This window comes from Bradyrhizobium sp. SZCCHNS30572 (assembly GCF_032484415.1).
GTDB lineage: Bacteria > Pseudomonadota > Alphaproteobacteria > Rhizobiales > Xanthobacteraceae > Bradyrhizobium.
Map to the genome: position 1 here is coordinate 230,686 of NZ_JAUESY010000007.1, position 111,575 is coordinate 342,260.

Here is a 111,575-nt window from a genome sequence, read left to right on the forward strand (position 1 = left end):
CATCGCGGCGTCGGCGCGGACCAGTCGCCGGGACCGCGGGCGATCGTGACGTCCGAGATCGCGCGGGACTGACAGGCCAGGATGCGGTTGCGTCGTGCGTCGCGCGGATTGACCGCCGGCGCGCCGGGAAAGATCAGATCGACCTGCCCATCGATGAGCGTCACCTTGCAGGCACCGCAACTGCCCCAGCCGCATTCGTAAGGCAGCGCGACGCCCCCGCGTCGCGCTGCCTGAAGGATGGTGTCATGGCCGGCCGCGTCGATCGCGACACCGTCGGGCTCGATGCGGAGTTGCCGGGTCATCCACGCCATCCTTTCGGCTTGGGCGGTCGGCGCAGCACGCCGACCGCGTCTGCCAGACTACAAGCCGCAATCCGCGATCAGCCTCGCCTGGGCCGTCATGGTCCGCTCCAGGATCGCCCGTGCATCGTCGGCACCGGGCGCGGCCGAAAGTGCCTCGCTGAGGCCGCGCGCGGCGCGCTCGCCGAGCGGCATCCACTTCGCGACCCACTCCCGCAGCAGAACCGCATGCTCCGGGACCTTGCCGGTGGCGTAGCGCACCAGGGCCTTGGTGGTCTCGACGGCATAGGCTTCGTCGTAGTTGCGGAAGTCGTCGTGCAGCAGCGCCAGCAGGTCATCGTCGTTCGTGCGCGCCAGATCGGCGATCTCGCGGTTGAAGGCGTGATCGAAGATCGGCCGCAGCACCAGATTGCGGGAGACGAACGCTTCGCCCCAATCGTAGGCGATCAGCTGCTTCTCGATCAGCTCGCGCAGGCCCTGCCATTGCGGCGCCTGCGTCCAGACGGTACGGGCAATGTTGCTGTCGGCGAGCTCCGGGCGGCCGGTGTCGAGCGCGAGCGCCTTGGCCAGATAGGCCTGGCGCTGCACCCGCCGCATCTCGTTGCCCATCTGGAAGTAGAAGGTGTTGGTCACGAACGCCGACGGCGCCATCTGCGCGACATAGGCCGCGCTCATCTGCATCGCGTGTCCCGGGAAACGCACCGGCAGATAGGCCTGGCCGAGGAAGTCGAGCCACGGCGCAGACAGCTTGCGATAGCTGTCCTGGCGCTCGAACTCGTCGATCAGGTTGTCGCAATAGACCTCGCGATCCTTCTGGTCAGTGACATAGCGGCGATAGGTGTAGGTGAGGGGATCGCGATAGCCCTCCCAATCGTCCAGCGTGAGCCTCGAGCCTTCGCGATTCCTGAGATAGAACTGGTTGATCGACCAGTTCTCGGACAGCTCGAACGGTGCCGGCGCGCGGCGGAAGTGGCTGTGGAACTTGTAGGTGACGGCCTCGTATTCCGACGGCAGCCGGCGCTCGGTCCACAGGCTCCAAGTCTTCTTCTGCTTGCGCGCAGCCGACTTCGCGGTCATCGCGGTCATGACGTATCCTCCCGGAATTTGTTATGTGTGGATGGTCCAGACCCATTCGTCGTCCATCGACTCGAGCCGTCCGCCGAACGACACCAGGCTCGGCTCGATCTCGGCAAGCCGGAATGGCCGCCCCAGCGCCGCCTGCATGCTCTTCTGCGTCAGGCGGAAATTCCGGTCGGCCTGGACGCGGACATAGCCGCCGCGGTCCTCGATGACGATCTCGACGTCCGGATTGTCCTGCTCGCTCGCCGCGATCACGGCGTCGATGATGTCCTCGTCGACGCCCCTGATGACGGGGCCGACCAGTTTCGGTGCTGCTGTCGTGGTCATGGGCTTGTCCTATGCGTCCTGCTCGGTCTTGTGGCGGAGGCGGCGCAGCCGTCCGTCGTTGGGCACGCCGACCAGAATCGCTTCGCCGTCCTTCTTCACCGCGTAGCGGAAGAGGCGGCAGTCGCGCGGGTTGAGGCCGCGGCCGTCATCCATGCTGAACTCCCACTCATGGGCCGAGCAGGTGATGGTACCGGCTTCGAAATCGACCTTGCCGTCCGCCAGCAGGATCTCCTGGTGCGGGCACATGCCCTGGAAGCAACGCAACTCGCCGCCAGGAAGGTGCATCACGATCACTTCCTCGCCGTCGACCTCGACGCCGATGAAATCACCTTCCCAAAGGTCGTCCAAGGTCGCGACCTGCCTCCACGTCACGTCGGCGTCGTCAGACATAGGCCACCTCGATCCAATCCATCGGCTGGATTCCGGACTGCGCCACCGTCATCGCGGACGGCAGCTCGCGACCGTTGTGGTAGACGCATTTCGACGCGTTCTTCTCGGCGACGCGCAGTCCGACCGCGTGCTGGGCGACCTTGTCGGCCACGATGCTCATGCTATCGCCGTCGTCGACGGGGATCAGCAGGACGACGAAGTCGCCGCGGAAGTTGGCTTGGAGCGGGAACAGGGCCACGCTTACCTCCCAGATTTGTTGTTATATCTGTGGTCGTGTCGGGTGGTGCGTCGCTCGTAAGCGGCGCCTGTCAATTCATGCTGGGCGGATCATTCGGCCGCGAGGCGAGACGCGCCATTCCAGGCGTAGCTCTGCGCGTCATTGCCGGCGACATCGGGCGTGATGCCCATATATTGCAGCGCGCCTTCCAGGGTCGGCGGCTGGATGTGTCCGGCCAGGAAACGGTCCACGATCGAGAGATGGGTGTCGTAGCGCTCGGGCTGGCTCTTCCACACCCATTCGCAGACTTCGCAGCAGAAGTTCAGCTTGCGACCGTTGTGCGTGGTGATCCGCGGCGCCTGGCCGATGCTCGGGCTGCAGATCGGAATGTGGCAGCAGTTGCAGACGACCGGCAGCGTCGCCGGATAGGTCTTTTCGATCTGGCCCGTGCGGACATTGTCGCCGATCACGTCCCACAGCTTGCCGAACCGGTCGTTCCAGCCGGGATATTTCTGCTCGAGCCAGTCGCGCTCGGCCGCGGACACGCCCGCATCGGGATTCCACCACACGGTCGGCCGCCAGAACCAGACGCCCATGTGATAGGCGTGATGGACCCAGTCGAGCTCGGGCAGGAAGTGCTTTTCCCAGTACCATGGCACGTTCATGCCGAGGTCCTTGAACTGGTCCATGAACTGCCGGCAGATCCAGTCCTGCATGAACTCCTTGAACGACATCGTCCGGCTTTCCAGCGGCGTGTAGTAGTCCATGGAGATGCCGGTCAGCAGCGCGAACAGCTTCCACGACCGCCAGAACATCTGGTCGACCATCTTCTGCGCCTCGGCCTTCTTGCCGTTGTTGATCATGATCTTCAAGGTCGGCTCGCCCTGCTGCGAATGCCGCGCCTCGTCGGTCTGGATCGAGGAAATCAGCGCACCGAACTCGATGTCGCCGACATGCAGCGCATCCGAGGCCATGCCGAGGAACTGCAGGTTGGTGAAGCCGGTCTCGAAGGTGAAGGTCAGCTGGATCGCCGTCGACACCGCATCATTGGCGGTGAACATGTCGTCGAACAGGCTGCGCGCCGCGATCACGCCCCACTCGTTGGTGTGCATCGCCTTGTGGGCCCAGTCGAATTGCGGGTCCTTTCCGAGCAGGCAATAGGGGAAGTAGATCTGCGCCTGGCCGTGGCGGCATTCGTCGAGGGTGCCGAAGGTGGCCATGTTGCGCCAGGCAGCAGCGCGGCCGAACCGGGCCATGCGCGCCTCGCCGATCGAGGCGAAATATTCCGGAACCGGAATGGCGCCGTAATGCGCCTTGATCGCCGACTTCCAGCCGGCATCGAGATTGTCATACAAATTGGAGCGCGCAATCGTCGAGCGGATCGAGTAGATGCCGTCGTCCTTGCCGGCCTGGTTATGGACGTACTCGCGATAGGTCAGCTTGTACGGCTCGTCCCAGCCCCACCACTGCTCGCCATGGATGCCGAAGCTCTTGGACAGCTTCTCGGGAAAGACCTCCTCCTCGCTGACATAGGAGAAGGCCCAGTTCATGTCGCGGGCCGTGTCGTAATAGTCCCGCCGCTGCAGCTTCGGCATGCGTTGCTCCTCCCGAGCTCTGTGATCGCGTTCGTTGCTCTTCGTTGCGGTCCGCTGCCGCCCTTGAACGGGCGAACGTTGTGCGGCGCGTGGCGATGGCGTACGAGTCAGGCGGTTAGACCTGATAGATCGTCGCGCGATGTTGTAGGATCCAGTGTAGGCCGCATTCTTTGGTTTTTCTTTAGGCCGCGGGTGCGCATGAACATCGGGCGTATTCGGGCGCGATTGTGAGCGTAGTCGACCGCATTCCTGCTGCTGCGCAAGCGACGAGATGACGCGATGCGAAGGGAAAGCGGCGGCGAGGATCGGCGCGGCCGTATCGACCAAGCGGGTCGATCTGTTCAAGCGAGCAGCTCGATGCCCGTCATCGTCCCACCGCCGATGATGCGTGCGGCGTGATCAAAGACCGGTGCAACCCTCCGGCCGTTCAGCGGCTGAGGCCGACGACCTGCAGCACCAGACCGTCGAGCGCGTCGGTGATCGAGATCTGGCACGCGAGGCGGCTCTCCGGGCGCACGTCGGCGGCCTCGAATTCGAGCAGGTCGACCTCGATGTCGCCGGCGGGGCCGACGCGCTCCAGCCATGCCTTGTCGACGTGGCAATGGCACGTGGCGCAGATGCAGGACCCGCCGCATTCGCCGATGATGCCATCGACACCATTGCGCTTCGCCGCCTGCATGGCGCTCTCGCCGGGCTCGGCCTCGACAAGGCGCACGGTGCCGTCCGTCTCGATGAAGGTGATTCTGGGCATGGGTCGTTGCGTGTCCCTAGATGAACTGCCGGCCGCCGTCGATGATCAGGGTCTGACCGGTGATGAAGGCCGCGGCCGCCGACGCGAAGAACAGCGCGCCGCCGACCATGTCGTCGACGTCGGCCGCGCGCTTCAGGGCTCCGCGGGACACGCCATATTCGGCGGCGTTCTCCATCAGGCCGAGGCTGGCCTCGGTGAGCGTGAAGCCGGGCGCGATGACGTTGACCGTGATCTTGTCGTCGCCGAGCTCGCGCGCCAGCGCACGCGTCATCGCAATGACGGCGCCTTTCGACGAGACGTAGTGCAGCCACATCGGCGAGCCGCTCATGACGGTGGCCGACGAGACGTTGACGATCGCGCCACCGCCAGCGCGTCGCAGCAGTGGCGCGGCCGCCTTGCTCATCATCCACACGCCCTTGATGTTGACGCGCATCACCCGGTCCCACTCGGCCTCCGGGATTGCCTCGAAGCCGCGGCGTTCGAGCCCGGCATAGATCGCGGCATTGTTGACCAGCACGTCGAGGCCGCTCATGCGCGCCAGCGCGAATTGCGCCAGCGCCGCGGTGGACGTCTCGTTCGCGACGTCGACCTCCGCCGCGTGCGCCTTGCCGCCGCGGTCGCGGATCAGCCGCGCGGTGTCGTCGGCGCCGCCGAGACGGATGTCGGCGGCGACGACCTCGGCACCGGCCGCAGCAAAGGCGAGCGCGAATCCGCGGCCCAGCCCGCCGGCCGCGCCGGTGACGATGACGCGCTTGCCTTGCAGTTGGATCGGACTCATGTGGCAACCTCGATGTGCAGCAGATCCGCCATGAACGCAGACGCCGTGCCCTCGGCGATCAGCGCCCGGGCCATGGTGGTGCCGGCCTCGGTCAGCATCGACGGCAGCACGAAGCTTTCCAGCATCGCGAGCGTCTCCTTCGGCGGCGTATCGAACCAGCCGCCGATCGTCGCGACCCCATGGCCGGTGAAGCGCCATAGCTTGTCGGCGTCCTTCATCAGCGCATCCTCATGCGAGATCGCCGTCTTTCGGGTGTCGTGGCCGTCGATGATCGCCAGGATGGTCTCGACTCTTAGCCCGGGGATCGCCAGCCGTGCGAACGCCTCGGCTGCGATCTTCACGCCTTCGATCTCGTGGGCACGTTGCAGCTCGGGATATCTGGGATTGGGGCCGACGGCGGCGGCGAGCTGCTCGGGCGGGAACTTCTTCCAGCCGACGTCGTGCATGAGGATCGCCGGCAGCACCACGGCGGCGTCCGCGTCGGGATGGATCCGCAGCAGCGCCTGGCCGAGACGATAGGAGATCAGCGTATGCTCGTCGTTGGAGCGGACGTCCAGCCACGGCCGCGCCGCGAGCCAGATCGGCAGATCCTGTTCGCGCAGAAAATGCATCAGCGCAGCTCCGCGTCGTAGGTGAGATAGATGGTCTTGTATTCGAGATAGTCCTCGATGCCGTAGCGGCCCTTCTCGCGGCCGATTCCGCTCTGCTTCATGCCGCCGAACGGCGCGCGCTGGTTCGAGCGCTGGATGTCGTTGACCCACACGGAGCCCGCTTCGAGGCGCTCGGCCAGGGTCAGTCCTGTCGCCAGGTTGCGCGAGAACACGAAGGCGGCCAGTCCATAGACCGTCGCATTCGCGAGCCGCAGCGCCTCGGTGCGATCGTCGAACGGGGCGACACCAAGCACGGGGCCGAACGTTTCCTCGGTCATGACGAGCGCGGAGGGGGGCGCATCGGCGATCACGGTCGGCGGCAGGAACCAGCCCTTGTCGTAGAGTCCGCCCGTCAACCGAACGCCGCCGGTCAGCACGGTTGCGCCATTGGCACGGGCATCGGCGATCTGACGCTCGCTGTTGCGGTATATCTTCTCGTTGATGAGCGGTCCCAGCGCGCAATTCGAGGTCAGGCCGTTGCCGACGTCGAGCTGCGCGACCTTGTCGGCGAGCGCAGCGAGAAAGGCCGCGTAGATGGGGCGCTCGACATAGACGCGATTGACGCGGTAGCAGAACTGGCCGGAATTGGCGAAGGCGTGACGGGCGATCGCAGCCGCGGCGGCGCCGATATCGGCGTCGGCGCAGACGATGGCCGGGCACTGGCCGCCGAGCTCGAGGGTGACGCGCTTCATCGTTCCGGCTGCAGCAGCAGCGATCGCCTTGCCGGCCCTGGTGCCGCCGGTGAACGCAATCTTGCGCGGCGTCGGATGCGCGATCATCTGCATGCCGAGGTCAGGGCCGCGACCGGTCACGGCATTGAAGCAGCCGTCCGGAAACCCAGCGGCCCGAAAGAGTTCAGCGAGCCGCAAGGTCGACAGCGGCGTGTCCTCGGCGGGCTTGGCGACGACGGTGCAACCGGCCATCAGCGCGGCGCCGAGCTTGAAGCAGAGCAGCGTCACCGGATAGTTGAAAGGCGTGATCGCGACCACGACGCCGACCGGCTCGCGTGTGATGACGATCTTTTCGCCGGCCACACCCGTCAGCGGCATCTCGGCGTGCAGGCGCAGGCCTTCCTCGGCATAGACGTCGAGCAGTTCTGCCGAGCGCTGAATTTCGCTGACGGCTCCCGCCAGCGGACGGCCAAGCTCCCTGGTCAGCAGGCGACCAAGCTCACCGGCACTCTCGCGCATCAGCCGCGCCGCGTTCCTCTGCAGGCGGGCGCGCTCTGCCACGGGCGTCGTTTTCCACGATTGGAATGCGATGTCGGCTGCGTTGATGGCGGCATCGACATCCGCGCGCCCAGCCTCCGGGACGCTGTCGACCGTCTCGCCCGTTGCCGGATCGACAACGTCGAAGGTCGCTCCGCTTTGGGCTGCAACCCAGCGGCCATCGATGAACATGTCCATGTCCGCGACCTCTCGTTCAGATCAGGTCGAGCATCAGCGCGGCTCGGGTCTCGCCCAGCGCCTCCTCAGCCATGAGTCGTCCGGCTTCAGTCTCGAGCACGGCGAGCTGCGCCGTCAGGCGCGACGCATATTGGCGCGGCGTCATCTTGAACCAGTCGCAGGCCACCGCAACGCCGGTGGTCGTGTAGCGCCACAGCTTGTCGGCGTCGCGCACGATCCGGTCGTTCAGCGAGCGCGGGTAGGGGCGAGTGTCGTGGCCGTCGATGATCTCGCCGACCGCGACGATGATGTCCTCCGGCCAATCGGCCTGTTCGAGGACTTCGCGTGACATGCGGACGCCTTCGCTTTCGTGGAGAAAGCGCACATCGGACTGCATCATGTTGGGACCGAATCCCTTCTCGATGATGTCCTTCATGTCGATCGTGTACCAGCCGATGTCGTGCAGGATGATTGCGAGCGAAACGATGTCCTCGTCTGCGTCCGGATATTGAGCGAGCAGCTTGCGCGCATAGGCATAGGACAGGGGAATGTGGACGTCGTTCTTGCGCGCGCGCATGTACGGCTCGCTGATGCGCCAGACTTCGTCATAGCGGTTGCCGACATCGGACCTATCGAGCATTGCAATGTTCCATATGCGGAGAGAGGCCGGCGCCGCCGGCCTCTCTCGATTGGGTCAGGACAGGATGGTCACTTCGCCGGTCGAGCCGTTGACGCGCAGCATCTGTCCGTTCTTGATCGAGGAGCTGGCGCGTCCCGTGCCGGTGACGGCGGGCAGCCCGTATTCGCGGCACACGATCGCGGCGTGGGACATCATGCCGCCGATGTCCGTGACGATCGCGTTGATCTTGCCGAAGATCGGTGCCCAGCTCGGCGCTGTGACCGGCGCAACCAGAATCTCGCCCTGCTGGATCTGGCCGAGCTCATCGGCGGAGCGCACCACGCGAGCGCGGCCCTCGACGATGCCGGGGGAAGCGGCCATGCCGGACAGCTTGGTGGTGTTGGCGGCGCCATCGAGCCAGCGGCCGATGCTCTCCGTGGTGATGCCCCACAGCATGATCGTGAACGGCTCGGTGATGACATCGGGCGGATTGTTGAGCGCGGGCTGCGGCGGCGTCGTCGCGAGCGCAGCCAGGATCTTTTTCCGCCGCTCGATCTCGGGCGGCCAATAGGTCGGACCGATCGCCGGTGCGCCAACGGCCCAGCCGTTGCCGTAGTCGAACAGCGCGTCGCGGACTTCCTGACGGTTCAGATAGAACAGGTCGTCGGCGTCCTTCCAGAAGCCGGCATCGCGGAAGATGGCGCCGAGCTCACGCATCTTGCGCCAGAATACGCTCATCGACCAATGCTCGATGTAGAAATTGTGGTTCTCGACATAGGGGAACACGGTCCGGGCGAGCCCGAGCTTGCCCTCGAAGGCTGCGCGGGCGTCGGCATCGAGCATCTCGGCATATTCGGACGTGATGCGGTCGCGCTCTTTGGCAATGGCCTCCGTCGGCCGGTCGATCTCCTCTCCCCGCTGCACGCGGACGACGTAGTCCCTGACATAGCCGAGCGGGATGTCGAGATGCTCGATCCAGTACTTGTCGGTCGAGTAGAAGCCGTTGCCGGAGGTGAAGTTGAACCAGGGATCCTGCGCCTCGTTCCAGGCCGTCAGCCATTCGGCGCCGTTCGGCGCACGGCCGACCGCAGCCAGCGCCTCGTCGACCGATCCGCTCTTCAGGGCATCGGCGACACCGAGCTTCACGGCGAGCTTGGCGAGCTTCTTCAACTCGTCGTCCGGACGGAACAGGTCGACTTCCACGCCCTGCACCATCTTGGCGATCGCCTGATCGGGAATGGTGGGGAATTGCCCCTTCATGAAGCTGAAGAAGTCGAGATAGGCCGCGTAGCCGAGATTCAGGAACTCGAAATGGTACTGCCAGGTCTTGTAGAGCAGCTGGATCGCCCGGTCGTAGGTCTCCATCAGCGCGTAGGTGTTGTCGAGGCCGACACCGGCCGTGATCCACTCCAGCGGCACGGCTTCGGGCAGCGGCTCGAAATTGAGCGCCTCGAGATCGGCGATGTTGGCGCGGACCTTCTTGTCCCAGTTCGCCAGCAGGCGGTCCCAGTTCTGGAAGTAGTAGCCGGCGCGCTCCATGAAATGCGGTACGCGACCAGCGATCAGCTCGGGCGCCACCGCCACCGGGCTCATGTAGCAATAGCCATTGTGGATGCGGTACTCGACGCCGTTCGCCGGCGGGATCAGATAGTGCCGCGTGTTGTACTGGCCGAGACACTTGACCGCGAACTCCACGGTGACGGCGTCGAACGGCTTGAACGGGCTCGGCCAGTGCTGCGAGTCGCAGAACCAGAACTTGCCGTCCTCCTTGTCGCGCAGGCTGTTCTGGAACTGGAGATAATAGGGATAGAGCTTCTCCCAGCCCTCGGCGCCGACCGGCGTCTTCAGGTCATAGGGACTTGGGAATTTCGCATGCGCCGTCATTGTCGTTTCCCCTCGGTTTCTCTGTTGCTTGTTGTCGTGATGCTCACCGCTTGGCCTGGACCGGGGCCAGCAGCGTTCCAAGTACACCCGCAATCCCGGTCTCGTAGATCGCGGTCGACTGCTTCTTCTTCTGGCTCCAGACGGTCTCCGGCCGGCTCTGCAGCGCCACGAGGTTCTCGTCTTCAGGGAGATCGGCGTCGATCGCCCATTCGACGTCCTGCGGACAGCCCATGCTGCGCTCGAGCGACTTGGCGAGCCTGGCGACGGCGAGCACCTGGGCATTGGTCAGGGAGGGCAGGGTGCGGCGCTCCGGCGCGATTACGCGCTCGACGGTCCGGCGCTCGGCGCGATCGGCGACGAGTTCGAAATCCTTCTCGGCGATGCGGTGCTTGATGACCTGCAGAAGCACCTTCTCGACGACGAAATTGTCGGGCGTGATTTCGCCGGAGACCACCGGCTCACCGAGCCCGAAGGCGGAATCGATCACGATCTTGGTGCGGTCGCCGTTGATCGGATCCAGCGTCATCGCCACGCCCGCGGCGGCGGCGTTGACCATCTTCTGGACGCCGACCGACATCAGCACGTCGATCTGGCCGAGCCCGTTCTCGGCACGGTAGGAGATCGCGCGCGCGTTGAAGAGGCTGGCCCAGCACGCCTTGACCTTCTCGACCACGGCGTCCTCGCCGACCACCCAGAGATAGGTATCCTGCTGGCCGGCGAAGCTGGCGTCAGGCAGATCCTCGGCGGTTGCCGACGAGCGCACCGCCACCGGCAACTGACCGTCGGGCGACATCCGGCGATACGCCTCGCGGATCGCCTGCTCGACCGCGCCCGGCATCGGCTGCGCCATGATTGCGTCGCGGATCTCGTGCGACAACTTCTCTTCGTCATCGACATCGTCGAGCACGATCCGCGACAGGCGCTCGCTGATCGTCGCCTCGAGTCCGTTGCTTCGAAGATGAAGGGCGTAGGCGTCGGTCGCGACCGCAAATCCCGCAGGAACGCGCACGCCCTGTGCGATCATGCGCGCCAGGCTCGCGCATTTGCCGCCGATGCGCGGGAAGTCGTCCTCGCGTGCGTCTTCGAACGGCACGATGAAGGATGCGGCTGCGTTGGCGCCCATGCGTCTGTTCCCCACCTTATGGCCCGGATCGGCTCCGGACTTGTTGTTGCTTGTGAAACGCGGTCCAATGACGATCGTCGTGTCAGGCCACGTCCCATTCGATCCGAAGCGCTGTCGGCACGCGGAACGAGATGTTGTGAACGAAGTCGATGGTCTGGTCGGCAGCGAGCCGGAGACCAGGAAGCCTGCGGGTCAGCTCGCCGAGCGCGATCGCGAACTCGATTCGGGCCAGCTGCTGGCCGACGCAGGTGTGAATGCCGTAGCCGAAGGCCAGATGGCTTCTCGCGTCGGTGCGCCGGACGTCGAAACGGGTCGGCGCGGAGAACACCGCCTCGTCGCGATTGGCGGAGCCGATGAGCAGGAGGATATTGGAATCCTTCGGTACCGTCACGCCGCCGATCTGGGTATCCTTCAGGGCGCGCCGGCGCCAAGCCACGATCGACGGGCTGAAGCGCAAGCACTCCTCGACCGCATTCGGAATGAGCTGCGGCTCGGCGATGATGGCTTCCCAGTTGTCGCGCCGCTGCAGCAACTCGCGCATGCCGTTGGCCATCAAGGTCGTCGTGGTCTCGTGGCCGGCGAACAGTGCGCTGTAGAGAACGCCGGCGATCTCCTCGTCGCTGATCTCGGCGCCGTCCTTCTGGAGTCGGACCAGATCGCCCGGCAGATCGTCGGTCGGATCGTCGTGGCGCTGACGCACCAGCGCGCGGCAGTAGGTCCAGTATTCGACCATGTTGCGCGCATGCACGATCTGCTCGTCGTCGCTGAGGTCGCCCCAGGTCAGCAGCGCGCGGCTCACCGCCCACGACTTCACGCGCGGCACGTCCATATTGGGAATGCCGACCAGCTTGAACAGCACCAGCGCCGGCACATCATAGGCGAACTCGCGGAAGAAGTCGGCATGTCCGCGATCGGCGAAGGCATCGATCGCCTGGTTGACGATCGCCTTGATCTCCGGCTCGATCGCCCTGAACCGACGCGGCCCGAAGCAGCCCTGGACCAGCTTGCGGATGCGGGTGTGATCGGGCGGTACCCGCGCCGACAGGCCGGAATAGGCGGTGAAGCCGCCCTCGCGCATGATGCGCTTGCCTTCCTCGCACATCGGGCGAAGCGGGGCCTGGGCGTTCTCCGAGGAGAATGTGCGCCAGTCGTCGAACACGGCCTTGATGTCGGCGTGGCGCGCGACGACGTAGTATTTCAGCTCGTCGGAGAAGAAGACCGGCGCCTCGGCGCGGGCCCATTCATAGAACGGGAACGGATCGCGCATCTCGAAGGGATCGAAGTCTTTGGCGGCGTCGCTATAGGGGCACCGCGCCAGCTGAGCTGCCGAACCTGGCATGTCGTCCTCCCATTCGCCGCCTTTGCCGGCGACGTTGTCATGGGCTCACTCTAAGCGGCGGCCTTTGGGTTTTCTTTAGCCCCTAACTCTATGGCAAATTGAGATAAATCGTCAATTCTGCTGGCGGCGGCACCCCCATGGCGCATGGCTTGGCCGGCAAAGGTCGCGTGACCGAGCCGGTCGCGAACGAGCGGCCTCACGCCGTGAGCTTGCGGTGCAGCTCCTGAAGCGAGGCGCTCTTCGGCCGGTTGTCGAAATGCTTGAGCGAGTCGAGGTACAGCTTGAACTGGCGGTCGATCGCCTCGCGTCGGCCTTGCGCCTTGAACACCTGCATTGCCTCGGCATGCGCCATCTCGCACAAGGGGTCGATCGCCAGCGCCTTCTGGCAATGCGCGAGCGCGGCCGAGTGGTCGTTGCGTTCGAGATAGATCCGTGCCGCGTCGCGTTGCACCTTGAAGAACATGTCGCGCAGCCAATAGCGCTTGCTCCAGCACCAGTCGCGCTCGCCATCGTCGGCGTACTCGACCGGAATGTCCTCGAACAGGTCTCCGGTGTACAGACGGTCCGCCGCCTGCAGACAGATCAGCGCCTCGTCGCTCGCGCCGGCCTTGATGTGACCCTGGGACTGACGGCAGAGCTGTTCGAAGGTCGAGATGTCGAGCCAGCTGCGCTCCGGGGGAACCAGCACGTAGCGCGATCCCTCGCGCCGGACATAGTTGCGCGTCTCGTCGCGTCCGTTGGGCTGGCCGAGCGCCAGCCGCAGATAGCGCACGGTGTGATAGAGGCGGTTACGCGCAGCCTCAATGTCCTCGGCGTTGGGCCAGAGCAGATCCGCAAGCTCGTCGGTGGCTGCGCCATGGCCGCCCTTCTGCAGCAGATAGGCGAACAGGGTCTTAGTCTTGCGGGTCGCTCCGCCGGGCGGGTCCCAGTTCACCTGGCTGCCGTCGTTGCGATAGATCCGCAAGCGTCCGAAGCAGCGGATCTTCCAGCGGTCGCGGCTGTCGAGATGAACTGTACTGGGCTCTTCCGCCGATCGTCGCAACAGCCACATGGGGTCGGCGCCTTCGGCTGCGTGCAGCGCGGCCACCGATGTCCCGATCCGCAACTCCGGCGCGATCGCGCCGAGCCAGAAATCGACCTGCTCGCGCAATGCGCCGCGCGTCTGCAGCCGCGACGGCAGCCAATGCGGATTGTCCACGAGTCCGGCGCTGGTGAGGATCTGCGGATGGCCGCGCAGCGCGACGAGCAACTGCTCGTCGATCAGCACCCGGCGGTTATAGAGAGAGGCGATCGAGACCTCGGACTGCTGGGTGAGCGTTTCCGCAAGTGCGGGCCAACCCTCGAAATTGGCCGTCGCCGAGTTGGTCTCGAGGCCCCAGCTCATGTCGACGACGAGCAGGGCAGGACCTTGTTTGCGGGTTGGTGCCACCCACCTCTCGATTCGGCCTGCGACATCTCGAAACGAGATCGGCACCCGCAGCAGCGCCATCTCGACAAAGCTCTTGCCCTCGACGAATCCGGTCTTGTTGATGCGCTTTGCGAGCTTCTCGACCCGCGCGACCGCGTTGACGTCCGCCGCGATCACGAAGATCCGGCAGGGCTGTGCGACAGTCTGGTAAAGCTTGAAGAAGTCCGCAAAAAGAAGCTTTTGCTGCGTCGCGAATAGCGCGAGGTTGACACAACTATTCTTGGTCATGGGTACTCACCCGCGGCAACCCCATTGCAGTCAGCAGACTGGAGGTAGTCTAAGAGCGGCCGCCGGAAGGTTTCAAGGCCCTGTTTCGCGAGCATTCCTGCAAGCTGGCGAGATCCAGAAGCCGTGAAATGCGGCAGCGAAATGAATCGCTTTCAGCGACGATGCATGTTCGGGTTTGCGGGAACGAGATGCGGATTGAGCACGCCAGCGGAGCTGATTGCCTCAACGCGAGGCTCCTCTAGACCGTCAGGCGCTCGTGGATTGCCGCTCCATGGTCTCTCGGATGAAGTGTGACGCCGCTAGAACTGTCGGGCTGGCAGCGAGTTGATGATTGATGTTCGATGGAGGCCAGCCGCGGGGTAGGCTTTATCCCTCAGCTTGTCATATGAGAAGTCCGGCTCCGTTGTCTGCAGCTTGCGAACCATCTCGAAAGAAAGCTCACGGTGCCCATTATGGGCATAGAGAGCTGACAAATATCGCAAGGGTGGAGCAAAGGTCGGAGCAAGAGCATGGCTGGCTTCTGCAAGATGGACGGCCTTGTCGAGTTCTCCCGCCATGGTCCCCGCAATGCAGCTCAGGGCATCGAGCTGAAAACGGAAAGGCGCCGCACCAGCGATCGTACGGGCAAGCAATGTGTGCTGGAAGCCGTCCTCTGGTTTGCCGAGATAGCTCTTTGCGATTCCCAGGCAGGCCCAGGCGATCGGGTTGGCGTGGTTCAGTTGAATGGCTCGCTCGGCCAGCTCATAGGCGGCAACGTACGAGCGTCGCATCATGGAATGGACATGCGCGCTCAGGCCAGCAACATAGGAGTTGTAGGGTTCGAGCTCCAGCGCCCGGTACATCAGATCGAAAGCCTCCGCCTCAAGCGTCTGGCGGCAGTTGAATTGGCGCTCGGCGAGCATGAAGGTGCGCAAATAGGCGCGCCACGCGAGATAGATGCCGCGTGGCTCGGCCGCGAAAGCAGCCGCGAACAGCTTGTCGGCGGACTCGAAGTTGGCTCTGCCAAGTCGAAACAGGCGCAGGATACCAGCATAGCATAGATGGGAGGCAGACCTCGGAGCGCCATCCTTGATATGAGCGAGTTGATCGACGGCGAAGTTGACCACCAGATTGATGGTTCTCATCACATTGGTGTCGTTCAGGTCGAGCGTACCCTCGCCGTTGATCTGCAATGTCGACGACCATGCCAGCGTGTTGGCAGGGCGCTGCAACAGCGCGAGCCGAACGATCTTGCTCGTGTCAGATCCGAACACATCAGAACGCAGGGAGAGCGTGCCGGCCGAGGAGCCATCGTCACCAATCGAGCCATCGCCAGGCAAAGTGTCCGCCGGCCAGGTCGCCGACGCGCTCATGTCGCGCCGGTCTTGGATCGTGGCTACGCCCAGTTCCTTGATCGTCTTGGCGATGGAATCGACGAGGCTGTCCGTCACGACCGCAGTATCCGACGGGCCTGTCCGGCAGCCGGGGATCAGGACGATTCGGTTTCGCGAGGGCCGCTCATCGGCGGGCTGCAGGTGCGCTGCAAGGTCGGTCGCGAGATTGGCGGCGTGGCGGAGGTCAGGCGACGGCGCGACGTGCATCTGGAATCGCGCACGCTCCTCGCGCAGCCAATCCTCGAACTCCTCCTCTGCAATGTCAAAGCCTTCAAGAAGCTCACCTTGGGGAGGCGCCATCTCCTGCTGCGGTGACGCGGTAGCGTAACGGGCGATGTCGGTCTCAAATAGCTTTGGATCGAGCGAAATGACGAAGCTGTCGGCGCACAGCAGGGAGCGGCAGTCGGCCAGCGCCTTGCGGATTTCGGTCAGGCTTTGGCGAAGGCTGGCCGCGCCCTGCTCCTTGCCGCGGCTCCCCCAGAGCCTGTCCTGGATCCAGACCCGCGACCGCTTGTGCTCACGCGCCAGCGCCAACATCGCAATGAGGGCGCAAGCCTTGCGTCCTCTAGGCGTGCAATCCTCGCCAGAAGCCTTGACCACGCGGAACGGACCAAGAAGCTTGATCAGCAATTTTGGATCGGAGCTCACATTCGTCGCCCACAACCATGATGTAATCAGTCGTGAAAATACGGAAACCAATGATTGAGTAGTGAAGTCTCCAACACCCTTGCTGTCAACGTGAAAAATCCGTGAAACGCCGTCATTTCGAAGGCCGGCGGCTTGACCGCGCGTGCCGTCAAAACGACCATTCAGTGGTAACGGGCGGAGCAGTCCGCCGGGCCAGGCAGGGAGGCGGCAGATGGCATGGCTAAGCGGTGAGAGCGGAGAAAGCGGCGAAAGTGGTGAGAGCGGCGAAAGCGGTGAGAGCGGCGAGGGCCGCCGTGTCCGCGCCTCATCGCGTGCACGCGCGCTGATTACCAGCCGGGAGGGCGTCGTCGGCTACTGGAACCAGCCGTCACACACGCCTGATCACTATACTGCCGGGCCAGAGGCGCTCGATCGCTGGTCGCGCGACGTGCGACTGCGCATCTTCGCTGGCGAGCTGTTGTCGGGCCTTGTCTATGACGAAGGCGAGACCTCGATCTCGCTTCAGTACCGTGGCCGCAGCGATGAGACGTTCACGCCGATCGTGCACATGATCCGTCCCAATGCCTCGGACTTCGCCGAACAAGCGGCTTGGGTGTTCAACTATGCCGCGCTGCGGATGGAACGCAGCAGCGAGATCCTGGCCGAGCTGCACGATTTCACCAGCTTCTTGGGCCTGGTCGGATACTGGAATCCGAGCCGCAGCCCGCACACTGCCGAGCTGCTGGCGCTGATCCTGCAGGTGACGACCACGATCGAAATGCGGGTCAAGCATGCGCTCACCTGCCGGCGCCCAATCGAATACTCACCGCAGATACAGCCGATGATCCAGACGCCGGGGCATGGGTCGCTGCCGAGCGGCCATGCCACGGAATCCTTTGCTGCGGCCTTCGTGATCAATGCCCTCATGCGCAAGGCGAGGACGGGGCGGGACGATGTCGATGCGACCGATCCAGTGTTCGTGCAGCTGATGCGCCACGCCGAGCGCATTGCCATCAACCGGACGGTCGCCGGCGTGCATTTTCCGGTCGACAGCGTGGCCGGTATGGTGCTGGGCTGGACCTTGGCGGAGCTGTTCATTGCGCGCTGCTCTGGCTGCGGCCAGGTCACGATGCGCAAGTTCGACGGGCGGGGGTTCAACGACGATTTCCGCTACGACGATGTGCTGGCGATGTCCTACAGGCGATCGGCTGCTGCGAACGTCGCCAGCGAGCAGGGTGGCGGCGGCGCGATCATCGAGGCCGGCACGCCATCGACCGTTCCAGCCTCGCCGATCTTGCAGCATCTCTGGACGCAGGCGCTCGCCGAGTGCCGCCTGATCGTCGGCTGACACGAAAGGACAGGCGCATGAGAGACTGGCGAGGAGATCGGGCCGAACGAGCCAATCCCTATCTGGACTGGGAGTTGCGCAACAGGCCACTCGGCAAGAGGCTGGACTGGTGCAGCGTGCAGATCCAACTGCTGCCGGAGGCCAATGGCAGCTATGTGGCCCATCTCGGCCAGTTGGCCGCCATCGTGGCCGCCGGCCACGAGCCGGACGAGCCTGCTGACGCGCTGACCATCCGCATGTCGGCCGACGAATTCGATCTGCTGACGAAGCTGATCGACGACATCCGCATCGGTCGCGTCCCGCCGCCGGACGATCCGCGCGATGTGCAGTTCTTCATCTACCGGCCCGAAGACATCGCCAATCGCACTGCCGCCAACGGTCTCTTCACCGCGATCCATGTTGGCCCGCCGATTCCAGGCCTGCGCTTCGACTCTGTCATCGCCGCGCCGACCGATCTCGGCAAGCCGTTGACGGATTTGACGCGGCAGGTCGCTATCGGCGTCATCGATGACGGCATCGCCTTTGCCAACCGCCGTTTTCGCAGCAGGAGCGGCAGATCGCGCATCCGAGCGATCTGGCTGCAGGATGTCGAGCGCCGGACCACGGATTTCGGCGTCGCCGCCGGGCAGCGGCTCACCGGCGAGGAGCTCGACGTGCTGTTTGCGGCGAATGCGAGCGAGGCCGACATCTATCGCGCGTTCGGCATGACCGATTTCGGCAATGAGCAACGCAAGCCGCTGGCGCAACGCGTCTCGCACGGCACACACATCCTCGATCTCTCCGGCGGCTACGATCCGACCGCGGAGGATATCGGCAGCAAGCGGCCTCTCTTGGCGGTGCAGCTGCCGTCGCCGGTGTCCAGCGATACGACCGGCGTTACCATGGCGAGCTACGTGCTGCAGGGGGCGCGCCAGATCATGCTATGGGCCGACCGGATCAACCCGAAGCTGCCGCTCGTCATCAATTTCAGCTATGGCATCGCGGCCGGCCCCAAGAACGGCAGCCACGAGATCGAGCAGGCTCTGTCGCGGATGATCGAGCGTCGCAACCAACGCGGCGGCCCGACCTATCTGGTGCTGCCGGCCGGCAACAGCTATCGCGAGCGGACGACGGGCCGGATGGTTGTGCAGCCCGGCGCCTCCGATCAGATCGATTGGATCATGCTGCCGGATGACGGTACGTCCAATCATCTCGAGATCTGGCTCGACGGCGAAGCGATCGCGCAGCAATGGCCGCGCGTCGGCGTCAGCCTGACGCCGCCCGGCGATGTGCCGCGCATGATCGATGGATTCGGTGATGGCGATGTGCAGGTGCTGGAGGATGACGGCAAGCCGATCGCCGCCATCAATGGCCACCTGGCCAAGGTGGCCGGCCAGCCCGATCGCGTCCGCTTTCATCTGTCGGTCAATCCGACCACCGCGCGCTGGAGCGTGAGGCATCCAGCGCCGGCCGGACGCTGGCGGCTTTCCGTCACCAACGGATCGGAGGCGCCGCTGACCGCACATCTCTACATCCAGCGCGACGATACCCCGCTGGGCTACGTGCAGCATGGACGTCAGTCCTATTTCGATCATGCTGGGGGCTATCAGCGTGCGGCGCTGGATGGCAGCTACAGCGATCCGGACAGCAGCGGCTGCCCCATGACTCGCGAGGACACACTGTCGGCGCTCGCGACCGGTGCGGGCGCGCTCGTGGTCGGCGCCGTCGATGCCGCGGGCCAGCCGACGGATTATACGGCGAGCGGTCCGACGCCGGGGCGCGCCGAGCCCGATTGTGCTGCCATCGCCGACCAGGGGCCCGCGCATTGGGGCGTGCTCGCGGCCGGTACCCGGAGCGGTTCGGTGGTGGCGATGCGCGGCACCAGCGTGGCAGCGCCGCAACTCGTGCGTCGGCTCGCAGATTATCTCGCATCGCTGCAACCGGGCCCGGTGCTTGCGTCGCTTGCGGTGACCGACGGTCCCGTGGCCAGCCCCGACGTCCCGCCGCCGGGCGCCGCCGTGCTCGAGCCGATCAAGCAGGACGCGGTCGCCGCTTCGCCGTGTGACAAAGCCCGTATCGGCGGTTTCATCCTGCGTGCGAGCGGCCACCCCGGCGTGCCGCCGCGGACCTATCCGCGCAGCCCAAACTTGCGCTGAGCCCGACTCCCTGGTTCGCCGCCGCGCAATTGCGGCATGCTGGCAGACAGTGAGCCAGCACAGGCGCGCGCCTCGACTCCCAGCCCGGATCCGATGCCTCTTGCGCTGCGCCCTTGCCGACGCGCGTCGTAAGCGCAAGTGCGTGAGTGCAGATGGCGTCGTTCCGATGCATTTTTGACGATGCTCTTGCGATGTCCTGACGATCGTCTCACACCACCTCGGCATAGTTCCTCCCGTGCAAACGAGACACAGGAGGATTCAATGCGCAGATCCAATATCCGTATCGTGATGGGCTTGATCATCTCGCCCTTGCTGATGTCCCAGGCCTCCGGTCAGAACCTCAAGGACCTGGTGCCGACCTATCAGCCGCATCAACAGACCGACAGCGAGCGGTTGCAGAACTTCCACGCTCCAGCCCCGCCTCCGACCAACTATCCGAACATCAGCCGTGATCCTTCCACCAACGAGCCGCGGCTCAACGTCAACCGCGATGTCTCGCTCGGCGGCAACGTGACCCGGAACAGCGCCGAGGGAAACGTCCGCTTCCCGATTCCGGGATCTCGCTAGGCGCTGTTCGGCGACCTGGATGGCAGCTCGCCGTCCAGGCGCGGCGTCTCGAAAGCGGGCCGCTGGTTCAAACAATCCATGATGACGTGAGGAGATTGCAGATGAAGAGTCTTCGACTGATGGCCTGCTCCGCCATGCTGTTGCCCAGCGTCGCTCTGGCGCAACAGCAGATTCCGACAGGCTCACTGCCGCCCGACATCGCGGCCGCGATCAAGGCGGCTCCGCTGACGCAGACGCTGATTCCGATCAGCGGCGAGGAGAAATTCGCGCAGCAGATCATCAAGGCAGACGAGATTTCCTTCGCGGCGGGGGCAAAGCTGACGCTGACCGGATTGAACTATCCCTACATCGTGGTGGCCGCGCAACGCATCAAGTTCGCCAACCCGGACACCTACAGCATCATCCAGCGCGATCCGCAGGCCGTGGCCGCCGTCGGCAGTGACGGCCCCGCAGGTCCCAATGGCGCCGACAATCCCGGCGAGACCAACCGGACTGGCAATCCCGGTTACCCCGGCGGCCCTGGCGGGCCTGCCGTGGCCGGACAGACCCGGCAACTGCCCGACGTCTATCTGGTCGCCGGAGAACTCTCCGATCCGAAAGGGCCGATCCCGGCTGGTCTTCTCAACCTCGTCCTTCTCTTCCGCGGCATTGACGGCGGCGATGGTGGGACCGGGGGGAAAGGCGGCAACGGCGGCCGGGCCGGAAACGGCAAGGAAGGGGCCACGAGCCTGTTCGACTGCAAGGAGGGTGGCGGCCCCGGCGGGACGGGAGGCGCCGCCGGTCCCGGCGGACGCGGCGGTGACGCCGGCGCTGGGGGACAAGGCGCCGATCTCATCTTCGTCACGACCAGACCTGCCTACGAAGTCCTGAGCTATTCGCGGATCAACAATGTCGGCGGGAGGGCCGGACTCCCAGGTCGGGGCGGCAGCCCGGGCAATCCGGGCCCCGGAGGCCAGGGCGCGCCGGCCAATGGCTGGTGCAAGGGCACAGGCGGAGGGTCGCCAGGCAATTTCCCGTCGCCTGCAAACCTCGGCTTCGGCAATCCGTCTGCGGACGGTGCGAAGGGAACGGTCACGGCGGTCATTCTTCCGTCCGTCGGTCCTCTGTTTGGCAAGTGATGCGGCGAGCGGCGGATGAAACCTGCAGGCCGCGTCCTGCAGGTTTCGTCCGCCAGCGCGCGGGCCCAATTCCTCAATCCCGGAGCAATCCATGACGACGACGCGCGACAGAGTGGAGCAATACGTCCTCGACTATTTCCATCGCCAGTGGCCCTCGGCGACCGAGGCGACCTCGCTCGCCGGCGATCTCGGCCTGGATGCCTATGACATCTACGACATCGGCCGGCATCTGCGGGGGTGGCGCCGCGCCAGCTACACGCCGAGTGAGTTCGCCGGCTGCGAACTGGTGAAGGATATCGTGACGCTGATCTACCAGAAGGTCCGCACCGCCGGAAACTGAGGCGGGCACCGGCGGGATCCAGCCCACCACATGAAGGAAGGTACCGATGAAGCGCATGAGCCTCGCCAGTCTCACCGTCGTCGTCGCGGGCGGCATCCTTGCGGCGCAGGCCGCAGCCGAGGCGGCAGCTGCTGACGACATCTTCGCGTGCTACAAGACCGCCCCCGCGGCCGAGCCGGACTGGACGGCGATCGCGCGCGACTATGCGCACAAGCGCCTGAAACAAGCCTGCGGGCAGCAGTGGCCCGTCGCCGCCACGCCGCGCCCGCAGCGGGCGTCGGCCGCAGCCGCAGCGCTGGCGGTGAAGACGGCGCCCGGGCCCGCGCCGGTCAGCGACTTCATCTGGTTCGTGCGCAAGGACTTCGCCGATGTCGACATGTTCGGCAAGCCGCAGTCCAATGAGAAGGCGACGGGTGCGGAATTGTCCTGGGCGCGCAACAACACGGCCGCCGACACGATCTGGCAGGTCAATGGACTGGTCGGTCTCGCCTACAGCTATCTCAACGAAGACTACTCGCGCTTCATCGGTGCCAGCCTGGCGTCCTATGTGAAGGTCGACAAGGAAGCGCATTCCGCCGCGGCAAGCGACGACAGCCGGGATGCGATCACCGTCGGCGGCAGCGCCGAGGTCGGATTCATCAACCCGATCGGTGGCGCCGACTATGTCCGCAGCAGCTGGCTCGAAACCCGCGATGGTATCCTGAACCGAACCACTGGGCAGGCCAAGCTCGAATGGATGCCGATGTATCTGCGCGTGAACCGGCAGATTCCGGGCACCTTCGTGACCACCAATTTCCGTCCCGACCTCAAGGTGCAATATGACGAGCGCCAGGGCGGTGTCGTACCGATCGGCTTCTCCGGTCTCGGCCGCTCGCTGCGCATCGGCCCCGAAGCGACGTTTCTGTTCCGCGTTGCGGACTTCGGCACCGCGCTGCCGGCCTGGGCCGAGCCGCTCGCCGGCCTGAGCGGCGCCGTCACCTATCACTGGTGGCGCGAGGTCTATTCCGGGCAGAGCGGCAGCTGGCTCGACAGCACGATCAAATACGACATCAACCCGAACGTCGCGCTCGCCTTCTCCTATCAGAAGGGGCGCAACGAGGAGACGGCCAAGCGAACGGACCTGTACAAGCTCTCGCTCAATTTCAAGACCTGTGCCGCCTTCGCTGGCTTCCCGGGCGGACGCTGCACCGCCGACAAGGACTGAGCTGGTAGTCATGACCGGCTTCTGGAAGCTCTACGGTTTCACGACGGAGGGAGATGATATGGACAAGGCCATCGATGGTTTCGTTCAGGTGCTGAGCTTCGTGCTCGCCTCATCCTCGACTGCAGCGCTGCTGGCGGTCGGACTGATCCTGCTGCTCATCACCACGGTGTTCGCCTGCATCGCGCTCAGGTCAAAACCGGAAGAGGTCACCCCGTTCTTCAAGGCGGCGTTCTTCCTTTGCCTGGTTGGTGGCATCCTGTTCTCCGCGGCCGGTCCGTCGCTGGCGCTGTTCTACGTGTCGCAGGATCCGATTCGCAGGAAGTCGGTCAATGAAGCGATCGACGATCTCGCCAGCAACAGACGTGTGCGCTATGTCATCCGCATGATCTCGCGCAGCCCCTCCGATGCCGCCCTCGGCATCGACGCGCTGACCCAGCTCGGTCCGCCCCGGCAGAAGTATTCCTTCGTCGCCGACTACGAGGAGTTGAAGGGTCATACGGTCAAGGAAGCGCTCGACCTGTTCGGCATCGGCTACGTCGCCGGATACCGTGTATCAGTCGTGATCTTTCCCCTGCAGATCGATCTCTATCCGGCCAATGCGCGGGGTCTGTTGCAGGTCGTCAGCAATGTCGAGGCTGGCGTTGCGCCGGAGGATCGCTTTCTCAAGCCCGGCAAGCTTCACGACGCGGAGCTCAAGGAGTTCGGCGACACCGGCATTCAGACCTACCGTATCGACAACTTCAAGCCGTTCTACCCGCATTATTGCGAGCTGGCGCAGACCTTCTTCTGCGGGCACTACGCCGCCAAGGAGCTCGTCGGCGGCCTCTACCGCGATTGGCATCCCCTCGGCTTCTCGCAGAAGAATCCACCGATCCAACCCTGCACGATTCCCAAGGAGAAGTTCTGCGCCTTCTCGGACTGGGACAAGGTGCGGCAGGACTTCAAAGGCCACTTCGGTGTTCGCGCGTTCCTCATCGAAAATCTCGAGATTGGCAAGATCCCTGGCCGCATGCTGTTCGACTTCCAGGATCCGCAGCGCGACAGGATCCCCGAGTTGGGGCTTCCACCAGCGTCTGACTGACCCACGCTTGTCAGCGAAGGAAGCCTATGGAGGTTAGTTTCCGAGCGGTTTCTGCATGCCGTCGTAGCAATAGGCGAAGCGCCAAAGTTACGATCCGGTCGCGGTGACGAGCATGAAGAGCCCGCCTTCATTTGAGCGCTTGTAGTCTTTCGTTGCCGGCTTCAGGTGCCGGAAATAGGGGGCGGATTTGGCCGGCATAGGTTCGATTCCACCCAAAGCTCGCGATATCATGATCCCCGCGAACTCCCATCAAGGTACCAGCAAGACGGGGCGAACGCCGGCCAAGGGCAAACGGCGGCTTGTCTTTGGATTATGAGGGGAAAACGAACGTCGGCGGATGCGGGCAAACGTCCAAATGGTGCCCCTGGCCGGAATCGAACCAGCACTCCTTGCGGAACTCGATTTTGAGTCGAGCGCGTCTACCAGTTCCGCCACAGGGGCATTCGCCGGGCCTGTGCAGGAACCATAGCGAAGCGGGCGGACTATAGCGGGCGGCCGGGCCGGGTCAACCCGCACGGACGTGATGGGCGCGCATCTCGACAGCTTTCGCGGGCCGGAGTAGGAGCCGGAACGGCCCGGCATGGGACCGGATGCAGCCCCGTTCGGGAGGACCGATGACCAATACTTCTGTGATGGCGCGCCCCGCGGCGGGAGCCATGAGCCCGGCGGTGGCGGCGGCGCTGCTCGCGGCCGGCATCGCGGCGGCGGCCTTGGCCGGCGCCTGGTACATGCAGCTGGTCTGGGGCCTGCAGCCCTGCGAGCTCTGCCTGAAGCAGCGCTGGGCCTATTATGCGATCGTGCCGCTCGGGCTGCTCATCGCGCTCGCCGCCAAAGGCGGCGCGCCGCGCGCGCTGGTGCTCGCGGGGCTCGGCGTGGTCGCGCTGGCCGCGCTCGGCAATGCCGGGCTCGGCGTCTATCACTCCGGCGTCGAATGGGGCTTCTGGCCGGGGCCGACCGAATGCACCGGGCCGATCGGCAATCTCGGCAGCGCCGGCAGCCTCTTGGAGCGGCTCGACAGCGTCAAGGTCGTACGCTGCGACGAGGTGCAATTCCGCTTCCTCGGCCTGTCGCTCGCCGGCTACAGCGTGCTGATCTCGCTTCTGATCGCCGCCATCGCGGGCTGGGGCATCGCCCGGAAGCGCGCCTAGTCGTCGACGTCCTCCTGCGGCCGTCCGAACAAATGGACGATGCCGGGGGTGGCGATGGTGACGAACACGAAGCGCGACAGGTGATGCGCGCCGACGAAGATCGGGTCGATGTGCAGCGTCAACGCCAGCGCCATCATCGCGTCCATCGCGCCGGGCGCGAACGCGACAATGGTGTCGGAAAAGCGCACATGCGTCACCAGCACGATCACGGTGACGAACAGCGCCGAGATCGCCACCGCGATCGCGAACGAGCCGAGCGCGGCCCTGATATGGCCGACCAGGGTCTTCACCCGCATCCGCGCGAAGCGGCTGCCGATCAGGGCGCCGATGCCGACCAGCGCCACGCCACGCATCCATTCCGGCAGGCCGCCCTCGACGAGGCCGGTGCCGTGCAGGACACCGCTGGCGACCATCGCGCCGAACAGCCAGCTCGCCGGAAACCTGATCAGCTGCATCAGCATCGCCGCGACCAGCGAGGCCACCAGCAGTGCGAGCAGGCCGAGCGGCGAGGCGACGCTCTGGCCGAGCGAGATCGGCGCGGCCGGTGCGACGCCGGCCACTGCCAGCACCAGCGGCAGCGCCGCCGTCAGGATGATCACCCGCAGCGTCTGCACCACGGCGATCGCCGGCAGGTCCGCACCGCGCTCCACCGCGAGCATCGTGATCTGCGACAGCGCACCGGGACTGCCGGCGAGCAGCGCCGAGGTGCGGTCCCAGCCATGGACGCGCTGCAGATAGAGGCTGGAGCCGAAGGTCGAGCAGAACGTCGCGAGCGCCAGGAGGCCGATGGTCACCGGATAGGCGCTGACATGGTTGATCAGCTCGCGCGAGACGACGGCGCCGATCGAGATGCCGAGCAGCAGCAGCACGGTCTGGGTCAGGATCGGCGGCATCGCCAGCGGGCGGCCGGCGATCGCGGCGATCGCGGTCGCGATCATCGCGCCGGAGATCAGCCCGCCCGGCAGATGGGCGACGAGGAAGATCAGGCCGCCGGCGGTGCCGAGCACGAGGGTCTCGATCGCGCTCAGGGTCTTGGCGCGGCTCGGCAGGTCAAAGGGGAGGGAGGAGATGATCTGGCGCACGGCGCCTTATGCCAAAACCTGCCTGCGCGAACAATTCCCGCCGCTGCGCAGGCGCCATGCGCGCATGCGCCCGCAGGGGCCGGTCATTTCGGCTTGTCGGGCGTCGGCAAGGGAGCGGGCACGGGTGTGGTCGCTGCGGCGGCCGCCGCCTTGTCGCGCTTGCAGGCCGAGCGGAATTTGCCGCGTGCCTTGCCCTTCAGCCCCTGCTCATCGGCCTCCTTGGAGCAGGCGATGGAAATCGTCCGCCGCGCCGCCTTGTCGAGGGTGGTGAACTTGTCGGTGGCGGCATCGGGCCGCGACGGCAGCGTCAATCCGGGTTGCGAGCGGGCGGGGCCGGCGGCCGACAGGGTGGCCATTGCGATCGCCGCAATCGCCGCCCGGGCAGTGAATCTCATGCTGGAGTCCTCGAACGAAAGGCACGCTGCGATGTCCGGCGATGCTGAACCCGCAGTGAATGGAATGAGCCGGATCGCCGCGCGACGCAAATTATATTTTCGCGCGGCCATGCTCCCGCCTGCTTTGTCGGTCGCGGGGGTCTCGCTAGAATTACCGTCCCATTCCACCATGCTCCACAGGGAGATCGAGGATGAGTTTTCACGCAAAATCATTGGTTGCTTCGTCACTCGCTACGCTGGCCGTGATCGGGCTCGCGACGTTCGCCGCCGCGCCGGCGAAGGCGCTGACCGCGCAGGAATGCAGCGCCAAGTACAAGCAGGCGAAGGAGGCCGGCACGCTGGGCGGCCAGAAGTGGAACGACTTCCGCAAGGCCCAGTGCGGCAGCGATGCCACCGCTGCCGCGGCACCGGCGGCTCCGGCCGCGCCTGCGGCCGAGGCCAAGCCGGCCAAGGCGGCGAAATCCGACGCCAAGGAGGCCGCTCCCGCGCCGACCGGTCCCGCCGTGTTCCCCAACGCGGTGGACCCGAAATACGCCAAGGAGAAGCCCGGCAAGGCGCGGCTGCAGACCTGCGTCGATCAGTACAATGCCAACAAGGCGACCAACGCCAATGGCGGCCTGAAGTGGATCCAGAAGGGCGGCGGCTACTACAGCGAATGCACCAAGAAGCTGAAGGGCGCTGCCTGATCCGGGTTGACGAGACGTTGCCGGCGGCCGGAGGCATCATGCGTTCGGCCGCCGCTCTCGACGCCGCGCATCGCCGCGAGACCGCCGGCCCGACTCGGCTCGGCGCCGGTCGCGCGGCGGTTCGCGCCGGTGGCGGCGGAATTGCTGCTCCGGTGATTTTGGGGCTTGCCTTCCCGTGCGGGAAATGACCCTGCTCTCGCCATGATCTCTGCTGTCCAAGGTGTGCTCAGCCTGTTTTGCGGCGCGATGGTCGGGTTCTCGCTCGGCCTCGTCGGCGGCGGTGGCTCGGTGCTGGCGGTGCCGCTGATGGTCTATGTCGTCGGCGTGCCCGAGCCGCACATCGCGATCGGCTCGAGCGCCATCGCGGTCGCCACCAACGCGGCCATCAATCTCGCCAATCATGCGCGCGGCGGCACCGTGATCTGGCCGATCGCGGCGCTGTTCGCAACGGCGGGCATCGTCGGCGCCTTCACCGGCTCGCTGCTCGGCAAGATGGTCGACGGCCAGAAGCTGCTGGCGCTGTTCGCGCTGGTGATGATGGTCATCGCCATGCTGATGCTGAAGACGCGCGCCCGCATCGGCACCCCCGATGTGAAGATGAGCATGGCCAACGTCCCGGCGATCGTCGGCTTCGGCCTCGCCACCGGCACGCTGTCCGGTTTCTTCGGCATCGGCGGCGGCTTCCTGATCGTGCCGGCGCTGATGGCTGCGACGGGCATGCCGATCATGAATGCGGTCAGCTCGTCGCTGGTCGCGGTGACGACCTTCGGGCTCACCACCGCGGCGAGCTATGCCTGGTCCGGGCTCGTCGCCTGGGATCTCGCCGGACTGTTCATCGCCGGCGGGATCGCGGGTGGCCTTGCCGGCACGCGCCTGGCGCGCCATCTCTCCGGACGGCGCGGCGCATTGAACGTGGTATTTTCCGTCGTGATCGCGGTGGTGGCGCTGTATATGCTGACGCGCAGCCTGCTGCATATCTGGAGCTGACCTCAATGAAGCGCGTCCCCTCGACTGCGATCACCTTCGCCAGCAGCCGGCGTGACGTGTTGACGCTTTTTGGCGCAGGCGCGGCGCTTTCCTTGTGGCCCCGCGACAGTCGCGCCGAGGACGCCGACGAGCCCGACGAGGGCGCGGTGCTGCGCGACCCCGATGCGCCGGTGCTCGGCAATCCTTCGGGCGACATCGCGATCGTCGAATGGTTCGACTACAATTGTCCGTATTGCCGCAAGCTCGATCCCGAGCTGCAGCAGGTCATCCATGATGATGGCAAGGTGCGCTGGGTTCTCAAGGAGTGGCCGATTCTCGGGCCGACTTCGGTGGTTGCCGCGCGGATGGCGCTGGCCTGCAAATATCAGGACAAATATGCGAAGGCGCATGAGGCGCTGATCGGCGTCAGCTCGAAGCTCACCGAACCGCGCATCGACGAGCTGCTCGCGGGGGCAGGCGTCGACGTCGACCGCGCCAAGCGCGACCTCGCCGCCAACGCCAAGGCCATCGATGACATGCTGGCGCGCAACGACAAGCAGGCGCGGGGATTGCGTTTCCGCGGTACGCCGTCCTTCATCGTCGGCAAGTTCAGGGTACCCGGCGTGCTGACCATGGCGCAGTTCGAGCAGGTCATCGCCGACGCGCGCAAGGCCAGGGCGGCCAACTGATTGGCAAAGCAAAGGCGCCTCGACCAACGGCCGAGGCGCCCTGAAAACAGCAGCGTCGTGCGCGTCACTTCGACGAGATGCGAACCCAGTCGTCATGCGCGCGGGTCTTGAGTGAATTCCAGCTGTCCGCCGCGACGTCCCAGTTCACGATCGTCCGGCGCGTCTGCGCGGTCGGCCCGTTGGCGACCTCGGAGGTCTGCATCGAATCATGGATGTAGACGCCGAACCCCAGAATGAGAGCCCCCAGGATCATTCCCACGAATGTCCGCATGTCATGTTCTCCAGTGTGACGGCCAATAACGCCGCGGTCGAAACTTGGTTCCGCGCCCGCCGCGGTCCCGGTCCATCGCGATCAGGACATCCTAACTGCGCGATTTTTCAGGCCGCGATTCCGGCAGCGAGGTGACGAGATTGAGTGTTTTCATCTCGTCGGGCTTGAACGTGAACAGCTGGTCATGCGGCGTCTCCATCGCATGCACCCAGACCTTCAGATCGATGCCCATGTCGGCGAGGTGGCGCTGGCATCGCGCCGAGATGTTCTGCGCAAGGCTCATGTCGTCGCCGGACCTCACGGCGGTCCCGGACGTGGGGACTGCGGCGATCTGATGCACGCCGATGATCGCCCGCTCGCCGGCCCGGCGCTCGAGACCGCCGGCGAACACCAGCGGGCACGACGACGCGCAATATTTTCCCGCCTCCACTTCGGTTGCGAATTTCCGCGCGCGGATCAGTCGCCCCATCGCCAACGCGTCGGCGACGGAGCCGCCGGGCGAGTTCAGCACGATCGTCCTGATATATTCGCCATGACGTTCGACTGCGTCCGCAAAGCTGCGCGCGCTGCCGGGCGTGATCGTGCCGGTCGCGAGCAGCCGGCCGCCGCCGCGCAGCTCGAACTGAATCGACTGCTGCAGGGCACGATCGCCCTGCGGCAGCGGCATCAGCCGCTTCATCAGGGGCGCCAGCACGGATGGCGATTGATCTGGCAGGTCCGACACGTCGCGCCGAATGTCGAGCTGAGGCGGGGCCGCATCCGATGGCATCTGCGGAGCATTCAACTCGAGCAGGTCCGCCGCGAGAACTGCGACGGTGACGACGAGGATGCTGCGGAAGACCCAACGCAGAATGCTCTCATCGGGATTGTCCGCGAGCCAGGCATGGACGCGTCGGTTCAGCGCCGAAGCCACGGGACTACTTTCCGATTCGAGCCGATGACAGCGACGTCACGTTCTCATCCACCGCGGCCGGCGCCGGCTCAATGGCCGGTGCGGAAGGCTCCTCCGTGGGCGTTTCGGCTGGCCGTCGCTCGGCTGCCCGCCTGACGTCCTCGACCTCGCGCGCAATCTGCAATGCGGTGACGAGATCGGCGGCGGTCAGGCTGGAGGCGTTCACGGCGGGCAGCCCCTCGCGGCGGATGGCGGCATGGACGACGCAGAGGATCAGCACCAGCACCGCCGGCATCAGGTCGATCGAGATTGCGCCGGCCCAGCTCGGGATGAAGTCGCCAGCGTAGCGCAGCACCGCTTCAGCGGGCGACAGTGTCTGGAACCGGGTCGGCTCGATGCGCGGCAGCGCCAGGATCTTGTCGGCGGCGTCGGCGAGCGAGGCGGCCTGCGTGGCGATCGCGCTCTCCACCTTGCCGACGACGGCGGTCTGGCGCTCGGCCAGGTCGCCGCTGCGCCCGCCTGCGGCAGGCGCGATGAATCCGGCCGAAAGCGACGTCGCGGCGCGCCTCACCGCAGGTGCCACCGAGGTCTGCTGCAGATTGGCGATCACGCCCATCAGGTTCAACGACTCGGTGGCGAAGGCGTCGCTACGCGTTGCGATCGGCCCGCGGTCGGAGATCAGCTCGCGCATCTTGGCGAGGCTCTTGCCGCCCTGCTCGTAGAGAGCAGAGACGCGCTTGCCGGACTCCTGGACCTGTTGTCCCAGTCCGTCGAGCTGCGTCGACATCTGCGCGAGGAGCTGGACCACGGTGCCCGATCCGGAGGTGCCGGTGAGCGAGCCCGCGCGTTCGGCGTCCGCCAGCTTGGCGAAGCGGGAGGAGGCGAGCTGGATGTCCGGCAGCAGGCTTTGCGCAGCGATGGCCTGGCTGTTGGCCCTGTCGAGGTCGCGCGTGTAGTTCTGCACGGTGATGGCGAGATGCTGCTGGATCGCTGCGGCGCCGGCCAGGGCCGACGCATTCAGCCAGGACGACATCGCGACGATCATCAGCGAGCCCAGCAGCATGCAGCCGGCCATCATCAAGCGCCCGATCGCGCTGGTGACGTGCGGCATGAACTGCATCATGAACACCCAGAAGGCGTAGATGCCGACCGAGACCGCGACCGAGTAGATGACCGCCGCAAAGAACACCGTGGTCGGACTGCCGTTGAGCAGCTCGCGGACGCCAAGATAGGTGTAGACGCCGGCGGCCAGCGCCAGGATCGCGGTCGTGAGCTTCAGCGTGACCTCGAGACGGTTGACGCCATTGGCGAGCACGACGGAGGTGGAGGAGCGGGCGGACGAGACTTGCGCGACGGACGCGGCAGGCGAGGGCATCAGCGGCGAGGGCATGAGCAGACCTTCGGCGGCGTCATGGCCGCCCGTGTGCAGCGCCCCCGCTGTATGACCGAGCAGAACCAATGCGGACAAAATCCGCCGACATTGTGTCGGCGGCATTGCCGATCAGCCATCTCTTAGCAAGGGAATCAAGCTCAGCGCATCAGCCAGCGCAGCAGCTCGACATTCGCCTCGCGCGGATAGCAGTGGCTGAGATCGTCGATCTCGCGATAGGCGACGTTGGCGCCGGCCTTGGCCAGGGCGTCCGCCGTATGCCGCGCGATCTCGACCGGAAACATCCAGTCGAGCCGGCCGTGCACGATCTGGATCGGCAGGCCGCGCAGACGGTCCCGGTCGGCGATCTCGGCCATCAGCGGATGGAACGTCGCGGCCACCGGCGCAAGATGCGTGAACGGCGAGCCTGCGGCCAGTCCGCTGACGTAGCAGAACGTGCCGCCGTCGCTCATCCCGGTCAGGAGCATGCGGGCGGGATCGATCGCGACGCGACTGCGGACGAGGTCGAGAATGCGCAGGAGGTTCGGCGTATCGGCGTCGTCGCCCATCAGCGCCCAGGTCGGTCCTGCCGCGGTGGGGGCAACCAGGATCGCGCCGAGGCTGCGCGCGGCGCGCAGCCAGCTCCAGAGAAAGTCGCGGCCGTTGCCGCTGCCGCCATGCAGCGCCATGACCAGCGGCCAGTCTCGGTCCGCCGTGTAGTATTCCGGCACATACAGCGAAAAGCCGCCGCGATTGCCGATCTCGTTATGGTCGTGAAACACGGTGTCCTTGCCTGCAGAGGACGCGGCCAGCAGCTGGCGCAGCCCGTCGTCACCGTCGACGGCGGGATCGAGGAAGAATTCGCTCAGCGGCGGCAGCGTCGCGGCCAATGGAAACAGCGCCTCGAGTGCGCGGGGCAATTGACGGAGGGCCCTGAACACGTCGACCAGGTCGCCCTCGCCGCGCTGAACGGCGCGCAGGCCGGCAAACGACATCAGCGCTGCGTCCGCTGCGGTGTCGAAGGCGATACGGATATGGGCGAAGTCCGCCGGCCACGACGTGAGATGAATCCGCGCCGTGTGCAGCACCTGCTCGGGATCGCCGACGTCAGCCATCACGCGATCGAAATCCGGCGGGTTCAGGTAGCGTGCAACGTGGGACAGGGCTTCGAGCGTCTGCAGCAGTGGCGGCAACACGATGAGAATGTCATCCACCACGGCATCCGTCATGCAGGTCTCCTTGATACGCGATACGCGGGGCTGGCCGTCTCGTCTGCTTGCCGGTCATGCAACGCAAAATCGGGCGTCCGGGCAATGACCATTTTCCGAACGCGTGTTCGCTCCGCGAAGCCGCAATCTCGCGATGCGGCTCCTGCAAGTCAACACGGTCCGGACGCTGCCGTCGCGCGCGGCAGGTGAGTCGCGCGCGAATACACGCGCAGACGATAGTTGATTGACAAAATTCGGGCGCGATGTCGCACTTGGTGAGAGCCGGCGGCGCGGCGGAGGGTTCCTCGTGGATCACCGCCCTGGGTCAAAACTGCCGATCGGTTGCCGAGGGGGGATTCGCATCATGACCAAATCGCCGTCGGCCGCGTTGATCAACGCGGTGCTCGCCATGGACGTCTACAACAGGGGCGTCAACCCGACGCTCGTGGTCAATTTCAACCGTATCGGGAGCTATGAGCTGGTGGCGGCGAGCGTGACCTCGACCGCCGACAATTTCGAGGCCGCGACCTACCAGCTCGCGGGCGATCCATCGACACGGATCATTTCGTTTCGCGGCACCGACAGTCTCGCCGACGTGCCATCGTGGCTTGGCGGTGCCGGTCTGGCCGGCTGGCCGACGCAGTTCCCGGATGCGGAGTCCTACTACAAGACATGGGCGACATCGAACGTCTCGCTGACCGGACATTCGCTCGGCGGCGGACTTGCCGGCTACATCGCGGCGCTCAACGACAAGGTGGCCTATGCGTATGACGCGATGCCGTTCGAATTCGCGGCTGAGGTCCGCTACGACCAGTTGCACGGCTTCTGGGGCGCGCTGATGTCGCACCCGGTCGACCGCTATTCCGACATTCACATGGTCTCCCTGTCCGGCGAGATCCTGCAATATGTGCGGGCTGCGGCGCCGGTGCTGGAAGCGCCGCTGGCGCTGCTGCAGCTCGGACCGGTCGCCGGCGCGCTCGCCATCGCCCATGCTGCGATCGGCATCTCGTCCGAGCAGAAGACCGTGCTCGGCGCGGGCACGGATCTCGGTCTGGATCCGGTCAGCCTGCACTCGATCGCGCTGCTGACGATGATGCAGTGGGCGAGCGACAACGGTGCCCAGGATTGGAAGAAGGCGGCGGCTGTGCTGCTGGCGCCGCTGGAGGATGACGCGATTGCTTCGGCCGTCGGCATTCCCGCGGCCGGTGTGAGCGGCGAAGGCGCGCCGTCCGACAAGATGAAGGACATGATCGCCTATTCGACGGTGACCGACGCCAGCGGCTACGGCAACAGCGCCGTGCAGGCCCTGTTCAACGGCGGTGGCGTGCTCGGCAACAGCGTCAGCGCCGACACTGCGGCGACCTACCTGAAGAACGGCGGGGTCGAGAAGGCGCTGGCCGAGATCGTGGTGGAATATTCGGCACTGCTGGCGCAGAACCACGACGAGGTCGCGGCGACGCCGGGCGTGATCGGCCATGAGCACGGCATCCTTTATCAGGACACGGCCAACAACCTGCTGGTCGCGGATCTGTCGTCCGACCTGTGGTCGCGCGCCGACACCGGATCGGCTGTCGACGTCCTGGGCAAGCTCGCGCTGATCGATGCTGTCGCGAGTTTCGACAGTGAGGACGCTGGCCTGGTCGACCTGGCGATCGGCGTGCTCTGGGGCGGCAAGACCGACAATCTCGACTGGCTCAGCGCAGCCTTGAGCGACGCGGCGACCACGGTCGCGGTCGATCCGGTGCCGGGCGCGATCATTGCTGCGTCCGACGGTGCGCTGCTGATCGCGGGCGGCGGCAACGACACGCTGTTCGGCACCGCCAATGACGACCTGCTGATCGGCGGCGGCGGCAGCGACGTGCTCAAGGGCGGGGCCGGCGACAACATCCTGGTCGGCGGCGTCGGCGCCACCTACGTCTATGCGCAAGGCGACGGCAACGACGTCATCATCAACGGCGTAGCGTCGCTGTCGAAGCCGACCGGCACGCTCGATTTCGGAACGACCTACACGGCCGACAATTTCTGGTTCGTCAAATCGGGCAACGATCTGGAGATCGACATTCTCGGCACCCATCAGCAGGTCACCGTCGCCGACTGGTTCCTTGGCGGCTCCTATCAGCTGCAGGAGATCAAGGCCGGCGGTCTCGAGATCGATACCCAGGTTTCGCAACTCGTGCAGGCCATGGCGACCTACGCCCAGGCGCATCCGGGTTTCGATCCCACGGTGGCATCACAGTTGCCGACGGATGCGCAACTGCACGACCAGATCGCTGCGGCCTGGCACGTCAACGCGTGAACGCAGGCCCGCGGCCGCCTCAGTGCAGCCGCGGCGCCTTGAGCAGCTTGGCGCGGTCGGTCGAGGCGATGGTGACGTCGAAGGTGACGCCCTCATGGTGCACCGTCAGCGGCACGTCGACGCCGGCTGCGCCGAGCGCCCAGAGCTTGCGATAGAACTCGCTCTGGCTCGTCACCTTGTCGCCGTTGATGCCGAGGATCACGTCGCCCGCCTTGAGCTCGGCGCGGGCCGCCGGGCCGTTGTCGGAGACGCCGATCACGACGACGCGATCGTCGACCTCCGTCGCGTACATGCCGAGCCAGGGGCGTGCCGGCTTGTTGACACGGCCGAAGCGCCTGAGATCATCGATGATCGGCTTCAACAGGTCGATCGGCACGATCATGTTGACGTGCTCGTCCTTGCTGTCGCGCTCGCGCTCCAACTGCAGCGACCCGATGCCGATCAGTTCGCCCTTGGCCGAGAGCAGGCCGGTGCCGCCCCAATTCGGATGGGCGGGGTGGGTGAAGATCGCCTCGTCCAGCAGATATTCCCAATAGCCGGCGAATTCCTGCTTGGCGATGATCTGGCTCGCGACCGATCGCGTGCGTCCGCCGGCGCCGCCGAGCACGACATGATCGCCGACCTTGGTTGCCGCCGACGAGCCGAGCGGCAGCGCCGGCAGGTCGAGCGATCCGAGCGCCTGCACCAGGCCGAAGCCGGTCGTGAAGTCGAACCCGAGCACATGGCCCTCGACCACGCGTCCGTCATTGGGGTGCAGCCAGACGGATTCGGCCTCGGTGATCAGGTAGCCGATGGTCAGCACCAGCCCGTCGTCGATGACGACGGCATTGCCGGCACGTTCGGTCCCCAGCGTTTCCGCGCTGAAGGCGTCGGACGGAATGATGGCATGCAGGCCCACGATCGAGGACAGGGCTTGATCGAGATCATATTGATAGTCTTCGGCGCGAGGCTGGAAGGCGGACGGCACTTTCCATTCGGTCAAAGAAGGCATTTCGTTCTCCTGCTCTGTCGATACCCCCGGGTGCATCGACCAAGCTTCTGCTTCGTGTCGCGTGACGGCCACAGCGTGAACGCGAGCTTAACATCTTTGGCCGGCTGCGCCAGTTCCGCCGGCTCCGCATCGGCGTCGGGAGGAACTGGCTTCCCAACTACCCGCGGCCGCAGCCCCTGCCGATCACGGGCCAGACCAGCCACGCTCCGGCAGCATACAGGCTGCCGACAGTCGTGGCTCCGGTTTTGGCCGCGATGTGGAAACGTCCGGCATCGAGCAAGGCTCCATCGGAGGCGACGATCGCCGAGATCATACGGTCGGACGGGCCGAACACGACCACCGCATCCGGCTTGATCACCAGGGCCATGGCAGCCATGCCCGCAAACCAGACGAGGGCAACGGCCAGCACGCCCTTCAAGGGAAGGGCGCGGGACGGGGGATGCCGGTCAATAGTCGTAGGCATGCTCGAACGTATATCCCGCGGCTTCGAAACGGCCGATGTCCTGAACCAAAGACCGGACCGGTACGTCGACGCCGATGCGACGGGCACCGGGGCGCGACTGGATCGGGACACTGAATATAGGCAGCCCATCGAAAGCTGCCAGCCGTCCGTCGCCCGGAGGGACCACGATCGTGACCAGGATACGATGATTGCCTGCGATTTCGCCGAACGCGGCGCCGTCATGACGGCCGAGCTCCTTGGCGAAGGAATCGAACTTGGCGTAGCGCTCGGTCTCCACCAGCACGCCCTTCATGCCTTTGGAGTCCGTGACCTCGCGGATCACCTTCACGCCCGGAATGGCTGCAAGCTCGGCGGCAGGCAGGCCGGTGACGACGCTCTGGATGGTCAGCACGGCCGGATCGTAGCCCGCCACATAGCCGATGACGGCCGCATAGGCGGCGCGCCCGGCATATTGCAGGCTGAGCGAGACGCGCCGCTCCACGGCGCGGAACGATGGCACGAAGGGCGTCTCGCGCCAGAACTGATCGAGCTTGGCGACGAAGGGATACCGATACCAGGGTGTCTGATACAGGAACGCAGCGTAGTCCTTCAGCAGGGCAAGGTTGAAGGCGTCCTCCGCGGTCTTGACGCCGTCCGTGGTCTCCCAGCTGATCGCCCCGATGCTCTTCTCGTAAGCGCCCTGGAGCGCCATCTCGGCGGTGAAGCTGAAGCCGATGATGTAGTTCGTCAGCTTCTGCTCCGAGGTAGCGGGACCGGAGCCTGCGGCCTGGCGCGTGGCCCGGCACAGGCTGCGCCAGAAGCCGGAGACGCTCGATAGATAGTGGAAGTCGGACTCCGAGGCCTGCCCGGTCACCGCAGCGAGGTCGGCATAGGCGTGGACGATGTACCATTCAGGAAAGGTCAGGAAGCTGTCACCCTGTGATCGCGCATATGCGGGATCGGTGATGCCGAAGTAGGAGGTCACCATCGGGGTCGGGACGTCGGCCACGCAGACCGTCTCGACGCTGATCACGGTGGCGGCAACGCCGATCGCCGCGGCTGCCAAAACGACGCCGAGAAGATACAGCGCTTTACGACGCAGGCTCATGCGAGGGCAGCCTGTCTACGCCACGGCGACCAGCCGACCGCGATGCCGATCGCGCCGAGTGCGAGATGCGGCAGGCTGGAGAGGACCTTCACCAGCCACGAGGTGTCGCGGATGCCGTCGATGACGATCGAGAGGTCGAGATAGCCCGAGCCGGTGAACACGCCCATCACGCCGTCGAGGAAATACAGCGAGCCGAACACGCGCAGGAAGAACACCGCGCTGCGGCGGGTCAGCATCGCCGCCAGCGCCCACAGGCCGGAGGCGACATGCAGCGCATCCTTGTAGATGTCGAGCTGGAACAGGCCGAACACGCGGCCCTGCGCATCGATAAAGGTCGGGATGTAGTCGGTCGCGGCGGCGAACAGGAGCGCCATGGCGAGCGCCAGCGCGGCGATGCGATAGCGGTCCAATGCGAAGCCATCTGCTGCTGATGTATTCATGCGAAATAGGCGTCCCACATCGCGTTGCGGAACAGGAGGTTCGGATCATACTGCCGCTTGGCGGCGACGAAACGCGCGGCCGCCGGATAGGCCTTCTCGACCTGGTCGCGGCGCGCGTGCAGACGATAGGGCAGATAGAACGCGCCGCCAATCGCCGTGATGCGGTCGATCAGCGCTTCCGTCGTCCGCAGCATGTCGATCTCGCCTTCGGGCGAGGTCGCCTGCGAGAACGACATGACGGCCGCGATCCGGCGCACCGGTGCGATCGTGAGCGCGGGTGTCTTGTCCTCGGCGACGTAGCGCAGGGTGACGTTGAGGAATTCGGCGCGCGCCTTGGGAATGATGTCGCGGCAGGCGCTGAGGAACTCGCCGAACCGCTCCGGCGCGACGAAATATTCGTGCAGGATGTCGGTGCGGTGCATGTCCTTCTGCGCCAGATTGGCGACCGGCTCGGCCATCAGCGAGTTGCGGGTGTAGCGACTGTCGGAGATGGCGGGGCCGAGCCGGGTCTCCATGAACCACCGCAGGCCCTTGGCGACCTCCCATCCGGTCTGGGCGCGATAGATCGTGTTGGCGACGCCGGTGAGCTTGCCGGAGCTGACTGCCGCGGGCAGGGTCGCCGGAGCATCGGGGGCGGGGCGGAAGGTGACGAGCAGGGCGTCGTCGAAGAACGCCTTGCGGGACACCGACATCCGGCCATAGGCCATCTTCACATTGGCGTCGCCGTCGATGTTGCGTGTGAACTGCTCGGCGAATTTCTCCGGCGCCATGCGCTCGAAGCGCGGCTCGAGCAGCAGGTTCGGCACCATCTCGACCTCGAGATCGACGACGATGCCGAACAGGCCGTAGCCACCCATCGCGAGCCCGAACAGCTCGGCATTCTCGTTGCGCGAGCACTGCACCAAGGTGCCGTCGGCGAGCAGCATGCGGATCGATTTCACCGTGGAGCCGAACGGGCCATACGGCACCGGCCAGCCATGGGCATTGACGCAGAACGTGCTGCCGACGCCGAAATCGCTGTTGGACTGCATCACGGCCGGCGAGAAGCCTTTGGGATCGAGCGCGGCGATCACGTCCCACCAGCGGTTGCCGGCCGCGGTGCGATAGGTCTTCGCCGCCGTGTCGAGCTCGATCGCGCCGCCGTCGAGCGTGATCGCCGTGCCGTCGCGCGGCAGGCTCTGGCCGCCCATCGAATGCCGGGCCACGGCCGCGGTCACCGGGCGTTTCGCCGCGGCCGCCTCCTTGAGCTCGGCGCGCAGCCGCGCGATCAGGTCGTCGGTCGTGGGCTTGCTGATCACCACATGCCTGGCGACCGGCGTCGGGTTGAGCCGGCTGGCGTCGTTGAGGATGGTGCGCAGCTCGGCCCGCGCCCGCGGCATCCGCGCCAAGGGCAGCGCCGCGGCCGTACCCGCGGCGCGCAGAAACCGTCGTCTCGACATCATGGCGCGGACTCTCCTTCCCTTCACGGAGTCTACGCCAGCATCGTAAACGTTCGAAAAATTTCCGTGCCGTCAGTCTGCCGCCGGGCGCGCCCGCGTGGGCACGAGACGGAAGTCGCGGCCATCCTTCACCCACTCCGCGCGCTCGTCGCGCAGCAAGGTGCGGCGCACCTTGCCGGAATCGTCGCGCAGCATGACGTCGACCAGCTCGTAGCTTTCGGGGTGCTTGTAGCGGCTGAGCCGGTCGGCAAGGAACGCGCTCATGCCGTCGACGATTCCCTGCGCATTCCTGGAGCGGTCGATCTCCACGATCGCATGCACGCGCTGGCCAAGCTCTGGATCGGGCAGGCCGACCACGACGCAGGAGCGGATGTCGGGATGCGCCATCAGCGCCGCCTCGACCTCGGCCGGATAGATGTTGGCGCCGCCGCGCAGGATCATGTCGGCGAGGCGATCGCCGAGATAGAGATAGCCGTCGGCATCGAGCCGGCCGATGTCACCGAGCGACTCCCAGCCGTCGGCGCGGCGCTTCGGCTCGGCGCCGAGATAGTGATAGGTGCTGCCGGGACCATCCGCAGGCAGGAAGTAGATCTCGCCACTTTCGCCCGGCGCGACGTCATTGCCTTGGGGATCGAGGATGCGCAGTTTGCAGGACTCGTCGATCTTGCCGACCGAGCCCTTGTGCTGCAGCCATTCGGTGCCGGAGATGATGGTGCGGCCCTGGCGCTCGGTGCCGCCATAGAGCTCGTAGACGCGCTCGGGCCCGAGCCACTCGATCCATCTTTCCTTGAGCCATGGCGGCATCGGCGCGGCCATGTGGAACACCATCTTCAGGCTCGACAGATCGTAGCTGTTGCGGACCGCCTCCGGCAGCGCCCAGATCCGGTGCATCATCGTCGGCACGAAGTTGACCCACTGAATGTGCTGCGTCTGGATCAGCCGCAGCGTCTCTTCGGCGTCGAACTTCACCATCCCGGTCAGGCTGCCGCCGGCGAACAGCGCGTAATGCGACACGATGAAGGGCGCGTTGTGATAGAGTGGGCCGGGATTGAGCAGCGATGCGCCCTTCGGAATGCCGAGCGGCGGCTCGGCGGCGGTGTCGGTTACCGCAGGCTGGTGATCGAGGATCACCTTCGGCCGTCCGGTCGAGCCGCCCGAGGTCATTGCTTTCCAATAGCGCGACACCGGCGCGGCGAGCGGCGCGTCGGAAAAGCCCTCGGGCGTGAAATCGGCCGGCAGCGCGTTCGGCGCATTCCAGTCGGCCTCGCCGCCGACCACCAGTGACGGCTTGAGGATCTCGAGCACCGCGGCGGCCTCGCCGCGCGGCAGCCGCCACGACAGCGACGTCGGCGTCGCGCCGCATTTCCACACCGCGAAGCTGGTCTCGAACAGCGCATTGCCGTTGGGCAGGCCGATCGCGACGAAGTCGCCGGGCTTGACGCCCTTGGCCGCGAAGGCGCGCGCACGCGCATTGGCGCGGCGCTCGAGCTGCTCCCAGGTCAGGACATCGGTGCCGTGCCGGAGCGCGACGCTGTCCCCGGGTTTGCGCTCCGCATACCAGCGCGGCACGTCGGCCATCGGAATCAGCATCCATTCCTCCGTATCGTCGGCTGCCTCGCACGGGCGCCCATTCTTGGTCCGCGGCTTTGGCCGCCGACGTCAGTGATGAGAGGTGTTGTGCCTCAACCGAACCGGGTCGTCCATACGCGCGCGCCGCCAGGTTTCGGATGGCAGTTCTGCGAAATGGCGCTGATGAGCCTGAGGCAGGACTGAAAGGCTGGAAGCCGTGACGCCAGGCGGACTGATAATTCCGTCACGCGGATCGTAAGACGATCGGGGTCGCGCCACGGGAACAGGTCAGGCACCGAACGGCGCGGCGATAAGAACCTTTGCAGCCGATCTTCATTGTCGCTCGCGGGGGCCAACGGACAGGAGCTCCCATGCACGCTCAACAGATGATCGAAACCCACCCGCACGTCCGCGGTCGAGTTGACGACGCACTCGTCCGCTGCATCGAGGAGTGCTACTCCTGCGCTCAGATCTGCACCTCCTGCGTCGATGCGTGTCTCGGAGAGAATAGCGTCGCCAGGCTGACGCAGTGCATCCGGCTCAATCTCGATTGCGCCGACGTCTGCAACGTCACCGGCCGTCTTGCCACGCGGCGCACGGGCTCCGACCAGGAGATGATCAGCCGCATGCTCGAGGCCTGCGCGGCGGCGTGCCGGCTATGTGCCGAGGAGTGCGATAAGCACGCCAAGATGCATGCCCATTGCCGGATCTGCGCCGAGTCCTGCCGGCGCTGCATGAACGCGTGCGAGGAGGCTGGACGCAGCACGACCCATTGATAGGTCGGTTGCGGCGCCGCTCCATCGAAGAATGGAGCTCATCAAGAGACAAAGGCCGGGCGCGAGGCCCGGCCAGTCCGACCATGGCGACCGGATTGCTCCGGTCCTGAGAACGCCATCGCAGACAATCGATCGATCAGCCGCCGTTCAGCTTCGTGGTCAGGGTCGTGAAGATGCCTTCCAGGGTGAGTCCGAGCTTGTTGAGTATGGTGATGATCGCAAGCGCGATGCCGGCCGCAATCAGGCCGTACTCGATCGCGGTTGCGCCCGATTCATCCTCGTAAAATTTGAGAAGCAATTTCTTCATCAATTCCCTCCGCCGCCCGGCGATATGACCGCCGAACGATGCCCGCGAAACTACGGAATGGAACCTAAGGTAGTATGAACGAGGTCTAGCCAAGTTTCGCAACTTTGCCGTTTATGTCGAAAATCTCAGTTGCAACACGGTCTACTGCACGCGAACGGGATCATGGCGGCACACCGGCTGCGCGCAGTGCCTCCGCGTAGGTTGTGGCGAGCGTCCCGGCCGGAAACGGGATCCGTTCGAGGAACTCGGACACGGTGAGATGCGGTTCGAGGCTCAGAAGCTGACGCGCGACCTCGCCGGCGCGCGACATCTCTCCGGTCCTGACCAGGGCCACGATCAGGACGCGGAGCGCGACGGCGAAACGCCGGTTCTGCGCCAGCGCGATCTCCGCCCATTGAACGGCGCCAGCGAGATCGTCCTCGGCCACCGCACAGATCGCCAGCGCTCCGGCTGCGAACCAGCCCCGCGGATCGCGCGGGTTCAGCCGCCGCGCCCGTTCGATCATCGCGCGTCCCGCAGCCGTGTGTCCGGCCATGATCTCGATCCAGCCGCTCAAGGTCAGCGCCATCGCCGAGTTCGGGTTGATGGCAAGCGAGCGGCGGAATAGCTCCCGTGCTGGGGCGATGTCCTCGGCCATGTTCCAGATCGCGAAGGCCGCCATCCACAGCACCTGCGCGTCACCGGGCGCATGCTCGCACGCCTGCCACGCCCGCGCCACGGCGGCCGTGCGATAGGTCTCGTCCGGCGCGCTCCAGCCCTGGAAGTGGCGCAGCGCCTGGCAATAGGCCCAAGCCGCCATCGCGGGCGCGCAGGCGGGATCGATCGCCAGCGCCTGGTCCAGACACGCGGTCGCCGCCGCGAGGCTGTCGGACGTGAAGGCGTCGCGCAGGCTGGCGGCGCGCAGCAGCAGATCGTAGGCGTCCGGAAGCGGCGGCGTGGCGCGGCGGCGCTCGCCTTCCGCCAGCTCGAGCGTCGGCTCGATCGCCGCCACGATGCTCTCGGTGATGCGGTCCTGCAGCGCGAACACATCGTCCAGCTGGCCGTCGAAGCGCTCCGCCCACAGATGCGCGCCGGACGCCGCATCGATCAGCTGCCCGTTGATGCGCAGGCGGGACCCAGCGCGGCGCACGCTGCCTTCGAGAACGTAGCCGACGCCGAGCTCGCGTCCGACCGTGCGGATATCGACGGCCTTGCCCTTGTAGATGAAGGAGGAGTTGCGGGCGATCACAGCGAGGCCGCTGCAACGGGATAGCGCGGTGATGATGTCCTCGGCCATCCCGTCGGCGAAATAGTCCTGCTCGGGATCGCCGCTCATGTTGGTGAAGGGCAGCACGGCGATGGCGGGGCCGTCGAAGGCGGGTGCGGCTGATACGGCCGGCGTCTGCACCGCGTCGGCCTGCTCACGGACCGCCCCGACGAAGCGGACGCCCTTGCGCGGAATGGTGCGGATCAGCCGCTGCGCCTCGCCGCTGTCGCCGATCGCGCTCCGCGCCGCGCTGATGCGGCTCGCCAGCGTCGCCTCGGAGACGATGCGGCCGCCCCACACCTCGGCGAGGATGTCGTCGCGGCTGACGACGCGGTCGCGCGTCCTGATCAGGAACGCGAGCAGGTCGAACACCTGCGGCTCCATCGCGACCAGGTCGTCGCCGCGGCGCAGCTCGCGGCGGCCGGGATCGAGCACGAAATCGTCGAAGCAATATACCACAGGCACCGTCCTGGCCGCCGGTTTCACCTTCGCGTCACGCGATCCGCAAAATCAAGCCGGCCTCAAGGAAAAATCAATGCCTCCTCCAAGCGCCGCGCGGGCGCAAGGCGCACAACGACCGCACCTCGGAACCAGGAGCCTCCGCCATGCCGACCATCCTTCACGCCAGCCGCCGCCGTTTCCTCACCCTTGCCGGAACCGCCGTTGCGGCCTTTCAACTCGGCTCCAGCGCCGGGCAGGCGCAGAGCTTCAAGTCGGCGTCGAAGCTGCCGGCGATCCGGCCGGGGGCTGGGACGTCGCTCGGACCGATCAAGCAGGTCGAGGCCGGCGAGATCAGCATCGGCTATGCCGAGACAGGTCCGGCCGACGGCCCCGTCGTCATCCTGCTGCACGGCTGGCCGTACGACATCCACAGCTTCGCCGACGTCGCGCCGGCGCTGGCCGCGTCCGGCCATCGCGTCATCATTCCGCATCTGCGCGGCTACGGCACGACGCGGCTGCTGTCGCCGACCGTGTTGCGCAGCGGTCAGCCGGTTGCCGTCGCCGCCGACATCGTCGCGCTGATGGACGCGCTTTCGATCAGGACCGCGACCCTCGCCGGCTATGACTGGGGCGCGCGCACCGCCAACATCATCGCGGCGCTGTGGCCGGAGCGGTGCAAGGCGATGGTCTCGGTCAGCGGCTATCTGATCGGCAGCCAGCAGGCCGGCCGCATGCCGCTGCCGCCGGCCGCCGAGCTGCAATGGTGGTACCAGTTCTACTTCGCGACCGAGCGCGGCCGCGAGGGCTACGACAAGAACCGGCGCGACTTCGCCAGGCTGATCTGGCAGACGGCCTCGCCGAAATGGGCGTTCGACGACGCCACGTTCGCGCGCAGCGCCGCCGCCTTCGACAATCCCGATCACGTCGACATCGTCGTGCACAACTATCGCTGGCGGCTCGGCCTCGCGCAGGGTGAGGCGAAATACGATGCGCTGGAGGCGAGGCTCGCGACCTTTCCCGACATCACCGTGCCCACCATCACGATGGAGGGCGATGCCAACGGCGCGCCGCATCCAGCGCCCGAGGCCTACGCCAGGAAGTTCACCGGCCGCTACGAGCACCGGCTGATCACTGGCGGCATCGGCCACAACCTGCCGCAGGAAGCGCCGCAGGCGTTTGCGCAGGCGGTGCTCGACGTGACGACGAGCGCGTAGCGCCGACGATCTCAGGCGGGAGCGCGTTGCTTTTCTCGGCGTTGCAGCCACGTCTCCCGCCGCACGATCCATTGCTCGGAGCGGGTCTCGCCATTGTGGTGCGCGACCTCGATGAAGCCGACGAACTCGGCGCCCGTCTTCTGCTTGACCCGCCGTGATGCGATGTTGCTCGCGACGTTGCAGACGGTGAACTGATCGAGCCCGAGCGGACCGAAGGCGAAGTCGTTCACGGCGGCGATCGCCTCGCTCATCAGCCCTCGATTCCAATAGGGCTCAGCGAGCCAGAAGCCGCGATGGCCCTTCATCGACTCCATGCGCGGCCGGAAGTGAATATTGCCGATGGCCTCGCCGTCACCGTCGCGCAGCGCCAGCACCCATTGATACAGCTCCTCGCCGGCCGCGATCCTGTCGAGCTGCAGCCTGACGAAGGTCTCGGCGCCGTCGGGAGGATAGGGCCACGGCACGACGGCCGCGAGGTTGCGGATGACGTTCCAGTTGTCGAACTGACGCTGGATCGCCGGCGCATCGGCGAGGGCCAGCGGCCGCAGGATCAGACGGGCGGTATGCAACGTGGGCGTGAGCATGACGCCATGCTGTCGTTTACCAAGCTCGTTTGCAAGCCGGGGTTGCTACGCCGTCTAACTCGCATGTCATTGATACTTCGCATCGCGCTCCGCCATTAAGGTTGCCAGGAACTTTCACGCCCGGACTGGAGCCCGATACTTCCACAACGTTGCATTGCAGTGCATGAATCGAGCACACGCGGCCTGCACGAATGCAGCGCGCGTACAACCGTCGCAGGAAACTGCGCCGGCTCGGGCTCAGGGTTGCGCCCGAACGTCAACCATTCGCTTGCCGCGAGATCATCACGCAGATCTTGGGCTGGCGCGATTCGGGGTGTCGTGGATATGAACCGCAAAGCGGCGGATCGTCAGTTACGTCGTCTGCAGGCAGAGCAGAGCTTCGATCCGCGCACATGGCGCGATCGGCAGCTCGGCCGGGCCGCGCCGTTCTACGGCTCGGAGCTGTTCCAGCTCGGCTGCCCGCCGCTGGCGTCGTTCATCGCCGCGTTCCTCGGCTGTCTGATGACCCTGCATCTGAGTGCAACCGGGCTGTCGCCGCTGATTGCCTCGGCCGCGGCGGCTTTGCTGCTGTGCGCCTCGCTGATCCTGACACGGACCGCGGATCTGGTGCCGAGCACGTTCTTCTCATCGGCCTATGGCGGCAGCTTCGTCGGCATGACTCCCGTGGCGCTGTTGAACGCAAGCGTCATTCGCGCCGGTCTGCCGCTCGACGCCGCCTTCGTTCTGCTCTCGCTGTTCTGTGGACTGGTGTTCTGTCTGGGCTGTGCGCTCGACATGTGGCTGCGCGGGGGGCTCGCGCGCGGCTATGGCGGACGACTGGGCGCGCTGGCGGCGGTCGCTTCGTTCCTGTTCGTCGGTCTCGCGCCGCTGCTCGGCGCCGAGGGCGAGCTGTTTCCGATCGCGCGCCGCGGCGCGCTGGAGCAGGGGCTCGGCGGCACCGCGCTCACCTTCGCGTTGTGCACGGTCGGCATGCTGGCGACGATGGCCGCCTTGCGCTGGGCGCCCGTGGCTGGGTCGCGCCGCGCGGTACGCATCTTCGTTGCGGCGACGGTGGCCTTTGCCGGCCTCGTGGTGCTGCAGCTTCTGCCCAGCAAGGCCCCTGATCTCGACGCCTATTCCGCCGGTTGCTTCGTCGGCATGTCGTCGTTGCGGCGGCTCCGCAGCCTGCCGCAGGCGATGGCCGCGGTGGTGCTGCTGACGTGCCTGCTGATCCTCACCGGTCCCATCCTGCCGAGCGTCGGCGGCAGCCTCGGATACATCGCCTTCGTCTCGGTCATTTTCGTGGATGCTGCGGTTCGTCTGTTCGTCGAGGCAGGCGAATCGCCGTGGCAGACCGTCCTCGCCTGGACGCGGGGATTCGTCGCCACACTCGCTATCTTCGCGGTGCTGCTCACCAGCGAGCTGATGTTTCAGCCGCCGGCGGCGGAGCCCAACGGTCCGTTGGTGAACGCGGACAAAGCCGCTGCGCCGGCGCGGACCACGATGACCTCACACGACGAGGATCGGCGCGACGGCACGGCGCCCGGCGAGCCGGCCTCGGCCGCTGACACAGCGCCGGATCTGCCGCTTCAGATCCTTGATCCGGGGGGCGCCAATCCGCTCGCCCCGCGGCCCTCGAGTGAGCCGGTCCAGGAGTCCGCGTCGCCCGCGTCCGCGGAGCCGTCCCGGCGGATCGGTCGCGATGGTCGGCCAGCGGGCGTGCTGGCTGCGCGGCTGAAGCGCCAACAGGCACGGGTGGTGCCGCACGCGACGGCGCGACCGCGCATCGTGGCCCGCCATGAGGTGCAGCCCGCGCCGGAGTGGCGGCCGGACCCATCGACGTTGGCGGGGCCGTGACAGCGGACCGCGATGGCGCGCTCGACCGGCCGTCCGAGCCCGGCTCTCGCCGCTGGCCGCGCCGGTCGCTGAATGTCGTGCCGCTGGCCTCGTTCGCCGGCGCTTTTCTCGGTTGTCTGGCGACGCTGCACCTGTGCACGTCGGGCCTGTCCCCGGCGCTCGCGTCGGTCACCGCCACCCTGCTGCTCTGCGCTGGCCTGATCACGGCAAGAACCAGAGATCTGCTGCCGACGACCTTCTCCTCCTCGGTCTATGGCGGCAGCTTCAGCGGGATGACGCCGATCGTTGCGTTGAGCGAGAGCGTGGCGCGGTCGGGGCTTCCGGTCGATAGGTCCTTCCTGCTGCTGTCGCTGTTTTGCGGCCTCGTGTTCTGCAGCGTCTGCGCGATCGAAATGCGGCTGCGCGTCGTGCTGTTGCGCGGCTATGGCGGCCGCTTCGGCGCGCTCGCGGCGATCGGCTCGTTTCTGTTCCTCAGCCTCGCGCCGCTGCTCGGCGCCGACGGCGCACCGGTGCGCGTCGCCAGCCTTCAGGGCTTCGACAGGGGTCTCAATCATTCGGTGCTCATGTTGGCGCTGTGCGGCGTCGGAATGGTCGCAACGATGGTGGCGCTGAGGCTGCCGCGGGTTGCGGCCGCAGGGCGGCCGGCGCGCATCTTCGTCTCGGCAGCACTGGCCTGTGCCGGTCTCGTCATCCTGCAGCAGCTCGCGCCGGACGATGCCCGCCTGTCCGACGCGTATTTTGCCGGTTGTTTCGTCGGCATGTCGTCGCCGCAGCGTTTGCGGGGTGTCGTCCAGACGCTGGTCGCCGCGGTAGCGCTGACCGCGTTGCTGGTCCAGGCGGCGGCGGTTCTGCCAAGCGTCGGCGGCAGCCTCGGCTTCGCAGCCTTCGTCGCGGTGGTCGGCGTCGATGCCGGCCGCCGGATGATCAGCCGCGCGGCGCTGCCGCCCGAGCGTCCTGCGCGGATCTCGCTCGGCAGAAGCCTCGCCGCCGCACTCGCGATTGCGGGCGTGCTGCTGCCGAATGACATGTTCCGGTCGGGGCCGGTCGAGGAGACCACGGGATCGATCGTGCAGGCGGAGAGGCCGCCTCAACCTGAGCCCGCCGTTCCAGCCGAGCCTGTTGCGGCCGAGCCGGCCGTGGCGGCAGTCCCGATCGAAATGCCCGCCGATGCGTCGCCGGCCGCCGAGACGACATCCGACGTAGTCCGTCCGGTCGCGCGGCCGGTGCCAAGCGAGCCGCCGCGGCGGCGCCGCGCCAGCCGGCCCGCGGTCGTTGCTCCGCAATCGCGTCCGATCGATCCCGAACCCTGGCGCATCATCCGCGACGGACAGCAGGTGGGTGCAGGAACGGCGGCGACCGGCTCGCCGCCGGCTCGGGCCAAGCGCAGCCAAGCCCGCGTTCCCGGATCAGCACCGGCCGCGCCGCGCGCCGCGCCACGGCCCCGGACGCCCCGGGTGCAGGATCCGCAGCCTTCGGCGTCGGAACCGCGCTGAGCAGGCTCAGCCGAACTTGCGCCGCGCGTCGAGCGCGAGCCCGATGCCGACGCTGCCGAGCAGGTCGGTCTCGGCGATGCGCGCCGCCGGAAACAGCGCTAGGATTGCCTGACGCAGCGCCGGCACCATGCTCGAGCCGCCGGTGAGGAAGATGGTGTTGATGGCAGCGGCCCCGACGCCGGCATCGTCGAGCAGCTTCGTCACCGTGCCGACGACGCGCTCGACGGAATCGGCGATGGCGCGGTCGAAGTCCTTGCGCGTGAAGCGGATGCGCGCCCAGTCGTCCTTCTCCGACAGCACCGAGGTCAGCGACTTGGCCGCGGTCAGCGCGATCTTCGCCTGCTCGACGCCGATCGCGAGCGTATGGCCGCGATGCTCCTCCACCACCTTGATGAAGCGGTCGACCAGATCGCGCCGCTCGGCCTCGTAGCGGATCTGCCGCAGCTCGCCGATCACGCCCCTCTTGTAGAGCTGGTTGATGCGGTGCCAGGTGGCGAGCTCGTGATAGTACAGCGTCGGCAGGTTGCGCTTGCCGTCGGCGGTCAGGCTGCCGTAGCCGAGATGCGGCATCACGCTTTTCAGGCTGAGCAGCCGGTCGAAATCGGTGCCGCCGATGTGGATGCCGCCATTGGCGAGAATGTCGTCATCGCGCTGCGTCTTGCTGCGCCGCTCGGGCGAGACGCGCACGATCGAGAAGTCCGAGGTGCCGCCGCCGATGTCGACGATCAGCACCAGCTCCTCGCGGGCGACCTGCTGCTCGTAGTCGAGCGCGGCGGCGATCGGCTCGTATTGGAACGCGATGTGCTTGAAACCCTGGTCCCGCGCGATGCCCTCCAGCGCGCTCTGCGCCTCCGCGTCGGCCGCATCATCCTTGTCGACGAAGCGGACGGGACGGCCGAGCACGACCTGATTGATCTCCCTGCCGAGCCGCGTCTCGATCCGCGTCTTCAGATGCGCGAAGAAGAAGCCGAGGATACCGGCAAACGGCACCGCCTTCTGCCGGATATAGGTCTTCTCGTGAATCAGCGCGGTGCCGAGGATGCTCTTCAGCGCGCGCATGAAGCGGCCGTCGTGGCCGGTCAGATAGCGCTCGATCGCGCTGCGCCCGAACTGGGTGCCGTGATCCTCGAAATCGAAGAACATCGCACTCGGCAAGGTCCGCTGCTCGCCCTCCAGGGGGATGAGCTCTGCGGAGGCGGAATTGCTGAGGCCGACCGTGGTGTTCGAAGTGCCGAAGTCGATGCCACAATGGGCCGCTGCCGCCATGCTCGTCTCGTTTCCGTCCGGGGGGGCGGTCCGCTTAGCCGTTCGGCGGTGCGATGTCATCCGCCAATGTGCGGAGCGGCGCGCATGGCAGTCGTCTGGCGGAGAGATGACTGTGCATCCTGCCTGTCGAAGGTGCAGCCGGGGGCGCTGACGCCCCCGCTGTCCGGTGATCATCCCGCCGGCCTGAATGCCGGTCCCTCGAAGCGCAGCCCGGCTGCGCCACGTTCGACGCGGTCATGCGCCGCGTGGATGAGGCGCGCCTCGCCGGCGTCCGCTAGGCGCCCGCGGCCGTCCAGCAATGCGGCGAGACGCGCGAGCGCCAGCGCCTTGTTGCGATGCTGGGAGCGGCCGTCGCGCGCGATCGCGACCAGTCCCGTCGGCACGTGAACCGCGCGCACCGCGCTCTCGGTCTTGTTCTGGTGCTGGCCGCCGGGCCCGCCGGCACGGAAGCTCTCGAACCGGACGTCGGTGGCCGCCAACGCCGCCATCCGCTCCGACAGGGGCAGATCGACGATGCCGACGAACCAGTTCTTGCGGCCGTGATGCGGCCGCAGCGGACTGCGGCACACCCAGAGCAGCGAGCCCTGCGTCCAGCGCCGCGCGAGGTCGGCCGCCGTCGGCCCGTCCAGCACGACGATCGCGCTGGCCGGCCCATGCCCGTCGATCTGCTCTCGCGCGATCGCGCATTCGCAGTCCGCCGCCTCGGCCTCGTCGGCGAGCCGCTGCAGCGCATGCGCGACCGCGATCCGGCATTCGGCCGGACCGCGGCCCGCCGTGAGGAGCAGCCGTCTCATCGCCGGTCCTCCCTGCGCGGCCGCTGGACGGCGATCTTCTTCACCGTCACCAGCGGGCGGAAGCTGGCGACGACGCGCGCCAGCCCGAATGCTTCGAGATCGGCGATCACGCCGGCGATCGGCTTGTAGGCCTCCGGCGCCTCCTCGGCGAGCAGCGCGCGGTCCTCGCAGATCACGCGGCCGCCGAACGGATTGCGCGCGAGACGCTCGCGATCCGATCGCGTGGCGCCGACACGGCCGATCATCGAGCTCCGGTCGAACTTGCGACCGGCGCCATGCGCGATCGACCACAACGCCTCCTTTGGCGCCGACGCGAGCGGCGCGACCAGATAGGACAGCGCGCCGCGCGAGCCCGGCACGACGACGAGACCCTGGTCGGACGGCGCCGCCCCCTTTCGGTGCAACACGCCGTCTGCACGATGCTCGATGCAATTGTGCGAGCACGCGCAGACCGGATCGGCCTCGCAGCGCAGGGCCGTCGCGGCCCGCTGCGCGATGACCTGCCGGTTCAGCGACGCCCAGCGCAGCGCGTGATCATGTGCTGCGAGATAGGCGTGGCCAGCCTCGCTGTCCGGCGCGAGCGGCTTGAGGCCGTCGGCGATCTGCCGTTCGAGCAGCGCATGGCCGAGGCCGCGCGAGCCCGAATGCACCAGCAGATGAGCGCGGTCGCGATCGATGCCGCAGGACGGATCGAACACCTCCTCGACCGCCTGCAGCTCACAGAAGTGATTGCCTCCGCCGATCGTGCCGAGCGACGCATCGAAGTCGGACGGCGCAAGCTGATGAGCTGCGAGCTCGCTCACGATGTCGCCGTCATAGGGTGTGGCGACGTCGCGCAGCCGGTCGGCCGCCTTGTCGACGCGAATCCGGCGCGAAGCGAGGTCGAGCTGATACAGCGCCATGCCGCAGCCCGCATCGGAGCCGACGAAGGCCGGGTGGATATGGTCGGCGAGGATGGCGCAGCCGACGGGACCGAACTTGCCGGGATGCAGATCCGGCATGCCGGCGACAGCACGCACGCCACAGATGTCAGCCACGGTTTCGAGCTGGCGCGCAGCGGCGCCCTCGATCCAGGAGCTGGACGAGTAGAAGCCGTGGACCGGCGCACGGCCGTCCACGCGATGGGAATTGCCCATGTAAATACCTTGGAGAAAGATAGGGAGAACTGGTCAGGGACGATCAGCGCGCGCGGACGCACGCATGCCAGACCAAACCTCGCCTCACGCGAGGATCAGTCCCGGCGGCTCCTGGCGGAGCAACGGATGATCGCAGTCATCGTCTCTCTCCTGTGCGGCGGAGCCGAATGCTCGACGCCGGAGCGCGTAGTAATCACATCCCGATCATATTGGCAATGTGCGTCATTCAACCGATGTCCCGCTGTGACGTACAGGCCACGGATGCCCCGTCGTTTTCGAGCAGCTCGCTTTCTCTCCGTCATTGCGAGGAGCGCAGCGACGAAGCAATCCAGGGCCCCGCGCACCACACTGGATTCTTCGCCGCGCTCGCACAGAATGGGTGGCATCGAAGATGGACGACGGCGCATCTGCCCGCAGCCGGCAGATCCAGGCACGTGCATCCTCGCGATCAGAACAGCGCGAGGAAATCGCCGAGGAAATAGATGATGGCCACCACGATCAGCGCGCCCATCAGCAAGAAGGAAAGCTGCACGGCGATCGCGCAGCCGCCCAGGGTCGTCGCCATCGCCGCGACGTGCCGCTCCTCGCGACGCAACTGACCCACGACGCCGAGAATGATCGCAAGCAAACCGAGCGAGACCGCGGCCACCGGCAATTGCTGGTGCAGGCGGTCGGTCCAGGACGTCTCGCGCGCCGGCGCCTGGTCGTCGACGCCCTTGATGCGCGCCATCAGGCGCTCCTTCACGCGATGTCCGACATCGACGATGACCTGGTCGATCGGCGGCGGCGGATCGATCACCGGCAGCACCCAATGCGGCAGAACCGCCGCGACCAGAGCAACAAGCCCGATCACGCAACCGATGATGCCCAGCCGACGTGACTGAACGATCGTGTCTGTCATGGCTCAAAATCTCCGATGCGGGCGTGCTGCGTCTGCTTCGGTCGCGGCGGAAGGATTGCGAAACGTTAATCTCGTCATCGTCACCGCGGAAAGGACCCAACCCCCGCAAGCCTGAACGCCTGGATCATGCGTCGGCCGCCGGAGCTCTCCGGTTCAATCCCTCCGATCCGCCCAAGCTCATAGCAAGCGCGTCGCAAGCTGCTGCGCCTCCCAGCCTTCGAGAAATTCCCGCTGCTGCGTGACCCAGCGGACATTCTCGCTACCCCATTCGCGCGAACGGCTGGCCTGCTCGCCCATCAGCCAGAAGTGCCTGACGATCACGAAGGCATGCGCGGCCTCGAAATCAGCGGCCGAGATCGGGCGGACCGAGCGGTAGCCGTCGACGAAGGCGTGCCACGCCGCATGGAAGCGCCGGCCGAACGACAGCTTGGTCCACAGGAACACGGCCAGGTCATAGGCCAGATAGCCGGGACCGCCGTCGTCGAAGTCGAAGAACACGGCCTCGCCGCCGGCGCCGATGCGCGCATTGAAGCCGTGGCAGTCGCCGTGACAATGCGTCCATGTCAGGCCCTCCATCGCCTTGATCCGTGCGGCGGTTCGCTCCGCGATGTCCTGGAGAAAGCGGCCATCATCGGCATCGATCAGACTGCAGAGCTGTTGAACGCGCGCGAGCGGCCGGTGCAGCAGATGGTCGAGGTCCAGAAGATAGAGCGGCGCTTCGGGCCGATAGGACATCGCCGCCGCGTGCACTCGGGCAAGCGTCACGCCATTGGCGCGCGCGTCGCTCTGCGATGCGACCTCCGGGGTCCGTCCCTCGATGGCGTGAAACAGCACGCCTTCGCGGCCGCCTTCCGCCGCCTCGCCGCGTACGAACAGCGCGCCGTCGCGCGCCGGAACCGCCGCGGCCACCGGCACGCCGCAGCGCGCGAGATGTGCGAGGAAGTCGGTCTCGGTGCGGACATCGGCCGGGCCGCGGGCGCGGTGATGCGACAGACGGAAGACGTAGCGTGCGCCCGTTGCGGATGTAATCAGATAGACGTCGTTGAAGCCGCGGTTCATCAGGCGGCACGCGAGCGGCTCTGATAGCGCGTAGTGTGTTGCCACGAAGCGGCCCACGCTCTCGGCGCCGGTCGTGGTGTAGATCGGCTCGAAGTCGGGCACGTCGCGTGTTCCGGATTGTGGAGACGATGGCATCCTAAGCTGCTGCCGTCCGCGGTGAAAGGCGGGACGGGCACGAGCAATCCATCGCATTGGCGTAGGCAGGTTGTACCGGGCTGCCCGTCGGGCAAATCGATCGAGGTGGCGAGCGCAATCTGCCGCTCGTGTCCAGCCCGCCTGCGAAAAATATTCTTGTTTCGCTTTTCCGGAAATCATGCTTATCTCCCGCGCATCCCGCCTCATGCAGAGAGGGGCGTACGCGTCGTCACGATACGCGGGGGCGGGGAGTGGTGGCCGTCGCGAGGTCGGGCGCGTTCGCGCGCAAGACGGCTGATGTCGTGGCGGACGGTCAAGCCGTGTGGTCCTGGCGCCCCGAAGCTGGCGCCAAGCTCGCGATCACGTTCGTGCGTGGTTGCGAGCGACGGGGGCAAACAAGCCGGTCCCCGGGGAGAGCGCGGAGCAGCCGTGAAAACCATCGCGCAGGGAAGGCCGGGTCGCTCCGGCTGAACCTGTGGTTCCTGCCCCGTGCATTTTCTCCGCACGGGGGCCACGGGCCTCGGCCGAGGCTCGGTCTTCCCTGCGCCCTCTCGTTTCGAGAGGAGATCGATCAGCACAGCTCGGGCCCATCGCGCCGCGAGAGCGCGAAGTCATGTCTCGACGCGGCGCATCTCAAGTTGGCCGATGGCCGTGAAGGCGAACGCGCCTCGCGAAGAAGGCCCGGCGGCCGAATGCCGCAGCAGCCGGCCGCGGGCGCGCGCTCCGGATTGACCGGGATCAAGAGCGCTCGCGCTTGCTCCCTTAAGCCCCTACAACTCTGTTGTTCGTTGTGATCAAGAATGGACGTCGTGGTGCCGCAAGATCCAATCGTGCCTCCATCTGGCTTGCGGCGGCGGCTCGGACTGCCGCTGCTGGTCCTCTACGGCACGGGTGTGACCGTCGGGGCCGGCATCTATGTCCTGATCGGCGCGGTCGCCGGTCATGCAGGAGTCCATTCCTCCTGGGCCTTTGCGCTGGCGGCCTTCGTGATGGCGTTCACCGCCGCCTCCTATGCCGAGCTTGCGACCCGCTATCCCGTGAGCGCCGGCGAGGCCGCCTATGTCCGCGCGGCCTTCAAGTCGCGGCTGCTCTCGACGGCGGTCGGCTCGCTGCGGCTCGCCACCGGCATCATCGCGGCGGCCGCGGTGACGCTCGGCGGCGCCGGCTACATCCGGCAACTGATCGATCTGCCGACGCCGCTGATCGCGACGGCCATCGTGGTCGCGCTCGGCATTGTGGCGTCCTGGGGCATTCTCGAATCGGTGATGCTCGCCGGACTGCTGACCTTGATCGAGACCGGCGGACTGGTGTGGATCGTCGTCTCGGCCGTTCACTCCGGCGTCGCGTTCGGCCCTGCCTTGCTGACGCCGCCGCCGCTCGATCTCGGCGTTCTCTCCGGCATCACCTTCGCCGGCCTGCTTGCGTTCTTCGCCTTCGTCGGCTTTGAGGACCTCGCCAACGTCGTGGAGGAGGCCAAGAGCCCGCAGCGAAGCATTCCGTGGGCGATGGCGCTCACGCTGCTGATCACCTCCGTGCTGTATGTGCTGATTGCTGCGATCGCGGTGACCGCTGTGGCGCCGGGCGTGCTGTCGGCCTCTCCGGCGCCGCTCAGCCTGGTGTTCAATGCCGTCGCAGGCATCAGCCCCGCCGCCTTCACCGCGATTGCGATCGTGTCCACGCTCAACACCGTTCTCGCCCAGATGACGATGACGGCGCGCGTCGTCTATGGCATGGCGGGGCAGGGCGACCTGCCGCGCATCGCCGGCCGCGTCGATCCGCGCACCGGAACGCCGCTGATCGCAACCGGCCTCGTCATGCTGGCGGTCGCGATCCTCGCGCTGGCCTTCCCGCTGGAGCGGCTGGCGGAAGGCACCTCGCTCGCGACGCTGACGATCTTCGCCATCGTCAATCTGTGCCTGCTCCGTATCCGCATCCGGCGCATCGGATCGGATGCCGCCCATGTGCGGGTGCCGCTATGGGTCCCCGCACTTGGTCTCATCACGTGTATGCTGATGATCGTCAGCGCGTTCGTCGCGGCCTGAGCGGACCGATGGGAAACCTTGCGGCGATGTACCGGGTTGCCCGATGTCCCCCGGCGCAGACCTGGCGGTTTGACGTAGGACCATGTCGATGCCGGATCTCATGAGCCTCAGTCCCGCGATCATCGCGATCGTCGTCGCGCTCGGCATCGGGTTGCTGATCGGCTTGGAGCGCGAGCGCCGCAAGGGCGAGGGGCCCGGGCGCTCGCCCGCGGGCTTGCGGACCTTTGCGGTCGCGTCGCTGGCCGGCGCGGTGAGCATGCTGATCGGCGGCAAGCTGCTGCTGGCCGTCGTCACCGCTGGAATCATGGTCCTCACGGCGATCGCCTATTGGCGTTCGCGCAGCGACGATCCGGGACTGACCTCGGAGGCGGCGCTGATCCTGACCGTCCTGCTCGGCGGCCTCGCCACCGAGCAACCTGCTCTGGCGGCGGGCGTCGCCGTCGTGCTGGCGGTGCTGTTGGCGGCCCGGCCGGTGCTGCACGACTTCGTCCGTTCGGTGCTCAGCGAGAGCGAGCTCAAGGACGGCCTGATCTTTGCCGCGGCCACGCTGGTCGTGCTGCCTCTGCTCCCGGATCAGCCGATCGGTCCGTACGGCGCGCTCAATCTGCGCGGCATCTGGACGCTCGTCGTCCTGATGATGGCGATCGGTGCCGCCGGACATGTCTCGATGCGGCTGCTCGGCGCACGCGGCGGGCTCGCCGTGTCCGGCTTCGCCTCGGGCTTCGTCTCCAGCACGGCCACGATCGGCGCGATGGGCGCACGGGCGCGCAAGGCGCCGGAGCTTGGCGGCGCCGCAGCCGCCGGCGCGGCATTGTCGACGGTCGCGACCATCGCCCAGCTCGCCGCGGTGCTGGCCGTCACCAGCCTCCCCGCGCTGCAGGCGCTGCTGGTCCCGCTGCTCTGCGCCGGCGCGGCGGCGACGATCTACGGCGCGATCTTCACGATCGTCGGGTTGCGGCAGAGCGGTTCCGCCGACCTGCCGCCCGGACACGCCTTCAGCCTGCCGGGCGCGCTGTTGCTGGCGCTGACGATCTCTGCGGTGCTGGTGCTCTCGGCCGCGTTGCGCGAGGCGTTCGGCGAAGCCGGCCTGGTGGCGAGCGCTGCCGTCGCCGGTCTCGTCGATACCCATGCGCCGGCGGTGGCCGCGGCTGCGCTCGCCGCGTCGGGCAAGATCGGCGCCGCCGATGCCGTGGCTCCGGTGCTCGCGGCGCTGTCGGCGAACACGATCAGCAAGATCGTGGTGGCGTGGACCAGCGGCGGGTCGTCCTTCGCCCTGCGCCTCGTCCCCGGCCTCGTCCTCGTCATCGCCGCCGCCTGGGCCGGCGCCTTCGGACCGAGCCTTGCCCATGGTCTTGCCGATGTGCTGGTCCATCCGTGAGCGCGACGTCCGCGCAGCACCTACGCGCTGCGCGGCAAGCGCTCGACCGCGGCAGCAGCACCGCTGCGATGCTGGACGAGCCACGCGATGGCGTCGTCCTCCTTCATCGGCTTGCCATACAGCCAGCCCTGTCCGTAGGAGCAGCCGAGCATGCGAAGGCACTCGGCGTCCGCCTCGCTCTCGACGCCCTCGGCGATCATGCGGTGGCCGAGCGGCAGCGCCACCGCGGTGATGGCGGCGACGAGCTGCTGATCCCGTCGGTTGCCGGCGATGCCGTGGATGAAGGAGCGGTCGATCTTGATGGTGTCGATCTCGACCGCCATCAGGTTCGCGATCGAGGAATGGCCGACGCCGAAATCGTCGATCGCAAGACCAAAGCCGTATTGGTCGATCAGCTTCAATTCGTCGGCGCAGCGCTTGGGATCGAACATCGCCTCTTCGGTCACCTCGATCTCGATCCGGTGGGGATCGACGCCGTAGCGCTCGGAGACGGTCTTGAGGGTCTGCGCCGGCGAGTGAAGCGGGAATTCCCGCGGCGAGACGTTGATCGATACCCGGATGCCGTGCGCCTTCTTGCGGTCGAGCGCGCGCAGGAACGCGCAGACGCGCTCGCCCACGAACTCCGTGAGCTGGCCGGACAGGCGCAACCGGATCGCCGCGGACACGATGTCCGGCGGCGGGATCAGTCCGGCGCTCGGGTGCTTCCAGCGCAGCAGCGCCTCGAAGCCGATGACCTCCTGCGTGGCCATCGCGACCTGGGGCTGGAATTCGACGTGGAGCTCGCGGCGGGCCAGCGCGGCGGGGAGCTCGGCATCGAGCCGGCGCTGCTGCGTCAGCTCGGACTGCATCTTGGCGTCGAACACGCGCATGCAGGCGCGGCCGTCGTCCTTGGCGCGATAGAGCGCGACGTCGGCGCGGGCGGAGAGCTCTTCCAGATCGATCGGGCCTTCCGCATGCGCCGCGATGCCGATCGAGCAGCTCACGGGCAGCACCTGGCCCGCGATCGCGAGCGGCTGCGCGAGGGCGGCCATCAGCCATTCGGCGAGTGCGACGGACCGGCTCGCCACGTCGTCGCCCTGCATGACGACGACGAACTCGTCGCCGCCCAGGCGGACCGGCAGATCGTCGCCGCGGCAGGCGGATTGCAGCAGCGCGGCGATGGCCTGAATGACCCGGTCGCCGGCATCGTGGCCGCGCGCGTCGTTGATGGTCTTGAAGTTGTCGACGTCGATCAGGAGGAATGCGACCCCGCGTCCGGAACGGCACGCCGCGGCGGCCACGGTGCGGAAATGGCTGCGATTGGCGAGCCCGGTGAGCGAGTCCGTGCGAACCAGACGCTCCAAAGCGTGGTTGGCCTCGGCGACGGATTCCGCCAGCACGGTCGCCTCGATGGCGGTCTTCTGGCTCGCGATGAAGTTGCGCTCGCCGAGCCGCGCTGCGCGGAACAGCATGAAGGTCAGGAAGGCGACGTCGACCGCGACGATGTAGTCGACGTCGCTGCCCGAGATCAGCATCCGCAGCACGGTCGCGCCCATCAGCGGCGCGCCGAACGCGATCGCCATCCTCGAATAGGCGAGACTCTGGATGATGGCTCCGGTGGTGGTGCCGGCCATGATGAAGACGACGTCGTTGACGTTGTGCGCGTGGGAGAAGGCCGGCAGCGCGATCGGGACGATCGCCCACAGCACGCCGCTGGCGAAAGCCATGATGGTGAGATTGCGCAGCACGCGCTGTGGATCGCGCTCGATCCGTCCGGACGATTTCAGGTACGACACCCATCCGGCGCGGAACGCGGCGAAGACGATGGCTGCGCCCAGCCACCAGAAGATGAGGGTGCCGCCCTCCCTGAGATACAGCAGCAGCGCCAGCGACGTTGCGATCGCCACATTGGCGAACATCGTGAGGGAAATGTTCTGCAGCGAGCTGGCTGCCTGGGCTTTCGCGAGCGCCGCCGCTTTGCACTCGGTGGTTGCGGTCTGCATGCGCGGAACGGACGGCCCTGCTGGATCGGTGACGGAAGCGGGCAGCCATGGCGGCGGCCCATGCGGCAACGCGCGAGCATGCTGAACAGGGACCTAAAGTGGAGTTAATCCAGTCCGATATATGGCCGGACGGCCGGGCCGTTCGGGCCTGCGGATCTGGCGGCCGGGCGTTCACAGACTCCAGCGAGAGCAGCATGTCGCCGCCGCCGGGGCGATGTCCAGCATCAACACCGACAACGGGCCGATCCGCTACGGATCGAGCTCGGTGTCCCAATAGAGATAGTCGAGCCAGCTGTCGTGCAGGTAGTTCGGCGGGAACAGCCGGCCGTTGCGATGGAGCTGGTGGACGGTTGGCGCATAGGGCGCCTGCTTGGGGAACATCTTGGCCTGCTGTGGCGTCAGATTGCCCTTCTTCAGATTGCAGGGCGAGCAGGCGGCGACGACGTTCTCCCAGGTGGTCTGGCCACCCTTGCTGCGGGGGATGACGTGATCGAAGGTCAGGTCGTCGCCGGAGTGGCAGTACTGGCAGGCGAAACGGTCGCGGAGGAAGACGTTGAAGCGGGTGAAGGCCGGATGCGTCGACGGCTTTACGAAGGATTTCAGCGAAACCACGCTGGGCAGCTGGATTTCGAAGGACGGACTTCGGATCGCGCGGTCGTAGTATTCGACAATGTTGACGCGATCGAGAAACACTGCCTTGATCGCGTCTTGCCACGACCAGAGAGACAGCGGGTAGTAACTCAGCGGCCGGAAGTCCGCGTTCAGCACCAACACCGGCCAACCGCCTTGCGAGACATGTGCGTTCAAGTAACGCTCCTGGCCTCCATAACGGCTGCGAAGCAGCATGCCCTGACATACTACATGCAGCGTGACGGGATTGTGAAGCCCCAAGAATGGCTTGACATGGCTTCTCCCGCCTTTGGAGCTGCCGTCCAAAGCGCGTCAGAACCGTGGCAGAGCGCCCGATCGCCGCACTGCAAATCAGTTGCATGTCTTCCGGCACGACGACGACCAGCAGGACGACCAAGGTCAGCCCGGGACCCGCTCCAGCTTCTGCAGGCAGCGGTGGATCCTGACCTCGTCCGGCATCGGCCGGTCCGGGAAGCTCGTGCTCCAGTTGGTGACGCCGACCTCGCCGACATAGATGTCGCCGCGGCTGTCGATGGCGAGGCCGTGCGGGGCCAGGAAGCGGCCGGTTTCCAGGCCCGGACCGTGCTCGCCGCCGAGCCGGGCGATGCGCCGGCCGGTGGCGTCGGTGATGGTCAGCCGCGGTCCGAGATTGGGAACGTTGAGGTTGACCGGCATGCCGGGGCCGAGCTCGCCGATGATGAAGGTCTTGCGCCCCGCGCCGCAGGCGCACAGCGCGCAGGGCCGATGCAGATTGTTCCACTGCGTCTCGTAGCGGCCGTCGCCGTCGAAGATCTGGATGCGGTGGTTCTCGCGATCGGCGACATAGACAAAACCGTCGGCATCGGTCGCGATGTTGTGAACGATGTTGAACTGGCCGGGATCGGAGCCGGGCTCGCCCCAGCTGCGGATCAGCCGGCCGTCGGGTGTGTATTTGTGGACCCGCGCATTGCCGTAGCCGTCGGAAACGTAGATCTCGCCCGAGGGCGACAGCGCGGTGTGGGTGCAGCGGTTGAACGGCTCGCCGCTCATGAATGGCGCCGGACGCTCCGGCAGGCCGATGGTCAGCAGCACCTTGCCGTCATCCGTGCATTTGCGCACGGTGTGGTCGCCATCGTCGGTGCAGTAGAGATTGTCCTCGCTGTCGATCGACAAGCCGTGGGCGCGACTGAACAGGCCCTCGCCCCAGCTCTTGATGAAATTGCCGTCGCGGTCGAACACGATCATCGGATGGGCGCCGCGATTGAAGGCGTAGACGCGATCCTTGCTGTCAACGGCAACCGAGGCGACGTCGGTGAGCGCCCAGCCCTCGGGCAGCTTGGCCCAGTCCTTGACGACGCGATAGCTGTAACTGCCCGTTCCGAGAATGGACATCGCCTCGCCTCCCTGCCTCTGCGCAACCTCGGTCCGGACAACGCTACACGGGTTTGGTCGCGGGTGAAAACCTGCTTACGTCGCCATCGTCAGCATGTGGCCCTCATGCGGCGGAATATGACCTTGCAAGGTGTCGAGATAGACGCGCTGTACGGCCTCCGGTCCGCGTCCTTCCGTGATCGTGAGCCAGCCGTCGAGCCGCGGGGCGAAGTCCCGCCACGCCGCGCCGAGCCGGCTTTCGATGCCGCCGGGTCCCCATTCCCTGGCACGCTTCCTGATCTGGTCGGGCGCGAAGAACCAGGTGGGCGGGGCACCGGGAAGCATCTCTGCGTTATCGCTGCCGTCCTGATGCGTCAGACCGACGCGGCCGGAATAGACGAGGTTGTCGCCGTAGTGCCGATGCAGCGCGGCGCGGAGGCTGGCGTTGCCGGCCATGTCGACGAACGCAGCGCGCGACCTCGCGTCGAGCATGTCGACCGCGTCGTAGGTCACGACCTCGTCGTAGCAGCCGAGCGAGCGGACGAAGGCGGCATTCGATGGCGAGGTCAGCCCGATCACGCGGATGCCCTTGCGCCGCGTATGCAGGAGGTGGGCGAGTCCGAACGCGGTCTTGCTCGAGGCCGAGGACAGGATGACGGTTGTGGCGCCGAAATGGGCCTGTTCGGCGAGAAAGTCGTCGACCAGGAACGACAGCATGAACAGCGGGCGCAGTAGCGCCTGATCATCGCCTTGCCGTCCGGCAAAGGCGGGATCGTCGCCCACCCGCGCATAGGCGTTGTAGACCGGCGCGACGCCCTGGCGGTGCGCGGCCGCGTCGCGCAGGCCGCGCTTGCCGACGTCGGCGGCCTCGATGACGAGATGCGTCGCCATCGGGAAGTAGCCGAACAGGCGCTCGCCTTCGGCGACGGCAGGATGGCGGGACGCGATCACGTTGCCGAAGCCCCATACGGGAATGATGCCGAAGCTGTCGGGCGCGGGAAACAGTTGCCAATATTTCAACTGCTCGCCGAGCAGCGCGTAGGTGATGTTGTTGGCGGTGAAGGCGAAGCGGTCGACCTTCACCAGCAGCGCCTCGGCAGGAAGCGCGTCGCCATCGGGAAGCTCGGTGGCGATCGTCTTGCACTGCTGCAGATCGCCGCGCGCGACGATGAAATCGGACGATTGCATGATGAAGACCTCGGCCGTTCGTTTGCTGTGCGTCGTGGCGCGATCCTGGCCGACATCGATGACCGTTTTGCAACCCCAACTTTGTTTGAAACGGCGTTCGCCGGAGTTGTTAGTTCGCCGGCGTGATCACGCCCTCGCGCTTCTTGACGACGCGGTAATAGCTCCACCACAGGTGCGCCGCCGCGCCGCGCAGCGGGCGCCACGCTTCGGCCAGCGGCATCATCTGCTTGGCCGTAGGCCGCGTCGCAAGCCCGAGCCCGACCTTGACCGCCTCCTGCACGGCGAGGTCGCCGGCCGGCCAGGCATCGCCATGGCCGAGGCAGAACAGCAGGTAGACGTCGGCGGTCCACGGCCCGATGCCGGGCAGAGCGGTCAGGGTGGCGTGCGCGGCGTCGGCGTCCTCATCGGCGAGCACGTCGAGGTTCAGCCGCCCGGCGCCGAGCTCGCGCGCGATGTGCTTCAGCGTCTTGATCTTGGCGGCAGAGAGGCCGAGCCGTCCCAGCCGGTCGGCGCGGGCGCGGCGGACGGCGTCGGCATCGAACGGATCGAATGCCGCCTGCAGCCGGCCCCAGATCGCGGCCGCGCTCGCGGTCGAGAGCTGCTGGCCGCAGACGATGTGGGCGATCCCGGCGAAGCCCGGCTCACGCCTCCGGAGCGCCGGCATGCCGGTCGCTTCGAGGACGGGCGCCAGCCGCGCGTCCTGCTTCACCAGGTCGCGGATCGCGTCCTCGAGAACGGCTTGGCTGCCGAGGTGAAGGGTCATGGCGTCGCCGAACGGGCTGGGCCATGTCGCGCCGGGTGGACGGCAGGAAGGCCCAGGGCTAAGGCAGCATCAGTCACGGCTGGAACTCTCATGAGCTTGCGTAGCATCCCCTCCGACATGGCCCGCCACAAGGTCGCCGGGATGGACTCCCTGCTGGATCGCGTCGTTGCCGAGCACGGCGTGTTTCTGCCGCTCGCCATCGAGAGCGGCAGCCGCGCCTGGGGCTTTGCCTCGCCCGACAGCGACTATGATTGCCGGTTCGTCTATGTGCGGCGCGCCGCCGATCATATCAAGCCATGGCCGGTGCGCGACGTCATCGAGTTTCCGCTCGAAGATGATTACGACGCCAACGGCTGGGATCTGGCCAAGGCGGTACAGCTGCTGCTGAAGGGCAATGCGGTCATCATCGAATGGCTGCGGTCGCCGGTGGTGTATCGTGGCTCCGCTTGGTTTCGTGATGACTTTCTCGCCTTCGCCAGGAGCGTGGCGAGCCGCGATGCCGTGGCGCGGCACTATCTGCATCTCGGTGAACGGCAGCGCCGCGCGTATTTCGGCGACGGCACGGAGGTTGCGCAGAAGAAGATCTTCTACGCGCTGCGGCCAGCCGCGACGCTGCGCTGGCTGCGCCTGCACCCAAGGGAAGCGGTGGCGCCGATGCATTTTCCGACCTTGATGGCGGAGTGCGATCCACCCGCGGTCTTGCAGGCGGAGGTGGCCGAGCTGATGCAGCGGAAAGCCTCGACCCGCGAGCTCGGCATCGCACCGCTGCCGCCCGTGGTGGCCGCGTTCGTCGATGCCGAGTTCGAGCTGGCCCGGTCGGCCTTCAGCGAATGCCGCAGCAGTACGGCCGAAATGATGCAGCAGGCAGAGCACTTCTATCGGACCGTGGTCGAGCGTCTGGAACGCGAAACGCAGGCAGGAGAGGCGCAGGGCTCTGTGGCGTCGAACTCATCATGATGCCACCCGTTTTCCGATTTGCCCCCAGCCCCAACGGCTATCTGCATCTCGGCCACGCTTTTTCGGCGCTGTTGAACTTCCAATGCGCGCAGCGGAGCGGCGGCCGCCTGTTGCTGCGCATCGAGGACATCGATCCGACCCGCTGCCGCCCCGAGTTCGAGCAGGCGATCTATGAGGACCTCGCCTGGCTCGGCATCGCCTGGGAGCAGCCGGTGCGGCGGCAATCGGAGCACCTTGCCGAGTACCGCGCTGCGCTGGACCGGCTGCGGGGCATGGGGCTGGTCTATCCGAGCTTCGAGAGCCGGGCCGAGGCCGCGCGGATGGTCGCGCAACGGGATGCAGAGGGGGCTTGGCCGCGCGATCCGGATGGCGCGCCGCTCTATCCGGGGACGGCGACCTCGCTCTCCGAGGCGCGCCGTGCGGCACTGATGGCCAGCGGCGCGCCCTATGCCTTGCGGCTCGACATGGCCGCCGCGGTCGCGCGCGCCGGCCGGCCGGCCTGGGACGAGCATGGCGCCGGGCCTTCGGGCGAGAGTGGCAGGGTCGAAGCAAGGCCGGAGGCCTGGGGGGATGTGGTTCTGGCGCGCAAGGAGACGCCGACCAGTTATCACCTCTCCGTCGTGCTCGACGATGCCCTGCAGGGGGTGACCGAGGTGGTGCGTGGGCAGGACCTGTTTCATGCCACGAGCGTGCACCGGCTGCTGCAGGTCCTGCTCGGCCTGCCGGCTCCGGCCTATCGGCATCACCAACTGATTCGCGACGCGCAGGGCCACAAGCTGTCCAAGTCCTCCCGGGCAACGGGATTGCGCGCCTTGCGTGCGGAAGGCGTCTCGCCGGCGGAAATCCGACACAGGATCGGCATGGTCTAGCCGCGTCCTGCCGCAAGCCCCGATGTCTCCCAACGTTTCCGGCGGGGACAACCTCCGGGGCATCGTGACACCCGGAAACGACCGTGCCATGCTGCTCAATGGCGCGGGTTATCGGGAGCTTCAATCGAAAGCGGCACGACGAGACATGACAGTACAAGTGCCCCTTCGTTTTTCGGAGTTCATGTCACAGGGGCCATGATGAAGCGCGTTCGGAAGATGAGTACGGGGCGTCGGGCCCGACCGGCCAAGCCGGCTGCGCCCAGGTCCGCCGGCGCGTCCAGAGCGCCCGCGGAAAAGGCGCCCTCCAGGACGACATCCCCGAGGATGCCGTCGTCCGCAGCACAAGCGCCGAAGACACAAACGCAGAAGACCAGGGCCGCGAAGGCGGCGCCGGCCAAGGAGCGCACCAAGGCGCGACCGCTCAAGAAGCACGTTCCTCAGGTCACGGCGATGGCGGGGAGCCGGCGAAGCGCGGCCAAGTCCGGAGTGAGGAAGCCCGAGACCGCGAAGTCCGTGCCCAAGGCTGCCGCTGGATCACCAGGAGTCGTCGAAGCCGCGCTGGCGGTGTTCGCCCATGAAGTGCGCACGCCCCTGACTGGCATTCTCGCCATCAGCGACCTGCTCGCCACCTCCGAGCTTGGCGAGCGCGAGCGGCGCTGGGTCGATACGATCAAGGCCGGCGCGGAGCATCTGTCGAGCCTCGCCACCCTGTTCGTCGATGCCGCCAAGGACGAGACCACCGGCGCGCTGCCGCGTGAGGATCTGTTCGATCTGCGCGTGCTGGCGCGGGCCGCCGGAGACTCGCTGTCGGGCCGCGCCGCCGCCAAGGGGCTGGATGTCAAGGTCCACGTTTCCGACGACTTGCCGGGACTCGTGATCGGCGACCCCGTGCGGCTGCGCGCTGCGCTCGAGAACCTGATCGACAATGCGGTGAAGTTCACCGAGCAGGGGGGCGTGGCGCTGGAGGTCGTTCCGGCACGCCGCGGCGGTCGCGGCAAGCCGAGCAGGGGCGCAGGCCGAGGCGCGGGCAGGGGCAGGGGCAGCGCCGCGATCGCCTTCCACGTCTCGGATTCGGGCATCGGCCTGACCCTGAAGGAGATCAAGCGGCTGTTCCGGCCGTTCAGCCAAGCCAATGTTTCGATTGCCTCGCGCTTCGGCGGGGCCGGCCTCGGACTGTCCTCGGTCCGGCAACTGGCGCGCGCCATGGGCGGCGATGTCGCAGTGGCGCCGCATGAAGGCGGCGGCACGACCTTCACCCTGACGGTGACGCTGACCGTTGCGGCTACACCGCACGCCACCGCCGGCGGATCGGAAGATGGTGTCGCCCTCGCGCCGACGCGGCCCCTGCGGATCCTCGGGGTGGAGGACAATCCGTTCGGCCGCGTGGTGCTCAACACCATCCTCAATGAACTCGGCCACCAGGCCGAGTTCATTGGCCGCGGCGAGGCGGCGCCGGAGCGGATCGCGGCCGGCAATTACGATGCGGTGCTGATGGACATGGTGCTGCCCGGCATCAACGGCGTCGAGGCGATTGCTCGCATTCGCAAGCTGGACGCGCCCCACGGGACTATCCCGATCATCGGCGTGTCCGGACGCGGCGAGGACGAGGCGGCCTCGCGGGCTGCCGGCGCGGATGCGTTCCTGCTCAAGCCCGTTTCGCCGCGGGCTCTAGCGACTGCGCTTCTTGGAGCGACACGCCGCGCGGCAGCCGCGACTTGATGATCGAAGCGTTCAATTCGCCGCCATACACGAAGATCGCGGCGATGAAATACAGGAACACCAGTGCGATGATCACCGATGCGAGCCCCGCATACATCGTGACGTAGTTGTTGGCGAAGCGCGCCAGGTACTGGCCGAACACGATCCCTGACACCAGCGAGGCGATGAAGGTGAAGACGATGCCGGGCAGGATCTGCATGAAGCTGCGCCGCCCCGCCGGCAGCCAGGCGTGCAGGATGAACAGCGCGACGACCAGCGCGCTGATGGTGATGCCGTAGCGCGTCAGGTTGACGAAGCGCTCGTTGGCTTCGACCGCCAGCGGCAGGTAGCGCCGGGCGGTGGCGAGCATCAGCGGGCCGAGCACGATCAGGAACGACATCGCCAGCGCCGTGAACGCGGCGACCAGGGTATAGCCGATCGATTCCAGCCGCAGCCAGTACCAGCGGCGCTGTTCGATCACGCCGTAGGCGCGGTTGAGCGCGACCCGCAGCGCCTCGACGCCGTTCGAGGCGAAGTAGACCGCGAGCACGGCGCCGATGGTCAGCGCATCGGTCCGGGTCGTGGTCAGCACGTCGTGGATCTCGCCGGTCAGCGCATCCGCCACCTGCGCCGGCCAAGTCTCGAGCATCAAGGTGGCGGCCTGGTCGGCCAGGTCCTTGGAGCCGAGAAAGCCGGCGAGCGAGGTCAGGACGATCAGGAACGGAAACAGCGCCATCAGGGTCGACAGCGCGATATGGCTGGCGATCGCCCAGCCGTCGTCGGCGAGGAAGGTGTAGAACGCGTCCATGACGACGTGGAAGATGTAGCGAAGCGCCTTCACCTGTCCCTGCACTCCGCGAAAGAACGTGATTTGTACAATCCGATATTACGGGTCCAAAAGCCAGAAGTTGCAGCGCCGGCTGCGCGGATCCGCCATGGCGCTCTTGCGTTTGCGGTGTTATCTAGCACCGATGGCTTCACTTCTTGGTAAATTCATCCTTCCCATCGCCGTTGGCGCGGTCGCCCTGGTGCTGTTTCTCGGCCTCGTCAACATGACGCGCGGCGGCTCGCCGAACCTGTCGCAGAAGCTGATGCGCTGGCGGGTGATCCTGCAGTTCGTCGCGATCGTCGTTGCCATGGCGGCGATCTGGGCAATGGGGCGCTGAGACCGAGACGCCGAGGCGTCGAGAAACGGACGTTGAGAACGCAGCATGGTGGTCCTGAATCGCATCTACACACGGACAGGTGACGACGGTACGACCGCGCTCGGCAATGGCGAGCGGCGTCCCAAGTACGATCTGCGCGTCTCCGCCTATGGAACCGTTGACGAGACCAACGCTGCGATCGGCGTGGTCCGGCTGCATCTGGCCGATGCGCCCGAGATCGATGCGATGCTCGGCCTGATCCAGAACGATCTGTTCGACCTCGGCGCCGATCTCGCCGTGCCGCAGCGCGAGGGCAAGGCGGAGCGGCTGCGCGTCGTCGCGAGCCAGGTCGACCGCCTGGAGCGCGACATCGATACGCTGAACGAGCGGCTCTCGCCGCTGACGTCGTTCGTGCTGCCCGGAGGGACTGCGGCGGCGGCGCATCTGCATGTGGCGCGTACCATTTGCCGCAGGGCGGAACGGATCATGACGGAACTCGCCGGCAAGCCTGACGAGCCGGTCAGCGAGGCCGCCATTCGTTATATGAACCGGTTGTCGGATTTCCTGTTCGTGGCCAGCCGGGCGGCAAACCGGAACGGCGCCGGCGACGTGTTGTGGGTGCCGGGCCAAAACCGTTAACCCGCAAAACCGTTAACGCGGGGGCGTGCGGGCCTGCGTTTTTTCGCCCCTCGCGCGTTGACCGGGGGGTACGGGGGCTTTAGGTTCCGCGCCCGAAAGGTCAACCCCGGACAATTTAGAGCGAAAGAGGATCGATGAAGGTTCTGGTGCCGGTCAAGCGGGTGGTCGATTACAACGTCAAGGTCCGCGTCAAGAGCGACGGATCGGGCGTTGAGCTCGCCAACGTCAAGATGTCGATGAATCCGTTCGACGAGATCGCCGTCGAGGAAGCGCTGCGGCTGAGGGAAGCCGGCAAGGCGACCGAGGTGGTGGTGGTCTCGATCGGGCCCGCGCAGGCGTCCGAGACGATCCGCACCGCGCTCGCGATGGGCGCCGACCGCGGCATCCTGGTCAAGGCCGAGGGCAACGTGGAACCGCTGGCGGTCGCGAAGATCCTCAAAGCCGTGGCGCAGGACGAGCAACCGGGTCTGATCATCCTCGGCAAGCAGGCGATCGACGACGATTCCAACCAGACCGGCCAGATGCTGGCCGCGCTGCTGGGCTGGGCGCAGGCGACCTTCGCCTCCAAGCTCGAGGTCGAGGGCTCCGATTTCAAGGTCACCCGCGAGGTCGACGGCGGCCTGCAGACCGTGAAGCTCAAGGGGCCGGCGATCGTCACCACCGACCTTCGCCTCAACGAGCCGCGCTACGCGTCGCTGCCGAACATCATGAAGGCGAAGAAGAAGCCGATCGCCGAGAAGACGGCGGCCGACACCGGTGTCGATCTCACGCCGCGGCTCGAAGTGCTCAAGACCACCGAGCCGGCGGGCCGCAAGGCCGGCGTCAAGGTCAAGGACGTCGCCGAGCTCGTCAACAAACTCAAGACCGAGGCGGGGGTGCTCTGATGGCCACGCTGCTGATTGCCGAACACGACAATGCATCCATCAAGGACGCCACCAACAAGGCGCTGACGGCGGCGACAGCCCTCGGCGCCGATGTCGACGTGCTGGTCGCGGGCCAGGGCGCCAAGGCTGCGGCCGAAGCCGCCGCCAAGCTCGCCGGTGTCAAGAAGGTGCTGCTCGCCGATGATGCGGCCTACGCGCATGATCTCGCCGAGCCGCTCGCCGACCTCGTCGTCAAGCTCGCCGCGAACTACGACGCGATCGTCGCGCCCGCGACCTCGCGCTTCAAGAACGTGATGCCGCGCATCGCCGCTTTGCTCGACGTGATGCAGGTGTCGGAAATCATCAAGGTCGTGGCGCCCGACACGTTCGAGCGTCCGATCTATGCCGGCAACGCGATCCAGACCGTGAAGTCGAAGGACGCCAAGAAGGTCATCACAGTGCGCACCTCGACCTTCGCCGCCGCAGGCGAGGGCGGCAGCGCGTCGGTCGAGACCGTGGCGGCCGCCGGCGATCCGGCGCTGTCGACCTTCGTCGGCGAGGAGGTCGCCAAGAGCGACCGTCCCGAGCTGACCTCGGCCAAGATCATCGTCTCCGGCGGCCGCGCGATGCAGAGCCGCGAGAACTTCGCCAAGTACATCGAGCCGCTCGCCGACAAGCTCGGCGCCGGCGTCGGCGCCTCGCGCGCCGCGGTCGATGCCGGCTATGCGCCGAACGACTGGCAGGTCGGCCAGACCGGCAAGGTGGTCGCGCCGGAACTGTATGTCGCGGTCGGCATTTCAGGCGCCATTCAGCATCTGGCCGGCATGAAGGACTCCAAGGTGATCGTCGCGATCAACAAGGACGAGGACGCGCCGATCTTCCAGGTGGCCGATTACGGTTTGGTGGCCGATCTCTACCAGGCGGTTCCGGAGCTGACCGAGGCGCTCGGCAAGCTCGGCAAATAACGCTGCTGGCACCGGCCGCGTGGGACCGCGGCGGCCGGTGTTCTCACTTCCAAGGGCATGGGCGGGCGCAGCAGGCGTGCCGTTCGGGTGGATGACAACATGGCTCAGATCAACAGGCTCGGAGTGATCGGCGCAGGACAGATGGGCAACGGCATCGCGCACGTTGCCGCGCTGGCCGGCCTCGACGTGGTGCTCAACGACGTCACTGCCGACCGGTTGAAATCGGGCATGGCGACCATCAACGGCAATCTGACCCGCCAGGTCGCGAAGAAGGTGATCTCCGAGGACGCCCGCAACCAGGCGCTCGGCCATATCTCGATCAGCGAAACCCTCGATGGCCTCGCCGATTGCGATCTCGTCATCGAGACCGCGATCGAGAAGGAGGACGTCAAGCGCAAGATCTTCCACGATCTCTGCGCGGTGCTGAAGCCGGAGGCGATCATCGCCTCCAACACCTCGTCGATCTCGATCACCCGGCTCGCCGCCTGCACCGATCGCCCCGAGCGCTTCATCGGCATTCATTTCATGAACCCGGTTCCGCTGATGGAGCTGGTCGAGCTGATCCGCGGCATCGCCACCGACGACGCCACCTTCGAGGCGGCCAAGGAGTTCGTCGGCCGGCTCGGCAAGCAGGTCGCCGTTTCCGAGGACTTCCCGGCCTTCATCGTCAACCGCGTGCTGCTGCCGATGATCAACGAGGCGATCTACACGCTCTACGAGGGCGTGGGTAATGTCGAGGCGATCGATGCGGCGATGAAGCTCGGCGCGCATCACCCGATGGGGCCGCTCGAGCTGGCCGATTTCATCGGTCTGGATACCTGTCTGTCCATCATGCAGGTGCTGCACGAGGGGCTGGCGGATTCCAAATACCGGCCGTGCCCGCTGCTGGTGAAATATGTCGAGGCCGGCTGGCTCGGTCGCAAGACGCAGCGCGGCTTCTACGACTATCGTGGCCCCAAGCCGGTGCCGACCCGCTGATTTTACCGCCGCCGGGCTCGACCGATACGCTTCGTTAAGGCTCCTCGGTTAGCGTGCCGCTAGCGAGGTAAGCGCGTATGGACATGAGCTTGGTGGCTGCGGTCATGGCGCAGCAGGCGAGTGCGACACAGCAGCAGGTCGCCACGTCGGTGCTGAAGCAGAACCTGAACGCCCAGAAGGATGCGGTGCTGACGCTGCTCGGCGGCGCGCAGCAGACATTGTCGCTCGCCAATGCCGGCCCCGGCGTCGGCGGCAACCTCAACATCGCCGCCTGAGTTCTCCCGATTAGAGTCCCGCGGCGGCCTTCGATGTCGCCGCCTGGATCAGCTTGACCGCGTCGGCGCTGTCCCACTCGGCGGGACCCGCGATGGTCGCGATCTCGCAGCCATTGCCGTCGACCAGCACCGAGGTCGGCATCCCCAGCGCGCGGCCGACCGCCTTCAGATCCTGGAACACCTTGGCCTTCGGATCGGCGAAATAGGCGAGCTGCGTCAGCTTGGCGTCGGCGAGGAACGTCTTCGGCTTCTCCGGGTCGCGGGTGTCGATGTTGACCGCGACCACCTGGAAGGCGTCGCTGCCGAGCTTGGCCTGCAGCCCGTCCAGCGCCGGCATCTCCTTGCGGCAGGGCACGCACCAGGTCGCCCACAGGTTCAATAGCACCGTCTTGCCGCGGAAATCCGACAGCTTCTTCGCTGCCCCCGTGCCGTCCTCGAAGGCGAGATCCGGCAGCCGCAGCGGCACTGTTGCCGCCGTCAGCGCCGCCACCTCGCCCTTGATCAGCGGTGCGATCCGCTTGGCGGCGTCGACCGCCGCCTGACAGGCCTGGTCGCCCGCCGGCCGTCCCTTCAGCAATCCGCCAAAGGTCACCGCCGCGATGCCGGCCACGGCGACCACCGCCACGGCACCGGCCGCGAGCAGCGTCCGCCGCGAGGATGCGGGGCGGGCAGGGGAGGGATCAGGCTTATCGTTTGTCATCTCGGGTCGGTTGCGGCTATCAGAGGCGCGAATTTCGGGATACCGGACGGTGTGTCCCATCCAGCGGCGGTCAGCAAGGTCTTGGAAGCGGTTCAGGCATGAGCAACACGATGTGGGGCGGACGGTTCTCGGAGCGTCCCGACGAGATCATGGAGGACATCAACGTCTCGATCGACGTCGATCGCCACCTTTACGCGCAGGATATCGCCGCTTCCAAGGCGCACGCCGCCATGCTCGCCGCCCAGGGCATCATCACCGCGGGTGATGCGAAAAATATGGCCAAGGGTCTAGACACGATTTTGTCAGAGATCACCAAGGGTTCGTTCGAGTTCAAGCGGGCCCTGGAAGACATCCATATGAATGTCGAGAGCCGGCTCTCCGAGCTGATCGGCCCCGCCGCCGGCCGCCTGCACACCGCGCGCTCGCGCAACGACCAGGTCGCGACCGACTTCCGCCTGTTCGTCCGCGACACCATCGACGACATCGACGCGGCGCTCGCCGCCTACCAGCACGCGCTCGCCACCCGCGCGCTCGAATACGCCGGCACGGTCATGCCCGGCTTCACCCATCTGCAGACCGCCCAGCCGGTCACCTTCGGCCACCATCTGCTCGCCTATGTCGAGATGGCCGGGCGCGACCGCGGCCGCTTCATCGATGCCCGCAAGCGCCTCAATGAATCGCCGCTGGGCGCCGCCGCGCTCGCCGGCACCTCGTTCCCGATCGACCGCCACGCCACCGCGGAAGCGCTCGGCTTCGACCGCCCGATGGCCAATTCGCTCGACGCCGTGTCGGACCGCGACTTCGTGCTGGAGACCTTGTCGGCCGCCTCGATCTGCGCCGTGCATCTGTCGCGCTTCGCCGAGGAGATCGTGATCTGGACCTCGCCTTTGGTCGGCCTGATCAAGCTGTCGGACAAGTTCACCACCGGCTCCTCGATCATGCCGCAGAAGCGCAATCCGGACGCCGCCGAGCTGGTGCGCGCCAAGACCGGCCGCGTCATCGGCGCGCTGAACGGGCTGCTGATCGTGATGAAGGGCCTGCCGCTCGCCTACCAGAAGGACATGCAGGAGGATAAGCAGGGCGCGATGGAGGCGTTCGCGGCGCTGTCGCTCGCCATCCGCGCCATGACCGGCATGGCGCTCGACCTCGTGCCGGACGAGGCCCGCATGAAGGCCGCAGCCGGCGAGGGCTACGCCACCGCCACCGACCTCGCCGACTGGCTGGTGCGCACCCTCAAGATGCCGTTCCGCGAGGCCCACCACGTCACGGGCCGGATCGTGGCCTTGGCCGCCAAGCAAGGCGTCGCCCTGCACGAGCTGCCGCTGAAGGCGATGCAGGAGGTCGAGCCGAAGATATCAGCCGAGGTGCTCGGCGTGCTCTCGGTCGAGTCCTCGGTGAAGAGCCGCACCAGCTACGGCGGCACCGCGCCGAAGAACGTGGCCGCGCAGGCCAAAGCCTGGCTGAAGCGGCTGGAAAAACAGCGAAAGTAGGGCTCCCGTTCGAAATTTGATCGGCCCGGCGTGGCACTCCCGCACTCGTCAGGCCGGTGCATTCTCTGTATGGTGCCGCCCGCATGGGGATTTCACACGTGAATCGCGCTCGCCGTCCAACCTCCGCCGCCCGGGTCCTGCTCGTCCTGGGCGCTTCAGCCCTTCTGCTGGCCGCCTGCGGCCGCAAGGGTCCGTTGGACCTGCCGGCCAACTCCCCGCCGGCGCCGCAGATGTCGGCCGCTCCCGCCGACACCGCGACGGATGCCGCCAACAAGCCCGGCCTGTTCAACTCCGGCTACGGCGCCGACGCCGCCCCGGCCGCCACCCGCGGCCAGAAGAAACCCTTCATCCTCGACCCGCTGCTCGACAGCAAATAGAGCTCGAACTCCCTCTCGATCAGCGCTCGATGCCACCCTCCCCTGGAGGGGGAGGGTCGCCTCACGGTGAGCGCAGCGAAGCGTGAGGCGGGGTGGGGCGATCTCTCCACGCGCACCGTCCTCGCGGCTTCACCCCACCCCGCTCGCCCGCTTCGCGTGCGATCGACCCTCCCCCTCCAGGGGAGGGTGGCAGCGCGGGTTTGACAATCCGCCCCATTTCCCGGCAATTCGCCGCCACAATCATTCATCTCGCAGCCCGCGCGCGGACCTGACCCATGAACCACTTCGACTACCGCGACGGCGTGCTGCACGCCGAGGCCGTCAATCTCGCCGAGCTCGCCGCCACCGTCGGCACCCCGTTCTACTGCTACTCCACCGCCACGCTGGAGCGGCACTACCGCGTGTTCGCGGACGCCTTCGCCGGCCAGGACGTGCTGATCTGCTACGCGATGAAGGCCAACTCCAACCAGTCGGTGCTGCGGACGCTCGCCAAGCTCGGCGCCGGCGCCGACGTCGTCTCCGGCGGCGAATTGAAGCGCGCGCTGGCGGCTGGCATCCCCTCGCGCAAGATCGTGTTCTCCGGCGTCGGCAAGACCGAGGCCGAGCTGCGCGCCGCGCTCGCAGCCGACATCCACTGCCTCAACATCGAATCCGAGCCCGAGCTCGATCTGCTGGCGCGGCTCGCGGTCGAGACCGGCCACACCGCCCGCATCTCCGTGCGCGTCAACCCCGATGTCGACGCCGGCACGCACGCCAAGATCTCGACCGGCAAGTCGGAGAACAAGTTCGGCATTCCGCTGGAGCACGCCCGCCGCGTCTACGCCCGCGCGGCGAAGATGCCGGGCATCAAGGTCACCGGCGTCGACGTCCATATCGGCAGCCAGATCACCGATCTCGGTCCGATGGAGACCGCCTTCCGCATCCTCACCGAGTTCGTGCAGACCCTGCGCGCCGACGGCCACGACATCTCCCATGTCGATTTCGGCGGCGGCCTCGGCATCCCCTATCACATGGACCGCGCGGTGCCGCCGGAGCCCGCCGCCTACGCCGCGATGGTCAAGCGCGTCTCGCACAATCTCGGCTGCACCCTGATGTTCGAGCCGGGCCGCATGATCGTCGGCAATGCCGGCATCCTCGTCGCCCGGGTGATCTATGTGAAGCATGGCGAGGCCAAGAACTTCGTCATCATCGACGCCGCGATGAACGACCTGATCCGCCCGACCTTGTACGAGGCGCATCACGACATCCTGCCGGTGATCCAGCCCGCGCCCGGTGCGCTGTCGTTCACAGCCGACGTCGTCGGCCCGGTCTGCGAAAGCGGCGACTACCTCGCGCTCGACCGCACGCTGCCCGAGCCCAAGCCGGGCGATCTCCTCGCCATCATGACATCAGGCGCCTACGGCGCCGTCCAGGCCTGCACCTACAACACCCGCGCGCTGGTGCCCGAGGTGCTGGTCAAGGGCGACCAGTCCGCCGTGATCAGGCCGCGGATCGAGGTGGAGCAGCTGATCGCGATGGACACGCCGGCGCCGTGGCTGTGAGGGGCTGCCGCGCATTGAGCTGACAGCGTTGTGCCCGTCTGCTTCCACATCGTCATGGCCGGGCTTGTCCCGGCCATCCACGTCGTCCGGCATCCTGGGAACGACGTGGATGCCCGGGACAAGCCCGGGCATGACGGAGTAACTCATCGGCAGGCGTTCCTGCCGCGATTGCTCGGTTCAGGCTTGCACATCGTGCTCTTGTGCGTCTGTAATCCATAGATTACATTCCCCAGATGGTCGACGTTCGCGAAACGCCCGGCTTCTCGCGTTGGCTGGCCGCGTTGAGCGATCAGCGCGCTCGTTTGTACATCGTCCGGCGGATCAGCCGGGTGGCCGCCGGAAACTTCGGCGATGCCAAGTCCGTTGGCGGTGCGGTCAGCGAGCTTCGCGTCGACTACGGCCCGGGCTACCGCATCTACTTCACGAGGCGCGGCAAGACCGTCGTCATCCTGCTCTGCGGTGGCGACAAGCGGACCCAGGCGAGGGACATCGAGAAGGCCCAGGACCTCGCGGCGACATTGGAGGATTGAGGATGAAGGTCAGCAAGCTGAAGAAGTTCGACGCCGCCGAGCACCTCCGCACACCGGCCGCCCGCGCGGAGTATCTCAACATCGTGCTTGCCGACGGCGATCCCGCCGAGGTCCGCGACGCGCTCAATCTGGTCGCCCGCGCGCAGGGTATGAGCCAGGTCGCAAAGGCCGCCGGCGTGACCAGGGAAGGGCTCTACAAGACGCTCGGCGAAAACGGCAACCCCGAATTCGCAACCGTCCTGCGCATCATCGCCGCGATGGGAATCCGGCTGACCGCCGAGCCGGCCCAAGCCAAGCCGAATACGAAAGCCGCGGCGTTGCGGTGACGATGAGAGACTGCGGAGAGGGCGGTCTTCTGGTCGGGGATCGAGATCGAGACCTCATTTTCAATTGATGCGCGGGAGTCCGGGCTGTCAGGCAAGCTATCGCCATTGGACTACGGCTATGGTGCCCTTCGGTACGGCCCACGCGGTGAGATGGATTGGTGAGGCCACGGCCGCTCGAAGACCGGGCCCTCGAACCTCGTCCGGCCGTCACATGACTTCACCACGAAGCGGAAGCGGCCGTACATCGGAAAGTTCCTGTCGCAGCCCCGGGCGCATTGGGCCGAACAGGACATGCCGGTCCACGGCTTCGGTCGCAGACCGCGTTCGTCGATCCTCACGCATGTACCGGGCGGTTGGTCGCACGACGCCACGAGCTTGAGCGAGTCGCGATCGAGATCACCAGCGCGCTCGAAGGTGCCGTCGGCGCGCTGCTCCTCGACGATCAGTTCGGAAGCGAGCTCGACCGTTCCATGAGCGCGAAGTTCGAGTTCGCCGAACGTCGGTCCGTTGCGAATTTCGACGGCGGCGTCACCTCCGGCGTCTGCCGCGGGCGCGCGCGCCGGCCAGGCGAGCAGCATGGCACAGCTCAGCAGGCCGATCAGAGCACGCATCGGCGCCGCGATCGTCCTCCGCCTAAGCGCCAACTGCGCGATCGACATGGGCATGGCCATGATGCTCCTGGCTCGCCTGATCATGCGCATGGCCTACGGTGACAGTGCGCCCGATCAAAGGCCAACGCAGCGGGACCCAGGACTTGAGGGCACTGTTGCGCACTCCTCGACTCAGCGCTCGCGGCGCAGGGCCCGCACAGCCTGCTGCGTTGCCAGCGTGAGTGGATTCGGAAGCTCGTGCAAGGCGAACCAGCCGAACGCGGCGTGCTTGTCGGGCTCGGCCAGCCTCGGCTCACCCTTGAAGCCCGAGGCGAGATAGACCGGCGCAACCCAATGTTCGCCCCTCAGCCGGTCGATCTGGTCGACAACGCAGATCAGCCTGAGATCGCCAAGCGTGATGTTGAGCTCCTCTGTCGTCTCGCGCCTGACGGCGTCCTCCACCGGCTCCAGCCAGTCGACCTTGCCGCCCGGCAGGCCCCAGCAGCCGGCCTCCGGGTCGCGAAGGCGCTGGACGAGCAGGATCGCCCCGCCATCAACGATCACAACACCGCAGCCCAACCGAGGCTCGTTCATCGCCATGTGTCGGCCGCTGAATCCATTTCGTCGTTGAGGCGGATCGTAGCAGAATTGATGTGGGAGGCCTTGGCAGTTTCGGATGTCTGGGCGCACTCACTGTCCGGTCTCGTCATTCTGGTGTGGTGCAGTCAACTGCCCGTCCGCCTCACATCCATCCGAAACGGGTCGAGAAAACTGCAGCGTCACCGTAATTCGTCCATGAAGTCGGTCCGGAAGAAGCCCGGCTCGATCGCCGTGTGAGGCTCGCGGGTCGCGCCGGCTCATGCCGCCGCGATGTCGATGGCGATCTTGCCGGTGCCGCCCGTCTTGAGCGCGTCATAGGCCGCACCGACGTCCTCGAGGGCGAACCGGCGTGGGTCGAGCAGCGGCGTGAGCTTGCCGGATTCCACCAGCTGTGCGGCCTGGGCGAGGATCTCGCCGTGATGCCGCCGTCCCTTGCCGTCGAGCAGCGGCAGCAGCGTGAAGACGCCGGAATAGGTGCCGCCCTTGAACGACAGCGGCGCCAGCGGATGGGTGCCCCAGCCCAGCGACGAGGTGACATGGCCGAACCGCGCGACCGCGGCGAAGGCTGTGTCGAGCGCGCCGACCGTGTCGTAGACGATGTCGAAGCCGCGGCCCGCCGTGATGCGCTCGACGGCGTCGGCGATCGGTTCGTTGCGGTCGATGAAGACAGCGCCCAGGCGCTCGATCACCGGCCGGCTCTCTGGACGTCCCGTTGCGAAAACCGTTGCGCCGAAGGCGAGGCCGAGCTGGACGACGATGTGACCGACACCGCCGGCGCCGCCCAGGACGAGCAGCGTCTGTCCCGGCCGGATGCCGACGCGATCGACCAGACCTTCCCAGGCCGTGATCGTCACCAGCGGCAGGACGGCCGCCTCGCGCATGCTGAGGTTCGCCGGCTTGGCCGCGAGCAGATCCGCGTCGGCGCTGACATATTCGGCCAGCGTTCCCGGGTGGCCGCCGACTCCGCCGACCATGCCGTAGACCTCGTCGCCCGGACGAAACCGGGTGACGCCTTCGCCTGTGGCCTCGACCGTGCCGGCCATGTCCAGGCCGAGGATGGCCGGAGCCGGTTGCCTGGCATGCGCGGCCTGGCCGGCATGGATCTTGGTATCGAGCGGGTTGGTGCCGGCCGCGGCGATGCGGACGAGGACCTCGCCGCGTCCCGGCGCGGGGCGGCTGATCGCGGTGACGCGGAGCGGCGCGCCGGTTTCGTGGAGAATGGCAGCCTTCATCGAGATGGTCATGGCGACCTCCTGCTGTGATGGAGGCATCATCGGCGATCGCATCCTGAATGGACATCATCCAGTTCGCATGCAATTCATTCAGTTCTGAATGGATGCCTCGTGTCCGTCGCCCCCGTCGTCGAAAGGCCTCGCATGGAATGGAGCGACCTGCGGATCTTCCTCGCCATCGCGCGCGAGGGCACGCTCGGCGCGGCCGCGCGCCGGCTCGGCCTGTCGCAGCCGACCATGGGACGCCGCCTGGCAGCGCTCGAAGCGGCCGTGAGCCAGACGCTGTTTCAGCGCACGGCCGAAGGCTTCGTGCTGACCCACGAGGGCACGGCGGTGTTGGCCCACGCCGAGCGGATGGAGGAGGAGGCGCTCGCGTTCGAGCGGCGCCTGGCGGGCGCGCAGGCGCAGCTCGACGGTTTTCTCAGGATCTCGTCGTCGGATTGGTTCGGCCGCCTGATGCTGACGCCGGTTCTGGCCGAATTCGGCCGGCTGCACCCGCGCGTCTGTGTCGAGCTCTTGACCGACGCGCGGCTCTACAGTCTTCCCCGCCGCGAGGCCGATCTCGTGTTTCGCATCCGCGCGTTCGACGAGCCGGAGGTGATCTCGCGGCGGCTCCTGCACATCCCCTATGCCGTGTACGGCCCGCTCGACGGCCCGCAGGCCGTCGAGGGCGATGGCCGGGGGATCAGGGTCGTCACCATGGACACGGCCTTCGCCGACATGCCCGATGCGCGCTGGCTGGCGAAGCGACTGCCGAAGGCCGAGGTCGCGATGCGCAGCAACAACCGCGACGTTCAGGCCATGCTATCAGCGCAAGGCGCGGGGCTCGCCGTGCTGCCCCGGCCGCTCGGCGACGCGACGCCGGGCCTGCGGCCCGTCGACATCGGCGAGCAGCCGCCGGGGCGGGACACCTATGTCGGCTATCACCGCGATCTGCGCCGGCTCGCCCGGCTGCGGGCGCTGCTCGACCTCGTCATCTCGCAACTGGCGTCCGCGTGAGATGCGTTTGATACTGCGTCGCTCTCGATCTCCTCGGCCCTCCGGATCTCGTCCCTCGCGTGCCTCGAGTTTTGTGCAGTGTCACTGTAATCCAGCGCAGTGCCTCGATGCCGCCCGCCGCTTCTACGCCGACAGCGCCTTCGTCCGCGTCACCGACACGCCGCCGCAGACCAAATGGGCCACCGGCTCCAACCTCGCCTTCGTCAGCTACGCCGCCGACCCCGACCGCAACCTCGTGATCGCGCTCGGCGTCGTCGACAATCTCGGCAAGGGCGCCGCCGGGCAGGCGGTGCAGAACGCGAATCTGATGTGCGGGCTGGAGGAGACGGCGGGGCTGGAGGGGGACGCCGGTTTGGCCGTGAGAGTCTTTTGGGAGATGGTGACCGCAGCTGATCGGGCAAGCTAGGTATGCAACGGCTCGTCGGGAGAAGCGCCACCCGCAATTTCGTTGCACCGTCACTGTAGTCCTTAAGTGTTTTGCAGCGCAACCGTATTCTGGACGGCTGGTATAGGAGTCGCTTAGACAATTAGTTAGTTACTTGTCGTAGTCGTTAGATTGTCTACAGTCTGCTCTATTTCTCGAATCGTGATGGGCAGCCATGGCACGAAATCCAAAGAACGTTCAGCCAGCCGCGACGCCGCACCTTAATTATATGTCGGCACTTCAGGTTATAGCGGACCAATCGCAGCTAGCTATGGCGCGATTGATGCCGCACCTCGGCGAACGCGGGCGCATCGCCGAAGAAATTATCAAGAACATCCTCGAACGCACTCTTCCCAAGCGGTTCTCCATAGGTACGGGCGTCGTTATTTCCGCACATGGTGAAGTGAGTCGGCAAACTGACATCGTTATCTACGACAATTTCTACAATTCCCCGTTGCTATCCGAGTTTGGCTCTGGACTATTTCCGGCAGAGATTGTTTTTGCCACTATCGAAGTTAAGTCAGTTCTGACAAAAGATGAGCTGAAAAGTTCGATGGACGCCATTACACAAATGCGCGAGGTTGCCTCTCAGAAGAAATACATTGTGCCTGTAACCGTTTTTGAGGCCGGTAAGCCTGCGCGAACCGTGATGACGAAACAGACAGAGACGACACCGCCACGCAATTACATCGTCGCGTTCTCACAGAAGGGCCTTGGCCCGACCTACCAACATTTCTGTGACAAGCTGCGGAAATGTTTGGACGATGGTAACTCCCATGTGCACGGTGTCTGCCTTCTTAAGGAGAACTGGTTTGCAGGGCGGCGCGCCTTCAAGGTGCCCGCCGAACTCTTCGGGCGAGAGGGAGACGGATTGCTGAACCTATACAGCCACATACTCAAAGCCCAACAGAACTTCGCGGTGCACGCGATGGATTTGGATGCGTACATGCCAAAGGAATGGAATTCCGATTAATATTGTAAGTGGGCTATGCCCACGCGGTCGTCACCCCGCGCTGGAAGACTTCACTGTGACAGAGGGTAATTGGTCTCGAACTCAAAGGGAGATCGATACCTGAGCGCCGAATGCAGGCAGTGGTCAGCTTCCAGGATCGGCCGCAACTTGACTATCCCCAACCCGATGAAGTCGGGCTGATGACACGACTCGGGGTGACGAGTATCGAAGCAGTTGAAGCCATGTCGCGTATTCGCCGGAATGGAGGGGGGAGTGCCAGAGGCAAGCGACGCCATTGAAGCCCTGTCCGACACGCTTGAGCATCTTGGTGCTCCGCTTTCTCTGCCGGAAGATTGGATCATCTTAAGCGATACTGATGATTTGCGTGATCTGCCTCGGGCGACGGCGAAGAAGTTGCTCGGAAAAGCCAAGAAGGAAACGGCGCGTCGGTGGCTTTGGAACCGGTTCGACCCGACAGAGATGGAACTAGAGCTATCGGAGGGCGATGCGATCGATGATGCCGAAGTCGAAGACAAGCAGCTTAAGCAGCACGCCATCGGCTCCATCGATGACGTCGTGTCGATGGTCCAGTCTCTACGGGAACGTCACGCCGGAATTCCGGTGGCGCGTTCCCAGTCGCGCGCGCACGCGAAAACCGTCGCAGCACGTTTATCCTTCGGTTACCCAGAGCAACGGCCGGCTCGCAGCGACTGCTTCGATGAGGATGTGCGGCGGCAGTGCCGGCGCGTCATCAACGATATCTACCGCACCGAAAAGACACTGTCTGCGCCATTGGTCTATCTGATCAGCACGGACAATCCAGAATTCGTAAAGATTGGATTCACGACATGCCTTGAGCGCAGACTGAGCTCACTGCGGACGGCATCACATGTCGAGCCCACCGTCCATCTGACGATCCAGGGGCCGCCGTCCCTTGAGCGCGAACTTCACACACGCTTCGCTGCCTCTCGCCACCACCGCGAGTGGTTTCGGCTGACGGACGACATCAGGTCCTTTATTGCACTACAGGGGAAACGTCTGGCCTCGCAGGGTTGATGCCAAGCTAAGAACGCTCCTAACCACCCGAGCGGGCCGGGGCAACTTCCCACATACGGCCATAACTGTTCGATGATAACGCTATGCGGACAGAATAGCTATTTCTGCGCACGGAATTACGGTGACCAGAGCGCTAAACATAGTCGATGCGGTGCACGGCTATCTACGGCAGTTCCGGCAGCTCGAAGACCGGGCCCTCGAACCTCGTCGCGCCGTCGCACGACATCACCACGAAGCGGAAGCGGCCGTGCATCGGGAAATTCCTGTCACACCTGCGGTTGCATTGGGACGAACAGGACATGCCGCTCCACGGCGCCGGCCGCAGGCCTCGTTCGTCGATCGTCACGCAGGTGCCGGGCCGCTGGTCGCACGACGCCACGAGCCTGATCGTGTCTCGGTCGAGATAAGTAACGCGCTTGAAGCTGCCGTCGTCGCGCTGCTGCTCGACGATCAGTTCGGGGGAGAGTTCGACCGTCCCATGGACGCGAAGTTCGAGTGCGCCGGGCGTCGGTCCGTTGCGGATCTCGACGGCAGCGGAAGCCGGAGCGTCTGCCGCGGGAGCGCGCGCGGGCCATGCGAGCACCATGGCGCAGGTCAGCAGGCATGTCAGAGCGTAGGGGCGCTGCAATCGACTCTCTCCGAAGCTCGGCTGGATTGAAGTGCACTTAAGGACGGCGAAAGCGAGATCCATGTGTTGGCCGGGGCAGCTCGAAGACCTGGCCTTCGAACCTCGTCCGGCCGTCGCAAGACACCACCACGAAGCGGAATCTACCGAACAGCGGGTAATTCCGGTCGCAGCCTCCGTTGCATTGGGACGTGCAGGTCATGCCGCTCCACGGCTCTGGCCGCAGGCCACGTTCGTCGATCGTCACGCAGGTGCCGGGCCGCTGGTCGCATGACGCCACGAGCCTCATCGTGCCGCCATCGAGATCCGGAACGCGCTCGAAGCTGCCGTCGTCGCGCTGCTGCTCGACGATCAGCTCCGGAGAGAGTTCGACCGTTCCATGGGCGCGAAGCTCGAGTGCGCCAGGCGTCGGTCCGTTGAGAATTTCAACAGTGGCGGAAGCCGAAGCATCTGTTGCGGGAGCGTGCGCCGGCCATGCGAGTGCCAAGGCACAGGTGAGCAGGCATGTCAGGGCGCGCAGCGGCGCGACGACGAGGCGGGTCATCGGCATGGCGATGGGCCCGAATGCATTTCGGCGTCGAGATGCGCGTCGAGTTCACTCAGCGGCGCGCCCTCGCCGCGTTCGATTTCGGCGATGGCTTCGGCCAACACCGGTTTGGTCCATTCCAATGCATCATGCGCGTAACCGGGCGCGGCGGCCCGCTGCGCAAGCTCGGCTTTTTGCGCTGGGGTCAGCATCACGCCTTCGGCGGCCAGACTGTCCCAGAGGTCGGTCAGGAGGTCGAACCGTTCCTGAGGCGTGAGGGCGGCAATGTCTTGGGGCGTCATGCGTGCAGAGCTGTTTTGTCGTGGTGCAGGACTATACCGCCGTCGGCGCGGACAGGCGAGCGGCCCGCCGCAAACGAGAGTAATCTGCACTTCACCCCGATATTTCGATTGCGCATTATCCGAAATCATGCTCTACTCTCCGCATCCTGTCCCGCTGAGGGGACGCTTCGCGATCGTCACGGACGTCGGGTGCGGGATGCGGTGGGCGCATTGGGACGCAGCGTGGGCTTGCTCGCGCGGACGAACGATCCCGGTGCGACGATGAAGTCGCGTGGTTCTGGCATCCCGGTGCTGATGCCAAGTGGGCGATGACGTGTCGTCCGCGACGGGGCCAACAAGCCGGTCCCCGGGAAGAGCGCGTATAAGTCGTAACACCATCGCGCAGGGAAGGCCGGGTGATCTCGGCTGAGCCTGTGGTTCTGCCGCGTGCTTTTTGTTGCACGCGGACCATGGGCGCCGGCCGGCGCCCGGTCTTCCCTGCGCCCTCGCTTCTCGAGAGGGTGAGATGTCGGGTATCACTCGGGCGCCGAATGCGTCGCGAGAACGATGGTGCTCGTTTTGCTAATGATTTCCTCCGCGGAGTGTTTGATCATGTGCATCGTGACGTTCGCCACGACGTCATTGCGAGGAGCGCAGCGACGAAGCAATCCAGAGTCCCACCCGGCGCCCTGGATTGCTTCCGCCTTCGCCCGAAGGGCTTTGGCGGACACGTCGCTGCGCTCGCAATGACGGAGTTTGGGGTCTGCGGCGTGGATCTCTCCGTTGTCGCCGGGCGGTCTGCTGTCATCAGGGTGCCCCCGTAGCTTTCCGGGAACCCGGCCGGTCACACTCCCGTGTGAACCGCGGCCGGCGGCGGGAAAGCCCGCGCAGAGCGGGTGCCTCACGGCTGCCTTTGTGCTAGGGTGAACATCCGGGCAACTTGGAGAGATTGTTGAGCGGCATCACCCCCGAGCCGGCCGGGCCGGCAAGCAGCACGCCCGAGGGCCTTGCGCATGATGGCCTGGCGCGGCTCAAGCTGGCGCAGGCGCTGAAGCGGGCGCGTCTCGCCATCGCCTGGGAGCGCGGCTGGCCGCATCTCGCCCGGCTGCTCACGGTGGTCGGTCTGTTCCTGATCGTCTCGTGGGCCGGCCTCTGGCTCGGCCTGCCGTTCGCGGTCCGCATGATCGGCGTCGGACTGTTTCTGCTGCTGCTGCTCGGCGCCGCCGTGCCGATGCTGAGATATCGCTGGCCGACCCGCGACGAGGGCCTGGCGCGGCTCGATCGCGGCTCGGGCATCGCCCATCGCCCCGCCACCGCTCTCACCGACACGCTCTCCACCAAGGATCCGATCGCGCACGCGCTGTGGCAGGCGCAGCGCGAGCGCACTTTGGCCTCGATCAAGCGCATCCGCGCCGGCACGCCGCGGCCGCGGCTGTCGCTGCACGACCCCTGGGCGGTGCGCGCGCTGGTGATCGTGCTGCTGGTCGCGACCTATGTCGCGGCCGGCGACGAGCGGCCGATGCGACTCGCCTCGGCGTTCGACTGGAACGGCGTGCTGACGCCGGTCACGGTCCGGGTCGATGCCTGGGTCAAGCCGCCGCTCTACACCGCGAAGCCGCCGATCATCCTATCCGCCGCCAACAAGGAAGGCGCGGTGCCGGCGAGCGGCCCGATCGTGGTGCCCCAGGGCTCGACGCTGATCGTGCGTTCCAGCGGCGGCAATCTCGATGTCATCACGTCAGGCGGCGTCAGCGAGGCGGCGCCCGGCGAGGTCGCGACCGGCGAGGCCGCGCCGAAGGGCACCACCGAGAAGCACTACGTCATCAAGTCCGACAGTACCGTTCACGTGCGCGCGCCCGCAGGGCAGCCGCAATGGGTGTTCGCCGCGACGCCGGACAAGCCGCCGCTCATCAGCATGGCCAAGGACCCCGAGCGCCAGGCGCGCGGCTCGCTGAAGCTGTCCTACAAGCTCGAGGATGATTACGGCGTCACCGAAGCCCGCGCCAAGGTCGTTGCGCGGCCTGTCGAAAACAAGGCTGCCGAGAGCAAGACGGCCGACGCGCCTGCCGCACGGCCGCTGTTCCAGCCGCCGGAGTTTCCGCTGGTGCTGCCGAACGCGCGCACCCGCAACGGCGTCGGCCAGACCGTCAAGGATCTCAGCGAGGACCCCTACGCCGGCGCCGACGTCACGCTCACGCTGACGGCCAAGGACGAGGCCGGCAACGAGGGCACCAGCGAGCCGTTCGAGACCAGGCTGCCGGAGCGGCTGTTCACAAAACCGCTGGCGCGGGCGCTGATCGAGCAGCGGCGCCTGCTGGCGCTCGACGGCAACCGCAACGGCGACGTGTTCACCGCGCTCGACGCGCTGGCGATCGCGCCGGAGCTGTTCACGCCCGAACTCGGCCAGTATCTCGGCCTGCGCTCGGTGACGCGCCAGCTCGAGGCCGCGCGCACCGACGATGCGTTGCGCGAGGTCGTGGCGAGCCTGTGGGCGCTCGCGGTCACCATCGAGGACGGCAACATCTCCGACGTCGACAAGGCGCTGCGCGCGGCCCAGGACGCGCTGAAGCAGGCGCTGGAGCGCGGCGCCAGCGACGAGGAGATCAAGAAGCTCGCCGAGGATCTGCGCAAGGCGATGGACAACTACATGCGCCAGCTCGCCGAGCAATTGCGCAACAACCCGCAGATGGCGCAGCGGCCGCTCGATCAGAACACCAAGATCCTGCGCCAGCAGGACCTGCAGAACATGATCGACCGCATGGAGCGGCTGTCGCGGCAGGGCGACAAGGAGGGCGCGCGCGAGCTGCTCGAGCAGTTGCAGCAGATGCTGGAGAATTTGCAGATGGCGCAGCCCAACCAGGGCGGCGACAACGACATGGAGCAGGCGCTCAACGAGCTCGGCGACATGATCCGCAAGCAGCAGCAGCTCCGCGACAAGACCTTCAAGCAGGGCCAGGATTCGCGCCGCAACCGCAACAGGCAGCAGGGCGACCAGGACCAGGGCATGGGCGACCTGCAGCAGGACCAGCAGGCGCTGCGCGACCGCCTGAAGCAGTTGCAGGACCAGCTCGCCAAGCGCGGCATGGGCCAGCAGGGCGAAAAGGGACAGAAGGGTCAGAAAGGCCAGAAGGGGCAGCCCGGCCAGCAAGGCGAGCAGGGGGATCAAGGCGACCAGGGCGATTCTGGCGACGGGCTCGACGATGCCGACAGCGCGATGGGCGATGCCGGCAGCCAGCTCGGCGACAACAATGCCGACGGCGCCGTGGAATCGCAGGGCAAGGCGCTGGATGCGTTGCGCAAGGGCGCGCAGAGCCTCGCCGAGGCGATGCAGCAGGGCGACGGCGACCAGCCGGGCGACGGCCCCGGCCAGCGCGCCGGCCGCCAGCAGGGCGCGCAGCAGACCGACCCGCTCGGACGTCCGATGCATCCCGGCCGCGACATCGACGATTTCTCGCAGAAGATTCCCGGCGAGATCGACGTGCAGCGCGTCCGCCGCATCCTCGAGGAGCTGCGCCGCCGGCTCGGCGATCAGTCGCGGCCGCAGCTCGAGCTCGACTACATCGAGCGGCTGCTGAAGGACTATTGAGGATGGATCGGCCACGGGAGATCATCCCCGTGGCTCATCGTTTTGACCTGAGGCCACGCAGTTCAGTAGCGCTTCTCGGACAGGATGCGCGCCGCGTGCTGCAGCCGGTCGACGGAGCGCTCGGTGTCGGTCAGCGCGCAGCAGCTGACCAGCGTGTCGATGATCGCGAGCTGTGCGACGCGGCTGCTCATCGCCTCCGGGCGATAGCGCGTCTCGTTGGCGACGGTGTAGAGCAGCACCTCGCAATGCGCCGCCAGCGGCGACTTGCCGAGCCGGGTGATGCCGATGGTCCGCGCACCCGCGGCCTGCGCCAGCCGCGTCGCCAGCACCGTTTCGACCGTGCTGCCCGAATGCGACACCGTGACGGTCGCGACGTCGGGGCCGGCCATCCCGGCGCTGACCGCCTGGACATGCGAATCAACGATGGCGTTCGCCGCGAGCCCGAGCTGCAGCAGCCGGTACGACAGGTCCTGCGCGATCGGCGCCGAACTCCCGATGCCGTAGATCTCGACCCGCCGCGCCTCGCGCAGCAGCTTCGCCGCCTGCGCCAGCGCGTCCATCGACAGCAGCCGCCGCGTCTCCTGCAGCGAGGCGGCATGCGCCGCGAAGATATGGTCCGTCACCGTCGCCGGATCATCGCCGCGATGCAGGTCCTCCTGGATCAGCCGGACCGGCTCGATCAGGTCCCGCGCCAGCATGATCTTGAGCTCCTGGAACCCGCGCACCCCGACCCGCCGGCAGAACGACACGATCGTCCCCTCGCTCACGCCGCAGGCTTCCGCGACCTCGGTGATCGACATGTGGATGAACGGCTCCGGCCGGGCGATGACCAGCTCCGCGATCTGCCGCGCTTTCGGCGGCAGCTCGTTCTGCAACTCCCGAATACGAAACAAGATGCCGTTCACGCCCGGCCCAGAACGAAAGGTCGATCCCGTCACGCTGTGCCCCGATACGCTGTGCCCGATGCTGAGAAAATCTCATTCAGGTTCATTTCGAAAATAAAAATTTCACAGCGCTGTCAAGTCGCGCTGATACGCCAGGGACGTTCGCAGGAGCAGGTCGGGCTCGCCCCGCCAACCCTGAATACGTTCTTCAAGATTTCAAAAGGTCGTATCAGCATGACAACACGTCGCGATTTCTTGGCAGGCGCCACGGCGGCGGCTGCCTTCGCCAGCATCCGCCAGGCGCTGGCCATTCCGGCACGGCGCCGGACCGGCACCATTCAGGACGTCAAGCACATCGTCATCCTGATGCAGGAGAACCGCTCCTTCGATCACTACTTCGGCACGCTGCGCGGCGTCCGCGGCTTCGGCGATCGCTTCCCGATCCCGCTGGAGAGCGGCAAGCCGGTCTGGTTCCAGTCCGACGGCAGCCGCGAGATTCCGCCCTATCACCGCGACTCCACGACCTCCAACGCGCTGGTCGGCTACGGCACGCCGCACTCCTTCGGCGACAGCCAGGCGGCGTGGAATCAGGGCAAGATGGGCTATTGGGCGAAGTACAAGACGCCCTATGCGATGGGCTATTTCGGCCGCGACGACATTCCGTTCCAGTTCGCGCTCGCCGAGGCGTTCACGATCTGCGACGCCTACCACGCCTCGATCACCACCGGCACCGATCCCAACCGCATCGTGTTCTGGTCGGGCTCCAACTTCAATCCGGCGCTGCGCGCGCAGGGCATCAACTCCACCACCAACGATTCCGAGCCCAACAATCTGCGCTGCTGGCCGAACCCGCACAATTGGGTGGCCGGCCAGCCGCAGCCGCAGGCGACCTACAAATATGTTGGCAGCGACTTCGCCTGGGACACGCTGCCCGATCTGCTGAACAAGGCCGGCGTCAGCTGGCACATCTATCAGGACATGAACGACAACTGGACCGGCGCGATGCACGGCTGCCTGGCGTTCTCCAGCTTCCGTCATGCGCAGCCGAACGATCCGAACTACGTGCACGGCCTGACCGGCGGTCCGGATTATCTCGACCGGCTGAAGGCCGACGTGATGGCCGGCACCTTGCCGCAGGTGTCGTGGATCCTGCCGACGCAGGCCAACTCCGAGCATCCCGGCGGCGGCAGCCCGACCCGCGCCGGCAATTTCACCGACCAGGTGCTGGAAGCCCTGACCGCCAATCCCGAGGTCTGGAGCCAGACCGTCTTCTTCCTGACCTTCGACGAGAACGACGGCTTCTTCGATCATCTGCCGGCGCCCGCAGTGCCGTCCTACGACATCAACGGCAAGCTGATGGGCAAGGCGACCTTGCCGCTCGACGGCGAGTATTTCTCCAACACCGTCGGCAACGTGCTGACTGCGACCGACACCATCAGCGGCAACATCCGTCCCTGGGGCCTCTCCGCGCGGGTGCCGATGTACGTCGTTTCACCTTGGAGCAAGGGCGGCTGGGTCAACTCGCAGGTGTTCGACCACACCTCGATCGGTCGTTTCCTCGAGAAGCGCTTTGCGATCAAGGTCGACGCCATCAGCCCCTGGCACCGCGCCGTCTCCGGCGATCTCACCTCGGCGTTCGATTTCGCCAGCCCGAACGATCCGCGCTTCCCGGAATTGCCCGATCAGAGCAACTGGCAGGCGTCGGACGCGCACCAGAAGACGTTGCCGGCGCCGGTTGCGCCCGCGACGCCGCAGCCGCTTTTTCAGGAGAGCGGCGCGCGCTATTCGCGTCCGCTGCCCTATATCCTGCACGCCACCGCAAAGGTCGACGCCGCCGCGGGCAAGGTGAAACTGCTGTTCGCCAACACCGGCTTTGCCGGCGCGGTGTTCCACGTCTACGACAAGCAGCATCTCGATCTCATTCCGCGCCGATACACCGTCGAGGCCGGCAAGATGATCGACGATGAATGGAGCGTCGGCAGCGATGGCCTGTATGATCTCTGGGTGCTCGGCCCGAACGGCTTCCATCGTCATTTCAAGGGCGACCTCGACAAGGTCAGGTTGTCGAATGCCGCCAACCCGGAGATCTTCGTCGGCTACAACGTCTTCGAGGGCGGCCTCCACATGCAGCTGCGCAACGACGGCCATGCCCGCGTGAGCTTCACGGTGAAGTCCAACGAGATCTATGGCCCGTTGCAGGCCGTCACCGCCTCGGTCTCGGCCGCGCTGGAGCCGCAATGTCCCGGCTTCGGTCCGCGCCCGGGCTTCCATCCGGTGGGTTTTGGCGTGGTGCCGGGCTTCCGGTCCGCGCCCGACTTCGATGCTCCCGGCTTCGGCTTTGGCGCACCGACCTTCTTCCCCGGACCGAGCCATGGCGGCCCATCGACGTCGTGGACCGTCAAGGTGTCTGCGCCCGGCCGCCACGGCGAGCTCTACTGGCATCTGCGCAAATCCGGCCTGTGGTACGACTTCGTCGTCACCAGCGACACCGACGACAGCTTCTATCGCCGCGTCGCCGGCCACGTCGAGACCGGCCGCCCCTCGTTCAGCGACCCCGGGATGGCGCTGGCCGATCGCTTCTGATCGATGCATCTCATACGAGGTTCGGGGAGGGCGCCCATGGGCGCCCTTTCGCTTTGCTTCAGGCGCTGCCGAGATCGTGGATCGCGGGTGACAGTTGGCCTGCCGAGATGTTCAGCGTCGCCAGGGTGATCGGCAGCTTGAAGCGGCGCGGCCCTGCGCTGCCCGGATTCAGGTAGAGCACGCCGTCGCGTGTCTCGACGCCTGCGCGATGCGAATGACCGGACACGACGATGTCGATACCCGCCGTTGCAGGGTCGATCGCGAGGTCGTGGACGTCGTGCACGACATGGACGGCACGCGTGCCAAGCCTGACGGTCTCGGTCGCAGGATATGCATTCGCCCAGTCTGCCGTGTCGATGTTGCCGCGGATCGCAGTCACCGGCGCGATCAGGCGAAGCCGCTCAACGATCTCGTGCCGGCCGATATCGCCGGCGTGGATGATGTGTTGGACGCCCGACAGACATCGCACTGCCTCCGGCCGCAGCAGCCCATGAGTGTCGGAGATGATTCCAACTTTGAGCATCGTTTCCTGCCGGCGTGATGGGCATCGCCTCAGGCGATCGTGAGAATCTCCAGCTCTTGTCCGGTGACCTCGACCATGTCGCCGGCCGATTTGCCCATCAGCAGGCGAGCCACAGGGGAGACATAGGAGATCATGCCGCGCTTCGGATCGGCCTCGTCCTCGCCGACGATGGTGTAGGTCTGGACGCGGCCGTCGCCGCGCTTGAACGTCACCGTGCTGCCGAACGCGATCTGCTCCGTCGATGTCGGCGCCGGCATCACCTGCGCGGTCCGCACCCGCGCTGCAAAGTAGCGCGCGTCGCGCAGCGGCAGCGCCGACTCCCGTCGCCGCTCGTTGACGTCCTCGATTCCCTGGGCCGCTTCAAACGCCGCCTGCGCTTCGCGCAACTGCTCCTCGAGCGCCTTGAGTCCGGCCGCGGTCACGAGGTTCGGATGCGGCGAGACCGGCCGGTCGGGCAGTTGCGTTTCGGCCGCCGTCTCGGCGCTCTCTTCCTTGGTGAATGCGACGCTCACGCCGGACTCCTGAAAAGGGCCGCGAGATGTCGCGGCCCTCAGGGAGAGATCATGCCGGCTGTGCGGATTTCAAGCCGTGCCGCATGCCGCGCGTGAGCGTGCTTGACAGCAGCGGCGACGCGCATTCTAATATACGAACTATAGTTCGCAATCCGAACCTTAGTCAATCCAAATGCCGGTCGTCAAGGCCGGCGTCAAGCAGGAAACGTCGGAGCCTCCACGTGGACGAGGACAGCAAGGCTGGCAAAAGCGTCGTGCTGTCGCTGGCCAAGGGCTTTCAGGTGCTGAATGCCTTCACCAGCGAGGAGCCGGAGCTGGTGCTCGCCGACGTTGCGCGCCGCGCCGCGCTCGACAAGGGCACCACGTTCCGCCTGCTCAACACGCTCGTGATGCTCGGCTATGTCGAGAAGGTCGGCGACTCCAGGCGCTTCCGCCTGACGCTGAAATGCCTCGATCTGGGCTTCAACGCGATCGCGCGCTCGGAGCTACGCACACAGGCGCGCCCGATCCTGCGCAGCCTGGTCGGCGAGATGAACGAGGCTGCCTCGCTCGCGGTGCTCGACGGCAGCGACATCGTCTATGTCGAGCGCATCCAGGCGGGCCTCGTCCGGCTCGGCGTCGACGTCCGCATCGGCAGCCGCGCGCCGGTCTATTCGACCGCCGTCGGCCAGGCGATCCTGTCATTGCTGCCGGTCGAGACGCAGATCGAGGTGCTCGAGGCGCAGCCGCGCATCAAGCGCACCGAAACCACGATCACCGATCTCGACGCGCTGCTGCAGCGCCTGTGCGAAGTGAAGGCTGCCGGCTACGCGCTGTCAAATCAGGAAAATGCGCCGGGGCTGTGCGTGCTCGCCGCGCCCGTCATCGACCGCGACGGCATTCCGCTCGCGGCGATCAGTATCGCTGCGCCCACCATGCGCATCACCGCGGACGACTTCGAGCGGCTTGGCGTGGCGCCGCTGCTCAGAGCGGCAGCCCAGCTGTCCCGGGCTCTGGAGGCCATGGGCGGGGCGACTGCGACGGTCGCGAAACGATGAACGTCGATGTGACGAAACAGGAGCAAGCATGAGCGTCATGACCAATTTCAAGGGGATCATCCCGGCGATCGCCGTCCCCTTCAACGCCGACCATTCGATCGACGAGGCCGAGCTGACGCGCTATGCGGCGTGGCTCAGCAAACGACGCGGCATCGTCGGCATCATGACCAATGGCCACACCGGCGAGGTGTTCAGCCTCACGGCGAAGGAGCGCGCGGAGGTGACGCGCATCGTCGCCAAGGCGCTCACCGGCATCTGCCCGACCATCTCCTCCGTCGTGTGCGAAGGCATCAAGGACGGCATCGAGCATGCGCTGATGGCGAAGGAAGCGGGCGCGACTGCTCTCGACATCATGCCGCCCCATCACTGGCTGCGCTTCGGCTTCAAGCGCGAGCACTGCCTGGATTATTTCAGCGCCATCGGCGAAGCCACCAGGCTGCCGCTGATCGTGCATGTCTATCCCGCCTGGACCCGCGCCTCGTTCTCCTCGGAGCTGCTCGCCGAGCTCGCCCGCCTCGACCACGTCCAGGCATTCAAGATCGGCACCCGCGAGATGAACAAATATGCGCGCGACCTCAAGGCGATCCGCGCCGCGGCGCCGCACAAGGCGCTGCTGACCTGTCATGACGAATATCTGCTGGCCTCGATGGTGCAGGGCGTCGATGGTGCGCTGGTCGGCTTCGCCTCGCTGATTCCGGATCTGATCTACGATCTGTTCGCTGCCGTCACTGCCGGTGACCTCAAGCTTGCGATGAAGCTGCAGGCCATGATCGATCCGCTCAAGGACGCGGTGTATGGCGGCGGCGAGCCGACCGGGGAGGCGCATGGCCGCATGAAGGCGGCGATGCAGGTCGCCGGCGTGATCCGCGATGCCACCGTGCGGCCGCCGACGCATGCGCCGAGCGCCGAGGAGATGGCCGCGATCCGCGCCGCGGTGGCCGCGGCCGGGCTGACGGCGAAGGCTGCGGCCTGAGCTTGCGAGAGGCGACGGCCGGTGCCGGCCGTTGCCCCGTGATCACAACAAAAAGACACCGGGTGGACGCTGATGCTGACGATGGATGTCGACGATGCAACCCGGCGCGCTGCGGCTGCGCCCGAGGCTGTGCTCATCGCGATCGATCAACTGTCGAAGACCTATGTCTCGGCCTCCGGCGCGACGGTCCATGCGTTGAGCCGGATCTCGCTCCACATCAAGCCGGGCGAGTTCGTCTGCGTCGTCGGTCCCTCCGGCTGCGGCAAGAGCACCTTGCTGCGTTTGCTCGCGGGGCTTGATAGTTACAGCGACGGCCGGCTGCTGCTCGATGGCGAGCCCGTCGCCGGTCCCTCGCGCAAGGTCGGCGTCGTGTTCCAGGCGGCCAACCTGCTGCCGTGGATGACGGTGCGCGACAATGTCGGGCTGCCCTTGCGCGTCGGTGGCAAACATGCCCCGGCCGGCGATCGCATCGAGCGCCTGCTCGCCGTTACCGGTCTCGGCGATTTCGGCGACAAATATCCCTATGAGCTGTCCGGCGGCATGCAGCAGCGCGCCGGGATCTGCCGCGCGCTGGCGCGCGATCCCGAGATCCTGCTGATGGACGAGCCGTTCGGCGCGCTCGACGCACTGACGCGCGAGCGGCTGAACCTCGAGCTGCAGCGAATCTGGCAGGAGAACCGCAAGACCGTCCTGCTGATTACGCACTCGATCTCGGAAGCCATCTTCCTGGCCGACCGCGTCATCGTGATGTCGGCGCGTCCCGGCCGCATCCTTGCCGATCTCCACGTGCCGATCCCGCGGCAGCGCAGCTTCGACGACATCGTGCTGCATCCGGACTATGCGCGGCTTGCCAGGGAAGTTCGCGGGCTGCTCAATGCACAGGAGCACGGCCATGACTGATCTCGCCAACGTCGCCGTTTCAGCCCTGTCGCAGAAGCCCGCAAGCCCCCGGCGCCGCGTCAGCCTGGGCTCGCCGATCGCCTGGATCGGCCTCGCGGTGCTGATCCTGAGCTGGATCGCCGCGGTCAACCTGCTGAACATCCCGTCCTACATTCTGCCGAAGCCCGAAGCGGTCGTTCGTGCGTTGTGGTCCGGGCTCGCGGTCAGCCCGGCCAGCCCGCTCGGCTATTACCTGCCGCTGTGGAGCACGCTGAGCAACGCCGCCGCCGGCTGCGCCATCGGCGTCGGGCTCGGCCTCGTCATCGGCTCCTTGATGGCCGAGGTCGAAGCCATCGAGCGCCTGGTGATGCCCTATGCGTTCGCGCTGCAGAGCCTGCCCAAGGTGGCGATCGCGCCGCTGATCGTGATCTGGTTCGGCTTCGGTGACGGCTCGAAGGTCGCGATCTCGGCGCTGCTGTCGTTCTTCCCGGTGCTGATCAACAGCTTCACGGGGCTGCGCGCCGTCGAGCCCGAGCGTATCGACCTGATGCGCTCGCTGTCGGCCTCGCGCTTCGAGACCTACCGCATCGTCAAGCTGCCCAACGCCGCGCCCTTCATTTTCGCGGGCCTCGACATGGCGGTGGTCTATGCACTGCTCGGCGCGATCGTGGCCGAATTCCTCGGCGCCCAGCGTGGCATGGGGGTCGTCATCACGCAGGCGCAGGCGGTGTCGGACGTCGCCGGCGTGTTCGCCGCGCTGATCATTCTCGGCGTGCTCGGCATCGTGCTGCATGGGATCGTGCGCTGGTGCGAGGCCAAGGTCGTGCACTGGGGCGCCAACCGGAAAAAATAGGACCACAGGGAGGAACGAAGGATGGTTTCGCGCAGGTCATTCCTGAAGAGCAGTGCCGGCGCGGCGCTGCTGATGAGCGGCGCGCCGGCCGGCCTGATGGCGGCGGACGCGAAGAAGCTTCGCTTCGGCGTCGGGCTCAAGGCGCTCAACGCCACTATCATCAATTGCGTGATCGGCGAGGCGCTCGGCTACAACGCGCAGGAAGGGTTCTCGCTCGACGTCCAGGCGCTCGGCACCAATGCCAACGTCCAGGTCGCGACTGACCGGGGCTCCGTCTTCGTCGGCGTCGGCGTGCCGTCGACAGCGCTGCCGCTGCTCGCCAAGGGCGAATGGAGTGGCGCCAAACTGTTCTATCAATATACCTATCCGTACAAATGGGACATCGCCGTCCCGCCCGGCTCGGGGCTCAAGAGCTACACGGACCTCAAAGGCAAGAAGATCGGCGTGTCCGACTTCGGTGCCACCGAATATCCCGTCACCAAGAACGTGCTGAAGGCGCTGGGCCTGGATCCCGAGAAGGATGTGAGCTGGGTCGCGGTCGGCAACGGCACGCCGGCGGGCGTCGCCCTGCAGCGCGGCGTGATCGATGCGCTCGCTTATTTCGATACTGGCTTCGGCCAGATCGAGGCGGCCGGCATCGAGCTGGCCTATCTGCCGCGTCCGACCACGATCCCGATGGTCGGCGGCCAGTTCCTGATGGCGATGCCGCAGACGTTCGAGAAGGACAGGGATCTCCTGGTCGGCTTTGGCCGCTCGGTGTGCAAGGCGTCGCAATTCCTGCTCGCCAATCCGACCGCCGGCGCCAGGGCCTTTCTCAAGATGTACCCGGAGACGGCGCCGCGCGGTGCCAGCGAGGACGCGGCGGTCAAGGCCGTGCTGCAGTCGATCAGCCGCCGCATCAAGCTCTACGCGCCGCCTTATGCCGATACGAAGATGGGCGGGATCAACGAGCAAGAGTTCCGCACCGAGGCCGCGATGAACGGGCTGGACATCAAGGACTATGCTGCGCTCTACACCAATGAGCTGATCGACAAGATCAACAATTTCGATGCGGTGAAGGTCAAGGCCGAGGCGGCTGCGTACAAGGGATGACGGCACAGGACCACGACAGCAGCTCGGGCCTTCGCCATGCGGTGGTGACCGGAACCAGCTCGGGCATCGGCCGCGCCATCGCCGAGCGTCTGCTGGCGGACGGCTGGCGCGTGACCGGCATCGACCGCGCGGCCTCGGTGCTGTCGCACGAACACTTCGGTGGCTTCGAGGCCGATCTCGCCGAACCGCAGACGCTGATCGCGCGCCTTGCTGACGTCGGCGCCGTGACCGCGCTGGTCCACGCCGCCGGCTACATGCGTGTCGGCCGTCTCGGCGAGTTGCAGGCCGAGAGCAGCGAAGGGATGTGGCGCGTCCATGTCGGCGCCGCGGAGGCGCTGGCCAATGCGCTGGCGCCGCGCCTGCGCGAAGGCGGGCGCATCGTGCTGATCGGCAGCCGCACCGCCAATGGCGCGGCCGGCCGCAGCCAATACGCCGCGACCAAGGCGGCACTCACCGGCCTCGCGCGCTCCTGGGCGATCGAGCTGGCGCCGCGCCTGATCACCGTCAACGTCGTCGCACCGGCTGCGACCGACACGCCGTTTCTGCGCGATCCCAGCCGCGCCGGCATCGCCCCGGTGCTGCCGCCGATGGGGCGCTACGTCGATCCGGTCGAGGTGGCTGCGCTCACCGCCTTCCTGCTGTTGCCGGAAGCGGGCGCCATCACCGGCCAGACCATCACCATCTGCGCAGGCGCCTCGCTCTGAAACGGCGCGTGCGACCCCGACCAGGAGAATGACCATGACCGTTCGTATCGTCGACGTCCGCGAGGTGACGAAGCCGATCTCGTCGCCGATCCGCAATGCCTATATCGACTTCACCAAGATGACGTCGAGCCTGGTCGCGGTCATCACCAATGTCGAGCGCAATGGCCGGCCCGTGGTCGGCTACGGCTTCAACTCCAACGGCCGCTACGGCCAGGGCGGCTTGATCCGCGAGCGCTTTCGCGCGCGCCTCGTGGAAGCTGACCCGACATCGTTGCTCGATGCCAGCAAGGACAACATCGACCCGGACAAGGCCTGGGCGGCGATGATGATCAACGAGAAGCCCGGCGGCCACGGCGAGCGCTCGGTCGCGGTCGGCACGTTGGACATGGCGATCTGGGATGCGGTCGCCAAGATCGCCGACAAGCCGCTGTTCCGTCTGCTCGCGGAGCGGCACGGCCGCAAGGCCGAACCGCGCGTCTTCGTCTACGCTGCCGGCGGCTACTACTATCCCGGCAAGGATCTCTCGGCGCTGCGCCGCGAGATGCGCGGCTATCTCGAGCGTGGCTACACTGTCGTGAAGATGAAGATCGGCGGCGCGCCGATCGACGAGGACCGCCAGCGCATCGAGGCCGTGCTCGCGGAGATCGGCCCCAACAATCAGCTCGCGGTCGACGCCAATGGCCGCTTCGACCTGGAGACTGCGATCGCCTACGCCAAGATGCTGCGCGACTATCCGCTGTTCTGGTACGAGGAGGCGGGCGATCCGCTCGACTATCACCTGCAGGCGACGCTGGCCGATTTCTATCCCGGCCCGATGGCGACCGGCGAGAACCTGTTCAGCCACCAGGACGCGCGCAACCTCATCCGCTACGGCGGCATGCGCCCCGATCGCGACTGGTTGCAGTTCGACTGCGCGCTGTCCTACGGCCTGTGCGAGTATCTGCGCACGCTCGACGTGCTCAGGATCTATGGCTGGTCGCCGTCGCGCTGCATCCCGCATGGCGGTCACCAGATGTCCCTCAACATTGCCGCCGGCCTCGGCCTCGGCGGCAATGAGAGCTATCCCGACCTGTTCCAGCCCTATGGTGGCTTCCCCGACGGCGTGAAGGTGACCGACGGCCACATCACGATGCCCGACCTCCCCGGCATCGGTTTCGAGGGCAAATCCGATCTCTATGCCGAGATGCGCGCGCTCAGCGCGTGAAGCTGAGCGGGGCGTCCGACGGCCGCCCCAGCGTCATTGCGAGCGCAGCGAAGCAATCCAGATGGTCTCCGCAGAGGGATTCTGGATTGCTTCGCTGCGCTCGCAATGACGGAGGAGAGAGGATCAGTTCCTTCAGCGACCTTTACGCAGGCGCGAGCCCATCAGGCACGTCCGCGCTCCATCGCACCCATCGCTGTCGTCCCGGGCAAGCCGCGATGGCGCGAAGCGACGGCGTGGCGCCGACCCGGGACCCATACCCCCAGGGAGATGTGATGGCGCGAGATGTGGGACCAGTGTCCCTCAACGGCGGCGGTGGCTATGGATCCCTGCGTTTGCAGGGATGACAGCGCGGACTGCAGCAACGTCGAGGATCATCGTTGGCGCCCTACGCCTTCGCAGCCTTTGACGCCAGCGCGTCGGCGACCGCGGTGCGGATGTCGGCGATCGAGAACGGCTTGGTGATGACGTCGTGAGCGATCGCGCTGAGATTCGACGCCCGCTCGCGCTGATGGGCAAAGCCGGTCATCAGCAGGATGGTCAGGTCGGGAAAATCGCGTGCTGCCGACAGCGCCAGCGCGATGCCGTCCATGATGGGCATTTGGATGTCGGTCAGCAGCAGGTCGAAGGCGCCGGCCTCGCGCGTCAGGATGTCGAGCGCCTCGGCACCGTCCTGCGCCGTCACGATCTCATGTCCATCCATGGCAATGGCGCGCGCGACCAAGGTCCGCATCGAATCTTCGTCGTCGGCGATCAGCACGCGCGACATGTCGTTTCGTCTCCGTCTCGTGGGCCCCGCGGGCGACCCACGAGACCGGAACCATCATGCACTGCCGGCGGCGAGATCGCGCCGGTTGAAGAACCGTATATCGATATTGCGGCCTTCGGGAGGGGGCGAGGCGAGCCGCGACTTGAACGTCGTGCGCTCGCCGGGCTTGAGCGCGGTCTGCTCGAGCAGCGTGTTCCAGGCGTAGATCTCGGTGCCCTGCGCGTCACGGACGCTGAAGCGCAGCCGCGGCAGGTCGACCGATTTCTTCGTCAGGCTGACGATCGTCCCCTCGATCACCAGCACCGGCTTGCCGTCGACGGTTTCGGTCGCCACCTTCAGGTCCTTGAAGGTCAGGCCGCGCAGGTTCACCTCGAGCCCGACCAGCTTGTAGAACGAGGCCGTCTGCGGCAGCAGCCTGACGACGTCGGCGCGCCACACCACCAGCGCAATTGTGAGCGCCGCCATGGCGGCCGTCAGCACCGGCAGGTTCAACACCTTGTTGCCTGGGAAATCCGGCAACGTCGGGCGCCTGATGAGCTTGCGGAGACCGGCGAGGCGCGAAGCCCCGCTCTGCAACGGCTGCTCGGCATCGGCCGTGTCGTCGTCGGGCTCGGCGAGGGCATCCTCGGGCCAGCCGGCAGCCAGCGGCGGACTTTCCACGTCGGGCGTCCGTTCGTCGTCGTCTTCCTGGCGCGCGAGGGCTTCCCACTCGTCGGCCGCGTCGCGGGGCGCGGCCGCCGCGCCGGCCTCCGCCATGGCAGGCATGGGGGCGGGCGCCTCGACCGCATCCTCCGGTCGCGCCAGCCAGACCTCCTTGCAACGGGAACAGCGTACATTGCGGCCAGCCATACCCAGGGTTGCCACGTCGATGGCATAAGATGTCGTACAATGAGGGCAAACGATGAACATCGCGCCTGTTCTCCAACGGCCATTGCCGCTTTGTTTCCGACAGTTCGTGCTACAAGGACCGCCATGTCGACGAACTTCGGAACTCAATCGCGCGAATGGTACACGGCGACCGTTAACGAACCGGAAACCATAACGGGCGCTCAATCGGGCCATCGTACCGCTGAGCTTGGAGCGTGCGGGTCTGCCGCGCACGCGGTCGAACGGAGCTGACGCTTTGGTTCGGTTCGAAAATGTTGGGCTGCGCTATGGATTGGGGCCGGAGATCCTCCGCGACCTCAGTTTCCAGATTCCGGCCCATTCCTTCCAGTTCCTCACCGGCCCGTCGGGCGCGGGCAAGACCTCGCTGCTCAAGCTGTTGTTTCTGTCGCTGCGGCCGACCCGCGGCCTGGTCAATCTGTTCGGCTACGATATCTCGCTGCTCAGCAAGGAGGAGATCGCCGATCTGCGCAAGCGCATCGGCATCGTGCTGCAGGACTTCCGGCTGCTCGATCACATGACGACCTATGAGAACGTGGCGCTGCCGTTTCGCGTCATGGGGCGGGATGAATCGAGCTACCGCAAGGAGGTCATCGACCTCCTGAAATGGGTCGGCCTTGGCGAGCGCATGGACGCGCTGCCGCCGATCCTGTCGGGTGGTGAGAAGCAGCGCGCGGCGATCGCGCGCGCCGTGATCTCGCGGCCGCAACTGCTGCTCGCGGACGAGCCGACCGGCAACGTCGATCCGACGCTCGGGCGCCGCCTGCTGCGGCTGTTCATCGAATTGAACCGCTCGGGGACGGCGGTCATCATCGCAACCCATGACATCACGCTGATGGACCAATACGAGGCCCGCCGGCTGGTGCTGCATCAGGGACGATTGCACATCTATGAGTAGCGTAGACGATCGCGGCCTCCTGGTCGATCTCGGCGACGACCGCCCGCAACTGCCGGCGCAGGCGCGCATCGTGTCACCGATCGTGCCGCGCGCCTCCATCGCCGGCCGCGCGCTGGTCGCCGTGGTGGCGATCATGACCTTCCTGGCCTCCATCACGACCGGCGGCGTGCTGCTGGTCAGCGAGTCCGCGGCCGAATGGCAGTCGGAGGTGTCGAGCGAGATCACCGTCCAGGTTCGCCCCAAGACCGGCCGGGACATCGAGCGCGACATTGCCCTGGTGACGGAGGCGATGCGGGCGCAGTCCGGAATCGTCGAGGTCCGGCCGTTCACCAAGGAGGAATCCAGCAAGCTGCTGGAGCCGTGGCTCGGCAGCGGCCTGTCGTTCGACGAGCTTCCGGTGCCGCGCGTCATCATCGCGCGCGTCCAGCCCGGCACCAGCTTCGATCTCAACGCGCTGCGCAGCCGCGTGACCCAGGTTGCGCCGACCGCCAGCGTGGATGACCACCGCGCCTGGATCGAGCGCATGCGCTCGATGACAGGCGCGACGCTTTTCGCAGGCTTCGGCATTCTGCTGCTGGTGATCGCTGCCACCATCATCTCGGTGTCGTTCGCGACCCGCGGCGCGATGGCCGCGAACCGGCCGATCGTCGAGGTGCTGCATTTCGTCGGCGCCGGCGACCGCTACATCGCCAATCACTTCCTGCGGCATTTTCTGCAGCTCGGACTGGAGGGGGGCGTGATCGGTGGCGGCCTTGCGATGCTCGGATTCGGGTTCTCGGAGTCGATCGCCAACTGGTTCTCCGGCACTCCCGTCGGCGATCAGTTCGCGGCGTTGCTGGGGACATTCTCGCTGCGCCCGCTCGGCTATGTCGCGATCGCGCTGCAGGCCGTGGTGATCGCCGCGGTGACCGGCTGGGCCGCACGCCGGACCCTGTTCACGACCCTGGCGAGCATCGACTGATGGCGGCTTCTATCCCCAGCCGTCTCGTTGCGGATTTCACTTGGCCCGAAAACCGCCTAAAATCGTCTGCGCCGGGGTGAGGCAGGACGGGGTGAGCTGGGTCACGAACACGGCGGAGGTCGCGCGCCAGGATCGGCGGCGAGCGAACGTGATCGGGAGGCCGGCGAAACCTGCCTGCGTTCCCGGACTTGAACGACGGGATCGCGCGACGGCATGGCGCCGCGCGCAGGCAGGCAAGGACAAGCCAGGCGTTGCATGGAGCCGGAGACTGACCATAGCAGGCGAAAGCTGCCGCTCACCGTCGCGGTGTGGCGGACGCTCGCGGGCGCCGTGGCGACGCTCGGGGTCGGCTTCTTCGTCGCGGCGGTCGGCTTCGTCGGCTTCCTCTCGCAATTGCGGGGCGCCGAGATCCAGCCCGAGCGCAAGGCGGACGGAATCGTGGTCCTGACCGGCGGCTCGTCACGCGTATCGGACGCGGTGGAACTCCTGGCGGGAGGCTATGGCCGGCGGCTGCTGATCTCCGGTGTGCACCCGACCAACGAGGCCAGCGACATCACCCGGTCGCTGCCCGAGGCGCGATCATTCATCAACTGCTGCGTCGATCTGGATTATTCGGCGATCAACACCCGCAGCAACGCTGCGCAGACGCGGCGATGGGCGAGCGAGCGCGGCTTCAAGTCGCTGATCGTCGTGACGTCGAACTATCACATGCCGCGGGCCATCGTCGAACTGTCGCATGCGATGCCGAGCATGGATCTCATTCCCTATGCGGTCGTTGGCGAGAAATGGCGCGACGAGCCGTGGTGGACCAGCGCGCCGACGGTGCGGCTTCTGCTGTCCGAATATGCCAAATATGTCGCCGCCGAGATGCGGCTGCGGCTGGCCGATCTCGGCCTCGATCTCGCGCCCGAGTTCGATCCGCCAACCGGCTCGGTGTCGCGCCGACCGACGACGGCGCAAGCCAATTGAACTGGGTTTCTGATGGTCTCGATCTTCCTGCGTTCGCTGCTGTTCAACATCCTATTCTACCCGAACTTCGTGCTCTGGGCGCTGATCGCGTTGCCGACCCTGGCTATGCCCCGCAAGGCGCTGCTGCGCGTCGCCAACTGGTGGGCGCAGAGCAACATCTTGTTGATGCGCGTCGTCTGCAACATCCGCGTCGAATATCGCGGCGTCGAGAAGATCCCGAAGGGGCCGCTGATCGTCGCCGCCAAGCATCAGTCGATGTGGGAGACGATCTCGCTGCTGCATTTCTTCGATGCGCCGTTCTTCGTTCTCAAGCGCGAGCTGCTGCGGATTCCCTTGTTCGGACAGTATCTCGTCAAGGCGGACATGATCGCGATCGACCGCAGCTCCGGCGCCCGCGCGTTGAAGCAGGTGATGCGGCGGGCGGCAGAGGAGGTGAAGCACGGCCGTCAGTTTGTGATCTTCCCGGAAGGCACCCGGCGTCCGGCGGGCGCACCGCCGGACTACAAAGGCGGCGTCGGCTTGATCTACACGGATTGCGGCGTACCCTGCCTGCCGGTGGCCCTGAATTCGGGTCTGTTTTGGCCACGCCGCACATTTCTGCGCTATCCGGGCACGCTCGTCGTGGAGTTTCTCGATCCGCTGCCGCCTGGCCTGCCGCGCGATGAGTTCATGGCGCGGATTCAGAGCGTCATCGAAGAGGCGACCGGCCGGCTCGTCGCCGCGGGGCAGGCGGAACAGGCGCAGTTGTTTGGCCGGGTGCCGGCGCCGGTGAAGGCTTGAGGGCTATGTCTTGCTTGGCGCAGGATGCAGCGAGTGGCCGTCATCGTGCAGCATCGTCGCCAGCCGATGCAACTGCGCGTCGCGAAAGCCCTGCGCCTCGATCGCCTTCACGGTCGAGATCACGTAGTCGCGATTGGCGCCGGACTGGCCGTGACCCTGGCGTACATGGCGCAACTGCTCCTGCGGCGACAGCCGGCCTGCATATTGCACATGGCCGCGATCGACCACGTAGACCAGCGCGCTCACCCGCTCGCGCGCGTCGTTTTCAAGCCAAACCGAGCGCGTCACTTCGCGATATACCGAGGTCACCTGCTCACGCGCCCGCAAATAGGCGATGGTCTCGTCGCGCTTGTCTGCTGCCACCCGGAACGCAATGCCGCGACACGCGCCGCCGCGATCGAGACCGAGCACGAGGCCCGGCTTCTCCGGCGTTCCGCGGTGGACGAACGAATACACACAGAGCGCGCGATGCTCGCCGATCAGCCGCGCCGGCACCTGCTCGAGAAAAGCGAATCCGGGCCGCCACATCAGCGAGCCGTAGCCGAAGACCCAGAGGTCGCCGTGGGGAAGGTCGCGTTCGGAGAGGGTCATTGCGGACATCAATGCGGAAGCCTAAGTGTGATGCTCGCGAATTGTTAATTTAGATACACAATCCGTGATCGCCGAATTGCCAAAATTGCTGCCCAAAGGGTGTCCTGCATGTCTCGTTTGCCGCAAGCGCGCCGCAGGCGCTCTCGTTGGGGGCTCTTCATAGCTCCCGTTCTGCTCCTGATCGCCGCTGTTGCGTGGAGCGCATTCTGGTTCTTCGCCGCTTCGCAAGTGGATGTCCAGGCCGACGCTTGGCGTGCGCGCGAAGCAAAATCGGGACGCGTCTATGACTGCGCGAAGCGCTCGGTCGCCGGCTTCCCGTTCCGGCTCGAGGTTCGCTGCACGGATCCGAGCGTGGCCCTGTTCTCGCAGGCCGCGGGCACGCCTTTGATGAATGCCAGGCTCGACGAGATCCTCGTCGTCGCCCAGGTGTGGGACCCGAAGCGGCTCATCGCGGAGTTCAAGGGACCCGCTATGATCGCCGACGGTCGCGGACCCGCCTCGTTCTCCGTGAACTGGCGCGTCGGTGAGGCCAGCGTCCGCGGTCTGCCGGGGTTGCCGCAGCGCGCCGACCTCGTGTTCGAACAACCGACCATCGACCGCATCGAGGGCGGGACAGCCGTGCCCGCCGCGCGCGCCGATCACGTCGAGTTGCACGGCCGCTTCGCCGACGGCACGCCGTCCGACCATCCGGTGCTGGAGACTGCGCTGCAGATCGAAAGCGGCAGCATCCAAGGCAGCCATCCTCTGCTTGCCGAACCGTTCAATACCGACATCCAGGCCCGCGTCACGGGTCTCAAGGACTTCCGGCCCAAACCCTGGCCGGAGCGGTTTCGCGAGATCCAGGCGGCGGGCGGTCATGTCGAGATCGTCCAGTCGCGCATCCAGCAGGGCGAGCTGCTGGCCGTTGCGTCGGGCACGCTCAGCCTGACCGCCAATGGCGGCATTGATGGCGAAGTGCAAATGACGGTGGCCGGGATCGAAAAGGTCATTCCGGCGCTCGGTCTCGACAAGATGCTCGAAAACGGCGTGCCGCAGGGGACGCTCGATCGCGTAGCGCCGGGTGTGAAGTCGCAGGACGTCAACAACCTGCTCGGTGCGCTCGACCGCGCCATTCCCGGCCTCGGCAAGGTCGTCAAGCAGAACGCCAATGTCGGCGTCGCGCTCGGTATCAATGCGCTCGGCAAGGAGGCCACCCTCGAAGGGCGCAAGGCGCGGACCTTCCCGTTGCGCTTCTCCGATGGCGTCGTCGTGCTCGGTCCGTTCAAGGTCGCCCGCGTCCCGCCGCTGTTCTGACCTCAGCTCTTCTTCAACTGCGGCAGCGGCCGGCCGAAGTCCGGCGCCGCCGAATCCTGGCCGATATCGACGATGCCGCGGCGGATCGCACGGGTGCGGGTGAAGTGATCGAACAGCGCATCGCCGTCGCCGCGGCGGATCGCCCGCGTCAGCTTGGAGAGGTCCTCGGTGAAGGTGCCGAGCATGTCGAGCACCGCATCCTTGTTGCTCAGGAAGATGTCGCGCCACATCGTCGGGTCGGAGGCGGCGATGCGGGTGAAATCGCGAAAGCCGCCGGCGGAGAACTTGATCACCTCGGACTCCGTCACCTGCGCCAGCTCGTCGGCGGTGCCGACGATGGTGTAGGCGATCAGATGCGGCAGATGGCTGGTGATCGCGAGCACGCGGTCGTGGTGATCCGGCGTCATGATCTCGACCTTGGCGCCGAGCGCCGCCCAGAACGCGCGGAGACGATCGATCGCGTCGGCATCTACACCGTCGGGTGGCGTCAGGATGCACCAGCGGTTGATGAACAGCTCGGCGAAACCAGAATCCGGTCCCGAATTCTCGGTGCCGGCGACCGGATGCGCCGGCACGAAATGAACATGCGCTGGCAGATGTGGCGCCATGTCGCGAACGATGGCGCCCTTCACGGAGCCGACGTCGGAGACGATGGCTCCGGGCTTCAGATGCGGCGCGATCTCGGCCGCGACCGGACCGCACGCGCCGACGGGAATGCAGAGGATGACGAGGTCGGCATCCTTGACCGCCTCCGCATTACTCGCCACGACGCGGTCGACGAGGCCGAGTTCGGCGACGCGCGCGCGCGTCTTTTCCGAGCGCGCGGTGGTGACGATCTCGCCGGCCACGCCCTGCAGCCGCGCCGCCCGCGCGATCGAGCCGCCGATCAGGCCGAAGCCGATCAGCGCGATGCGTTCGAACCGCCCCGCGACGCTCATTTCGCCCTCATGAATTCGCTGAGAGCCTCCACGACCAGACGATTGGCTTCCTCGGTGCCGATCGTCATGCGCAGCGCGTTCGGCAGCTTGTAGTTGGCGAGCGCGCGCAGCACGAGGCCGCGCCGGGTCAGGAATGCGTCGGCCTCGACCGCGGTCTTGCCCTTGTCGGTCGGGAAGTGGATCAGGATGAAATTGGTGACGCTCGGCGTCACCTTCAGCCCGAGCTTGCCGATCTCCTCGGTCAGCCAGTTGCGCCACGTTTCCGTGTGCGTCTTCGACATCTGCTGATGCGCGGTGTCCTCGATCGCGGCGACCGCGGCGAGCATCGCCGGCGAGGAGACGTTGAACGGCCCACGGATTCGGTTGATCGCATCGACGATGTGCGCCGGGCCGAACATCCAGCCGACACGGAGCGCCGCGAGGCCGTGGATCTTGGAAAAGGTATGAGTGACGACCGTGTTCTCGGTCGTCGCCACCAGCTCGAGCCCGAACTCGTAGTCATTGCGCGAAACGTAGTCGGCATAGGCGGCGTCGAGCACCAGCACGACATGCGACGGCAGGCCGGCACGCAGCCGCTTGACCTCGTCGAACGGGATGTAGGTGCCGGTCGGGTTGTTCGGGTTGGCGAGCCAGACCAGCTTGGTGCGCGGCGTCACCGCGGCAAGGATGGCGTCGACATCGGTGCGATACTCCGTCTCCGCGGCAACCACGTTCCTGGCGCCGCAGGCCATGGTCGCGATCGGATAGACCAGGAAGCCGTGCGCGGTGGAGATCGCCTCGTCGCCTTGGCCGAGAAAGGTGTGTGCCAGCAGATTGAGGATCTCGTCGGAGCCGGCGCCGCAGACGATGCGGTCGGGATCGAGGCCGTAGGTGCGGCCGATCGCCTCGCGCAGCACCCGGGAGGTCCCTTCCGGATAATCTTCCAGATGCGTGGCCGCGCTCTTGAACGCCTCGATCGCCCTCGGCGAGGGACCAAACGGGGTCTCATTGGCCGACAGCTTGAAAACCTTGCGGCCAGGCTCCGGCTTGGGACTCTTGCCCGGCGTGTAGGGCGCGATGTCGAGGATGCCGGGGTTCGGCACGGGGCGGTTCATCATCAACTCCGGAAAATCATCACTGGCGCGAGGCGTCTCAGCTCGGAACCGTATAGCGTTTCGCATGGCCGCCGACGAGGGCCGTCGAGCGGACCGAGGCGCCCGCCGCGATTAGGGCAGCCTTGATCTTGTCGAGGTTCGACGGCGCCTCGATCGACACCAGCAGCGCGGCGCCGTCGAAGGCGGTATCGGGCACCGCGACCACGTCGGCCAGCGGCGACAGCGCGCGCGACACCTGCGCATTCCAGCCGGAGACGCGGATGCTCCAGGTCTCGACCTCCAGCACGAGCGCGTCGTCGGCGACCCGCGACACCGCGAACACCGGCAGCGCCGCCGGATGGTCGGCACGCTCGATGAACGGCATCCGGGCGATGATCTTCGGCGCGCCCACGGGCTCGAGCGTGATCCACCACGGCGTATGCCCCGATGTCGTCGACACCAGCGCAAGATCGCCCTTCGAGCGCGCCACGGCTTCGACGGCGGCCTGGGCGCTGAAATGGGCGACATAAGGCACCACGAAGCCGAAATGGAACCTGGCGGAATCGCGCATCGCGGATTCGCCGACCGACACGTCGGCGTGAACCGAGAACGGCGCCTGCACGTAAGTGAACGTCGAGACGATCACGCGCCAGATGCCCTCGACGGTGTCGAGCGGCAGGATGCCGCGATGGCGCTGCACCAGGCGCCGCATCATGTCGGCCTCTCGCGCCGGCCGGAATGCCGAGCCGACCTCCTGGGTCTTCTTGACCTTGATCAGCCGGTCGATGATGTCGGCCCTGTTCATCAGGAGCTGATGGACCTGCTCGTCGATCGCGTCGATCTCCTTGCGCAAATCGGCAAGCGAAGGCGGGGCAGGCGGCGGGTTGGACATGGGCTGGTCACTCTTCGCAGGCCACCGGTTAACGTGCGGCCGACTGGAACGGATGTCGTTCTCTCCGATGCGGGAGACGCGCGCAACAGCAAGTTTACCTTGTGCCGCCTAGGCTTGGCTGGTTTGCAGCCGTGGGGCGCCCGATCGGCGGTCAACCCCAGCTTGCCTTGACGCGGAGCGCCCGCGGGACTAGTTTCTGCCTGTTCCGTGGTCATTTGAGCCGGCCGGCTTGCAGCCACGTTAAAAAACTCGCTAAACAGGCCGGGGACGTTATCGATCCCGGCCGAACCCCAGTTCAGGCCGGGTTTTTCATGGCCTGATATGTCACGTTGTTCGGGAGCCCTTGCCGGATGGCCGGGGTGAGAGACATGACAGGCCTGACGCCGAAACCCACCTCCGCGCTGCGCACGATTGCGCCCGAAGAGCGCTCGCACGAGGTCGATCATCCGAGCTCGCTGGTCGCGCAGTTCGGCGCTGACAAGCCGCTCAGGCTCGATTGCGGCGTCGACCTGTCGCCGTTCCAGATCGCCTACCAGACCTATGGCGAACTCAACGCCGACAGGTCCAACGCGGTCCTGGTCTGCCACGCCCTGACCGGCGACCAGCACGTCGCCAACCGCCATCCCGTCACCGGCAAGCCCGGCTGGTGGGAGACGCTGGTCGGCCCTGGCCGCCCGCTCGACCCGAGCCGTTATTTCATCATCTGCTCGAACGTGATCGGCGGCTGCATGGGCTCGACCGGCCCGGCCTCGCTGAATCCCGCCACCGGCAAGGTGTGGGGGCTCGATTTCCCGATCATCACCATCCCCGACATGGTGCGCGCTCAGGCCATGCTGATCGATCATCTCGGCATCGACACGTTGTTCGCCGTGGTCGGCGGCTCGATGGGCGGCATGCAGGCGCTGCAATGGACGGTGGCCTATCCCACCCGCGTGTTCGCGAATCTCGCGATCGCCTGCGCGACGCGGCATTCGGCGCAGAACATCGCCTTCCACGAGCTCGGCCGCCAGGCCGTGATGGCCGATCCCGACTGGGACCACGGCCGCTACGGCGACAAGGGCACTCATCCGCATCGCGGCCTCGCGGTGGCACGGATGGCCGCGCATATCACCTATCTGTCGGATGCCGCCCTGCATCGCAAGTTCGGCCGCCGCATGCAGGACCGCGAACTGCCGACCTTCTCGTTCGACGCCGATTTCCAGGTCGAGAGCTATCTGCGCTATCAGGGCTCGTCCTTCGTCGAGCGCTTCGACGCCAACTCCTATCTCTATCTGACGCGGGCGATGGACTATTTCGACATCGCCGCCGATCATGACGGCGTGCTGGCGGCGGCGTTCCGCGGCATCCAGACCCGCTTCTGCGTGGTGTCCTTCACCAGCGACTGGCTGTTTCCGACCGCGGAATCGCGGGCGCTGGTGCATGCGCTCAATGCCTCCAGCGCGCGGGTGTCGTTCGCGGAGATCGAGACCGACAAGGGGCACGACGCGTTCCTGCTCGACGTCCCCGAGTTCTTCGAGATCGCCAGCGCCTTTCTCGATTCCGCCGGCAAGGCGCGCGGCCTCAACGCCGCGAACGGAGGCTGAGCCATGAGCATGCAGGGCGTGTTGCCGCTGAACGGCTTTTCCGGCGGCGAGGTGCTGGCCTATCGACCGGATCATCTGCTGGTCGCCGGCATGGTCGAGCGCGACTCCAAGGTGCTCGACATCGGCTGCGGCGACGGCGATCTCTTGCAGCTGCTGGAGAGCCGCGGCATCGACGGCCGCGGCATCGAGCTGTCGCGCGAGGGCGTCAATCATTGCGTCGCCAAGGGGCTCGCGGTGGTGCAGGGCGACGCCGACACCGATCTCGTCGACTATCCCGACGATGCGTTCGACTACGTGATCCTGTCGCAGACCTTGCAGGCGACGCGGCAGCCCAAGGTCGTGCTGGAGAATCTGCTGCGCATCGGCCGTCGCGCCATCGTCACCTTTCCGAATTTCGGCTTCTGGCGGCTGCGCCTGCAACTGCTCGTCGGCGGCCACATGCCGCGAACCGACAATCTGCCCTTCACCTGGTACGACACGCCGAACATCCATTTCTGCACCATCAAGGACTTCGTGCAGCTCTGCGATGAGATCGGCGTCAAGATGGAGCGCGCCGTCGCGCTTGATAGTTACGGCCGTCCCTTGCGCGTCGCGATGCCCTGGTGGTTCTGGAACATGTTCGGCGAGCAGGGCGTGTTCCTGCTGAGCCGGGCGGAGAAGGGAAGGTAGGGCGCGCTCGCTGCTGCAGCGGGGCGCGGTCTAAGTTGATGGCTCGCTCTCTCCACGTCATGGCCGGGACAAGCCCGGCCATGACGAGCTTGGGGTTGGCGGTTTTTACTTTTCAAAGAGCCGAGAGCGGTTGATACAAAGTGCTGCGTTCCCGCGGTGCGTCTACACCCGAGCTTTGCATTAGTCCTGCCTCCGATAACGAAGAGGCGCAGGGAAGGCCGGATGCTGGCCGCACCCATGGCCCGCCTGCGGAAAAAATGCAGGCGGCAGGAACCACAGGTACGAGCCGGAACACCCGGCCTTCCCTGCGCGATGGTTGAACGGCTGCTTCGCGTTCTCCCCGGTGCGCCGGGCTTTCTGGCCACCGTCGT

The 111,575-nt window shown here is 66.4% G+C and carries 109 protein-coding genes, 1 tRNA gene, 1 pseudogene and 1 riboswitch (1 of these 112 running past the window's edge); of the genes and pseudogenes, 52 read left to right on the plus strand and 59 right to left on the minus strand.

The window, feature by feature from the left end:
• The 16 genes from QX048_RS20785 to QX048_RS20860 form a co-directional block, all read right to left on the minus strand.
• Positions 1–302: the 5' end (the start) of a 2Fe-2S iron-sulfur cluster binding domain-containing protein gene (locus tag QX048_RS20785; RefSeq protein ID WP_315826576.1), read on the minus strand. The gene continues 688 nt to the left of window position 1, outside the view; 302 of the gene's 990 nt are visible here — the first part of the coding sequence; the start codon lies at positions 300–302; its stop codon lies off the left edge, out of view.
• A gap of 57 nt (positions 303–359) precedes the next feature.
• Positions 360–1,385, minus strand: a complete 1,026-nt coding sequence (locus QX048_RS20790) for an aromatic/alkene monooxygenase hydroxylase subunit beta (RefSeq protein ID WP_315826577.1) — start codon at positions 1,383–1,385, stop codon at positions 360–362.
• 21 nt (positions 1,386–1,406) lie between these two features.
• The gene (locus QX048_RS20795) at positions 1,407–1,706 is read right to left on the minus strand and encodes an MmoB/DmpM family protein (RefSeq protein WP_315716254.1); all 300 of its coding nucleotides are present in this window, start codon (positions 1,704–1,706) and stop codon (positions 1,407–1,409) included.
• 9 nt (positions 1,707–1,715) lie between these two features.
• Positions 1,716–2,096: a Rieske 2Fe-2S domain-containing protein gene (locus QX048_RS20800; protein WP_315826578.1), complete on the minus strand. Its 381-nt coding sequence runs from the start codon at positions 2,094–2,096 to the stop codon at positions 1,716–1,718.
• A complete protein-coding gene (locus QX048_RS20805) occupies positions 2,089–2,334 on the minus strand; it encodes a toluene-4-monooxygenase system B family protein (RefSeq protein ID WP_315826579.1) in 246 nt (81 codons plus the stop codon). The genes QX048_RS20800 and QX048_RS20805 overlap by 8 nt, the downstream gene beginning before the upstream one ends.
• An 89-nt stretch (positions 2,335–2,423) precedes the next feature.
• Positions 2,424–3,908 (minus strand): aromatic/alkene/methane monooxygenase hydroxylase/oxygenase subunit alpha, encoded by a 1,485-nt coding sequence (locus QX048_RS20810; RefSeq protein WP_315826580.1) that lies wholly within the window; start codon positions 3,906–3,908, stop codon positions 2,424–2,426.
• A 427-nt stretch (positions 3,909–4,335) separates the two neighbouring features.
• On the minus strand, positions 4,336–4,659 hold the full coding sequence (locus tag QX048_RS20815; protein ID WP_315826581.1) for a 2Fe-2S iron-sulfur cluster-binding protein: 324 nt from the start codon (positions 4,657–4,659) through the stop codon (positions 4,336–4,338).
• Between the two features lie 16 nt (positions 4,660–4,675).
• Positions 4,676–5,437 carry an SDR family NAD(P)-dependent oxidoreductase gene (locus QX048_RS20820; RefSeq protein ID WP_315826582.1) on the minus strand — a complete coding sequence of 254 codons (762 nt, stop codon included), beginning with the start codon at positions 5,435–5,437 and terminating at the stop codon, positions 4,676–4,678.
• Complete coding sequence (locus tag QX048_RS20825; RefSeq protein WP_315826583.1) at positions 5,434–6,048, minus strand: HD domain-containing protein; 615 nt, start codon at positions 6,046–6,048, stop codon at positions 5,434–5,436. Before QX048_RS20825 ends, QX048_RS20820 begins: the two co-directional genes overlap by 4 nt.
• Positions 6,048–7,493, minus strand: a complete 1,446-nt coding sequence (locus QX048_RS20830) for an aldehyde dehydrogenase family protein (RefSeq protein ID WP_315826584.1) — start codon at positions 7,491–7,493, stop codon at positions 6,048–6,050. Before QX048_RS20830 ends, QX048_RS20825 begins: the two co-directional genes overlap by 1 nt.
• A gap of 16 nt (positions 7,494–7,509) precedes the next feature.
• A complete protein-coding gene (locus QX048_RS20835; RefSeq protein ID WP_315826585.1) occupies positions 7,510–8,112 on the minus strand; it encodes an HD domain-containing protein in 603 nt (200 codons plus the stop codon).
• A 54-nt stretch (positions 8,113–8,166) separates the two neighbouring features.
• On the minus strand, positions 8,167–9,975 hold the full coding sequence (locus tag QX048_RS20840; RefSeq protein WP_315751484.1) for a PEP-utilizing enzyme: 1,809 nt from the start codon (positions 9,973–9,975) through the stop codon (positions 8,167–8,169).
• A 43-nt stretch (positions 9,976–10,018) separates the two neighbouring features.
• Positions 10,019–11,098, minus strand: coding sequence for a PEP/pyruvate-binding domain-containing protein (locus QX048_RS20845; RefSeq protein WP_315751486.1), 1,080 nt, complete (start codon positions 11,096–11,098; stop codon positions 10,019–10,021).
• Positions 11,099–11,180: 82 nt separating this feature from the next.
• The gene (locus QX048_RS20850) at positions 11,181–12,437 is read right to left on the minus strand and encodes a cytochrome P450 (RefSeq protein WP_315826586.1); all 1,257 of its coding nucleotides are present in this window, start codon (positions 12,435–12,437) and stop codon (positions 11,181–11,183) included.
• Positions 12,438–12,633: 196 nt separating this feature from the next.
• Positions 12,634–14,133, minus strand: a complete 1,500-nt coding sequence (locus QX048_RS20855; RefSeq protein WP_315751492.1) for a bacterial transcriptional activator domain-containing protein — start codon at positions 14,131–14,133, stop codon at positions 12,634–12,636.
• A 299-nt stretch (positions 14,134–14,432) separates the two neighbouring features.
• Complete coding sequence (locus QX048_RS20860) at positions 14,433–16,136, minus strand: hypothetical protein (RefSeq protein ID WP_315826587.1); 1,704 nt, start codon at positions 16,134–16,136, stop codon at positions 14,433–14,435.
• A gap of 229 nt (positions 16,137–16,365) precedes the next feature.
• Between QX048_RS20860 and QX048_RS20865 the strand changes: the two genes are divergently transcribed.
• The 7 genes from QX048_RS20865 (at position 16,366) to QX048_RS20895 (ending at position 23,926) form a co-directional block, all read left to right on the plus strand.
• Positions 16,366–17,481, plus strand: a complete 1,116-nt coding sequence (locus QX048_RS20865; protein ID WP_315826588.1) for a phosphatase PAP2 family protein — start codon at positions 16,366–16,368, stop codon at positions 17,479–17,481.
• A 17-nt stretch (positions 17,482–17,498) separates the two neighbouring features.
• On the plus strand, positions 17,499–19,616 hold the full coding sequence (locus QX048_RS20870) for a S8 family serine peptidase (protein WP_315826589.1): 2,118 nt from the start codon (positions 17,499–17,501) through the stop codon (positions 19,614–19,616).
• A gap of 261 nt (positions 19,617–19,877) precedes the next feature.
• A complete protein-coding gene (locus QX048_RS20875) occupies positions 19,878–20,183 on the plus strand; it encodes a hypothetical protein (protein ID WP_315736163.1) in 306 nt (101 codons plus the stop codon).
• Positions 20,184–20,284: 101 nt separating this feature from the next.
• A complete protein-coding gene (locus tag QX048_RS20880) occupies positions 20,285–21,301 on the plus strand; it encodes a hypothetical protein (RefSeq protein ID WP_315826590.1) in 1,017 nt (338 codons plus the stop codon).
• Between the two features lie 91 nt (positions 21,302–21,392).
• Positions 21,393–21,641, plus strand: a complete 249-nt coding sequence (locus QX048_RS20885; RefSeq protein WP_315826591.1) for a hypothetical protein — start codon at positions 21,393–21,395, stop codon at positions 21,639–21,641.
• Positions 21,642–21,687: 46 nt separating this feature from the next.
• Positions 21,688–22,845, plus strand: a complete 1,158-nt coding sequence (locus QX048_RS20890; RefSeq protein ID WP_316200644.1) for a hypothetical protein — start codon at positions 21,688–21,690, stop codon at positions 22,843–22,845.
• 10 nt (positions 22,846–22,855) lie between these two features.
• Positions 22,856–23,926, plus strand: coding sequence for a hypothetical protein (locus QX048_RS20895; RefSeq protein ID WP_316175737.1), 1,071 nt, complete (start codon positions 22,856–22,858; stop codon positions 23,924–23,926).
• Between the two features lie 356 nt (positions 23,927–24,282).
• Here the strand turns inward: QX048_RS20895 and QX048_RS20900 are convergent.
• Positions 24,283–24,367, minus strand: a tRNA-Leu gene (locus QX048_RS20900).
• 173 nt (positions 24,368–24,540) lie between these two features.
• Between QX048_RS20900 and QX048_RS20905 the strand changes: the two genes are divergently transcribed.
• Positions 24,541–25,074, plus strand: coding sequence for a disulfide bond formation protein B (locus tag QX048_RS20905; protein ID WP_316176299.1), 534 nt, complete (start codon positions 24,541–24,543; stop codon positions 25,072–25,074).
• Here the strand turns inward: QX048_RS20905 and QX048_RS20910 are convergent.
• Both QX048_RS20910 and QX048_RS20915 read right to left on the minus strand, forming a co-directional pair.
• A complete protein-coding gene (locus QX048_RS20910; protein WP_315716226.1) occupies positions 25,071–26,156 on the minus strand; it encodes an AbrB family transcriptional regulator in 1,086 nt (361 codons plus the stop codon). The genes QX048_RS20905 and QX048_RS20910 overlap by 4 nt on opposite strands.
• A gap of 83 nt (positions 26,157–26,239) precedes the next feature.
• Positions 26,240–26,551: a PsiF family protein gene (locus QX048_RS20915; RefSeq protein ID WP_316176298.1), complete on the minus strand. Its 312-nt coding sequence runs from the start codon at positions 26,549–26,551 to the stop codon at positions 26,240–26,242.
• A 191-nt stretch (positions 26,552–26,742) separates the two neighbouring features.
• Between QX048_RS20915 and QX048_RS20920 the strand changes: the two genes are divergently transcribed.
• The 3 genes from QX048_RS20920 to QX048_RS20930 all read left to right on the plus strand — a co-directional run bounded on the left by QX048_RS20920 (position 26,743) and on the right by QX048_RS20930 (position 28,892).
• A complete protein-coding gene (locus tag QX048_RS20920; protein WP_315716224.1) occupies positions 26,743–27,237 on the plus strand; it encodes a hypothetical protein in 495 nt (164 codons plus the stop codon).
• Between the two features lie 201 nt (positions 27,238–27,438).
• On the plus strand, positions 27,439–28,224 hold the full coding sequence (locus QX048_RS20925) for a sulfite exporter TauE/SafE family protein (RefSeq protein ID WP_315716223.1): 786 nt from the start codon (positions 27,439–27,441) through the stop codon (positions 28,222–28,224).
• A gap of 5 nt (positions 28,225–28,229) precedes the next feature.
• Positions 28,230–28,892 (plus strand): DsbA family protein, encoded by a 663-nt coding sequence (locus QX048_RS20930; protein WP_316176297.1) that lies wholly within the window; start codon positions 28,230–28,232, stop codon positions 28,890–28,892.
• Between the two features lie 64 nt (positions 28,893–28,956).
• Here the strand turns inward: QX048_RS20930 and QX048_RS20935 are convergent, their stop codons facing one another.
• The 4 genes from QX048_RS20935 to QX048_RS20950 form a co-directional block, all read right to left on the minus strand.
• Positions 28,957–29,163 (minus strand): hypothetical protein, encoded by a 207-nt coding sequence (locus QX048_RS20935; protein ID WP_172111383.1) that lies wholly within the window; start codon positions 29,161–29,163, stop codon positions 28,957–28,959.
• A gap of 91 nt (positions 29,164–29,254) precedes the next feature.
• The gene (locus tag QX048_RS20940) at positions 29,255–30,076 is read right to left on the minus strand and encodes a hypothetical protein (protein ID WP_316176296.1); all 822 of its coding nucleotides are present in this window, start codon (positions 30,074–30,076) and stop codon (positions 29,255–29,257) included.
• Positions 30,077–30,080: 4 nt separating this feature from the next.
• On the minus strand, positions 30,081–31,445 hold the full coding sequence (locus QX048_RS20945; protein ID WP_410052175.1) for a hypothetical protein: 1,365 nt from the start codon (positions 31,443–31,445) through the stop codon (positions 30,081–30,083).
• A gap of 140 nt (positions 31,446–31,585) precedes the next feature.
• Complete coding sequence (locus QX048_RS20950; protein WP_315716219.1) at positions 31,586–32,653, minus strand: phospholipase; 1,068 nt, start codon at positions 32,651–32,653, stop codon at positions 31,586–31,588.
• 343 nt (positions 32,654–32,996) lie between these two features.
• Between QX048_RS20950 and QX048_RS20955 the strand changes: the two genes are divergently transcribed.
• Positions 32,997–34,928: a calcium-binding protein gene (locus QX048_RS20955; RefSeq protein WP_316176295.1), complete on the plus strand. Its 1,932-nt coding sequence runs from the start codon at positions 32,997–32,999 to the stop codon at positions 34,926–34,928.
• A 19-nt stretch (positions 34,929–34,947) separates the two neighbouring features.
• On the opposite strand, the gene QX048_RS20960 is transcribed toward QX048_RS20955, so the two are convergent.
• From QX048_RS20960 to QX048_RS20985, 6 genes are all read right to left on the minus strand, one after another.
• Entirely contained in the window at positions 34,948–35,919 is a 972-nt protein-coding gene (locus tag QX048_RS20960; protein WP_315716217.1) for a S1C family serine protease, read from the minus strand.
• Between the two features lie 157 nt (positions 35,920–36,076).
• Positions 36,077–36,382, minus strand: a complete 306-nt coding sequence (locus QX048_RS20965; protein WP_315754336.1) for a hypothetical protein — start codon at positions 36,380–36,382, stop codon at positions 36,077–36,079.
• A complete protein-coding gene (locus tag QX048_RS20970; protein ID WP_315754338.1) occupies positions 36,366–37,469 on the minus strand; it encodes a hypothetical protein in 1,104 nt (367 codons plus the stop codon). Before QX048_RS20970 ends, QX048_RS20965 begins: the two co-directional genes overlap by 17 nt.
• Entirely contained in the window at positions 37,466–37,909 is a 444-nt protein-coding gene (locus QX048_RS20975) for a DUF4383 domain-containing protein (protein WP_315716214.1), read from the minus strand. Before QX048_RS20975 ends, QX048_RS20970 begins: the two co-directional genes overlap by 4 nt.
• Entirely contained in the window at positions 37,906–39,351 is a 1,446-nt protein-coding gene (locus QX048_RS20980; protein ID WP_316176294.1) for an FAD-binding oxidoreductase, read from the minus strand. The genes QX048_RS20975 and QX048_RS20980 overlap by 4 nt, the downstream gene beginning before the upstream one ends.
• 69 nt (positions 39,352–39,420) lie before the next feature.
• On the minus strand, positions 39,421–40,938 hold the full coding sequence (locus QX048_RS20985) for an AMP-binding protein (RefSeq protein ID WP_315754342.1): 1,518 nt from the start codon (positions 40,936–40,938) through the stop codon (positions 39,421–39,423).
• A gap of 350 nt (positions 40,939–41,288) precedes the next feature.
• On the opposite strand from QX048_RS20985, the gene QX048_RS20990 reads away from it, so the two are divergent.
• Entirely contained in the window at positions 41,289–41,693 is a 405-nt protein-coding gene (locus QX048_RS20990; protein ID WP_315754344.1) for a four-helix bundle copper-binding protein, read from the plus strand.
• A gap of 136 nt (positions 41,694–41,829) precedes the next feature.
• On the opposite strand, the gene QX048_RS20995 is transcribed toward QX048_RS20990, so the two are convergent.
• Positions 41,830–42,000: a Flp family type IVb pilin gene (locus QX048_RS20995; RefSeq protein ID WP_284418181.1), complete on the minus strand. Its 171-nt coding sequence runs from the start codon at positions 41,998–42,000 to the stop codon at positions 41,830–41,832.
• A gap of 160 nt (positions 42,001–42,160) precedes the next feature.
• A complete protein-coding gene (locus QX048_RS21000) occupies positions 42,161–43,705 on the minus strand; it encodes a winged helix-turn-helix domain-containing protein (RefSeq protein ID WP_315826745.1) in 1,545 nt (514 codons plus the stop codon).
• Positions 43,706–43,851: 146 nt separating this feature from the next.
• On the opposite strand from QX048_RS21000, the gene QX048_RS21005 reads away from it, so the two are divergent.
• Positions 43,852–44,901 (plus strand): alpha/beta hydrolase, encoded by a 1,050-nt coding sequence (locus QX048_RS21005; protein ID WP_315826604.1) that lies wholly within the window; start codon positions 43,852–43,854, stop codon positions 44,899–44,901.
• A gap of 11 nt (positions 44,902–44,912) precedes the next feature.
• Here the strand turns inward: QX048_RS21005 and QX048_RS21010 are convergent, their stop codons facing one another.
• Positions 44,913–45,485 carry a GNAT family N-acetyltransferase gene (locus QX048_RS21010; RefSeq protein ID WP_315754349.1) on the minus strand — a complete coding sequence of 191 codons (573 nt, stop codon included), beginning with the start codon at positions 45,483–45,485 and terminating at the stop codon, positions 44,913–44,915.
• A gap of 324 nt (positions 45,486–45,809) precedes the next feature.
• On the opposite strand from QX048_RS21010, the gene QX048_RS21015 reads away from it, so the two are divergent.
• Positions 45,810–47,321: a hypothetical protein gene (locus tag QX048_RS21015; RefSeq protein WP_315826605.1), complete on the plus strand. Its 1,512-nt coding sequence runs from the start codon at positions 45,810–45,812 to the stop codon at positions 47,319–47,321.
• A complete protein-coding gene (locus QX048_RS21020) occupies positions 47,318–48,814 on the plus strand; it encodes a hypothetical protein (RefSeq protein WP_315826606.1) in 1,497 nt (498 codons plus the stop codon). The genes QX048_RS21015 and QX048_RS21020 overlap by 4 nt, the downstream gene beginning before the upstream one ends.
• Positions 48,815–48,820: 6 nt before the next feature.
• On the opposite strand, the gene QX048_RS21025 is transcribed toward QX048_RS21020, so the two are convergent.
• From QX048_RS21025 to QX048_RS21045, 5 genes are all read right to left on the minus strand, one after another.
• A complete protein-coding gene (locus tag QX048_RS21025) occupies positions 48,821–50,080 on the minus strand; it encodes an Hsp70 family protein (RefSeq protein ID WP_315826607.1) in 1,260 nt (419 codons plus the stop codon).
• Positions 50,081–50,250: 170 nt separating this feature from the next.
• Positions 50,251–50,874 (minus strand): peptide chain release factor H, encoded by a 624-nt coding sequence (prfH, locus tag QX048_RS21030; protein ID WP_315826608.1) that lies wholly within the window; start codon positions 50,872–50,874, stop codon positions 50,251–50,253.
• A complete protein-coding gene (locus tag QX048_RS21035) occupies positions 50,871–52,010 on the minus strand; it encodes an RNA ligase RtcB family protein (protein WP_315826609.1) in 1,140 nt (379 codons plus the stop codon). The genes prfH and QX048_RS21035 overlap by 4 nt, the downstream gene beginning before the upstream one ends.
• Before the next feature lie 448 nt (positions 52,011–52,458).
• Positions 52,459–52,911, minus strand: coding sequence for a hypothetical protein (locus QX048_RS21040; RefSeq protein WP_315826610.1), 453 nt, complete (start codon positions 52,909–52,911; stop codon positions 52,459–52,461).
• Positions 52,912–53,088: 177 nt separating this feature from the next.
• The gene (locus tag QX048_RS21045) at positions 53,089–54,072 is read right to left on the minus strand and encodes a phosphotransferase enzyme family protein (RefSeq protein WP_315826611.1); all 984 of its coding nucleotides are present in this window, start codon (positions 54,070–54,072) and stop codon (positions 53,089–53,091) included.
• Between the two features lie 863 nt (positions 54,073–54,935).
• Here QX048_RS21045 and QX048_RS21050 point away from each other — a divergent pair.
• Positions 54,936–56,147: an APC family permease gene (locus tag QX048_RS21050; RefSeq protein WP_315826612.1), complete on the plus strand. Its 1,212-nt coding sequence runs from the start codon at positions 54,936–54,938 to the stop codon at positions 56,145–56,147.
• 82 nt (positions 56,148–56,229) lie between these two features.
• Positions 56,230–57,525, plus strand: a complete 1,296-nt coding sequence (locus QX048_RS21055) for an MgtC/SapB family protein (RefSeq protein ID WP_316200645.1) — start codon at positions 56,230–56,232, stop codon at positions 57,523–57,525.
• Between the two features lie 20 nt (positions 57,526–57,545).
• Here the strand turns inward: QX048_RS21055 and QX048_RS21060 are convergent, their stop codons facing one another.
• From QX048_RS21060 to QX048_RS21080, 5 genes are all read right to left on the minus strand, one after another.
• Complete coding sequence (locus QX048_RS21060; protein WP_315753881.1) at positions 57,546–59,507, minus strand: putative bifunctional diguanylate cyclase/phosphodiesterase; 1,962 nt, start codon at positions 59,505–59,507, stop codon at positions 57,546–57,548.
• Positions 59,508–59,756: 249 nt separating this feature from the next.
• A complete protein-coding gene (locus QX048_RS21065; RefSeq protein ID WP_006610584.1) occupies positions 59,757–60,314 on the minus strand; it encodes an HNH endonuclease in 558 nt (185 codons plus the stop codon).
• Between the two features lie 222 nt (positions 60,315–60,536).
• The gene (locus tag QX048_RS21070; protein WP_316200646.1) at positions 60,537–61,508 is read right to left on the minus strand and encodes a peptidyl-alpha-hydroxyglycine alpha-amidating lyase family protein; all 972 of its coding nucleotides are present in this window, start codon (positions 61,506–61,508) and stop codon (positions 60,537–60,539) included.
• Positions 61,509–61,583: 75 nt separating this feature from the next.
• Positions 61,584–62,675 (minus strand): DUF2855 family protein, encoded by a 1,092-nt coding sequence (locus QX048_RS21075; RefSeq protein WP_316200647.1) that lies wholly within the window; start codon positions 62,673–62,675, stop codon positions 61,584–61,586.
• Between the two features lie 109 nt (positions 62,676–62,784).
• Positions 62,785–63,438, minus strand: coding sequence for a DNA-3-methyladenine glycosylase 2 family protein (locus QX048_RS21080; protein WP_316200648.1), 654 nt, complete (start codon positions 63,436–63,438; stop codon positions 62,785–62,787).
• 90 nt (positions 63,439–63,528) lie between these two features.
• Between QX048_RS21080 and QX048_RS21085 the strand changes: the two genes are divergently transcribed.
• From QX048_RS21085 to QX048_RS21095, 3 genes are all read left to right on the plus strand, one after another.
• Positions 63,529–64,395 (plus strand): nucleotidyltransferase domain-containing protein, encoded by an 867-nt coding sequence (locus QX048_RS21085; protein WP_316200649.1) that lies wholly within the window; start codon positions 63,529–63,531, stop codon positions 64,393–64,395.
• Positions 64,395–65,264 carry a tRNA glutamyl-Q(34) synthetase GluQRS gene (gluQRS, locus tag QX048_RS21090; RefSeq protein ID WP_316171837.1) on the plus strand — a complete coding sequence of 290 codons (870 nt, stop codon included), beginning with the start codon at positions 64,395–64,397 and terminating at the stop codon, positions 65,262–65,264. The genes QX048_RS21085 and gluQRS overlap by 1 nt, the downstream gene beginning before the upstream one ends.
• Before the next feature lie 558 nt (positions 65,265–65,822).
• The gene (locus tag QX048_RS21095) at positions 65,823–66,983 is read left to right on the plus strand and encodes an ATP-binding protein (protein ID WP_410052176.1); all 1,161 of its coding nucleotides are present in this window, start codon (positions 65,823–65,825) and stop codon (positions 66,981–66,983) included.
• Here the strand turns inward: QX048_RS21095 and QX048_RS21100 are convergent.
• A complete protein-coding gene (locus QX048_RS21100) occupies positions 66,910–67,803 on the minus strand; it encodes a YihY/virulence factor BrkB family protein (protein WP_315718152.1) in 894 nt (297 codons plus the stop codon). The genes QX048_RS21095 and QX048_RS21100 overlap by 74 nt on opposite strands.
• 130 nt (positions 67,804–67,933) lie before the next feature.
• On the opposite strand from QX048_RS21100, the gene QX048_RS21105 reads away from it, so the two are divergent.
• From QX048_RS21105 to QX048_RS21130, 6 genes are all read left to right on the plus strand, one after another.
• The gene (locus QX048_RS21105; protein WP_315718162.1) at positions 67,934–68,128 is read left to right on the plus strand and encodes a twin transmembrane helix small protein; all 195 of its coding nucleotides are present in this window, start codon (positions 67,934–67,936) and stop codon (positions 68,126–68,128) included.
• A gap of 45 nt (positions 68,129–68,173) precedes the next feature.
• Entirely contained in the window at positions 68,174–68,746 is a 573-nt protein-coding gene (locus QX048_RS21110) for a cob(I)yrinic acid a,c-diamide adenosyltransferase (protein WP_315736202.1), read from the plus strand.
• A gap of 134 nt (positions 68,747–68,880) precedes the next feature.
• Positions 68,881–69,630, plus strand: a complete 750-nt coding sequence (locus tag QX048_RS21115; RefSeq protein WP_316200651.1) for an electron transfer flavoprotein subunit beta/FixA family protein — start codon at positions 68,881–68,883, stop codon at positions 69,628–69,630.
• Positions 69,630–70,574, plus strand: coding sequence for an electron transfer flavoprotein subunit alpha/FixB family protein (locus tag QX048_RS21120; RefSeq protein WP_315718148.1), 945 nt, complete (start codon positions 69,630–69,632; stop codon positions 70,572–70,574). The genes QX048_RS21115 and QX048_RS21120 overlap by 1 nt, the downstream gene beginning before the upstream one ends.
• A 99-nt stretch (positions 70,575–70,673) precedes the next feature.
• Positions 70,674–71,552, plus strand: coding sequence for a 3-hydroxybutyryl-CoA dehydrogenase (locus QX048_RS21125; protein ID WP_316200652.1), 879 nt, complete (start codon positions 70,674–70,676; stop codon positions 71,550–71,552).
• Between the two features lie 77 nt (positions 71,553–71,629).
• The gene (locus tag QX048_RS21130) at positions 71,630–71,827 is read left to right on the plus strand and encodes a putative motility protein (protein WP_315718145.1); all 198 of its coding nucleotides are present in this window, start codon (positions 71,630–71,632) and stop codon (positions 71,825–71,827) included.
• A gap of 10 nt (positions 71,828–71,837) precedes the next feature.
• Here QX048_RS21130 and tlpA read toward each other — a convergent pair whose 3' ends face one another.
• Complete coding sequence (tlpA, locus tag QX048_RS21135; RefSeq protein WP_315826619.1) at positions 71,838–72,527, minus strand: thiol:disulfide interchange protein TlpA; 690 nt, start codon at positions 72,525–72,527, stop codon at positions 71,838–71,840.
• Between the two features lie 98 nt (positions 72,528–72,625).
• On the opposite strand from tlpA, the gene argH reads away from it, so the two are divergent.
• The 5 genes from argH (at position 72,626) to QX048_RS21160 (ending at position 76,791) form a co-directional block, all read left to right on the plus strand.
• Positions 72,626–74,017, plus strand: coding sequence for an argininosuccinate lyase (argH, locus tag QX048_RS21140; protein WP_315826620.1), 1,392 nt, complete (start codon positions 72,626–72,628; stop codon positions 74,015–74,017).
• 83 nt (positions 74,018–74,100) lie between these two features.
• Positions 74,101–74,394 carry an LPS translocon maturation chaperone LptM gene (lptM, locus tag QX048_RS21145; RefSeq protein ID WP_315718142.1) on the plus strand — a complete coding sequence of 98 codons (294 nt, stop codon included), beginning with the start codon at positions 74,101–74,103 and terminating at the stop codon, positions 74,392–74,394.
• A 275-nt stretch (positions 74,395–74,669) separates the two neighbouring features.
• Positions 74,670–75,935 (plus strand): diaminopimelate decarboxylase, encoded by a 1,266-nt coding sequence (lysA, locus tag QX048_RS21150; protein WP_315826621.1) that lies wholly within the window; start codon positions 74,670–74,672, stop codon positions 75,933–75,935.
• A gap of 233 nt (positions 75,936–76,168) precedes the next feature.
• The gene (locus tag QX048_RS21155) at positions 76,169–76,465 is read left to right on the plus strand and encodes a type II toxin-antitoxin system RelE/ParE family toxin (protein ID WP_315826622.1); all 297 of its coding nucleotides are present in this window, start codon (positions 76,169–76,171) and stop codon (positions 76,463–76,465) included.
• Positions 76,466–76,467: 2 nt separating this feature from the next.
• On the plus strand, positions 76,468–76,791 hold the full coding sequence (locus tag QX048_RS21160; protein ID WP_315826623.1) for an addiction module antidote protein: 324 nt from the start codon (positions 76,468–76,470) through the stop codon (positions 76,789–76,791).
• Between the two features lie 116 nt (positions 76,792–76,907).
• Here the strand turns inward: QX048_RS21160 and QX048_RS21165 are convergent, their stop codons facing one another.
• The 3 genes from QX048_RS21165 to QX048_RS21175 form a co-directional block, all read right to left on the minus strand.
• Positions 76,908–77,456 (minus strand): hypothetical protein, encoded by a 549-nt coding sequence (locus QX048_RS21165; protein WP_315826624.1) that lies wholly within the window; start codon positions 77,454–77,456, stop codon positions 76,908–76,910.
• A 117-nt stretch (positions 77,457–77,573) separates the two neighbouring features.
• Entirely contained in the window at positions 77,574–77,975 is a 402-nt protein-coding gene (locus tag QX048_RS21170) for an NUDIX hydrolase (RefSeq protein ID WP_315826625.1), read from the minus strand.
• Between the two features lie 263 nt (positions 77,976–78,238).
• The gene (locus QX048_RS21175) at positions 78,239–79,225 is read right to left on the minus strand and encodes a zinc-dependent alcohol dehydrogenase family protein (protein ID WP_315826626.1); all 987 of its coding nucleotides are present in this window, start codon (positions 79,223–79,225) and stop codon (positions 78,239–78,241) included.
• A 132-nt stretch (positions 79,226–79,357) separates the two neighbouring features.
• Between QX048_RS21175 and QX048_RS21180 the strand changes: the two genes are divergently transcribed.
• The 4 genes and pseudogenes from QX048_RS21180 to QX048_RS21195 all read left to right on the plus strand — a co-directional run bounded on the left by QX048_RS21180 (position 79,358) and on the right by QX048_RS21195 (position 82,644).
• On the plus strand, positions 79,358–80,212 hold the full coding sequence (locus tag QX048_RS21180) for a LysR family transcriptional regulator (RefSeq protein WP_315826627.1): 855 nt from the start codon (positions 79,358–79,360) through the stop codon (positions 80,210–80,212).
• Positions 80,213–80,306: 94 nt separating this feature from the next.
• Positions 80,307–80,574: pseudogene (locus tag QX048_RS21185) on the plus strand (N-acetyl-gamma-glutamyl-phosphate reductase); the annotation flags it as partial.
• Positions 80,575–80,811: 237 nt separating this feature from the next.
• Positions 80,812–81,609, plus strand: a complete 798-nt coding sequence (locus tag QX048_RS21190) for a DUF6602 domain-containing protein (protein WP_315826628.1) — start codon at positions 80,812–80,814, stop codon at positions 81,607–81,609.
• A gap of 252 nt (positions 81,610–81,861) precedes the next feature.
• On the plus strand, positions 81,862–82,644 hold the full coding sequence (locus QX048_RS21195; protein WP_315826629.1) for a GIY-YIG nuclease family protein: 783 nt from the start codon (positions 81,862–81,864) through the stop codon (positions 82,642–82,644).
• 163 nt (positions 82,645–82,807) lie between these two features.
• Here the strand turns inward: QX048_RS21195 and QX048_RS21200 are convergent, their stop codons facing one another.
• The 3 genes from QX048_RS21200 to QX048_RS21210 are packed head-to-tail and all read right to left on the minus strand — an operon-like array spanning position 82,808 to position 84,226.
• Positions 82,808–83,272: a hypothetical protein gene (locus QX048_RS21200; protein ID WP_315826630.1), complete on the minus strand. Its 465-nt coding sequence runs from the start codon at positions 83,270–83,272 to the stop codon at positions 82,808–82,810.
• Positions 83,273–83,309: 37 nt separating this feature from the next.
• Positions 83,310–83,819 carry a hypothetical protein gene (locus QX048_RS21205; RefSeq protein WP_315826631.1) on the minus strand — a complete coding sequence of 170 codons (510 nt, stop codon included), beginning with the start codon at positions 83,817–83,819 and terminating at the stop codon, positions 83,310–83,312.
• Positions 83,810–84,226 carry an addiction module protein gene (locus tag QX048_RS21210; protein ID WP_315826632.1) on the minus strand — a complete coding sequence of 139 codons (417 nt, stop codon included), beginning with the start codon at positions 84,224–84,226 and terminating at the stop codon, positions 83,810–83,812. Before QX048_RS21210 ends, QX048_RS21205 begins: the two co-directional genes overlap by 10 nt.
• Before the next feature lie 802 nt (positions 84,227–85,028).
• On the opposite strand from QX048_RS21210, the gene QX048_RS21215 reads away from it, so the two are divergent.
• Positions 85,029–87,662 carry a TIGR02302 family protein gene (locus QX048_RS21215; protein ID WP_315826633.1) on the plus strand — a complete coding sequence of 878 codons (2,634 nt, stop codon included), beginning with the start codon at positions 85,029–85,031 and terminating at the stop codon, positions 87,660–87,662.
• A 62-nt stretch (positions 87,663–87,724) separates the two neighbouring features.
• Here the strand turns inward: QX048_RS21215 and QX048_RS21220 are convergent, their stop codons facing one another.
• Positions 87,725–88,555, minus strand: coding sequence for a MurR/RpiR family transcriptional regulator (locus tag QX048_RS21220; RefSeq protein WP_315826634.1), 831 nt, complete (start codon positions 88,553–88,555; stop codon positions 87,725–87,727).
• A 225-nt stretch (positions 88,556–88,780) separates the two neighbouring features.
• On the opposite strand from QX048_RS21220, the gene QX048_RS21225 reads away from it, so the two are divergent.
• A complete protein-coding gene (locus QX048_RS21225; protein ID WP_315826635.1) occupies positions 88,781–91,129 on the plus strand; it encodes a phosphocholine-specific phospholipase C in 2,349 nt (782 codons plus the stop codon).
• A 58-nt stretch (positions 91,130–91,187) separates the two neighbouring features.
• Here QX048_RS21225 and QX048_RS21230 read toward each other — a convergent pair whose 3' ends face one another.
• Both QX048_RS21230 and greA read right to left on the minus strand, forming a co-directional pair.
• Positions 91,188–91,652 carry a metallophosphoesterase family protein gene (locus tag QX048_RS21230; RefSeq protein WP_315826636.1) on the minus strand — a complete coding sequence of 155 codons (465 nt, stop codon included), beginning with the start codon at positions 91,650–91,652 and terminating at the stop codon, positions 91,188–91,190.
• A 29-nt stretch (positions 91,653–91,681) separates the two neighbouring features.
• On the minus strand, positions 91,682–92,164 hold the full coding sequence (greA, locus tag QX048_RS21235) for a transcription elongation factor GreA (protein ID WP_315753843.1): 483 nt from the start codon (positions 92,162–92,164) through the stop codon (positions 91,682–91,684).
• 221 nt (positions 92,165–92,385) lie between these two features.
• Here greA and QX048_RS21240 point away from each other — a divergent pair, with 221 nt between their 5' ends.
• The 7 genes from QX048_RS21240 to QX048_RS21270 all read left to right on the plus strand — a co-directional run bounded on the left by QX048_RS21240 (position 92,386) and on the right by QX048_RS21270 (position 98,906).
• On the plus strand, positions 92,386–93,201 hold the full coding sequence (locus tag QX048_RS21240) for an IclR family transcriptional regulator (protein ID WP_315826637.1): 816 nt from the start codon (positions 92,386–92,388) through the stop codon (positions 93,199–93,201).
• A 28-nt stretch (positions 93,202–93,229) separates the two neighbouring features.
• Complete coding sequence (locus QX048_RS21245; RefSeq protein WP_315753839.1) at positions 93,230–94,174, plus strand: dihydrodipicolinate synthase family protein; 945 nt, start codon at positions 93,230–93,232, stop codon at positions 94,172–94,174.
• A gap of 72 nt (positions 94,175–94,246) precedes the next feature.
• Positions 94,247–95,074, plus strand: coding sequence for an ABC transporter ATP-binding protein (locus tag QX048_RS21250; RefSeq protein WP_315826638.1), 828 nt, complete (start codon positions 94,247–94,249; stop codon positions 95,072–95,074).
• Positions 95,067–95,906 (plus strand): ABC transporter permease, encoded by an 840-nt coding sequence (locus QX048_RS21255; protein WP_315718117.1) that lies wholly within the window; start codon positions 95,067–95,069, stop codon positions 95,904–95,906. The genes QX048_RS21250 and QX048_RS21255 overlap by 8 nt, the downstream gene beginning before the upstream one ends.
• A 21-nt stretch (positions 95,907–95,927) precedes the next feature.
• Positions 95,928–96,998, plus strand: a complete 1,071-nt coding sequence (locus QX048_RS21260; RefSeq protein ID WP_315826640.1) for an ABC transporter substrate-binding protein — start codon at positions 95,928–95,930, stop codon at positions 96,996–96,998.
• Entirely contained in the window at positions 96,995–97,702 is a 708-nt protein-coding gene (locus tag QX048_RS21265) for an SDR family oxidoreductase (RefSeq protein WP_315718115.1), read from the plus strand. The genes QX048_RS21260 and QX048_RS21265 overlap by 4 nt, the downstream gene beginning before the upstream one ends.
• Positions 97,703–97,736: 34 nt before the next feature.
• Complete coding sequence (locus tag QX048_RS21270) at positions 97,737–98,906, plus strand: mandelate racemase/muconate lactonizing enzyme family protein (RefSeq protein ID WP_315826641.1); 1,170 nt, start codon at positions 97,737–97,739, stop codon at positions 98,904–98,906.
• Positions 98,907–99,291: 385 nt separating this feature from the next.
• On the opposite strand, the gene QX048_RS21275 is transcribed toward QX048_RS21270, so the two are convergent.
• Entirely contained in the window at positions 99,292–99,672 is a 381-nt protein-coding gene (locus tag QX048_RS21275) for a response regulator (RefSeq protein WP_315718112.1), read from the minus strand.
• Between the two features lie 54 nt (positions 99,673–99,726).
• On the minus strand, positions 99,727–100,581 hold the full coding sequence (locus QX048_RS21280; protein WP_315753890.1) for an MJ0042-type zinc finger domain-containing protein: 855 nt from the start codon (positions 100,579–100,581) through the stop codon (positions 99,727–99,729).
• 214 nt (positions 100,582–100,795) lie between these two features.
• On the opposite strand from QX048_RS21280, the gene ftsE reads away from it, so the two are divergent.
• From ftsE to QX048_RS21300, 4 genes are all read left to right on the plus strand, one after another.
• Positions 100,796–101,455 (plus strand): cell division ATP-binding protein FtsE, encoded by a 660-nt coding sequence (ftsE, locus tag QX048_RS21285; RefSeq protein WP_006615648.1) that lies wholly within the window; start codon positions 100,796–100,798, stop codon positions 101,453–101,455.
• Positions 101,448–102,416 (plus strand): ABC transporter permease, encoded by a 969-nt coding sequence (locus QX048_RS21290; RefSeq protein WP_315826642.1) that lies wholly within the window; start codon positions 101,448–101,450, stop codon positions 102,414–102,416. Before ftsE ends, QX048_RS21290 begins: the two co-directional genes overlap by 8 nt.
• Before the next feature lie 255 nt (positions 102,417–102,671).
• Positions 102,672–103,385 (plus strand): YdcF family protein, encoded by a 714-nt coding sequence (locus QX048_RS21295; protein WP_315718108.1) that lies wholly within the window; start codon positions 102,672–102,674, stop codon positions 103,383–103,385.
• A gap of 12 nt (positions 103,386–103,397) precedes the next feature.
• Positions 103,398–104,165: a lysophospholipid acyltransferase family protein gene (locus tag QX048_RS21300; RefSeq protein ID WP_315718107.1), complete on the plus strand. Its 768-nt coding sequence runs from the start codon at positions 103,398–103,400 to the stop codon at positions 104,163–104,165.
• 3 nt (positions 104,166–104,168) lie between these two features.
• On the opposite strand, the gene QX048_RS21305 is transcribed toward QX048_RS21300, so the two are convergent.
• Entirely contained in the window at positions 104,169–104,765 is a 597-nt protein-coding gene (locus QX048_RS21305; protein WP_409977989.1) for a gamma-glutamylcyclotransferase, read from the minus strand.
• A 99-nt stretch (positions 104,766–104,864) separates the two neighbouring features.
• Between QX048_RS21305 and QX048_RS21310 the strand changes: the two genes are divergently transcribed.
• A complete protein-coding gene (locus tag QX048_RS21310) occupies positions 104,865–106,049 on the plus strand; it encodes a DUF2125 domain-containing protein (RefSeq protein WP_315826643.1) in 1,185 nt (394 codons plus the stop codon).
• A 2-nt stretch (positions 106,050–106,051) separates the two neighbouring features.
• Here the strand turns inward: QX048_RS21310 and QX048_RS21315 are convergent, their stop codons facing one another.
• The 3 genes from QX048_RS21315 to QX048_RS21325 are packed head-to-tail and all read right to left on the minus strand — an operon-like array spanning position 106,052 to position 108,952.
• Complete coding sequence (locus QX048_RS21315; protein ID WP_315753824.1) at positions 106,052–106,987, minus strand: prephenate/arogenate dehydrogenase family protein; 936 nt, start codon at positions 106,985–106,987, stop codon at positions 106,052–106,054.
• Positions 106,984–108,081 (minus strand): histidinol-phosphate transaminase, encoded by a 1,098-nt coding sequence (gene hisC, locus QX048_RS21320; protein WP_315753822.1) that lies wholly within the window; start codon positions 108,079–108,081, stop codon positions 106,984–106,986. The genes QX048_RS21315 and hisC overlap by 4 nt, the downstream gene beginning before the upstream one ends.
• Positions 108,082–108,118: 37 nt before the next feature.
• A complete protein-coding gene (locus QX048_RS21325; RefSeq protein ID WP_315718102.1) occupies positions 108,119–108,952 on the minus strand; it encodes a chorismate mutase in 834 nt (277 codons plus the stop codon).
• Positions 108,953–109,149: 197 nt separating this feature from the next.
• Positions 109,150–109,229, plus strand: a riboswitch (SAM riboswitch).
• Positions 109,230–109,320: 91 nt separating this feature from the next.
• Here QX048_RS21325 and QX048_RS21330 point away from each other — a divergent pair.
• Both QX048_RS21330 and metW read left to right on the plus strand, forming a co-directional pair.
• Positions 109,321–110,535, plus strand: coding sequence for a homoserine O-acetyltransferase (locus tag QX048_RS21330; protein WP_315718101.1), 1,215 nt, complete (start codon positions 109,321–109,323; stop codon positions 110,533–110,535).
• 3 nt (positions 110,536–110,538) lie between these two features.
• Positions 110,539–111,204 (plus strand): methionine biosynthesis protein MetW, encoded by a 666-nt coding sequence (metW, locus tag QX048_RS21335; protein ID WP_315718100.1) that lies wholly within the window; start codon positions 110,539–110,541, stop codon positions 111,202–111,204.
• The last annotated feature ends 371 nt before the right edge of the window (positions 111,205–111,575 follow it).

Excerpts from the sequence above, each read along its gene's own strand:
- QX048_RS21260 (WP_315826640.1), top strand. The coding sequence starts at position 95,928 with ATGGTTTCGCGCAGGTCATTCCTGAAGAGCAGTGCCGGCGCGGCGCTG.
- QX048_RS20855 (WP_315751492.1), bottom strand. The coding sequence starts at position 14,133 with ATGACCAAGAATAGTTGTGTCAACCTCGCGCTATTCGCGACGCAGCAA.
- QX048_RS20825 (WP_315826583.1), bottom strand. The coding sequence starts at position 6,048 with ATGCATTTTCTGCGCGAACAGGATCTGCCGATCTGGCTCGCGGCGCGG.
- QX048_RS21280 (WP_315753890.1), bottom strand. The coding sequence starts at position 100,581 with ATGTTCATCGTTTGCCCTCATTGTACGACATCTTATGCCATCGACGTG.
- QX048_RS20985 (WP_315754342.1), bottom strand. The coding sequence starts at position 40,938 with ATGCTGATTCCGATGGCCGACGTGCCGCGCTGGTATGCGGAGCGCAAA.
- QX048_RS20880 (WP_315826590.1), top strand. The coding sequence starts at position 20,285 with ATGAAGAGTCTTCGACTGATGGCCTGCTCCGCCATGCTGTTGCCCAGC.
- QX048_RS21085 (WP_316200649.1), top strand. The coding sequence starts at position 63,529 with ATGAGCTTGCGTAGCATCCCCTCCGACATGGCCCGCCACAAGGTCGCC.
- QX048_RS21060 (WP_315753881.1), bottom strand. The coding sequence starts at position 59,507 with ATGCAGACCGCAACCACCGAGTGCAAAGCGGCGGCGCTCGCGAAAGCC.
- QX048_RS21265 (WP_315718115.1), top strand. The coding sequence starts at position 96,995 with ATGACGGCACAGGACCACGACAGCAGCTCGGGCCTTCGCCATGCGGTG.
- QX048_RS20920 (WP_315716224.1), top strand. The coding sequence starts at position 26,743 with ATGAGTTTTCACGCAAAATCATTGGTTGCTTCGTCACTCGCTACGCTG.
- QX048_RS20870 (WP_315826589.1), top strand. The coding sequence starts at position 17,499 with ATGAGAGACTGGCGAGGAGATCGGGCCGAACGAGCCAATCCCTATCTG.
- QX048_RS20980 (WP_316176294.1), bottom strand. The coding sequence starts at position 39,351 with ATGATGTCGAGACGACGGTTTCTGCGCGCCGCGGGTACGGCCGCGGCG.
- QX048_RS20840 (WP_315751484.1), bottom strand. The coding sequence starts at position 9,975 with ATGACGGCGCATGCGAAATTCCCAAGTCCCTATGACCTGAAGACGCCG.
- QX048_RS21070 (WP_316200646.1), bottom strand. The coding sequence starts at position 61,508 with ATGTCCATTCTCGGAACGGGCAGTTACAGCTATCGCGTCGTCAAGGAC.
- tlpA (WP_315826619.1), bottom strand. The coding sequence starts at position 72,527 with ATGACAAACGATAAGCCTGATCCCTCCCCTGCCCGCCCCGCATCCTCG.
- QX048_RS21245 (WP_315753839.1), top strand. The coding sequence starts at position 93,230 with ATGAGCGTCATGACCAATTTCAAGGGGATCATCCCGGCGATCGCCGTC.
- QX048_RS20935 (WP_172111383.1), bottom strand. The coding sequence starts at position 29,163 with ATGCGGACATTCGTGGGAATGATCCTGGGGGCTCTCATTCTGGGGTTC.
- QX048_RS20950 (WP_315716219.1), bottom strand. The coding sequence starts at position 32,653 with ATGACGGATGCCGTGGTGGATGACATTCTCATCGTGTTGCCGCCACTG.
- QX048_RS21165 (WP_315826624.1), bottom strand. The coding sequence starts at position 77,456 with ATGCCCATGTCGATCGCGCAGTTGGCGCTTAGGCGGAGGACGATCGCG.
- QX048_RS21035 (WP_315826609.1), bottom strand. The coding sequence starts at position 52,010 with ATGGGCAATTCCCATCGCGTGGACGGCCGTGCGCCGGTCCACGGCTTC.
- QX048_RS20820 (WP_315826582.1), bottom strand. The coding sequence starts at position 5,437 with ATGAGTCCGATCCAACTGCAAGGCAAGCGCGTCATCGTCACCGGCGCG.
- QX048_RS21025 (WP_315826607.1), bottom strand. The coding sequence starts at position 50,080 with ATGGCGGCAGCGGCCCATTGTGGCATCGACTTCGGCACTTCGAACACC.
- QX048_RS21270 (WP_315826641.1), top strand. The coding sequence starts at position 97,737 with ATGACCGTTCGTATCGTCGACGTCCGCGAGGTGACGAAGCCGATCTCG.
- QX048_RS21295 (WP_315718108.1), top strand. The coding sequence starts at position 102,672 with ATGGAGCCGGAGACTGACCATAGCAGGCGAAAGCTGCCGCTCACCGTC.
- QX048_RS21225 (WP_315826635.1), top strand. The coding sequence starts at position 88,781 with ATGACAACACGTCGCGATTTCTTGGCAGGCGCCACGGCGGCGGCTGCC.
- QX048_RS20995 (WP_284418181.1), bottom strand. The coding sequence starts at position 42,000 with ATGAAGAAATTGCTTCTCAAATTTTACGAGGATGAATCGGGCGCAACC.
- QX048_RS20885 (WP_315826591.1), top strand. The coding sequence starts at position 21,393 with ATGACGACGACGCGCGACAGAGTGGAGCAATACGTCCTCGACTATTTC.
- QX048_RS21305 (WP_409977989.1), bottom strand. The coding sequence starts at position 104,765 with ATGTCCGCAATGACCCTCTCCGAACGCGACCTTCCCCACGGCGACCTC.
- QX048_RS20955 (WP_316176295.1), top strand. The coding sequence starts at position 32,997 with ATGACCAAATCGCCGTCGGCCGCGTTGATCAACGCGGTGCTCGCCATG.
- QX048_RS20795 (WP_315716254.1), bottom strand. The coding sequence starts at position 1,706 with ATGACCACGACAGCAGCACCGAAACTGGTCGGCCCCGTCATCAGGGGC.
- QX048_RS21275 (WP_315718112.1), bottom strand. The coding sequence starts at position 99,672 with ATGTCGCGCGTGCTGATCGCCGACGACGAAGATTCGATGCGGACCTTG.
- QX048_RS21230 (WP_315826636.1), bottom strand. The coding sequence starts at position 91,652 with ATGCTCAAAGTTGGAATCATCTCCGACACTCATGGGCTGCTGCGGCCG.
- QX048_RS20930 (WP_316176297.1), top strand. The coding sequence starts at position 28,230 with ATGAAGCGCGTCCCCTCGACTGCGATCACCTTCGCCAGCAGCCGGCGT.
- prfH (WP_315826608.1), bottom strand. The coding sequence starts at position 50,874 with ATGAGACGGCTGCTCCTCACGGCGGGCCGCGGTCCGGCCGAATGCCGG.
- QX048_RS20890 (WP_316200644.1), top strand. The coding sequence starts at position 21,688 with ATGAAGCGCATGAGCCTCGCCAGTCTCACCGTCGTCGTCGCGGGCGGC.
- QX048_RS21015 (WP_315826605.1), top strand. The coding sequence starts at position 45,810 with ATGAACCGCAAAGCGGCGGATCGTCAGTTACGTCGTCTGCAGGCAGAG.
- QX048_RS20810 (WP_315826580.1), bottom strand. The coding sequence starts at position 3,908 with ATGCCGAAGCTGCAGCGGCGGGACTATTACGACACGGCCCGCGACATG.
- gluQRS (WP_316171837.1), top strand. The coding sequence starts at position 64,395 with ATGCCACCCGTTTTCCGATTTGCCCCCAGCCCCAACGGCTATCTGCAT.
- QX048_RS21325 (WP_315718102.1), bottom strand. The coding sequence starts at position 108,952 with ATGTCCAACCCGCCGCCTGCCCCGCCTTCGCTTGCCGATTTGCGCAAG.
- QX048_RS20905 (WP_316176299.1), top strand. The coding sequence starts at position 24,541 with ATGACCAATACTTCTGTGATGGCGCGCCCCGCGGCGGGAGCCATGAGC.
- QX048_RS21330 (WP_315718101.1), top strand. The coding sequence starts at position 109,321 with ATGACAGGCCTGACGCCGAAACCCACCTCCGCGCTGCGCACGATTGCG.
- QX048_RS20975 (WP_315716214.1), bottom strand. The coding sequence starts at position 37,909 with ATGAATACATCAGCAGCAGATGGCTTCGCATTGGACCGCTATCGCATC.
- QX048_RS21120 (WP_315718148.1), top strand. The coding sequence starts at position 69,630 with ATGGCCACGCTGCTGATTGCCGAACACGACAATGCATCCATCAAGGAC.
- QX048_RS21115 (WP_316200651.1), top strand. The coding sequence starts at position 68,881 with ATGAAGGTTCTGGTGCCGGTCAAGCGGGTGGTCGATTACAACGTCAAG.
- QX048_RS20845 (WP_315751486.1), bottom strand. The coding sequence starts at position 11,098 with ATGGGCGCCAACGCAGCCGCATCCTTCATCGTGCCGTTCGAAGACGCA.
- lptM (WP_315718142.1), top strand. The coding sequence starts at position 74,101 with ATGGGGATTTCACACGTGAATCGCGCTCGCCGTCCAACCTCCGCCGCC.
- QX048_RS21170 (WP_315826625.1), bottom strand. The coding sequence starts at position 77,975 with ATGAACGAGCCTCGGTTGGGCTGCGGTGTTGTGATCGTTGATGGCGGG.
- QX048_RS20960 (WP_315716217.1), bottom strand. The coding sequence starts at position 35,919 with ATGCCTTCTTTGACCGAATGGAAAGTGCCGTCCGCCTTCCAGCCTCGC.
- QX048_RS21255 (WP_315718117.1), top strand. The coding sequence starts at position 95,067 with ATGACTGATCTCGCCAACGTCGCCGTTTCAGCCCTGTCGCAGAAGCCC.
- QX048_RS21160 (WP_315826623.1), top strand. The coding sequence starts at position 76,468 with ATGAAGGTCAGCAAGCTGAAGAAGTTCGACGCCGCCGAGCACCTCCGC.
- QX048_RS20895 (WP_316175737.1), top strand. The coding sequence starts at position 22,856 with ATGACCGGCTTCTGGAAGCTCTACGGTTTCACGACGGAGGGAGATGAT.
- QX048_RS20815 (WP_315826581.1), bottom strand. The coding sequence starts at position 4,659 with ATGCCCAGAATCACCTTCATCGAGACGGACGGCACCGTGCGCCTTGTC.
- QX048_RS21155 (WP_315826622.1), top strand. The coding sequence starts at position 76,169 with ATGGTCGACGTTCGCGAAACGCCCGGCTTCTCGCGTTGGCTGGCCGCG.
- QX048_RS20800 (WP_315826578.1), bottom strand. The coding sequence starts at position 2,096 with ATGTCTGACGACGCCGACGTGACGTGGAGGCAGGTCGCGACCTTGGAC.
- QX048_RS21180 (WP_315826627.1), top strand. The coding sequence starts at position 79,358 with ATGGAATGGAGCGACCTGCGGATCTTCCTCGCCATCGCGCGCGAGGGC.
- QX048_RS21130 (WP_315718145.1), top strand. The coding sequence starts at position 71,630 with ATGGACATGAGCTTGGTGGCTGCGGTCATGGCGCAGCAGGCGAGTGCG.
- metW (WP_315718100.1), top strand. The coding sequence starts at position 110,539 with ATGAGCATGCAGGGCGTGTTGCCGCTGAACGGCTTTTCCGGCGGCGAG.
- QX048_RS20915 (WP_316176298.1), bottom strand. The coding sequence starts at position 26,551 with ATGAGATTCACTGCCCGGGCGGCGATTGCGGCGATCGCAATGGCCACC.
- QX048_RS20970 (WP_315754338.1), bottom strand. The coding sequence starts at position 37,469 with ATGAGCCTGCGTCGTAAAGCGCTGTATCTTCTCGGCGTCGTTTTGGCA.
- QX048_RS21080 (WP_316200648.1), bottom strand. The coding sequence starts at position 63,438 with ATGACCCTTCACCTCGGCAGCCAAGCCGTTCTCGAGGACGCGATCCGC.
- QX048_RS21125 (WP_316200652.1), top strand. The coding sequence starts at position 70,674 with ATGGCTCAGATCAACAGGCTCGGAGTGATCGGCGCAGGACAGATGGGC.
- QX048_RS21055 (WP_316200645.1), top strand. The coding sequence starts at position 56,230 with ATGTCGATGCCGGATCTCATGAGCCTCAGTCCCGCGATCATCGCGATC.
- QX048_RS21040 (WP_315826610.1), bottom strand. The coding sequence starts at position 52,911 with ATGACAGACACGATCGTTCAGTCACGTCGGCTGGGCATCATCGGTTGC.
- QX048_RS21205 (WP_315826631.1), bottom strand. The coding sequence starts at position 83,819 with ATGCCGATGACCCGCCTCGTCGTCGCGCCGCTGCGCGCCCTGACATGC.
- QX048_RS20875 (WP_315736163.1), top strand. The coding sequence starts at position 19,878 with ATGCGCAGATCCAATATCCGTATCGTGATGGGCTTGATCATCTCGCCC.
- QX048_RS21075 (WP_316200647.1), bottom strand. The coding sequence starts at position 62,675 with ATGCAATCGTCCGATTTCATCGTCGCGCGCGGCGATCTGCAGCAGTGC.
- QX048_RS21190 (WP_315826628.1), top strand. The coding sequence starts at position 80,812 with ATGGCACGAAATCCAAAGAACGTTCAGCCAGCCGCGACGCCGCACCTT.
- QX048_RS20790 (WP_315826577.1), bottom strand. The coding sequence starts at position 1,385 with ATGACCGCGATGACCGCGAAGTCGGCTGCGCGCAAGCAGAAGAAGACT.
- argH (WP_315826620.1), top strand. The coding sequence starts at position 72,626 with ATGAGCAACACGATGTGGGGCGGACGGTTCTCGGAGCGTCCCGACGAG.
- QX048_RS21005 (WP_315826604.1), top strand. The coding sequence starts at position 43,852 with ATGCCGACCATCCTTCACGCCAGCCGCCGCCGTTTCCTCACCCTTGCC.
- QX048_RS20965 (WP_315754336.1), bottom strand. The coding sequence starts at position 36,382 with ATGCCTACGACTATTGACCGGCATCCCCCGTCCCGCGCCCTTCCCTTG.
- QX048_RS21250 (WP_315826638.1), top strand. The coding sequence starts at position 94,247 with ATGCTGACGATGGATGTCGACGATGCAACCCGGCGCGCTGCGGCTGCG.
- QX048_RS21175 (WP_315826626.1), bottom strand. The coding sequence starts at position 79,225 with ATGACCATCTCGATGAAGGCTGCCATTCTCCACGAAACCGGCGCGCCG.
- QX048_RS21300 (WP_315718107.1), top strand. The coding sequence starts at position 103,398 with ATGGTCTCGATCTTCCTGCGTTCGCTGCTGTTCAACATCCTATTCTAC.
- QX048_RS21105 (WP_315718162.1), top strand. The coding sequence starts at position 67,934 with ATGGCTTCACTTCTTGGTAAATTCATCCTTCCCATCGCCGTTGGCGCG.
- QX048_RS20865 (WP_315826588.1), top strand. The coding sequence starts at position 16,366 with ATGGCATGGCTAAGCGGTGAGAGCGGAGAAAGCGGCGAAAGTGGTGAG.
- QX048_RS20850 (WP_315826586.1), bottom strand. The coding sequence starts at position 12,437 with ATGCCAGGTTCGGCAGCTCAGCTGGCGCGGTGCCCCTATAGCGACGCC.
- QX048_RS20830 (WP_315826584.1), bottom strand. The coding sequence starts at position 7,493 with ATGGACATGTTCATCGATGGCCGCTGGGTTGCAGCCCAAAGCGGAGCG.
- lysA (WP_315826621.1), top strand. The coding sequence starts at position 74,670 with ATGAACCACTTCGACTACCGCGACGGCGTGCTGCACGCCGAGGCCGTC.
- QX048_RS21310 (WP_315826643.1), top strand. The coding sequence starts at position 104,865 with ATGTCTCGTTTGCCGCAAGCGCGCCGCAGGCGCTCTCGTTGGGGGCTC.
- QX048_RS20835 (WP_315826585.1), bottom strand. The coding sequence starts at position 8,112 with ATGCTCGATAGGTCCGATGTCGGCAACCGCTATGACGAAGTCTGGCGC.
- QX048_RS20990 (WP_315754344.1), top strand. The coding sequence starts at position 41,289 with ATGCACGCTCAACAGATGATCGAAACCCACCCGCACGTCCGCGGTCGA.
- QX048_RS21110 (WP_315736202.1), top strand. The coding sequence starts at position 68,174 with ATGGTGGTCCTGAATCGCATCTACACACGGACAGGTGACGACGGTACG.
- QX048_RS20925 (WP_315716223.1), top strand. The coding sequence starts at position 27,439 with ATGATCTCTGCTGTCCAAGGTGTGCTCAGCCTGTTTTGCGGCGCGATG.
- QX048_RS21290 (WP_315826642.1), top strand. The coding sequence starts at position 101,448 with ATGAGTAGCGTAGACGATCGCGGCCTCCTGGTCGATCTCGGCGACGAC.
- hisC (WP_315753822.1), bottom strand. The coding sequence starts at position 108,081 with ATGAACCGCCCCGTGCCGAACCCCGGCATCCTCGACATCGCGCCCTAC.
- QX048_RS20945 (WP_410052175.1), bottom strand. The coding sequence starts at position 31,445 with ATGCCCTCGCCGCTGATGCCCTCGCCTGCCGCGTCCGTCGCGCAAGTC.
- QX048_RS21010 (WP_315754349.1), bottom strand. The coding sequence starts at position 45,485 with ATGCTCACGCCCACGTTGCATACCGCCCGTCTGATCCTGCGGCCGCTG.
- QX048_RS21315 (WP_315753824.1), bottom strand. The coding sequence starts at position 106,987 with ATGAGCGTCGCGGGGCGGTTCGAACGCATCGCGCTGATCGGCTTCGGC.
- QX048_RS21210 (WP_315826632.1), bottom strand. The coding sequence starts at position 84,226 with ATGATTTCGGATAATGCGCAATCGAAATATCGGGGTGAAGTGCAGATT.